Raw genomic sequence first — 114095 nt, forward strand, 5'->3', positions numbered from 1 at the left:
CGCGGCTTCTAATCCCTTTTCAACTAATCGCTGCCTAACTCTCTCTACCGTGCGCGTTGAAATGCCGAAGGCTTCACTGATCTGGCGATCTGTCCACTGACCTCCCAAGGGACTGACATCCGCTTTCAGGAGTATTTCCGCATGAAGCCTCTTGTAAGCCACCGCTTTTCCTCGCCGTACCAAGCCTTCCAAATCATTACGTTCTTCTTTACTTAGCCGGACTATATATTTCTTTGCTGCCAATTTCTCGGTTCCATTAACGGGGAAAGCAACAGATGTGGGGGCAATATCCGACATATCAAGTATGACTAAGTACTAGGATTCGTCGTACTAGAATTTGTCAGCCGTCGGCAATCGGAGACAGGACTTTCCATTGTACCTCACCCTCGGGAAACCAGCCCTTGTTCTTCAAAACTCCGCCCCAACCGGTCGAGCCGACTTGTACCTCGTCAATATCGAAATCGCTGAGAAACCAGGAAGGCTGCTCGGACGGGACGACCCGCTTAAACTGGTTTATAAAATACCCTTTGTCTGGTAGGAAAGCATCGGTATCGACAGCTCGCCACTCGTTTAACGGTCGTTGAATATCCATAAGATCAAGCCATGTTGCTTGACCTGAAGCGTCTGAAATTTCAATTCTCCAACTCGGCATAGTGGCAACCTTGAAAATAAATACTGGATATTTACCGGTAATTTGAGCATCAATCCTGCAGGATTATCCGTATGAATTGACCTGAGCCGATATCGAACTCGCCGACGATATGACTCCTGCCGGGATAATCGGGCTCATACACATTGATATGCACGCGCCCCGGCATATCACGCGGGTGATGAATTACCCAGGCGCCGGGAGGAACATGACCGCAATCTCCGGGAGGCGGTTGATGTCCGGCCGGACGATCGGGATACCAGATACGGCATTCGCCCGGAGGCGGATAATGACCCGGGGGAATGTCAAGATGGGTATAACCATGCTCATGGAAGTAAGATCCATGATTATCATCTTCCCAACGGTCATCATGCCGGCCTCTCTCGTGCCCCCGATCTTTCTCGAAGGAATACCGGCCTTTTTCCCTCACCTTTCCTGATTCGTCCTTACCCTCATCAGCATACGCAACGCCGATAGCGCCTGAGAGCGCAACGGCGCAGAGCATTTGAATAACTGGCAACTTCATGGTTCTCGCCTATAGAAATTAAAGATAAATAAGCATCCGGCAAATCTTAACAGCGGAGCAGAATGCACGTTTAGTGATATTCAACCAATGATTATCTGAATTCAAGTATCTTATAATTTGCTCAATCCCGGCTAATAAAAGTAACTTTTGAGAAAGGCTTATCAGTTTTTTAGTCTGCACGCGCAAACATATAACTTGTATTGATATAGAATAACAGGATGATTTTTAGATATTGCCGCTTCACGTTTTAAAAACATTATTTTTTCTTTTGCCGCGCTCTTAAACCATGCCTGGAATCACGCTTTTCTGTTTACTGCTTTGCAGTGTATTCATTAGGGTATTGCCTGTCTCTAATCAATATAAACGGCCTTTTGACATCCGGCGATACTTAATCCTGCCTGCTTTGGCGCTGACAGGGCTGCAGGGTTATCCGCTTATCGCCTCGGGAGAAGAGTACGGCAGAGACTTCAGGAATTATAGGGACTATAGCGGTTATAGGGATTACAGAGATTACGACGGCTATTCCGAGAGAGATTACGGTAGAGGCTACGGCAGCGAGTACGGCAGCGCGCCGGCGTTGAACGATACCCGCACTCCGTCTGGCACAACAGCTTTTGAACAGCAGCTTGTACAATCCATTTATGCCAACTGTTATCAAAGCCAGCGCACGTCCGTTGCCAATTACGGCGTCCCTGAAAATTTGATCATGGACTATTGCGGCTGCGCCAGCAAGAATATGGTGGGCCGCCTGAGCTATGACGATTTCAAGTTGTTGGAAAAAATCCAGAACACTGGAACGCCACCGCCCCATGAGCTTAAACAAAAAATGGAGTTTGTCGCCATGACCTGCCGAAAGACCTCGATCGATAACGCATTGCCAGGCGACTCACCAAGCGATTTCGAAGTCATGGACCCGGTTTCCGATCCCGCCATGCTAAGACGATAATTTTTCCATCCCTGTAAGCGCTGTTCACAGACTACAGCGCCCTTGATTCATTTAAAAACTGAAAAAACAAATGTTCAAATTGAAATTATTAGCCGGCAGCCTGTTAGTGCTTGCCGTTATTGCCAGATCCTATTTCAGCCCTTCTTTATTCATGACGGAATTCCGCGAGGTGCTTTTTGAAAAAGACCCCGGTCATTTAACGGCATACATCGATTTTGAAAAACTCAAAACCAATACCAAGGCTGCCGTCAGCGCTAATATCGGGCAGATAGCCCAGCCAAGCAATCCGTTCTTCCGGATGGGCGCGGCCATAGGCAATCAAATGTTCGGTTCGATTATCGATACCGGGACCACTCCGGAAATCGTCAAAGTGATTTTGACCAGCAAGGGAAAAAATCAGGAAAAGCCCGAAGGTATGTTTGCCTATGACTTCCAGTATGTCGATTTCAATAAGGTCAGGGTCAATTTTGACGATGATACGGTCATCACCCTGGAGAGGACGGGCTATTCCTCCTGGATGATTGTCGCCATCGAAAAAGCCGGGTAATTTTGTCAAAGACATAGTCTTCCCTCTGTTAAGAGAACTCAGACTCCGGTAACCGGGACTAAAGACCGGCGGCAACTGATTCAGGTCGTCCGTCATCCTGAGCTTCAGTTTTCATGACACGCGGCCAGTCTGAAGCTTTCGAAGTATGGCGATAATGGACACTATCGAAGGCATCGAAATACGTAAATAGACTGCCTTTCCGTGCGATTTAAATAATTAATCATTAGGTAACCCCCGGCTGTTTCCCCCGGGTACCTCAGGCCTCAAAGGTTTCGCGCTAATGCTGTGAAAGCCTGATAGGATATTTCTTATGCCTTACATATATGTCTATGATATAAATGTAATCTGCATATATCCAAGAAGGAGATTTCCATGCCTACTATTCATTCTGAGCTCAGAGCCGAGCTGGACCAAATCTTAAAGCAATTGTTATCCGAACAGCAGGCGTTGAGCGACCGCTTGCTTGAGCAACATCACTACCCGTTATGGGCGCAGCACTTTGACGCGCCGGCGGACCGCGAACAGTTGGCGGCCTTTATTAAACTGGTAGTCTATGCCAATGACGAAATGAAGCCTGGAGAGACGCTCAATTACATTGGCATGTGCGGGACCGATCTGGCCACGATGGAACAAATTGAGCGGGTAAATCAATTGCGTCACGGTTTGCAGCGCTTGCTAATGCGCATGGACAAGATTTTGGTCAAGCTGGACGAGACCCAGATGCCGCTGTCGAAATATGCCTTGGAGCGTATGGGATATGCCCGTTTCAGCCGCCGCCAGGCAAGCCGGAAATTCTTCTATTTTCCCCATGCCCTGGAATCGATTTCTTTTACCTGGTTCCGCTCCCGCATGGTATCGAGGCTCAGCGTCGCCGATGCGCAGCATCTGCTGGAAAAGAAAATTAGCGGCGGCGGTGAAGCGGCCTATATCGCCGGCTTGAAGATGCAACTGAAACTGCTGGCCACGATTCCATTCGATGAACCTCTGGCGCAAGTCTCGCCGCCCTCTAACCATCCGCGCGCCAATATTGCCTGGTTCGATGAAAACAGAATTTTGCGCCGAAAAGTCTGCATGGCAGTCGGGCCGGTCTTTTTCCTGGCCGCCGAGCACACCTCCCTGCCCCGCTTCCGGGCCTTGTCGGAAAATCCGGAGAACAAACCCTTGCGCCTGAAACGTATCGATGTCGAAATACAGGATGAAGTTTTTCTGCCCTCGATTAAAGTGCACCGGTACTTGCCTGAACTGCGAGAGAAAAAGAAAAACGAACAGGAGCATTGATCTCACAAGAGACAATTTGCAATACCTGTGAACTGCCGGTAGAGTTCCGGCTCTTACTTTTGACTGATTGAGTTACTTCAGGAGCCATGCAAAATGAACATGTATTCGAAATTCCGTATGTTCGGTCCGGGCTTGGCGGCCGGACTGTTTTGCCTGTCGGCATCAGCGGCCGATTTTGATCGCGCGGCCATAGAACAGCTGCTTGCTAAAGCGGACAAGGCGCATCCTGCCGACCTGCGCCGAAAGGACCTGACCGACCTGGACTTGTCCGGACTGGACTTTCGGCATGCCGACCTGTGGGGCGCGGACCTGCGCAGAAGCAACTTGAGCAACAGTAATTTATCGGGCCTGGTCCTGGATTTGACCGTCATGTCGAAGATCAATCTTTCCGGTGCTGATTTGTCCAATACCAGTGTTTTCGGCGTGCACATGGTCGGCGCCAATCTGAGCCACGCCAATCTGGCCGGCAGCCGGTTTATCGCCAATCTTGACCGGGCGAATCTCAGCCATGCCAACCTGTCGCATGCCGACTGGGGCGTCGATATGAAAAACCAGCCAATGGGCTTGATGCGGGTCAGCTTGAATAATGCCAATCTGTCCGGAGCCAATCTGTCCGACGCCAATATGAACAAATCCCTGATGCGAATGGCCAATCTGTCCGGAGCCAAGCTGAAAAATGCGATATTATTCGACGCCGATCTTTCCAGAGCCAATTTTTCCGGCGCCGATCTGACGGGTGCCGATCTATCGGGCGCGCGCTTGAAGGATGCCGATTTCACAAACAGCACAGTGACCGGGACGAAATTTAACCGCATTAAAGACAAGGCAACACTGCGAGGCCTGGATTCCAGCAAGGGCATCGAATCCGCTGTGTTTGATTAATCGCCATTCAGGCATGAAAATAATGGCAGCCGCCTATTGGAACAGTCCGAGGAAAGAGCCCGGATGCAGTGGGATATTTCGTTTTAATGCCTCTGTCAGCGCCTCCGGCGGAGGCGCTGACAGACAAACGCCGCTTTAATGGACGATCACTTTCTCGACCACTTTCTCGGCTTTTCGCTCCTCATACTTGCCGATCGTCAGTAAATCCCATACCAGCAACCCCAGGCCGGCCGCCGTCACCAAGCCAAAGAACATGCGCCAGTTCATGGCATGCTGAAACGAGGGCTGGTTCTGCGCGGCAAAATATCCGGCCCAGGTCGAGCCTTCCACGGCCCGCTCGATAAACGACTGTTCGTAACCGGCGATCAGCAGCGCGACGGTCATGCCGACCACACCGGCATTCAACAGACCCAAGGCCCATTTCCAGCGCCAGGCATGCCGGGTGCCGGCGGCCATCCAGACATTGCCTCGCCACTGCTGGATCGCCAGATAAAAGAAGGCGATATTGATCGTGGCGTAAGCGCCGAAGAATGACAGATGCCCGTGCGATGCGGACCACTGCGTGCCGTGCGTGTACAGGTTGATCTGGGGCAATGTATGCATAAAGCCCCAGACGCCGGCGCCGAAAAAATTACCGAAGGCGTGGGCGATGACCCAGGCCAGCGCCGGATGATTGACCGTTTTGAATGCGTGCACCCCGGAATCGTAAATGGCATGCACGACCATCGCGACCAGCGGAATCGGCTCCAGCGCCGAGAAAAAGCCGCCTACCGACAGCCAGTATTCGGGCATTCCGATCCAGAAGTAATGATGGCCGAGCCCCAGGATGCCGGAACCGAACATCAGCGCGACTTCGATATACAGCCAGGTCTGCACGATCTTGCGCCGGACGCCCAGAAGTTTCATCAGCGACCAGGCCATGATCACGCCGACCAGCACTTCCCAGGTCGCCTCGACCCACAGGTGAATCACCCACCACCACCAGTACTGATCATGGGTAATATTGGTCATGTAAAACATGCCGGCCAGATAAAGCCCCACCAGCGCAATCAGGTCCAGGACCAGAACCCCGGCGATGCCGGACCAGTTACCCTTGCTGAACGTCGCCACCACATTGTAGAAGAACACCAGCATCACCGCCGTAATGCCGAGATCGGCCCAGCGTGGCGCCTCGATATACTCGCGGCCCTCGTTGATGAACCAGAGGCTGGAATCCTTGCCCGGTCCGACCTGCACAAACAGGTAAACCAGCACCACGAGCGTGACGGCGCCGGTCAGCACCCAGAAGGCGATATTGGCCCATTTCAAGCCAACGATTTCGGTGCCGCTTTCGTCTTCGATCAGCCAGTAAATAGAGCCGATGAAGCCGTACAGCATCCATACGATCATGGCGTTGATGTGCACCATGCGGTTGACGTTGAAATCCAGAATGCCGTACAGAAAACCGGGATAGATGAACTGCAGGGCCGACAGCAGACCGAACAGTATCTGGGCGACAAACAAAATGACCGCTACGGTGAAATATTTGACGGCCAGTTGTTGTCCGGCGGTCAGATTGCTGCTGTCGAGGTTTACCCAGGCTTTGAACTTGTCCCGGTAAATTCGCGCCTTATCCAGGACCGAAGCCGGTTTGGGAATGACGTTGTCTAATTGGGGCGTACTCATGATCATTCCTCCGCTTCGATGGTCTTGAAGTTATACGGAAAACCGTTGGTATCAATACTGGACATCCATTTTAAAAACGCGACCAGGCCTTCCGCTTCCTGCTCGGTGATGCCCAGATTGGGCATTTTGCGGTTGCTGCCGAAGGTACGGGCATTGCTCTCGGGATTCATCAGAAACTTGACCATCAGATCCTCGCGCAACTCCTTCGAGAGCCAGCCCTGATCCAGCCAGGCCTTGGTCAGGTCAGGCGCGTAATAAGCGCCGTTGCCCAGAATGGTATGGCAATTCATGCAGTTTCTGCTCTGAGCGGTTTTCTTGCCGAGATCGACCAGCTGCTCGGCTTCCTGTTCGCTCAGCTGCTTGCCGAATAAAAACTCATCTCCGCCGATGACCGGCACTGATTTATTGAGTTCCTTGTTGAACCGGTAGTCGATTTTCTTGTTGATGACCGAATAAGGCGGCACCCGCTTGCCGCCCGCCGTGGTCTGACTCAACGAATCCATCGTCAATACGATCAGAATCACAAACGATCCGGCGGTGACCCAAATGGCGGTTTTTTTCCAGAATGATTCCGAAGCCCATAGCGGTGTTTCGTTCATTGCTCATCCTCCTGTATTTTTGTTTTTATTGAGGTATCATCAGGATGGCCATGCGTTTTAAGGCACAGATGCCAGATACCGATCGGTGCAAAGAAATAGCCGATCACCATCGCCACGGAAATAATCAGCCAATAACCCTGAAATTGCGCAGCCCGTGTCAGTTCGAGCACTGACGCAACCAGCACGGCATAAGCCGCCAGAGCCCCTATTTTGATACCGGTATGTGAGTTGATTTTGGACCAGGCGAACAGCAGCGCATAAGCGGCGCCGGCCAGAATGATCAACGCCGAGGAAAAGAACGTGATAAAGAAGTCTTTTAAAGCAACGGGTTCAATCATGGCCGGTTGAAAGAGATGATTATGGGCGAATGAATTCACCCCTACAATTTTTTACAGCTTACTGTCCATCTCGGCGGGAAACAAGCAAAACCTCTAAGCCCTGCGACACTAAAAAGCAAAACTCAGCTGCAACACACTATCGCCACCCGGCTAAATACAAGAAATTTATCTATTGAGGCCGCGCCTTCATGGACGATCGGCTCAATCAAGCGAAGTGGATGCCACATGAAAGGCATCCGCATAAATGTCTTTCAGGCTCGCGCCGTTAAGATAGGCCTGTCTTTTTGTCTCGTTGACCATTTCCGGGTGCCCGCACAGAAAGACTCGCCAGCCTTTCAAATCAGGCAGCCGGCTCAAGGCGATATCATTGGCACGGCCTACCGCCACGCCTTCGGGCGAGTCGCCGCGCGATACGCAGGGCGTGTAATGGAAATTCGGATATTGCCGTTCCAGTTCCAGCATTTCTTCAATCCAGTAAAGCCCATCCATTTCACGGCTGCCATGAAATAGATGAATATCTCCGGTATGCCCCTGTTGCAATGCTTCGGTTATGATGCCCGCTAACGGTGCAAGGCCGCTGCCCGTACCGATCAACAGCATGTTTTGTTCGAACCGGGTAGGCAGATAATAGCAAAGCCCCTGCGGGTCCGAAACGGCGATTTTATCACCGACCAGCAGTTCCTGATGAACCCATTCACTGAATCGTCCGCCCGCCAGGCGGCGGATATGAAAGGTTAATTTTTTGTCGTGCAGCCGGCTGTTTGCGATTGAATAGCTGCGCATCAGGCCGTCTACGCGTTTGAGATTGACGAATTGGCCGGCATAAAAATCCAGTGGTTCCTTGCATTCGACCGTCAACAACAGGGTTTCCTGATTCAGCGGTCGTTTTTCCATCACCGTGCCCTCGGTAAAGAACTCCGGCTGTTGGCTTAGGGTAATGGCCATGTCTTGTTCCGGATAACACAGGCAGGCCAGAAAATGCTTCTGCTTGCGCAATACATCTTTCAGGCCGCTTTGCGCGGCCACTGGCGGCTCAACATCCAGGCTGCGCACCATGCAGCTTTGGCAAGCCCCTTGCTTGCAACTGTTCGGAATGTCGATATTATCGCGCAACAAGGCGTCAAGAACGGTTTCGCCCTCATAACAAAAACTGACTTGATCACCTAGCGATATTTTCTTCATGGCCAATACCCAAGCTTTCTTTAACTATTTACCCAGAACGTCACTGCGCGTACTTTCCGCAATTGCGGCAACTTGCGCGATCAATTCCTGTGGAACATTCAATTCCTGTAAAGTTCCACTTAGATGTTCCATCACCGCATCAAAATGCGAATTATCCAGGCCCATCTTGACCAGTCTGGCATGCGCATTGCGCATATCGGTGCCGTTGTAGTTATTAGGGCCGCCAAAAGCCATCGTTAAAAAAGCTTTTTGCTTTGCCGCTTGCTGTTCCATATCGGTATTGTCAAAAAAGCGGTTAATCCGATGATCGCTTAAAACCTTGCGGTAAAAAATATCGACCGCTGCATTGACAGCCGCTTCGCCACCGAGTTGATCATAAAGTGTCAGTGTAGGTGTTTCACTCATCGTTAAGTACCTTTAAAAATTATTATTAAATAGTTATGGGAGGGCATTAGTGCCCGAAAATTAGTTTAGTATCGATACTTAACTTTTGCAATATTTATATGACAAAAGGGGATTGCATACACTATAATTTTTCCATCCTTATCATCTTCAGTTGATTGATAACTTTTGAATATTTATTAAAGTTAATCGCAATGACAGCAAGAAATACCCATGACTGACGGAACAAGCTCGCGCCAAGATCAGATATTAAAACTGCTGCTGAACGCAAGGCGAGGCATGAGCCTTGATGAAATCGCCTCAGCGCTGAATATCTCTAGAAATGCCGTCAATCAACATGTGGTCAGCCTCGAAAGTAGCGATCTCATAAAAAAAGACACTTTCAAAATCACCGGCGGGCGGCCATCCAGAAATTATGTCCTGACGGAAAAAGGCATCAACCGGTTTCCCAAACAATATGCCTGGTTCTGTAATTTAATGCTGGCGGAACTCAAGGCGGAAATGGGCGATGAAGCTTTCGGGCGTTACATGGCAAGGCTTGGCGCCAAGTTCGCGCAAACGCTGATGGCGCAATTCAACGATAAGGAACCGGGGGACAGGATCACCGCACTGGTTGAGACCATGCAGGCGCTAGGCTATCACGCAACGGAGGAGCAGAACGCCCCGACGCCGAGCATACGTGCCTTCAATTGCGTTTATCACGATCTTGCCCAGCAATTTCCGGAACTGTGTGAATTCGACCGGGCCTTGATGTCCGCGTTACTGAACCGGCCGATCGAACAAACCGAGTGCATGGCGCGTAATGACTGTTCCTGCAAATTTATTATCAAAAATAACTGACAGACCGGTGCCGGCAGTCGGCGAAGCGCACCAGCCCCCTTCCCTTCATGTCCGTCCGGTTCATCACGGCCTAGCCGGCGCCAAGCCCTTCTTCCTGTAGCGCCCTTTTTACCGCGGGGCGATCGGCGATCTTGTTCTGGTATTGTACCAGGGGCGGCCAGCGTGAAATATCGATCGCCATCAGTTTTCCCCAGCGCAGCATGACAAATAAATAAGCGTCCGCGACGGTAAAATCACTGCCCAGAAGATAAGGTTGCGAGGCAACCTGATCCGCCACCCATTGAAAACGGGATGCCAGTGTTCCCCGAAACAGTGCCTTGGCCTCCGCGGGCATGTTGGCATTGAACAGCGGCGAATAAGTCTTGTGCAATTCGGTGGAAATAAAATTCAGCCATTGCTGCAAATTGTAACGCTCGAACGTACCGGCTTCCGGCGCCAATCGCTTCCCGGGCGCCTGATCGGCGATGTATTGAATGATAGCGGGCCCTTCCGTCAGTTGGCGCCCGTCATCGAGCACCAGTACCGGCACATAGCCGTTAGGGTTCACAGTGCGGAAATCCTCGCCGGTTTCCGTCTTCTTTTCCTGCAAATCAACTTTAATGAGTTCAAACGGCAGTTCCGCCTCGCATAACACAATATGAGGCGACAGCGAACAGGCACCTGGAGCGTAGTAGAGTTTCATCGTCAATCTCCCGAAAGGTTTCACCAAAGAACCTGACTGAATAACGTCGGTTTTGCCGGCCGATGCCGGGGAGCCAAAGGAACCGGATTTTTTGAATTTGGATAGTCCGGTTTTGAGAGTTGTTCAAAAAAAATGGTCGGAAACCTATAATCATCGATTTCGGAATTGTTTATGACGAATATCGAACCATGCCTGATCTGTATCGGCCGGACCGTTATGCTGCTGCTGGCCGCCAACGGCGCGCCGGTTTTAGCTCGCCGCTGGTTTAAAGCCCGGTTCAGCTGGCCGGTGGATATGGGACTGACGTTAGGCGACGGCTATCCGCTGTTCGGTTACAGCAAAACCTGGCGCGGCATCGTCATTGCGGTCATCGCCGCCTCGCTCATTGCCCCGGTCCTGGGGCTGTCCGCGCAAGAGGGCGCCTTATTCGGCCTGGCGACCATGTCGGGCGACCTGTTGGCCAGTTTTATCAAACGCCGGCGAGGCCATGCCGAAAGCAGCCGGGTTCGCGGCGTTGATACCATCCCCGAATCCGTCATGCCTGCGCTGTTGTTGCGGACGCAACTGGGCCTGGGATGGCTGGATATTTTAGCGATTGCCCTGATCTTTTTTCTGGTTGAAATCTTTCTCTCGCCGGTCCTGTATCGGCTTCATATCAAAAACCGCCCTTATTGACCGGTTACTCTCCAAAAGTCGTATCAGACCGGGCCGTTGCTATTGGAAAAATCGATCACCCAGGCGGCAGGAAAAAAATGAGAGACGATGTAGGCGCCCAGATTGACCCACTGCTCTACCGCGTCCAGGACGGCCGAATCGGACGTAATCGCCACTTGCTCGGCGCGAATGATGAATTGGTCGGGGTTATCAATTAACGCGGTCTGCCAGCTCCAGCCCTGCTCCTGAGCGATTTCGCGCACCAGGACCGCCAGACGCCCGCTGTTGGAAACGGGCCTGTCGAAAAGCCACAGCACGTTTTCCGGACTGAAAGATTCGAGCACTCCGCCGATAAGCGCGATCGCCTTGCCGGTTTCATTGACCTGCCGATAAGTGCCGTGGATGCCGGCAATATCGCGGATACAACCATCCCGGCAGCGCAGCACGACACCGCCCGCCATGAGAGTCTCTATCGTAATGATCAGGTTAAACCCGTCAATAACCAATTGCCGGTCCTTGACAGCCTCGACCGGCAGACACTTGCCGGATCTTAATTCCCGGCTGGCATCCGAACAGGCCGCCCTGGCAATGGCCAGGCGCTGGCGTTTAAGCAGCTGATAGTGATCGCCTACCAGTTTGATGGCCGAAGGCCGGGCATAACCGCGATTAAGCAGCCAGCAAAGATCATAAACCGCCTGATGCAAACGCAGCAAACGCCCGCCGCTGAACAGCGTTTTGTCGCCCAGATGCGCGTTTCGGTGCCTTTGTTCATGCGTATTCATATTTTGCCTCATGATAGCCGGCGTCAACGCATCGGCTTCGACTCCATGCGCTCCTGTCTGCCGGCTATCAGCATGCGCGCCAGCCTGCGCAAGCCGTCAGTGGAAATCTCCAGGCCGAACGGCGCGCCCAGACTCTCAAGTTCATACATGACATCGGTGGCGGCTATGAAGGTCAAATATTGCATGCCCTGCATGCCGGGCACTTCCCTGGCGATGGTTTTCAGGACGGGCGCCAGGCGCACCCAGGTCTCGGTAAAAAATACCCGGACCGGATCCGCGCCGCTGCTATCCTGGCCTTTCAGGCCGGCCTGGAAAGCGGCCCTCGAATCGAGCAGAATTTCCATTAAGGTATCACGCAGCTCTTGCGACTGGGTATCGTCGGAGGCCTGTTTGATCGCCGCAGTCAGAAACTCATCCCATTGCTGCCAGGCGGCCGCCCATTGTTGCTGCTCCGCTTCGTTGAGGGCCTGGACCGGCGCTTGTTTGACTGCCGCCATTTGAGCCGGCGCATTAAAGGCGAGATTAACATTAATGCCGTTATCCTGAGCCTGAATATGGCTGAATTTCAGCGTGTCCAGCATGTCCTGAAATTGCGCGGCATTCTGCTTCGGTAAAAATCTGGCCAGCGTTTGCTGGATTTCAACCCGGGATTCATTCAGATCCACTTTCACCGCTGCCAGTTTGGGCTCGGCGACGCGCCTGATCAAGTCCTGCAATTTGTCGATCGCCAGTTGGCGGCCTTCGCGGTCGTAGGCATTGGCTCGGGTAATGGGGAAAGTCACGACCGACTGTTCGGCGTTAAGGGTCGGCTGCTGGAAAGTCTCCAGGATGCCGTCCCAATCCAGCATGGTCACGCACTGCCCGCCGAATCCGGTCCCTAACCGGGCCTGAACGTCATTCAGCAAGCGCACCTGACCATTTTGACCGCTGACCTGAGGGTTGGAAAACTTTAGAAAACTACAACCTTGACGGTCATTCCAAAGCTTGGCGGAATGGCCTTCGTCTTTATACAACTGGGTATTCAGCGCTTTTTCAATCAAACCGTAATCGATCTGCAGCGGCACATTGATCTGCCCGGCAAAACCGGGAGTTGAAAGCATCATTGCGAGACTGAGAACAGTCGCGGTGACATATTTTTTCATGCATTTTCTCCGGAAAAATCAAGCGGCAGTCGGCGGATCGGCCTGCCCCTGTGTCTTATTTCGCCTTGCTGCCCCCGGCTTCCTGCCGGGCGATGATCTCGGCGGTGACCGGTTCAGGCGCTGCCGGCTCCCTGGGCAGATGCCTGGGCCGGGTAAACTGGCGGCCCATGAACAAGTCATTGCTGACCGTGAGCACATCATGCAGCCATCTGGCTGATGCCCGGCAGCCCGCCGAGTACGGCGGTTCCTTGCACAGATCCACTTTCTGGTCTCCAGTCAGATTGAAATGCAGGCCGGGCAATGGCCGCACCCGCATATCAGGCATGGAATCGGTGTAATCCATGATCGTCGGCTCATTGAAATTCAACAGGTTAAGTATCATTTTAGGCACCTGATAAAGTGGCATGCTGCCGAATTTGATCGGCCCGCGTTTGCCATCGATGATCAGCATCGGCGTGCTGACATAGAACTTGAACATTTCCGCCGTAAAGTCGCTGCGATTGGCCGCCAGCACGCCTGAATCGACATAGCCGGCAAAATTCTCGCCCAGGAAAGGCAGGTGGTCGCCAAACAGCACGATGATGCCGTCCGGGTCGCGTTTGCGCATTTCATTAATGAAATCCATCATTTCGCGGGACTTGTAATAGACCGTATTGGCATAGCCCGATACTTCCTCGACCGGCGAGGGTGACGTTATCTTATTGGGCCGGCTTTCGCTCAAAGGGTAATTCCAATGGCCGAAATAGGTCACGATGTAATCCAGAATCGGCTGATGCGCATCCAGCGCCGGCTGGATTTTCTCCATGACCTGCCGGTACAGCGAGACATCGGACAGAAACTCGCGGTTCATGTCGTCCTTGACAAAATCCTGCAGCGACCAGTAGGTCTGGAAACCGATGCGCCGATAAGCATTCACGCGATTCCAGAAGACCGGCACATTAGGGTGAGAGGCCATGGTTTTGTAACCGTTTTCGCCAAGAATATGCGGCAGGCAGGGGACATCGTTCAAGAGCCGGCGCTCGAATTTGACATTATCCTTGACGACCGGGAATCCGCACAGGACTTCAAATTCCGAATTGGCGGTATAACCGCCGAACACCGGCGCCATGGCATGAGAGTAACCGGCTTTTTTCCAAAGTTTACGAAATTCCGGCGCAAGGGGATTTTGTTGGTACCGGGCTTTCTTTAATTCATTCGGATCCCAGAAAGACTCCAGCAAGACAATATGCACGTTGCGCGGCGTAAATGCAGGCCCGCCGACTTTCTTCGGCACAGCCGCCAGCAGGTTTTCGGCCGATTCCTGTGCCCGGTCCTGATCGGGCGTCACATCGGCGTCGGCGAACCGGCGCGCACTCTCCTGAATGGTGTAAACGGTCGCGCCATGCCATAAATAATTGGAGCGCTGATCCCATACCGAATTGCCAAAAAACTGATCGAGCGGTTTGACGATTGAGGTCGGTTCATAAACCAGGGTAATGCTGAACAAAAGCACGACCAGACTGGCGAGATAGGAACTCCAGTGGCGCATGCTGAAGTTGTACAGCAACAGGCTGGCAATGGCGGCCAACGGCACAGCCGCGGCAAAAAACCGCCATCCGTCAAGAATCAGCAACAGGGAACGTAATGCATAAATATCATCCGGCATGATCGGGCCGCCGAAAAAGGATATTTTTATGGCATTACCAACATACAATATACCCATCACCAGGGACTGGATCACCAAAAAAATCCACAGGCGTTTTGAGAAGGCAAAAAGCAGATAGGCGATAATAATTTGCAGAAGATAATCGTACGGCACCGCCTTAAAGTGGATCTGCACATCGAACTTGAAGACACTGATCAGGTAATACAACGCATACAATACCGTTGTGGAAATAACGGGCAATAATTTTGATAACATGGCTAACAATGATATTCCAGAAAACAGTCAAATCAGGGTGGCGAACCGATTTAGTTTATCACAACCGTTCTTGCTGCCTGCCCTGCCCGCAGGCATTTATTTTTCATCATCCTCTACTATTGCCCGCCGCGCTTTATCCATCATAGAATGCCTGTCTCTTTCACTTATTTTGGGGCTTCTCAATGTCAGATAAAATTTGGTTCAGAACCGGCGAAGCGACGGTATTTTCCAGCGAAGGCCAAGGCACGGACGCCATGCCTGAAATACTCATAGGCGATGTCAAAGGCCCCGCGGGGCATGCCTTCGCCAATCTGATGGGGCAAACCGAAGGCCATACGCGCATGTTCGCCATTCGCGCCTGCAACCAGCAGGTACGCCCCGCCACCATCATGGTTCCGAAAGTCACGATCAAATCCAGTGCCTATGTGAATTTATTCGGCGGCCCCGTGCAATCCGCCGTCGCCGATGCGGTGCTGGATAGTGTGATAGACGGTGTGATTCCGGCCGATCAGGCCAATGATTTGTGTATTATCGCGATGATCTGGATTGCACCTGAATGTGCAACGGACCCGGATCTGGATCGCAAGGATTTATACCGCACCAATTATGAAGCCATGAAACTGGCGATTTCACGCGCCATGAGCAATTCACCCGGCATTGAGGAACTGATTGCCAACCGCAAGAAAATCGTCCATGAAATGTACGACCCGGAAACCGGCGAATCCCAGTGGTAATTTTGCAATAATATTCCCGACGCCCGGCCAGGGTATCCAGGCCGGGCGTTTTGCCTCTTAAGCCAATCCCGCCAGACCTCCCGACCATCCTTACCGCTGACGCCCTGCTGAGCGTCCGGGCAGGTTTTTATTTGCTCATGTCCGCTTAAGGTTCATGGTATATTTTAATGAACGAGACCTCTGCTATAACTCAATTTACCCGCATAACAACAGTTGGACCATGAGTAGAATTGAACTTGATGCCTGCGCCGAATGTGATTTATTGCTCAACCCGGCCCGGCCTGCTGTCGGCGACAAGGCGCGCTGCCCCCGCTGCGGCTATCTGCTCCAGCGTCCGCGCAAGCAAAGCGTTGCCCGCACGTTTGCCTTGTCCCTCACCGGCTTGATACTGATCCTGCCGGCCAATTTGTTGCCGCTGGTCGGCATCAAAGTGTTGGGCAATACCCGCGACGGTACATTATGGTCCGGCGTGTTGACGTTATACCGGGAAGACATGTGGGCGATCGCCATACTGGTGTTTTTATCCAGCATTCTGGTCCCTCTGATCAATATTGTTTTATCCGTGCTGGTCAGCGGCCATCTTTATTTTCGGCGGCCCAACCGGTATTTACCCTACTGGATGCGCTGGTTGCAACACCTTGAAGAATGGGCCATGCTCGAGGTTTATATGCTGGGCATTATCGTCGCCTGCGTTAAGCTGGCATCGATGGCTGATCTCCGGTTCGGCTTCGGTTTGTATGCCTTTATTGCCTTATTGATCGTAAACGCCCTGCTGGCCAGTTGTCTGGATCCTTACCTGTTCTGGCGCCGCATCGAGCAATTGCAGCATAACCATCGCCATGAAAACTGAAATGAACGCGCTGGCACAAGGGTTTGTCCGCTGTCATGATTGCGGCTGTTTAACAAAAATCCCGGCGGCAAACCGTCCCCGGCATTGCCGGCTTTGCGGCAGCCCGCTGCATGCGCGACAGGCGAACAGCCTGCAGCGCACACTGGCCCTACTCATTAGCGCATTCCTGCTTTACATTCCGGCCAACCTTTACCCTATCATGACGGTCACGCAATTAACCGCCGGCGAACCGCATACGATCATCGGCGGCATTATTGAACTGATTAAAGGCGACATGCTGCCGATCGCGATACTGGTCCTGGTTGCCAGTATTCTGGTGCCGCTGCTGAAACTGCTGGGCATCGCCTTATTACTGCTGTGCGTGCATTACCGCTGGCAGGTCGACGCCCACAAATGGACGGTCATGTACCGCATTATCGCCTTTGTCGGCCGCTGGTCCATGCTCGATATTTTCATGATTTCCATCCTTGTTTCCCTGGTCGATCTGGGCGGCATTGCCCGCGTTATTGCCGGGCCCGCGGCCACAGCCTTCGCCGCCGTCGTGGTTCTCACAATGTTTGCGGCCAAAAGTTTCGATCCACGCCTTATCTGGGACAACCAACGCTAAGTATGAACAATTTCAACGACTCTTACGACGCCGCAGACGTAGCGCTCCATCAAAAATCCGAATTGCCGCTGGTCTGGTTCTTGCCCATCATTGCGCTGCTGGTCAGCGGTTGGCTGATCTATAAAGCCAGCATGGAAAAAGGTCCGGTCATCACCATCACCTTCCCGACGGCGGAAGGACTGGAAGTCGATAAAACCAAGATCCGCTACCTGGATGTCGAGGTCGGCAAAGTGACGGCCATTTCCATTAACGACGACAACAAGACCATTCGCGTGACAGCCCGGATGAACAGTACGGCCGCCGGTTACCTGAAGGAAAACACCAGTTTCTGGGTCGTGCGCCCGCAAGTCGGCCTGGGCGGCGTTTCGGGTCTCGGCACCTTGCTATCGGGCCCCTATATCGGCATAAAGCCCGGCGATGGCCGCAAGCAGGAGCATTTTACCGGCCTCATTGCGCCGCCGCCGTTGAAAACCGATGTCGAAGGCACGCAATTCATATTGGAAACCAGCAACCTGGGTTCGATGCGCCCCGGCACGCCAATTAATTTCCACGGCATTATCGTCGGTGAAGTGCTCAGCCATGAGTTGTCCGCCGAGGCCAATGCCATACATTTGACGATCTTCATTAACGCCCCTTACGACCAGTTTGTCAGGAAAAACACCCGCTTCTGGATAGACAGCGGCGTCGATTTATCGGCCGGCGTCAATGGCTTTAAAGTCAGAACCGGGCCGCTGATCTCGCTGTTAAGCGGCGGCATCGCTTTTCGGGCATCGGCTCATGATACAGCCGCCGACATCCAGCCTGAAAACACGCTTTTTCAGTTATACGATACCTATGAGCAATCGACCCAGACGGTCTACGCCCATACCTTGAAATATGTCATGTATTTCCAGGGCTCACTACGCGGCCTGACCGAAGGTGCACCGGTGCATTTGCGCGGCATCCCGATCGGCAAGGTCACCAGCATCCGCCTGGAATTGGACAAAAAAACAGCGGAAATTCGTGTGCCGGTCATCGTGGAACTGGAGCCGGATCGCATAAAGAAAGTGAACAACCAGGCCGGCGTCAGCGATAAATCGATGCTCGAAAGGCTGATCGATAAAGGCTTGCGTGCGCAATTACAAACGGGCAGCCTGCTGACCGGGCAGCTGCTGGTCGACCTGGATTTTTATCCGGACACTGAAGTTATCCTGAGCGCCAACACGACGCCTTACCCCCAGTTTCCGACCACGGCCAGTTCCCTGGACCAGTTTACCCATGCGGCCAATATCATCATGGACAAGGTTGCCAAACTGCCATTGGACAAACTGAGCCAGGACATCGACGCCACGCTGGTATCATTGCAGGGCACGTCCAACGCGGCGACCGACATGCTCCATTCAGCGAAAGGCACGCTGGGGCATGCCGACAATACGATCAGTTCGGCCCAGCAAGTGTTAAACACCTTTGAGCCCGGCTCCACGACCCACTACGAACTGGAACAACTGCTCCGGGAGCTGACCCAAACGGCGAAATCGGTCAAACAACTGTCCGATTATCTCGAACAGCATCCGGATTCATTGATTCGCGGTAAAGAAGAGGAATAAACACGCATGCAATTTTCAAAATGGATAATCGTTGCCAGTCTGCTGCTGTCGGGCTGCGCGTCGACGCCGCCGACGCAGTTTTATGTGTTGGAACCGTTAGACGAGTCCGCGCCAGCGACAACAGGCGCAGTCAAAAAACAGCTGATCGGCGTTGGCCCCCTCTCCATCCCGGCCCTGATAGACCGCCAGAAAATAGTGACCCGCACCCCGGCCAACACCATAGAAATCGCCGCGTTTCACCAATGGGCCGCGCCGTTAAAAGACGACATGACCCGGGTATTAACGCATAATCTTTCCCTGCTGCTGCCGGCCGATATCGTTCGCTCCTATCCCTGGGGCGCATTCGGCTCGGTCGACTATCGCGTGATTATCGATGTAGTCCGGTTCGATACGCGGCCCGGTCAATCCGCCAACCTGGAAGCCGGTTGGGCCATCATGAATGAACAAAACCACCAAATCCTGACCCATGGCCGCTCCAAAATCGAACAGCCGCTCGCTGACACCTCGCATGCCGGCACGGTCAAGGCATTGAGCGCGCTGCTCGCCGAATTCAGCCGCGAACTCTCCCTGGCGCTGGCCGAGTTAAACTAAGGAACGGGAATGAAATAAGACCCGCGATTGAGGCAGGATTTCTGTTCCTGTTCAACGACTGCATGGATGCAGGAGGTAGAGCACCAACAGTAGGCGCTTTAGGCGACGCATGGAGCAGTTGCCGAGGCGCGCAAACAGGCGCATAGCAAGCTATGTAACTGTTTGCGCAAAGCTTCCGCTCCTGCTCACGCTCCTTACCTACATCCCTGTAGGCAACGCCGAAGAGGGACAGAAAGACAAGTCAATTGCGGGCGTTATAAAATTCACGTTCCTAATCAACCATCAGCCGCCGGCCTGTCCTGAACGACGGCCTGATGCAACGGAAGCGGTTTGCCGACTTGCCTTACGGGTATCGGATGCATTCTTTTCTTATACCGGGACAGGATACGTTTGACATAATTTTGGGTTTCTTCATAAGGCGGCACGCCATGGTAGCGTTCGACCGCGCCTTCGCCCGCGTTATAGGCGGCCAATACCAGCTCTACATTGCCGGAGAAATGGTGGATCAGCCAGTTAAGATAGGCCGTGCCGCCTTTGATATTCTGAACCGGATTCCAGGCATCCCTGACGCCGAAGCGTTCAGCCGTCGCCGGGATCAGTTGCATCAGTCCCTGAGCGTTTTTATTGGATAAAGCCCTGGGATTGAAGGCTGATTCAGCCTGGATGACAGCCAGTACCAACTTGGGATCGATGCCGTATGCCGGTGCTATTTTATTAACCCAGGACTCGACAATTTTGCGCTTGGCATGGCTGGCATACGGCCGGCGCGCCACCCTCGACTCCGGGTCACAGGCCGAGTCGTAAACGGGCTTGACATGTTTATGGTGTTTTACCATGCGCTGGGAATAAGCATCCCCTTTGTCGGCGGATTGGCGGAACCAATACATTGAAAGCGACAGGTCGCGCGGCACGCCGCGCCCGTAAAAATACATGAAGCCGAGATGATAGGACGCGATCGCATCGCCCCTGTAGGCGGCCCGGCAGTAATACTTGAAAGCTTTTCTGTAATCTTTTTTAACGCCGCGGCCATGCTCGTAGGCTACAGCCATTTTTCGGATACTTGCCGCCTTATGGTCAACCTTGGCTGCTTGCGCCCAAAAAGAACAAAGGGTTAGCAGTACGACGATCATTACTGTGTTCCAACTCATGCCACTCTCCACTCTGTGTTGCACGAGATTGATTTAGAGCATGTTGCGTGCCAGAACTGTAATTGCCTTATTTTCTATAATGTTGAGGCTGAACCCTGCCGACCGCTTATCGGTAAGTGTAAAATTTACCGACACTTAAGCTCATATATCGCCTGACAAAGATTATTTAGTTCTTTGATTATATATACTTTTAGCTACAAGACCTGATTTGGCAACCCGATCTCACGTTGCGCCTCATGCACGGGCAACCACCCCGCTTACAACCCTTATTTACTTGATTATTAACAGCTTTTACCAAGCACATCAGGTGTAAAATTATTTGACCCACTTCTGCCTAAGCTGCTCTCTGTGCAAAGCCAGCCACTGAATGGCAACAATGGGAATGGCGGATTCAATCAATCGGTCCTCCAGCATCTGATAGACCTCGTCAAAATGCACGGCGCGCACCATAATATCCTCGTGCTCATGATCCAGGCCATGAATACCGCCGACATGGGTACTGTCGACCTTGCCGCAAAACAGGGTGATCCATTCGGAAGAACCGCCCGGCGTGGTATAGAATTCATTAATGACCATCAATTCCTGAATTTCACAACCGGCTTCTTCCATCGACTCGCGGTAAGCGACTTCCTCGGCCGTCTCGCCCTCCTCCATGGCGCCGGCGACAATTTCCAGCATCCAGGCTTTCTCGGGGCGCATAAGGCTGCCTACCCGGAACTGCTCGATCAAGACGACTTTATCGGCATCAGGGTCGTATAACAAAACCGCGACGCAATTGCCGCGCATGAACAGCTCGCGCTCTATCTCGGCGCTCCAGCCGCCGGCGAACAAGGTATGTTTCAAGCGGTATTTTTCCAGCCGGAAGAATCCCTGGTAACCAACTTCCCTGTCAATAATCTCAAATTGTTTTTTCATTCCGTTTACCTGATACGGGTTATTTTTTATAGTTCACTCGATAGATGACGCCCAGCTCATCATCGCTGATCAAGACACTGCCATCCGGCATTTCCAGTACATCCACGGGGCGCCCGAGCACCTTGTCTTCTTTGGTCAGCCAACCGCTGACAAACGGTGCTTCCGAGACCGGCTTGCCCTCCCTGAATTTTATCAGCACCACGCGATAGCCATGCGGCTTGCTGCGATTCCAGGAACCGTGCTGGGCGACGAACAACTGGTTTTTAAAGTCGGCCGGAAACAGATCGCCCTGATAAAAACGCATGCCCAGAGCCGCCATATGCGCTTTGATTTTCCAGACCGGCGCCGTGAATTCCCGGCATTTTCTGTCGCCGGCAAACTCGGGATCCGGTATATCGCCGCCATGGCAATACGGATAGCCGAAATGTTCGCCTTTAACAGACCATTGGTTGATTTCGTCGGGCGGCCTGTCATCGCCCATGTAGTCGCGGCCGTTTTCTGAAAAATACAAGGTTTTCGAAACCGGCTCCCAGTCAAAACCGACGGTATTCCGGATGCCGCGGCCGATAATCTCAAAGTCGCTGCCATCTGGATTCAGCCGCACCAGCGAGGCGTAGATCTCTTTTTCAGGGTTACAGATATTACAAGGCGCGCCGACCGCTGTATAGAGTTTGTTGTCAGGTCCAAAGCGCAGGTATTTCCAGCCGTGATGCTGATCCGAGGGCAATTTATCGTAGACCGTGACCGGCTTGGGGGGATTATTCAGGCGCTTGTTGATGTCATCGAAACGAATGATGCGATTGACTTCCGCCACATAAAGCGCGCCATCCTTATAGGCCACGCCATTGGGCATATATAAATCCCTGGCGATGACATGCCGTTTGTCGGCGACACCGTCGCCATTGGTATCCTGCACGGCATAAACAGCGCCCTGGCGCATCGTACCGACAAAGACCGTGCCGTTATCGCCTAATGCCAGCGACCGGGCATTGGGGACATTGTCGGCAAAAACAGAAATATGAAATCCGGCCGGCAACTGCAATTGCTCGATGACATCCTGATGCCGGCCCGGTTGTGAAAAAGCCGGAACGGCACTGAACAGCAGCAGGCCGGACACTATTATTTTGTTAAAAAACATGACGATGCCCTCCATAAATAAATTTTTATATTATCACCGCGGAACGCTATTGAATTAATTTGATTCATACCCATATCCTTGGAAAATTTCCCATACTTACAGGTCATAAATTATGATGCGTATTCTTCTTTTCCTTGCTACCAACGTGGCGATACTGGTTGTCATCAGTATCGTGTTCAATGTCCTGGGTTTAAGCGGCATGCTGGATGCTCAGGGCGTGGATCTTAACCTGAACGCCTTGTTGATCATTTCGGCAGTCATCGGCATGACAGGTTCAATAATTTCACTGATCATCTCCAAATGGTCCGCTAAAAATGCGATGGGCGTGCACGTAATCGAATCTCCGCAGAACCGGACCGAGCAATGGCTGGTCGATACCGTTGCCAAATTGGCGCAACAAGCCGGCATCGGCATGCCGGAAGTCGGTATTTTCCAGACCCCGGAACCGAATGCCTTTGCTACGGGCATGAACAAAAACAGTGCCCTGGTCGCTGTCAGCACCGGCCTGCTGCAAAACATGAATGCCGATGAGGTGGAAGCGGTCGTCGGCCACGAAATCAGCCATGTCGCCAATGGCGATATGGTGACGATGGCGTTGATGCAGGGCGTGGTAAACACCTTCGTTTACTTTTTCGCCACCGTGATCGGCCATGTGGTCGACCGCACGGTGTTCAAAACCGAAGAGGGGTACGGACCGGCTTATTTCATCGTGCAGATGGTTGCGCAAATTGCCCTGGGCTTTCTGGCCACGATGCTGGTCATGTGGTTCTCTCGCTACAGGGAATTCAGAGCCGACGCCGGCGGCGCCAACCTGGCCGGGCGCCAAAAAATGATCGGCGCGCTGCGCGCCCTGCAGCGCGGACAAGCCGAAGACCTGCCCGGCCAGTTTGCGGCTTTCGGCATCAACGGCGGCGGCGTGCGAAAACTGTTCATGAGCCATCCTCCGCTGGAAGAGCGCATTGCCGCCCTGCAAAGCCAACATTAATCCATCCACAAGCCGGGCAGTCCGCTGCCCGGCTTTGCTGAGCCCATGCCTCAACACCAGTTCATCCGCTTTTCCCTCAGCCTTTCCCGCGAGCAATGCCTTAAGGTTTATCAAGGTCTTGCCAAAAACATTTCCGTGCTTGCCGACGACGGCAGAAGAATCGCTTTTCCCGCCGGCAATATTCAGCCGTTTCTGACCCGCCAGGGCATCAACGGCTATTTTGAAATGGAACTGACCGCCGAAAACAAATTCGTCCGTCTGCACCGATTGCGATGAGCGCCGAAGACAAAGCTGTTTTGGGATTTCCGCGTACCTTACCGGCCTTTTCGCTACGGCATGGTTTTGCATAGCTGATCCACTTTCTTCAGCAGCGTCGGTATCCTGTACGGGCCGTGCATGGATCTAATGTGCTGTTTGGCGTCTGTAAGCGGCATGCCGGCACTGGTGACATAGAGCGGCTTTTTACTCGCCCCTCTGTAGAGTTCGCATTCCCTGGCTATGCCTCTAAATGGCTTTTTAGCGACGCCCAACACGCTGATTTTTTCCTGCAAGGCGTCATACAGATATTTGCCCAGGCCCGGTCTTGATTTACCGTCCAGATAAACAAAGCCATCGATGATAATGGCATCGGGCACGATTTGGTGCTCTTCAATGAGTTTCAGTATGCAAGGCAGCTCCCTGCGATAAAACTGCCCGGGCCTGTACGCCTTAATGTTTCCGAGCTGGCTTCTGAACACGTTTTGTTCACTGGCATCCTGCCAGTTTTCAAAAGCAATGCCGGCAATGAACGCATGGGCGTCCCGATAGTCAACATCGACAGCCAATAGCATCAGTCGGCTTTTACGGCATCAAACTCGATGTTTTCAGCGCCGTTCAAAACCAGAAAATGCTTGCCTTTGGCTCTGGAGATCAGGGTAACGCCCGATTGCCGGGCCATTTCCAAACCCATCTGCGTGGCGCCGGAACGCGACAATAAAACCGGCACGCCCATTTGCGAAACCTTGATCACCATTTCCGAGGTCAGGCGCCCGGTGGTATAAAAAATCTTGTTTTCGCCGGAAATCCCGTTCAGCCACATATAGCCGGCGATGGCATCGACGGCATTATGCCGACCGACGTCTTCGACAAAAAAATCGATATGGCTGCCGCTGCACAGGGCGCAGCCGTGGACGGCGCCGGCCTTCTTGTAAATCTCGTTGTACTGCCTTAGGCTATCGAGCATGCCGTAGAGGGTCGATTGCCTGATTGAGCTTTCCGGCACTCTGATCCGTTTTAATTTTTCCATCAGACGGCCGAATACGGTACCCTGCCCGCACCCGGTTGTGACGGTACGTTGCGCCATCTGCTCGGAAAAATCGCTGTGTCTGTGGTCAGTGACCACGGCTACCGCCTCAGTCTCCCAATCCACCTGCACTACCTTGATTTCCCGGATGTCTTCGAAAAAACCCTGGTTTTTCAGGTAGCCCAATGTCAGCAACTCGGGATGCGTGCCAATGGTCATCAGCGTGACGATTTCCTGTTTGTCGACATAAATCGTCAGCGCCCGCTCGCCGACCAGTTCAATCTCTCTCGACTCGCCGTGTTCATCGATGGCAACCGCCGGCCTGGAAAAACTCAGGCCCGCGTCGGTCATTGACGGCTGATAGGATTCAGTCATTATCGTCGGCCTCCAGCGCGGTCAATTCATTCATGGTATTGATGTTCATAAAGATCTCGGGCGTATCGCTGAAGTCCGCTTTCACCATATTCTGCCGCTCCAGCCACAGATCGATTTTACGCTGGCCGCTGGCCAGGTAGGCTTCAAGGCTGTTTTTCAGCGTGCTCTTGATAGCCAGAAAAACCGGATGCAGGCGCTCGCCATCAAAGGCGACGGCCACGTCGGCATTTTGTTCGGCGCGCGTTGACAGCAGTTTTTCTAAATGTTCAGTCGTAACCAGCGGCGAATCGCACGGCATGACAACCAGTACGTCGGCATTGGCATAAATCATAGCCGTCAACACCCCCGCCAGAGGTCCGTCGAAACTGTCGGTTTGATCGGCAACGACGGGCAGGCCAAACTGGCGGTACTGCTCCATGTTACGATTAGCATTGATGATCAGCTGATCAACCATGGGCGACAGCGCGGCAATGGCATAGCTGATCATCGGCCGGCCTTTGAAGTTCACCAATCCTTTGTCCTGGTTATTCATGCGCCGGGCCAGACCACCGGCGAGAATAACGCCTGTTACTTTTGTTTGACTGTTCATAATGCTAAGCTTGTTTAATCTTGAATGATGTGACCTGTAGATGATCCGACAATTCGTTGCCTTCAGTTGCCTGTTATTGATTACCGGATGCGCACCGCAACCGCCGGGCGAGTTTATCCCGTATTACCAGGTGGAAACAAGCAAACCCTATGATGAGGTCCTGGCTGAACTGGAAGTCGCGATCGCCGAGAACAATTTCAGAATAACCGGGCACAGCCGCATCGGCAAAGTCATACGCGATCGGGGCACCAAGGATTTTCCCGATTACGACACCATCCAGTTCTGCAATTTAACGCACGCGAAGACCCTGTTGTTAATGTCCCCGCATTCAGTCAGGCACATGCCCTGCAATGTGGTCATGTATACTTTCCGGGACAAAACCATCGTATCAACGCATTTATTGCCTACTGGCACGGAGAACCCGGAACTGAACCAATTCTCGACTGAAATGAACACGTTATTAAAACAAATTGTTGATTTTGCCGTTGAGCAATAAGCCAATAGAACATTATGACAAAGACGGTCAACAAGCAAGCCAGCTACCAGGATATCATCGACCTGCCGGAAAACATGGTCGGTGAAATCATTCACGGCCGTCTGGAAATGCGCCCAAAATCCGCGACCCGATACGCTTTGGCTTCTTCATCACTGAGTGCTGAACTGGTTTCGTCCTTTCAACAAGGCCAGGACGGGGCTGGCGGCTGGTGGATTATTGACGAACCCGTATGCCACCTGGATTCGCATGTACTTGTCCCGGACCTGGTCGGCTGGCGCCGTCAGCGGATGCCGGCACTGCCAAAAACGGCATGTTTTAAAACACCTCCTGACTGGATTTGCGAAATACTGTCGCCGACGACCACACGCATTGACAGAATTGTTAAAATGCCGATCTATGCGGAACTGGGCATCAATCATCTATGGCTGATCGACCCGGTTCTGCGAACACTGGAAGCGTATGAACTGCATGATGGGCACTGGCTGTTGACGGGCGCGCACGCCGACAACGAATCAATCGCCATCGCTCCTTTCGCCGAGCATACTTTTTCACTTACTGACTTATGGGAATAAGATTACCTCAATGAAACGTAACTATATAAACTCAATTTTAACCATTGCCTTACTCGCCGCCATAACCGCCTGCACCACGGCACAGGAAAAAGCCGACGAGCCGGCTGCGGCCGAACAGGCGCCTAGGGTCAATGATTTTCCCACGCGGGATCGCGTCGAGTATGTTCTGAACTGCGTAGCCAAGCACGGCGGCCTGAATTACATCACCCAATACGCCTGCGGCTGTAAAATCGATAAAATTGCCGAGAAACTGACATTCGAGGAATACGAAGCCGCGCAAACCGTTACATACCTGCAAAAAATGCCCGGCGAGAGCGGCGGCGCTTTCCGCGATCCGGCCCGAGGCAAGGATCTGCGCCAACGGCTTAAGGAAGCCGAGAAATACGCTGAAAAAAGCTGTTTCGTCAAATAGCGGGGTCAAGCGGCGATGACTGGCCGCACTGCAGTTAACTTGACATAACACCACGAAGAGCACGGAGTCCATGAAGTTTCTTTACATGAGTTTCTTCGTGAACTCCGTGTCCTTCGTGGTTAATCAACAATCCACCAATAGCTCAAAATCAGGGATTGAGCGTATAGGTTTCACTAAAACTGTTACCGGCCGTGCAGGCGTCGCGACTGGTCGGGCTTTCACATGAGGTGTCGGCAACCTCGGCCTTCAACACACCGGCTTTGTCCGGCACAAAATAAAACCGGAAATTAGGGTCGGCGCTGATCGCGATATCGGTTTTGGCGGTCAGGATCGGCTTGTCATTGAAAGAAATCCGCATTTCCTTGATGAAATGGGACTTTTTCACAAACCGCGTGACCTGGTCCATTTGCATGCCGGTAATATTCGGGTGGCTGATCAATAACTGCGCCTGGGTCGGTTCGCCGATTTTAGCGCCGTCATCGAGCCTGAATTTCATTTTGCCTAAACGCTGCATGGCCGCGTCGAGATCGGCGCCTATCGGTGCCGAGCAGCCGCCGCTGGCTTTGACGAACTTCTTGGTCATGATCAGTCGGCCGTCATTCATTTCGGCGATCGCACGGATGTTGCTGTAGGTATTGACGCGGATCCGCATTGCCAGATCGGCCTTGCCGCTTTCCGGCGTGAATTCAAACTCGCCGACAAACGGAAACGGGTTTTTATCAACCAGCACCAGAATTTTTTTGATGTAGCTGTCCCGGGTCTGAGGCACCTTGCTGACGATCTTTATGGGCACCAGAGCCGGATCCTCGGCCCGGTACGGCGCATCGATTTCGATGACATCACTGGATTCCTCAATCGATTTGCCGGCAAAATACTGATCTTTCAACTTGTTGGTCCAGTCGGCGTCATCGTTGGCGGCCAAAGCCAGAGCCGGCGCCAGCAACAGAACCAAAATCCAGGATTTAATTGTTTCTATCTTCATGTTATTAAAGCTCCAATCGTTAAAGAAATCGCCGGCAACTGCTCAGCCCTGCCGGCGACATAAATTCAATTTTCCCATTCCAGCTCGGCAAAGGCGGTCGTGACGTTCTTACGGTGAAACTCGTCAAACAACCGCCATTGTCCCCTGGCCGAATAACCGACGGTTTCCACGGCTTCTTCCATGTATTTGCCTTGCTTGATCATGTCCCTGATTTCCGTCAGCAGCATTTCCAGATAGGCTTTTTCAGGCTGCATGCTTTTCGGCCAATCCGTGACTATCGGCCCGTGGCCCGGTATCACGGTTTTATAAGCATGGCTTTCCAATGTTTTGAGCTCGGCCAGCCAGCCTTTCAGACTGCCGTCTATCACGGGCAAGTGCTCGATAAACAATAAATCGGATATCCACAGCGTATCGGTCCGCTCGTCATAAACGGTCAGGTCATTATCGGTGTGGGCCGCGCGATGGGCGGTCAACTTCAGTGTACGCCCGCCCAGATCGAGGTCCAGATGATCCTTAACGGCTATATCCGGCGGAATAATATCGTCGGCGGTTAGTTTGACATCGAGCTGGTCGGCCGCCTTGTCGATATAATAAAGGCCTCGTGTCGCCATGGCCCTGGCCAGTTTCTGGTGGCCGACGAACTGAACCCCGGGCGCTTTGAAAGCCGTATTGCCGTAGATATGATCCGGGTGGACGTGCGTATTGATGACATAGCAAACCGGCTTGGATGTCGTATGTTCGATCGCCAGTTTCAGGGATTTGCCCTGCCGCGGATTGCCCCCCGTATCAATAACCGCCACACAGCGCTCGCCGACGATAAACCCGATATTGGCGATAGCGCCATGATTTTTTGTATCGGGCAATTCATGCACGCCCAAATGCACGTACACGCCCGGTGCGACTTCCGTCACCGACAGTACCGGCGCGGCCGACATGGAACCGCTAGCCAGCGACAGAATTAAAGCAAACAGCAACCTCATCACTTACCTCGAATAAAAAACCTGAAACTAACTCAGCCAAGGCATAATTCCAGAAATGCCTTGGCCACCCGGGACTGAAGAACCTGCTTGGGCGCGATAATATTCAAATGCCAGATCAAGCCATCCGGCGGATTGATGCGCCGTGCCACCAGGCCTTTAGCCTCATTGCGCAACGCCTGAAAAGAAGAAAAGCCGATACCCAGACCAGCCCTGACCGACTCTTTAATGCCCGAAACCCCGGTCACTTCGATGCTGACAGGCGCGACGATACCGGCCGCCGCCAAGGCCTGTTCGATGACATCCCTGGCACCCGAACCGGGCTCGCGCCAGATCACCGGATACTCGGTAAAAACGTCCAGAGGCACACTCTCGGGATAGGTCTGCGCCAGGCAATGATCTTCCGGCAGCACCAACACGATTTCATCATTCTGCCAGGGAATGACGACATAATTGCCCGGCAACTCACCCTCGTCAACCGGCCCTTCGATAAACCCCAGATCCAGATCACCCAGATTGCGAATGATTTCCGCGCTATCCCAGGTTTTCATGAAAACCTGAACACCCGGATACAGCGTCTGCAATTGCACAACGTGCCGAGGCAGATAAAAACTCGCGATCGTGGTCGTGGAACCCAAGCGCAGAAAACCGGTGTTGATCTGTTGCAAACAGCGCACATAATCGATTGCCTGATTGTAATCGGTGTCCATCTTCTGGGCATATTCCAATAAGCCCTTGCCTGCGGGCGTCAATTCGATATGATGACCTTTACGCTCGTATAACGCCTCTCCGACCGCGCCTTGCAGCAACTTTAACTGCCCCGAGACAGCAGGCTGCCCCAGATGCAGATGTTGCGCGGCCAGCGTGATGCTTCTGAAACGGGCAACGACGGCGAAAGTAAGTAAATGATTGGGATTCAACGCAATTTCCTGATAATTTTGCTCAAGTATTTTATAATGACGCGCATTCAAGGGAGGATACGAACATTAGTATTTGATAATATCACCGTTTTTGATGTTTACCCTAATAAATGATGACTTGATAGAAATATTACAGCTACGTTAAAGTGCGTAATATTTTTTGCCGTGTGCCCGAGGCATGATTGCAAACCTATTCCTTGAGCCGAACTAAATCAAATAAATTTGGCTCTAAGCTCTAATTTACCGGATAACCTGGAGGAAATACGTGTGGCAGTTATAAAGATATCGCCAGAACAAATCACCACTAAAAAACGCAAAGGCCCGAAAGGCCATGCAGTGGATCTGGCATCCTTGGAAGAGGTAAGAAACCTCCTGGGCGATGAATCCCGCCAAAGAGACTTATTGATCGAACATTTGCATAAAATTCAGGATCATTATCACCACATTCCCTCTAAACATCTCGTCGCACTTGCCCATGAGATGAATCTTTCTACTGCCGAGGTTTACGAAGTAGCTTCTTTCTACCATCATTTCGATGTCGTTAAAGAAGGCCAGACCCCGCCTCCATCATTGACCGTCCGCGTTTGCGAATCCCTGGCCTGCGACATGGCCGGCGCTCATGATTTGCTGCATGCCCTGGAAAGTGGCCTGGGAGATAAAGTCCGGGTCCAGAAAGTCCCCTGCGTCGGCCGTTGCCAGCACGCTCCTGTCGCCGTAGTCGGCCAGAATCCGATAGATCAGGCAACCGCGCCTGCCGTCTTCGAAGCGGTTGAAAATAACGCTGTCAAAGCTAAAGTCACCGATTACATCAGCCTGGAACGCTACACAGCCGAAGGCGGCTATCAAACGCTGAAAGGCGTCCTCGAAGGCGAGATCAGCGCCGAAAGCATTATCGAAAAAATGGAAAGCTCCGGCCTGCGCGGTCTGGGCGGCGCGGGTTTTCCGGCCGGCAGGAAATGGCGCATCGTCAAGGGTTTTAAAGGCCCGCGCCTGATGGCCGTCAACATCGACGAAGGCGAACCGGGCACATTCAAGGACCGCCACTACCTGGAAAAAGACCCGCACCGTTTCCTCGAAGGCATGGTTATCGCGGCCCTGACCGTCGGCTGTGATGAAATCTACGTCTATCTGCGCGACGAGTATGCCGGCTGCCGAGAAATTCTGACCCAGGAAATCGCCAACCTGCAACACAATCCGCCTTCCAAAGCGCAAAAACTGCCGCCTATCCATCTGCGCCGCGGCGCCGGCGCTTATATCTGCGGCGAGGAATCGGCCATGGTCGAATCCATCGAAGGCAAGCGCGGCATGCCGCGGTTAAGGCCGCCGTTCCTGGCCGAAGTCGGCTTGTTCGGTCGCCCTACGCTGGAACACAACATGGAAACCTGCTACTGGGTCAGAGACATTGTCGAGAAAGGTCCTGAATGGTTCTCCTCGTTCGGTCGCCATGAACGCAAAGGCCTGCGCTCGTTTTCCGTCTCGGGCCGCGTCAACAAACCAGGCGTGCACCTGGCCCCGGCCGGCATCACCGTACGCGAACTGATCGACGAATATTGCGGCGGCATGCAGGAAGGCCACGAATTTTACGGCTACTTCCCGGGCGGCGCATCGGGCGGCATTCTGCCCGCATCGATGGGCGACATTCCGCTGGATTTCGATACGCTCAACCAATACGGCTGCTTCATCGGTTCGGCCGCGGTCGTGATCTTCTCCAACCAGGACAGTGCCCGCGAACTGGCCTTGAACGCCATGAAATTCTTCGAAGAGGAATCATGCGGACAATGCACCCCTTGCCGGGTCGGCACCTCCAAAGCGGCAACATTAATGCAGGAAAAGAACTGGGATGCCAGTTTACTGGAAGAATTGTCATCGGTCATGGTGGACGCCTCCATCTGTGGCCTGGGCCAGGCGGCTCCTAATCCGCTGCGCTGCGTGATGAAATATTTTCCTGATGAATTGAAATAAATACTGCTTAAGTTTAGAGAGTCACTCATGGCTGCAAATCCCGAATATATCAACAAACCCACGGTTAATTTCACGCTGGACGGCGAATCCGTGTCAGCATTTCAAGACGAAACCATCCTGCAGGTAGCCAAACGGCACGGCAAGGAAATCCCGCATCTGTGCTACAAGGAAGGCTATCGTCCTGACGGCAACTGCCGTGCCTGCGTGGTGGAAGTCGCCGGCGAGAGAACGCTTGCGCCTTCATGCTGCCGCATGCCGACAGAAGACATGCAAGTTCAGTCGAAAAGCGAGCGCGCCGTCAGATCGCAGAAAATGGTGCTGGAACTGTTGAAGTCCGACATGCCTGACCAGGGCAATTCCCCGTATAAACTGGATTCCGAGTTGGATATCTGGGCGGAAAAAATGCAAGTCGGCGCGCCGCGCTTCCCCGGCCGCGCCCAGCCTGCAGCCGACCTGTCGCATCCGGCCATGGCCGTCAATCTGGACGCCTGCATTCAGTGCACCCGCTGCGTGCGCGCCTGCCGCGAAGAGCAGATGAATGACGTCATCGGTTACGCCAACCGCGGCGCCCGCTCCGAAATCGTCTTCGATATCGCCGATCCCATGGGCGCCAGCAGCTGCGTGGCCTGCGGAGAATGCGTGCAGGCCTGCCCTACCGGCGCCCTGATGCCGGCCAACAATGTCGGTCTCGAGGTCGCCGATAAAACCGTCGACTCAACCTGCCCTTACTGCGGCGTCGGCTGTCTGATCCGATACCATGTCAAGGACAACAAGATCCTGTATACGGAGGGTCGCGACGGTTACACCAACCATTTCCGCCTCTGCGTTAAAGGCCGCTTCGGTTTTAACTACACCGACAACCCGCTGCGTCTCACCAAGCCCTTGATCCGTCGTGAAGGCGTGGCCAAAACCACTGACTTGCTCGATCCCAGCGAGATCGACCGCGTGTTCAGGGAAGCTACCTGGGAAGAAGCGCTGGATTTTGCCGCTAACGGCCTGAAAAAGATCCGCGATGAGAAAGGCAAAAAAGCCCTGGCCGGTTTGGGGTCGGCCAAAGGCAGCAACGAGGAAGCGTATCTGTTCCAGAAACTGGTGCGTACCGGTTTCGGCTCCAACAACGTCGACCACTGCACGCGCCTGTGTCATGCCTCATCGGTTGTCGCGCTGCTGGAATGTCTGGGTTCCGGCGCCGTATCGAACCCGGTTTCCGATGTCAGCAAGGCCGAAGTCATCATCATTATCGGTTCCAACCCGACCGTTAATCATCCGGTCGGCGCGACATTCATGAAGAACGCCGCGGCACGGGGCACCAAAATCATCCTGATGGACCCGAACCGCACATCGATTGCCAAATACGCCTCTCATGTGCTGCAGTTCCGCCCCGATACCGACGTGGCGCTGCTTAACGGCATCATGCACGTCATACTCGAAGAAAACCTGCAGAACGACGAGTATATCGCCAAGTACACGGAAGGCTTCGATCAAATGCGCGCGCATTTGAAAGACTACAGCCCGGAACACGTGGCGCCTATCTGCGGCATAGACGCCGACACGATCCGCGAAGTGGCAAGACTGTATGCAACGTCAAAAGGCTCGATGATCCTCTGGGGCATGGGCGTATCCCAGCATATTCACGGCACCGACAACGCACGCTGTCTGATCTCGCTGGCCTTGATGACCGGCCAGGTGGGAAGACCCGGCACCGGTCTGCATCCGCTACGCGGCCAGAACAATGTTCAGGGCGCGTCGGATGTCGGTCTGATCCCGATGGTTTATCCTGATTACCAACCTGTCGAAGATCCTGCCAATCGGGCCAAATTTGAAACACTGTGGGACACTGAACTGGACCCTGATCGCGGTTTGACGACTGTGGAAATGATCCATGCGATTCTGCACAAGGACGTCTTCGGCATGTTCATCGAAGGCGAGAACCCGGCCATGTCCGACCCCAACCAGAACCATGCGCGCGAAGCGTTCGCCTCCCTGGAGCATCTGGTGGTGCAGGATATCTTCCTGACCGAAACGGCCGGTTTTGCGGATGTGATTCTGCCGGCATCGGCGTTCTATGAAAAAACCGGTACGTTCTCGAATACCGACCGGCGCGTGCAGATGGGTCGCCAGGCCGTCAATCCGCCCGGTGATGCCAGACAGGATCTGTGGATCATCCAGGAAATCGCCAACCGTTTGGGTTGCAACTGGAACTACACTGGCCCTGAAGATGTGTTCAATGAAATGCGCCAGGCCATGACCAGCATCGCCGGCATGACCTGGGAAAGACTGAACAACGAAGATTCGCTGACTTATCCGCTGGAACATGTAGGCGATCCGGGCCAGCCGGTTATTTTCACGGACGGTTTCCCGACTCAGTCAGGAAGAGGCAAATTCGTGCCGGCCAAATACATACACGCCGATGAACTGCCCGATAATGAATATCCTCTGATCTTCATTACCGGCCGTCAGCTTGAACACTGGCATACCGGCAGCATGACGCGTCATTCGCCTACACTGGATGCGATCGAACCGGATCCGGTTGTTTCCGTCAATCCTGAAGACCTCAGCAAACTGGGCGTCGAACCCGGCGGACTGATTACGATCGAGTCGCGTCGCGGCAAGATTACGGCTTATGCGCGTGCTGACATGGGCATCCAGAAAGGCAGCATATTCATGGCTTTCTGCTATAACGAAGCCAGCGCCAACCTGATTACCAATGAGGCTCTCGATCCGGCGGCGAAAATCCCGGAATTCAAGTTCTGTGCCGTTAATGCCACGCCGGGCGGAACTCTCGGCACAAGAATTAACTAAGCTTCGTATTTCGTTTAGCGCTGACAGAGTTTAAAATTTCGTCAGCGCTTTCTTGTTTCAAAACCCCAACTTAAAGCTCTTCAAAATAATGCGAAAATGATGAGTCAAATCTGATGCCGCCGGTAAAAATTAAAGTCTTGATAGCATGCATTAGCCATCGGCATATCAAGATTTTGATTTTATCCGCATTCATTCTGATCGGACTCAATGGTTGCGCCTCATTATTTGTCGCAATGGGTAAGCAGAATCAGGAAAATTACTGGCAATACGACTTAATACAGAATACCAGTGCCTTTCTAAGCCAAGACGATTTATTGACCGTCTGCTTTACCGGCTTTAACACAGCGACCCGGGAGCATAAGCCTATCTCATTTGACCTATCGGTCAGGCCCAACGAATCACATGATATTACCGGTAAAAATTTTAAACATCTGGTAGGCGATGAAACTTACGGTGAATATATAAGAATACCGAGTACTCTCATTCATTCCGACTGCAGCAATACATCAAGGAAATCGACTGTTCCGGTTATTACTTTCAATTTCTCATACTGCACGTCAATTCCTGATCACACAGATCATCTGAACTTACCCATCGACGCCTGTCCTGAACTACAGCAGAATTTCCTGGCTCTGCATCTTAAAGACAAATCGATACTGCATGCGCTATATCAAATCAAAAGATCCAGCCCGGAGATAAACAGCGCAACAGTGATCGAAGACGACATCGATATGATGGCTTTCGTTTCCGTATCAGGCGTGGAAAACAAACCAAACAAGCTACTGTTTTTCCCGGAATCCCGGAAGGCGCGTGTCAGACCAAGCATCAATCATGAGGAACCGCTCGCGCTTGTTTTTGATATTGCAACCTTGCCTTTACAAATGCTGATGCTGGGAATAATTACCTGGATGAATGACTAAATATGGCTAAGCCTGTGCTTTTGACAGCATTGGATTTCCAGACTGCAGCAGAATGCGTTCAATGGCTTTGGATGTCCATCAGCTTGAAATATTCACTCTCGGAAACAATATCCCGATTATCCTCAACGCTGTCCAGATACACCCTGCCCTCCAGATGATCGTATTCGTGCTGAAAAATCCGGGCGACAAAGCCGTCCAGCCGTAACTCCAGCCATTCACCCCGCTGATCGGTATAACGGATAAGGATCTCCCGATACCTCGGCACCCGCGCCCGTATGCCCGGAATGCTCAAGCAGCCTTCCCAATCCTTCTCCTTATGATCCGACAAGGGTTCAAACTCAGGGTTGATCATGACCGTCGGCGCCATTTGCGGCGCATGGGGATAACGCGGCGTGGGCCTTGATGCCACAATCATGATCCGTCTTGACTCGCTGATCTGGGGCGCGGCGATGCCGACACCCTGCGTGCCGGCCAGGGTGGCCTGCATATCCGCTATGATTTGCCGAATCTCGGCGACGTGCACATCCGCAACCGCTTCAGCCTTTTGTCTTAGCACCTCGGCACCTAACTGGGCAATCTCGCGCATAGTCATTCCTCTAGGTCAACAGTTCATTCAGCAGTATCGCCTGGGCTTGTACCGGCTCTTCATTCTCGACTTTGGTATAGCGCTGGTAGCTGCCGTCAGGCTGCAGTATCCAGGCCTGCGTGTTATCCCGCAGATACAATTCCAGGTCATGCAAAATCCGGTTGTGCAGCCTTTTATTTTCAACAGGGAAACAGGTTTCAACGCGGCGGAACATGTTGCGATTCATCAAATCGGCGCTGGAGGCATAAACTTCCCAGTTACCGTCATTCTCGAATGCATATACGCGCCCATGCTCCAGAAAACGCCCGATAATGGACCGTACCTCGATGTTTTCGGAGACGCCGGGGATTCCGGGCCTTAAACAACAGACGCCCCTGACGATCAATTTAACGACAACCCCGGCCTGAGACGCGCGGTAAAGAGCCTGAATCGATTGTTCCTCAACAATGGCGTTCACTTTGATGATGATTTTTGCCGGCTTGCCGTTTTGGGCATGGCGTATTTCGCGTTCGATCTTGCTGATCAGTCCGCTATGCAAGGTAAACGGCGATTGCAGCAATTTATTCAGCTTGGTCACTTTACCCAGACTGGTCAGCTGGGCAAATACGCGCCGGACATCCTCGCCTAATTCCTTATCGCTGGAAAACAGGCCGTAATCGGTATAAATCCGCGCCGTTTTAGGATGATAATTGCCGGTCCCCAAGTGCACGTAATTGCACAGTTGAGAGCCTTCTCTTCTCAGCACCAGACACATCTTGGCATGCGTTTTATAGCCAACCACGCCATAAACCACATGCACGGCCGCTTCCTGCAGCTTGGACGCCAGATTGATGTTGGCTTTTTCATCGAAGCGCGCCCGCAGTTCGATAACGACCGTCACTTCCTTGCCGGCCCTGGCCGCCTTGACCAGGGCGCTGACGATGGGTGAATCCGCGCCGGTGCGGTACAGCGTCTGTTTGATCGCCAGCACGTCCGGATCGACAGCCGCCTGGCGCAGAAACTCGACGACCGGCGAGAACGATTCGAAGGGATGGTGCAGCAGAATGTCGTGGCGCTTGATCGCGGCGAATATGTCCTTGTTGCGGGCCAGTTGCGGCGGCACACCGGGTTTGAAGGGCGCGAACTTGAGATCGGGCCGTTCAACCAGATCAATAATTTCCTGCAGCCGGTTCAGATTGACCGGCCCATCCACCAGGTACAGGCGGTCGCGGGTCATATCGAAGCGGCCCAACAGAAAATTCACGGTTTCCTCAGGACACTTGGCATCGATTTCCAGCCGCACTTCATCGCCGTAATTGCGCATGGCCAGTTCGCCTTCCACGGCCAGCAGCAAATCATCTATGGCGTCGTCGTCAACGAAAAAGTCGCTGTTGCGCGTCACGCGGAACTGGTAACAGCCCTTCACCGTCATGCCGGTGAACAATTCGTTGACAAAGGCATGGATGATCGACGATAAAAACACAAAATCGGCCGGACCGCTGCCGGTTTCCTCGGCAGGCAATTTAACGATGCGCGGCAAGGATCGCGGCGCCTGCAGAATCGCCCTGCCGCTGTTGCGGCCGAACGCATCCTTGCCGGTCAGGGAAATAATAAAATTCAAGCTCTTGTTGAGTATGCGGGGGAACGGATGGGCGGAATCGAGGCCCACCGGCGTTAAAATCGGCATCAATTCATCATTGAAATAATTTTCCAGCCATTTGTGCTGCGCTTCCGTCCACTTGCTGCGGCGGATGAAATGAATATTCTGCTCGCAGAGCTGCGGAATCAGAATGTCGTTCAGAACGCTATACTGCTCGTCGACCAGTTGATGGGCATTGACCGCAATCTGCTCCAGCTGTTCATGGGGCGTCAAGCCATCCGATCCGATCGCCTTGGGATCCATGGTCGCCATTTGCAACACACTGGCCACCCGGACCTCGAAAAACTCATCCAGATTGGAACAGGAGATGCACAGATAATTGAGCCGTTCCAGCAACGGCACATTTTCATCTTTCGCCTGTGCCAAAACCCGTTTATTAAACTCCAGCAAACTCAATTCGCGATTGATATACAGCTCAGGTTTTTGAAGATCTATTATTTCGTCTGTTTCGTTTATGTCCATTTTGTACCCATACCTAAAGCCGTCAGGATGTAACGCCTGTGATAAAAACATGTCGGTCGCTGATTTGCTCGATATCGAGATTCAAACCAGCCTGTGCTATTTGTCCGGCGATTTCTTCCATGCGAAATGCCGCCAGTAAGGATTGATAAAAATCCCGTTTGAGAACGTCAGGTTCATCAGCCGCATAAGCCCGCACCATTGCCCGCGCCTCGTCAATGCTCGCCGGACGCAATAAATCCATGATCACGATCCGCGCGCCCGGTCCCGCGTAGTGTTTAATGACCTGCCAAAGCACCATGGGATCAGGCAAGTGATGCAGCAGGCTATTGCTGAAGATAATGTCATAGTTGGCTTGCGGCAAGCTTACAGCGGGCAACAAACCATGGATAAAATTTATCCGCGGCCTCAGCTCATCAGCTGTCGATAACTTACCATAATTTATCATAGCCGCCGAACCATCGACAGCATGCACCCTGGACATGGGATACGCCCTGGCAAAACGGCGGCTGATGTCGCCGGGGCCGCATCCTAAGTCCAGCGCCGTACCGCTGAAATCAGGTTCATCAACAAAGGCCCGCAAGCGCTCGATAAACTGGCTGTGCGGCGCCTCGAAGTCCGCTTCGGCATAAGCCTTGACCTGCGCTTCAACTTCCATCAATTCAGGTTCCAGTACTCTTTTCATCGGTCAAACCCCCGTTTCCCCTGTAGACCGCCGGTGTGAACGGCAATAATACGCTGCCCGGGTTTAAAACAGCCCCGGGCCATCAAATCGTAAAGCCCGTACAGCATCTTACCCGTATAGACAGGCTCCAGCGGCACTTGTGTTTTTAACTCGAAAGCATCGATAAAGGCCAGCAATTCGTCAGTGACTTGCGCGAATCCGCCGAAATGATAATCCAGATTGACCTGCCAGTTAGCGCGCGGCCCGCTCAGCAGCCGCTCAATATCGGCCGTTAAAAAGCGCGCGTTTTTCAGCGCCGCAAAGCCTATGACCGATGCCGGCTCCGGAGCCGCTTCAATGATGCCGGCCAGCGTGGCGCCGGTCCCGCAGGGCGCGCAGATGACATCGTAAGACAACTTGATCTCCAGGGCCAGTTCCATTACGCCTTTCAACGCCAGGGCCTGTGCCCCGCCTTCCGGCAGCCAGTATTGCCCGGCACCGATGCCGGGCAAATCCTGCCAGCCTTTATACTGCCGGAGTGATCTGTAATCGTAACGCGATACGAACCTCAGCTCCATGCCCCAGTGTTGCATGTCGGCCAGCGTCGGATTTAACGTGTCCGGCCGCTCGCCGCGAACCAGTCCTATCGTTTTCATTCCCAGCGCACGCCCGACAAAAGCCAGCGCATGCAGATGATTGGAATAGGCGCCGCCCATGCTGATCAGCGTATGCGCGCCTGATGATAACGCATGGTCCAGAATATATTTGAGCTTGCGCCATTTATTGCCGGAAATAACCGGATGCAGCAAATCGTCGCGCTTGATCCATAGCTCGACCCCGCAGCGGTCAATCAAGGGATCAGGAATCCTTGATAGAATAGAACGGTCGAAAGTTTTTTCCAGTTGAATCAGTTCCGGGTGCATTTATGTGTGGACGTTATGTATTGATCGCGACAGAGCAGCAGATTATTGACCATTTCAGTCTGCGGCGCCTGGCTAATTATCAGCCTGACTATAACATTCCGCCAGGACAAAAAATCCTCAACGTCGTACAGTTGGAAGACGGTAGCAATAAAGCCGTCTACCTGCATTGGGGACTGATTCCATCCTGGTCCAAAGACCGCGGCATCGGCAACCGGTTGATCAATGCCCGGGCCGAAACGCTGGCAGAAAAACCATCGTTCAGAGCGGCCTACCGCAAACGCCGTTGCCTGATTCCGGCAACCGGTTTTTATGAGTGGCATCGTACCGAGTCCGGCAAACAGCCCTATCACATCCATTATCCCGACAACCGACTGTTCGCTTTTGCCGGTCTTTGGGAACACTGGGAAAACGAGACGGAAACCGTCTACTCCTGCACCATCGTCACGACCGGCGCCGACGCCAAAATCGCCTCGATACACGACCGCATGCCCGTCGTCATCAGACCCGAACAATACCTTGACTGGCTGGATAAAAAATCCGAAGCGGTTGATGTTTTGTCTTTTGACCAGTCGGCGGCTTACCACGATATGCGGCTGACGCCGGTCAGCAACCGGGTCAATAATCCGGCGCATAATGATGCGGACTGTTTGACTTGAAGGAATGATTCGGAAAAAAGCCGTCTCGAAGTATAACTTCCGGCCGATATGAATGTATTTTAAGTCTGGTGGGTGCTGAGGGGTTCGAACCCCCGACCCTCGCCTTGTAAGGGCGATGCTCTCCCAGCTGAGCTAAGCACCCGACTTTGAGTCGCGCTATTCTAAAGGATGAAAAATAAAATGCAAATCTTTTTATAGGGATATGTCGATAACTTAAACTATTTTTAAGGAAATCAGTCACGCCGTGCGAGCAAATGGATATAGCGCCCCATATCGCGATAAGTCGGCATCCGGCAATAGCGGTATTCCAGCTCAAACAACTCGTCCAGATCGCTTTGCTCCCGAATGGCACGGGTCAGATAGTCATGGAACACGCGAATGCCGGTATGGACCGTTACGCTAAACCCCCATTGCCGAAGCTGCCCGATGACCTCATGGGGATACTGCGGATTGGGCGGGGTCAGATTCTTGCCCTTGCCCATATAACTGCCGTCCAGCAGATGCTTCCAGCGCCATTCCCCTTTCAGGGCATTGGTGTAGACCATGGCATTACGGTTATAAAACAGCAGCGACAGCGAGCCGCCCGGTTTGACCCGATCGGCTATCACCTGTAAGGAAGGCATGGGATCGGCCAGCCATTCCAGCACGGCATGAAACAGTACCAGATCAAACTGCGGCAGTTGCGGCGCCAGCGTTTGCGCGGCCGCATGGTGAAACCGCGCCGTCAAGCCGGCATCGGCGAACTGCCCTTGCGCCCGCGCCAGCATTTTTTCCGACAAATCGCACAGCGTCAACTGGTGTCCCTGCCCGGCCAGCCACAGACCGATCTGCGCAAACCCGCACCCGGCATCCCATACCGTCAGCGGTTCATCCTTGCAAAAAACCTCAAGGTCCTCCTTGAGCAGCTTTAGCCGCCAATCGCCCTTGCGCGTATCGTAGATTCTTTGCTCGAATTTTTCGATCAGGGAGTCAAAATTTCGGTCTTGTTGCGGTTTCATTCAAAAACCAATGGTACGCGTTGCGCACCCTACAAATTTTCAATGGAAGAACGCTTGAACCATTGGCGAAGCTCTTCTTCGGAAAGCTCACCCGCGGCTAACTGCTCAATGATAATGACCGTCTCCGGCTCGGAAGCATTAAATGAAAAACCATTGATCTCCAGAAAAATGGCTGCGACGGTAAAAGCCACTCGCTTGTTACCATCAATAAAAGGATGATTCTTAGCGATACCGAAGCAATAGGAGGCGGCCAAATCAAATAACGAGGCATCAGGCTCATAGTCATGCCGTTGCTTCGGTCTAGCTAAAGCGGATTCCAGTAACGCCTTATCCCGAATCCCCAGACTCCCGCCATGCTCTGCCAGAAGCATTTGATGAACAGAGATAACAACCTCATCCAGAACCCACTTCGGTTCAATCATTTAGCCAGCTCATGCAAAGCATTGCGATACTTTTTCATGATTTTTTCGGCCGTTTCCATCTGGGATTCAAAGTCTTGCTGATAAGGAGTCAGCTTATAGCCTTCGGGGCTATCGACAAGATAAAGCGTATCGCCTTTCTCGGCATTAAGTTTATTAAGTGCCTCTTTGGGCAGAACGATGCCCATGGAATTTCCAATCGCGGTAATTTTGACCTTTAACATAACGGCGACCTTATAGTTATTACACAAGTTATTACTTCACCGAGTATAATTGCGCTTAAAAGTCACGTCAATTCGAGATCTTTTTTCTACTTTGCTTGATCGCCCAAGCCACATCCGCCGCCTGGCGGTTTTCCCTGACATCATGCACGCGAAACATCTGTACGCCCGCCATGATGCCCAAGGCCGTGGTCACGGCGGTGGCGGTCACCAGTTCAGACGGCTCCGTTACCGCGCAGATGGTGCCCATGAAGCGTTTGCGGCTGGTGCCCAGCAGCACCGGATAACCGGTGGCGACAAACGCATCAAGATGCGCCAGCAGGTCGATATTGTCCTGCTTGCGTTTGCCGAAGCCGATGCCCGGATCGATGGCTATCCGCTCTTTTTTGATGCCGGCCTTCAGTGCCGCATCGATTTGCCGGTGCAGCGCAGCCAGCACTTCCCGCACGACATCGTCATAATAGGGCTTGTCCTGCATGGTTTTCGGCGCGCCCTGGCTGTGCATCAGGATGATCGGCGCCCCGGTTTCGGCGGCCAGCGCCAGTATGGCTTCATCATCGCGGCCCGCCGAAATATCGTTGATGATATCGGCGCCAGCCTTAAGGGCCGCCCTGGCGACTTCGCTTAAGGTTGTATCGATACTGATAGGAATATCGGCCGATACCTCTTGCCTGATCGCGGTAATGACCGGCGCCACGCGCCGTATTTGTTCATCGGCGGCAACCGGTTCGGAGCCCGGCCGTGTCGATTCGCCGCCGATATCGATAATATCGGCGCCTTCGGCCAGCATGCGCCTGGCCTGCCGGACGGCGGCATCGACGTCCGAATACCGGCCGCCGTCGGAAAAACTGTCCGGTGTGACATTTAAAATCCCCATAATGAGCGGTTTGTCGATATGACCGAACATGCTTAAGCTCCTGTGCGCATTGCTGTGGTTTTATTCGGGTATAATAGAGAAATTTATTGATTATAACGAAATCCATCCGCCCCCGAATAATGAATAAACCCCGTTTAGCCTGGGCCATCACCGGCTCCGGCCATTATATAGAAGAATGCCTGAATTTCCTGCTGACCCTGGACGACGTCGATTTATATATCAGCCAGGCCGGCGAGGAAGTGCTGAAAATGTACAGCATCGATCTGAGTGAAATTCGTGCCAGAATGCCGGTCTATCGCGATAAAGCCGCCTCGGCGCCGCCGGTCGGGCATTTTTACAAGGGCCATTATCATACCTTTGTCATGGCGCCGGCCACGTCCAACACGGTGGCCAAGTGCGTGCTGGGGATCGCCGATTCCCTGGTCACCAATTTATATTCGCAGGCCGGGAAATGCCGGGTGCCCAGCATTGTCTATCCTTGCGATACGGCACCGGAAATGGAGACGACGGCGCCGGGCGGAAAAGTCATGGTTTATCCGCGCAAGATCGATCTGGAAGGTACCGCCAAGCTGCGCACCTTCGAATACACGACAGTCGTTGAAAGCGTCGACGAACTGATCCTTAAAGTGAACGAACGGCTTGAATCCTTAAAATGAGCGAACACATACTCTTTCTGACCGGCCGGTTGGCGGAAAAACAGCTGCGCGCGATTCTCGAAAAAATGCAGCCCGAATTCACCTATACCGTGCATGAACTGGGCCTTAAAGTCGCCGCCCTGATGACCGCCGACATGATAGCCCGGCGCCTGACCGATACCTTCGGCGCCGACCGCATTCTGGTGCCGGGGCGTTGCCGCGGCGACCTGGAGGCGTTATCGCAGGATTTGGGCCTGCCGGTGGAGCGCGGTCCCGAAGAGCTGAAAGACTTGCCCCAATTCTTCGGCCAGGCGGCGCAGCAAATCGATCTGAACCGCTACAGCGTCAAAATCTTCGCCGAAATTACCGATGCGCCGCACGTTACCGTGGAAGAAGTCGTCAAACGCGCTTATTACTATCAACAGAACGGCGCCGACGTCATCGATATAGGCTGCCTGCCGAGCACCGATTTTCCGCACATGGAAGCCGTCATCGGCACGCTGAAACAGGAGGGCTTCACGGTCAGCCTCGATTCTCTCGAAAACGACGATTTGCTCCGGGGCGGCAAGGCCGGCGCGGACTATCTGCTCAGCCTGCACGAAAGCAGCCTCTGGATCGCCGACGAAGTGGAATCGACGCCGATTCTGATTCCGGAAAAACACGAAGATCTGGCGTCTCTGGACCGCGCTATTCAAGGCATGCAGGCCAAACACCGCGCCTTTATCGTCGATCCGATCCTGGATCCCCTGCACTTCGGCTTTACCGCCTCGATCGTGCGCTATCACGAAGTCAGGAAAAAATACCCCGACATTGAAATGATGCTGGGTGTCGGCAATATCACCGAGCTCACGCACGCCGACACCCTGGGCATGAGCGCCCTGCTGCTGGGCATCTGCTCGGAACTCAACATCAACAGCATTCTGACCACCGAAGTCAGCAAGCATGCCTGCCGCGCGGTCAAGGAAGCCGACCTGGCGCGACGCATCATGTTCGCCGCCAAGGAGCACAACATGCTGCCCAAGCATATCGATCCGGGCCTGATGGCCCTGCATGAGATTTCGCCATTTCCGTATCAACTGGAAGAGATCAAAGAACTGGCGGCCGAGATCCGCGACCCCAGCTTCCGCGTCCAGATCAGCGCCGAAGGCCTGCATATATTCAACCGCGACGGCTTCCACAGCGCCACCGATCCGTTTGATCTGTATCCCGCATTGCAGGTTGAAAACGACGGTGGTCACGCCTTTTACCTGGGCGTCGAACTGGCGCGCGCCGAAATCGCCTGGCAGCTCGGCAAGCGTTTCAACCAGGACCAGCCCCTGACCTGGGGTTGCGCCGCCAACACGACCGAACCCACCGTCGACCTGCACACCTTCAAACCGGCAGGCTCCACCTTGCAAAAAAAATAATGATCCAAGAAACCATAGTCACAACCGTCAACAATTCGGGCACTCCCCACATCGCCCCCATGGGTATTCATGCCAAAAGTCCTTCAGGCACGGGCGCGCCGGTCGATGAACTGATCATCCTGCCGTTCCGCCCGTCAACGACGCTCGACAATCTGCTATCCCGCCGGATCGCCGTGATCAACTATTGCGACGACGTGCGCGTATTCGCGGGCTGCCTGACCGGCCGGCGCGACTGGCCGTTAAAACCGGCCGAGAAAATCGACGGTCGGGTGCTGGATGCGGCGTTGGCCCATGCCGAAGTGGAACTGGTCCGCGTGGAAGAAGACCCGATCCGGCCAAAATTGTTCTGCAGAACCGTTCATAGCGTCAATCACGCACCGTTTCAGGGTTTTAATCGCGCCCAATTTTCGGTGCTGGAAGCGGCGATCCTGATCAGCCGATTAAACATGCTCCCGCTAGAGAAAATTGAATCCGAAATCGATTATCTGCGCATCGGCCTCGAGAAAACCGCCGGCGACCGGGAACGGGAAGCCTGGGGCTGGCTGATGGCCGTGATCGACGCGCATAAAAACAAGGTGACCGCATGACCGGAATGCTTGCCAGTGTGAATAGCCTGGACGAAGCCGAGCAAGTACTGGGCGCGCAGGTGGACATCATTGATCTGAAGCAACCCGAGCAAGGCGCCCTGGGCGCGTTGGAAACCGGGCTCGTGAGACAGATCGTGGCCGCCATCGACGGGCGCTGTCCTGTCAGTGCGACGATCGGCGATCTGCCCATGCAACCGGCGCTTGTTTTCGACGCCGTCCGGGCGATGGCTGACACCGGCGTCGATTATGTAAAGATCGGTTTTTTCCCCGGTGGCGACTGGCCTGGCACACTCGCCAAACTAGGAGCGTTAACTGGCCAACATGACTTGATCGCGGTATTATTCGCCGATACCCAACCTGATCTGTCCATCATCGCCTCGCTGAAAAACGCCGGCTTCAAAGGCGTCATGCTCGATACCATGGACAAGCAAAAAGGCTCATTAACTCAAGTCATGAATACAACCACTATCGGGCGGTTTTCCGAACAAGCCAAGGTCCAGCAATTGCTGTGCGGGCTTGCAGGCTCCCTCAGGCTGCCGGACATCGCCAATCTGATGCCTTACCGGCCGGATTATCTGGGCTTTAGAGGCGCTTTATGCCGGCTGCACGACCGGACCGCGGCGTTGGACATGCAGGCGATCGTCCGGATCAAACAGGCTATTATTGATGCCGCATAAAACCACCATTACCACCAAAATCCTGATCGCGATGGTCATCGGCCTGCTGTCGGGCAGCCTGATCAACGCCTTCGGCCAGGATGTCGCTGTTATCCAGACTTATCTGGTCAACGGCTTGTTCTATATTATCGGCGCCGCCTTCGTGAATGCGCTGAAAATGCTGGTCGTGCCGTTGGTCACTTTTTCGCTGATCTGCGGCGTCTGCGGCATAGGCGATGTCAGCGTCCTGGGCCGGGTCGGCATTAAAGCGCTAGGGCTTTTTATCCTGACTACCGCGATTGCGATTACACTGGCGCTCGGCGTCGCGGCCCTGATCGGTCCCGGCAAGGATTTTGCCAACGCGCAGTCCTTGTCCGACTTCACGCCGCCGCCGGCACCGCCTATCACTGAGGTCTTCATCAATATCGTGCCTGGCAATCCCGCTCAGGCTTTTGCTGAAGGCAACATGCTGCAAATCATTTTCTTCGTCATTGTGTTTGCCATTGCCATGCTGATGACCGGCGATGTGGGCCGGCAATTGGCTCAATCGGCTGAAAAATTGAATGAAGTCATGATGAAAGTCGTGACGCTGGTCATGGATTTTGCCCCGATCGGTGTGTTTTTCCTGATGGCCAGGACTTTTTCCGAGCAAGGCATCGGTCTGGTTATGCCGATGATCGGCTATTTTTCAGCAGTCATCGTATGCCTGCTGCTGCATTTTTTCGGCACATTCAGTTTGCTGATAGCCTTGATGGCAAAACTGAATCCCGTGATGTTCATTCAAAAAATGCGTTCCGCGCATATTTTCGCGTTCAGCACGGCCAGTTCCAATGCCACGATCCCGATTAATTTGCAGGTCGCTGAAAAGCGTCTTGGCGTCGATAACTCTATCGCCGCCTTCACCATCCCTTTGGGCGCCACCATCAACATGGACGGCACCGCGATCATGCAGGGCGTTGCGACGGTTTTTATCGCCAACGTCTATGCCATCGACCTGAGCCTGAGCCAATATGTCACCGTGATCGGCATGGCGACGCTGGCATCGATCGGCACGGCCGGCGTGCCCGGCGTCGGCCTTATCATGCTGGCCATGGTATTTAATCAGGTCGGATTGCCCGTGGAAGGCATCGGTTTGATTATGGGGGTGGACCGGGTGCTGGACATGCTGCGCACGGTACTCAATGTTACCGGCGACGCCACAGTCACCTGCATCATAGCGCGCGGTGAAAATGCGCTGGATGACAGTATCTTCAATGACCCTGAAGCCGGCGCCGTCACCGAGATTGAGTTGCCTCACAAGAAGGCCCGCCTGTAAGCTAAACGTCTTTTAACAGACGGTTTTGCTCGGCGTTTTCAATCAGTTGCCTGAATTCCTTGACCACCTTCATAAATTGCTCTTCCTCAGCGAGATCCGGCAGTTGATTCTGCCCTCTCTGCTCCAGCGCATTGATGACATAAGCGATTGTCATTTTATTGATATCCATGGCGGGCAGATAAACCTCATCGGCATCATCCTCTGTTTTAGCCTGAACGATCATTTCGCTCTGCATCAGTTCCGATAAAACATTGTGGACAACATAAGCCGGGATAGCCAGTCTTGACGCAATTTCAATAACGCTTAAAGGCTCCTGTTGCTCAACAAAATGCTTGATGATTAAATGCATGGCCTGCAAGGCGATGATTTTTTTAAGAAAAAAGCTTAAATCGACGATCTTGTGCTTGCCTCGATAATCCCGGTAATTTTGCAGATAGAAATTGATCTCGCAACCGAACAGGACAATCATCCAGCCGATCTGGATCCAGACGATAAGCAAAGGCAATGCGGCAAAACTGCCGTAGATGGCATTATATTCCGATACACCGATTTGCAGGCTCAGATAAGCCCATTGCGCCATATGATACAGGACGGCCGAAATCACCCCGGCGATAATGCCCGCCTTATAATCCACTTTAAGGTTAGGTATAAAAATAAAGGTAAAGGCAAACAGCGCGGAAAGAATGACGACCGGTAATAAACCCAGTGCTCTAAGCACCAGCCAGGTGCCTGCGTCCGGCAGATTAATGGCATCTATCAGCCAGGTGACCTGGGTTTTCAGAAATACGGTAATGCCATTGGAGGCAATCAATAAAACAGGGGCCAGCAGCATGACCGACAGATAATCGCTTATTTTGCGCCCCAGCGTCCTGCCCTGGTTTATTTTCCAGATATGATTGAATGATCGCTCGATATGGCCGATCAGTTTGATGATGGTCCAGAACAAGACGATGATACCGATACCGGCCACCACCTCGCCTTGCGTCGTGGCCAGCATGTTTTCCGCGAAATCGATCAGTTTCAGTACCAGCGTGTCCTGGCTGGGTATTTGTTCGAGCAGTTGCTGTTTTAATATCTTTTCATAACCGAAACCCTTGGCGATACCGAACAACAAGGCGATAACCGGCACAATCGCCAGCAATGAATAAAGCGTCAGGGCGGATGCTCTTAACGGCCCCATATCACGGTCGAACCCTTCCACGGACAGGAGAATGATCTTGGTGGATTTCAGCACTGCCGCCTTGAAAGGCGAAAGATGTTGTGTGCGCTGTAACCAGATGTCTTCTTTAAAATAATCGATGATATTGAGATTCATAAGCCGGTCCCATGCTGTCGAATTTCGTTAATAGACTGCCTGAAATGCCTGAAATTCAAACTAATGCCCTACAGTCATTCCGGCCATCAAGGCGTATTTTTACCGCTGTAAAGGGTGTCTACCAAGGTCTTGAACCATAGCGGCCTGAACAGCACGATAAACAATCCCAAGCCGGCTGTAATTGGAATCGGGCCGATATCCAGTATCATCAGCAGCAGCAATATAAAAATACATTTCATTTTCACAGCTAGGCGACGATTGTTCATGGGGCACCCGATTGAAATAGAAGCCGGCGGATTGAAAAAATTGTAAGGCAATGCATCTGCCTACAGAAGCTATAACCAACCAGGCCATTTAGCGTAAAATAGACGAATCAAGCGGCTGTAGCACGGCATGCGTTCATCACCCGGACTTAGCAAGCATTAAGCCCGGATTGAATTCAGTCCCGCGCCACCGAGTAAACGACAATCCGTTTTGCCGGCATTTTAGCCTATTACTCGCCGGCTGACGCATAATACTGAAAAAATGACATCAGGATAAAACCGAACAGATGACAGAGGAAGACAGATTATTTCAACAAACAGGCCGTGCGGAAGATTTCGCGTTTGACGAGCGCGTGGCCAGGGTATTCGACAATATGGTCTCCAGAAGCGTGCCTTTTTATAGTGAGATTCAACGCATCCAGTCCGATATCACCATGGATTTTCTGCCGGAGGACTCAGGTGTCGTCTGCGACCTGGGCTGTTCGACAGGTACCACTATCAAGCACATCGCGACGCACCCGAAATGCCCGCAGACCGTGCATTTTATCGGCTATGACAATTCCGAACCCATGCTGGATAAAGCCCGCGCCAAACTGGCCGACGAAATACAGGCCGGAAAAGTGTCGCTGCTGACCGCCGACTTGAGCCACCTGCCCGCACTGCCGGAGTGCAACGTTATCATTATGAATTGGACCCTGCAGTTCGTGCGCCCGATCGAGCGGGATCATTTGCTGAAGAATATTTATTCCGCGCTCAGGCCGGGGGGCGTGTTGTTTTTATCGGAAAAAATCCTCGGCAACGATTCCGTGCTGAACCGCCTGTATATTGACCATTATTTGCAATTCAAAAAATCCCAAAGCGGCTATACCGACGCCGAAAACCAGCGCAAACGCGAGGCACTGGAAAACGTACTGATTCCTTATCGCCTCGATGAGAACTATGCACTGCTGGAGCGGGCGGGCTTCAAGCATATCGACACCTATTTCCGCTGGTTCAATTTCGCCTGCATTATCGCGGTCAAATCATAAATAGCCATGTCGGATGAATATCTATTTGTCTACGGCACATTACGGCAGGCTTTTGCACTGCCCGTGCATGACGTGATGATGCGGCACTGCCAGTTTCTCGCCCTGGGCACCCTGCGCGGCCGGCTTTATCAGGTCGACGGTTACCCCGGCGTCGTCGAACTGCCTCATTGCCGCGGCCGTGTGGCTGGAGAACTCTACCGCATCATCGACAAAAAGGAGCTTTTTAAGCTGCTCGACGACTATGAACAGTGCTCGGCAAAGTATCCCGAGCCGCATGAATTCATCAGAAAGCAGGCTGACATATCCACATATGACGGCGCAGTCTGTCAGGCATGGGTTTATTTTTACAACCGCGCCGTATCCGGGCTGGTTCGCATTTCATCGGGAGATTATGTCTGCCATATGCGCGATTTAAGAAAAATTCGCTACAATATCGCCCGCTAAACCAAAATCCACTTTCCCTTGACTTGTTCCGGTGATCTTTTTGATTATCAAAATCCCTTTTCTACTGTTTCTTTCTTCATTGCCCGTCTTTGTTCTGGCGGCAGTGTTGCTGCGGCTGAAAATCCCCGGTTTGTCTGAATTGGTCGCGCACCTGGGCTCAGCCATGTTGTTAAGCGCCTTGGCCCTGCTGATCGTCACCGCATTGCTGGGCATGCCTGGCATAATCGCGCGTTCCGTTTTGTTTTACTTTTCAGCCGGACAGCGCCTGCAGCGCCGATTGCTGTATATTCAGGCGCAACAGGCCCGAATTACCCAGCTGTTTCATTTCAAGACATTGAAAATAAAATACTTGAATGAACTGCACAGAAAACACCTGCTAAAGGCAAACAACCGCAAGCATATCCGGTCTTTATCGAAAGCCATCCATAAAGACCTGTTGGCGATTAAGAAAAACCTGCCCAAAAGCACTTTCAGGCAGTTGCAACAGGAGCATCTTCGCTATCGCAAGCAGATGGACATTGAAGCCTTGTTAAAGCTGCAGCAAAAAATCGCCACCGTCGTCCTGCGTTCATGAGTGTTTTTAAAAGCTGGGTGCTTAACCTGGTCAATCTTTTTCATATAGTCAAAAAAGAGAATCTTGACTGGCAAGAGGCCAATCAGGACCAGGGAGCCAGGCTCAGGCATACCCGGGTATTGGCCGAAAAAGCGCTGGAAGCCGATCTGAAAAAACGCAGCGAGCAGCTGGCGCATGAAATTGCCTTGCTCAAGACCCGGCATGATGCCGAACTGGCCATGTTCAAGGTCAAATGCAAACAGGATATCAAGGATTACAAACAGTATCTGGACTCGCTTGACCAGTTGAAAGCATCGATCCGCGCCAGCTATACGCATCTGCCCGAGGCCGTCGCGTTCACGATTCATCATCATGCCAAACACCTGCTCAACCAGATGTGGGAAGCGGAGGATTTTGAAGAAAAAATGCAGCACGAGATGCGCCTGATCAAATTCATGACCACCGTGCATGAAGATGCACGATTGCATCTGGAGGAAGGGGCTGCGGCCGGTAAAATGCCCGAGAAAACGCTGAGGCTGATCCAGGATCGGTAAATATTCGTTATAAGAATTCATTAGCCTGGCGCAGCGGAATAAAGTGATGGATGATCTGCTCGGCCGGCACCCGGGTCAGTTCGTTATAGGTCCAACCGCCCTTCTCCGCCGGATGCTTCTTATGCATCCAATACGCGACGCGCTTGCCGATGGCGTTGAATTCGATGCCGGAAACGATGTCGTTGCCGTTGGGTGCTTTTTGGTTCATGCTGACCGGGCAGAAATCGGCCTCCAGCACCTGAAACTGAACCGGTACCGGCAAGCCGTCTTCGGGCCGGCGCTGACGGATGCGGATGAAGACCTCTCCGGCTTCCTTGCGTGCCTAGAATCTGATGATCAAGGGCAATAAGGTCACTGGCTGGTTTTTGGTTGAATGTCGCATTTATTGTCGCAATCTGGAACATTGAGTTCAGGGATAATCATAAAATCAATTAATTACCAATGGACAACTGGAGTTATACGACATATGCCTCAGATTATTAGACATTTTATGTCGTATACATCACGTTAGCTTCCAGAGACAAAATGAACAATCTATCCCGAATGAGAAAGGCCACCGGTAATCGCTATGTTGAGCGCGTCAATCTGGCATTGCGTTTCATTCATGAGAACCTAAACCGCCCGATTGATTTGAAGGAAATTGCAAAAGCCAGCAATTTTTCGATCTATCACTTTCATCGAATATTTCTTGCTTTGGTAGGAGAGACGGTTAATGACTATGTCGGCCGTAAACGACTTGAGCGCGCTGCCAACCTGCTCGTTTTTAAGAAGGAGCTGAGCATCACCGAAATTGCCATTATCACCGGCTTCTCTTCTAGCGCTAACTTTGCGAAAGCGTTTAAATTGTATTTCGGGGTTAGTCCGAGCCAGACAAGAAAGCCAGTAGGCACGGAAAACAGCAAGATTGGAAAGATATTTAGCAAGTATGGAAAGGCTTTCAATCCCAATGACTTATATCCTCAAGTTGTCACCAATCGGGTGACATATAACCCAGGACAATTTGAGGAAATGCTTATGAATATGAACGTAGTAGAAATCAAAGAAGAAGTAGCCTGCGCGCTGACGTCACCGGCAGGTTATGAGTCCGCGTCTTTGCTCAAGACGTGGGATAAGTTGATAGCATGGGCACGCAGCTACGGCATTGAGGATCTGAAACAGAGGCGCTTTGCTCTCTGCCATGATAATCCGGCGATTACGCCTACTGAAAAGTGCAAATACGAGGCGGCTGTTGTCGTAAGTCCTGACGCTAGGATTGTGGAACCGTTTTTCAAAGTAGTCATCCCGCCGGGACAATATGCTGTTGCACACTACAAAGGCGCACCAGAAGGAACTAGTAGCTTTCACATGTCGCTGTATTCGAATTGGTTCCCAAATAGTGGATTTGAACCTGATGATTTTCCGCTAATGGAACACTATCTCAATGACATGAGGAAAGATGGTTATGTGGAGATGGAGGTTTACATTAAGCTGAAAGACGTCGTATAGAACGTGCTGGTGTTCACGGCGACTAGAAGGCTAACACGGCGTTCGAGAGGGACACGCCCAAAAGCGGCGCGCCCCTCAACTTTGCGTTAGAGCGCATGAAACTCCATGCCCAAGGCCTGCTGATTGAACTACGTCCAAGACAATTGGTGGACGATGAAGATTGGGTCCGCGTCCAAGTTCTGGTCGAAACCAATGGCTTTGTTGGTGACTTTGAAGCTTGGCTTCAATTGGGTGATCTTGAGCGTTTCGCAAACGAGATTGGTGCCATGTACGAGTCGGTAGAGAAATCAAGCACCGCAGTCCTTGTTAGTGCTGAGCCAGATATCCAGATTAACTTGGCAATGCAGTCGCTCGGCGGTATTGTCGGTACTTATGCGCTCGAAAGCGAAAGACCGGATGGCATACCTACGGTTCTGTCAGGAGGGTTCAATATCGATCAAAGCTTCTTACCAAGTCTCCGTCAGAGCATCTACTCTCTCATTGCAGACCTGGGCGGAAAACATGTGCGCTAACATGAGCCCTTTGATCTTACGTTATGCATCAAAAAGCTATTCATGAATTTATTATTTGTATGTAGCGAAAATAGACTCCGTAGCCCTACAGGTGAAGAAGTCTTTTCACAGTATGATGGGATCAATGCAATTGGCTGCGGCACAAATTCAGATGCGGCGACGCCAATAAGCGGTGACTTGATTGAGTGGGCTGATATCATATTTGTTATGGAAAAAAGCCATAGAAACAAGGTATCGAAAAAATTCAAGAACCTATTGAAAGGCAAGCGCATGATTTGCCTTGATATTCCTGATGAATATGAACGAATGGACCCCATACTTATTCGGTTGCTGGAAAGTCGCGTTTTAAGATATATACATAATAATGTACGCAAAAGCACATAACACAGCGCTAAAATCAAAGGGGTTGTACTTACGCTTTGGTTCAATGCGGAAGGCATTAATCAATCGCGGTGGCACAACATGATCTATACGATCATCAAAGTGGTCATTACCAGCCTGTTGGTCGTGGCGATAGCCGAGCTATCGAAACGCAATTCATTGATCGGCGCCTTGCTGGCCTCGCTGCCGCTCACCTCCGTGCTGGCCATGTTCTGGCTTTATATCGATACTCACGATGCCGGGAAAGTGGCGGATCTGGCAACCGGGATTTTCTGGCTGGTCATGCCTTCCCTGGTTTTCTTCGTCAGCTTGTCTTTATTGCTTAGAGCGGGAATTAACTTCTATCTGAGCATGGGGGTTTCCCTGACGGCGACGGCCGGCTGTTATTCCATCATGGTCCTGATCCTGAAGCACTGTGGCGTCAAACTGTAGCCATAACCTTATTCCACTCACTTGCAAGAGGGTTTTTAAACGATGACATTTGCAAAACGACGGTCCGCCTGGCTTATGGGCTTGCCGTTCCTGTTATTTCTGCTGAGCCCCGGCGTTCTGGCGCATGGCGTCGATGCCAATACCAAGCATTTTTTGCTGGCCAACCAGGGCGTCGCTATCGGGCCGTTTCTGTATATCGGCGCCAAACACATGGTGACCGGCTACGATCACCTGCTGTTCCTGCTTGGCGTGATTTTCTTTCTGTTCCGCACTCGGGACGTACTGCTGTATGTCAGCCTGTTCACCTTGGGGCATAGCGTGACGCTGTTGTTCGGCGTGCTGAGCAACGTGACGGTCAATCCGTTCCTGATCGATGCCATCATTGGGCTTTCCGTGGTCTACAAAGGCTTCGATAACCTGGGGGGTTTTCGCCGATTGTTCGGCTTTCAGCCCAACACCAAACTCGCCGTGATGGTATTCGGCCTGTTTCATGGCTTTGGCCTGGCCACCAAATTGCAGGACTTTTCCTTGCCTAAAGAGGGGTTATGGAAGAACCTGTTAGCCTTCAATGTCGGGGTGGAGATAGGCCAGTTTGTGGCGTTGCTGTTTATCCTGATTGCACTCGACTTCTGGCGCAGGCACCGAAGTTTTTATGCCTTTTCGACCGCGACCAATACGCTGTTGATGACAGGCGGCCTGATTCTGTTCGGCTACCAGTTAACCGGTTATTTAATTAACGTATAAACTCATGAATGACATTAATCCTTCCGTTCCCTCACTGAAATCGCTGCTCATCGCCACGGCTTCTGCCACGGTATTGGCCAGTACTATTTTAATAACGGCGGTACTGCCTGCCGAATACGGCATTGACCCGACCGGCTTAGGAAAAATGATGGGGTTGACCGCTTTATCATCGGTGCAGACTAAAGCCGCCAGCCAGCCGCTCGCCATCACCTGTCCGAGGCTGCCGCAGCAAGTGGCTGAAACAAGCGGCCAGAACCAGAAACAGGCCGTCAAGCCCTCTGCCGGCTCGACTGAAACCACGCAAAAGCAACCCCAGCTCCAGTGGCAGGATTCGGTCAAAATACGAGTGCCTGCCGGTGAAGGTCTGGAATATAAATTCCATCTGGTAAAAGGCGCATCCCTGGAGTACTCGTGGGCGACCGACGGGGCCAAGCTCTATTTTGATTTTCATGGCGAACCCCAAGGCGATAAGACCGGGTACTTCAAAAGCTTTAAAGAGAGCACCGACAATCGATCCAGCGGTACTTTAACAGCGCCGTTCGAAGGCCCTCACGGCTGGTACTGGGAAAACAAAACCTCATCACCGGTGACGATCATTTTGAATACCAAAGGTTCTTACCGGATTTTGGGCATAATGTAATGGCATGTGACTATCACTGCGCAAGCCGGGCTTGTTCATAGTTCAGGAGGTGGAATGGAATCTCTGGCACATCACTAGCCTCTAGGAGCCTGTCGAATTTAAAAATCAACAAAAACATAAGGCATTGATTTTGAAAAAATAAATTTTTTAAATGCGTTTTGTTAGGAAAATTTTTTTCAAATTATTTCAATGCTTTACTAATCCTGACGAATCATAATCCGACAGTCTCCTAGACCGCCAGGACAATGCCATCAGCGAATAGAGGTTAACGTACAATTTTTTCTAATTCTGTATTTGCCCCTATTTCATTCCCGTCCCTTGGGATGCAGAAATTCAGCCTGGAAAGGCACGCACCGCGTCCCCTACGGCTTCCGGCTCAAGCCGGACGGGACAACCTGCCTCCGTCCGGCCGCGCCTGGGCCGAATGAATTCGGCCCTACAGTTAATTTTTTTCTTGTCCAGTCAATTATCGATTCAATCTGGCTTTTAAGAAGTCGATGGCTTCCGCAAACGGTATTTCGATGCTCTCCTGCTCCGTTCTGGCCTTGTATTCGACCGTGCCCGCGTCCAGGCCGCGGTCGCTGACCACGAGGCGATGCGGAATGCCGATCAGTTCCATATCGGAGAACATGAAGCCGGCGCGGACTTTACGGTCATCGAACAACACGTCGATGCCGGCTTGCCGCAGGTCCTGATACAGCTTTTCGGTCGCTTCCTTCAGGCGTTCGGATTTGTGCATGTTCATTGGACACAGTGCAACCTGGAACGGCGCCAGGCTGTCCGACCAGATAATGCCCTTGTCGTCGTGATTTTGCTCGATGGCCGCCGCCACCACGCGCGAAATGCCGATGCCGTAGCAGCCCATGATCATGGTCTGGTTTTTACCGGCTTCGTTGATGATATCGGCTTTCATCGCGGCACTGTATTTGGTGCCCAGTTGGAAGATATGGCCGACTTCAATGCCGCGCGCCAGCGTGATCGTGCCTTGCCCGTCCGGGCTGGCATCGCCTTCGACGACAGTGCGCAGGTCTTCGATTTGCTCAGGGATAGGCAGATCGCGCTCCCAGTTGACGCCCTGATAATGCTTGCCGTCCTGGTTGGCGCCGCAGACGAAATCGGACATCAGGACCACACCGCGGTCGGCGATAATTTTTATCTCCAGCCCCATCGGACCGATAGAGCCCGGCTTGCAGCGGCAGGCGCTGTAAACCTCCTCATCGCTGGCAAAAGTCAGTGGCGAAGCGATGCCGTCGATTTTTTCCGCCTTGATCGCGTTCAGCTCGTGATCGCCTCTTAACAGCAGCGCCACCAGCGTGCCTTCTTCCTCGCCTTTCACGATCAGGGTTTTCAGGCATTGCTCAGGCAAAATATTGAAAAAGCGGCTGACCTCTTCAATGCTATGCTGATCGGGCGTATCGACCAGTGTTAATGCCGCCGTCGGCTGAACGCGCGATCCGGCCGGCATGACCGCTTCGGCTTTTTCGATATTGGCGGCATAGTCGCTGCCGGTCGAGAAGGCGATGGCGTCCTCGCCGGAATCGGCCAGCACGTGGAATTCATGCGAAACGGCGCCGCCGATGGAGCCGGAGTCGGCGATAACGGCGCGGAACTTCAGGCCCAGCCGGTTGAAGATATTGCTGTAGGCCTGATACATGACCTCGTAGGTTTCCTGCAGCGATGCCTGATCGAGATGGAACGAATAGGCATCCTTCATGACGAATTCGCGCGAGCGCATAATGCCGAAGCGCGGGCGGATTTCATCGCGGAATTTGGTTTGCACCTGATAATAGGTGATGGGCAATTGCTTATAGCTTTTGATTTCGTTGCGCGCCAGATCGGTAATGATTTCCTCATGCGTGGGTCCGAGACAGAAATCACGGTCGTGACGGTCTTTCAAACGCGCCAGCTCGGGGCCGTACTGTTCCCAACGGCCGGTTTCCTGCCATAACTCGGCAGGCTGAAGCGCCGGCATCAGAACTTCCAGCGCGCCGGCTTTTTCCATTTCCTCGCGCGTTATTTTTTCCACTTTGCGCAATACCCGCAACCCCAACGGTAACCAGGTGTAAAGACCGGCGGCCAGTTTACGGATAAGTCCGGCGCGTATCATCAGTTGATGACTGGCGATTTCGGCATCGGCCGGGGTTTCTTTAATGGTATTGAGCGGAAATTGAGTAGTACGCATTCTGTTTTTGAAAGATGAAAAAATTGAAAAATGCTATTTTACCGATTTAATACGGGTTTAGTCATCACGTTATCTCAGCTTGCCCGTCCGGCCATAAAAAAACAGATTGGCCGCCTGCTTTTTAAGTTAGGAATGGGAATGAAATAAGACCCGCAAATGAGGCAGGATTTCTGTTCATATTCAAGGCGCGCAAACAGGCGCATGGCAAGCCATGTAACTGTTTGCGCAACGCCGAAGATGGACGGAAAGACAAGTCATTTGCGGGAATTATAAAATTCACGTTCCTTAGCTTTAATATTCAACCCATGCGCGGCTGATTATTCCATTAGCCGCGCACCGGAACCCCTAAAGCAGGATGCAATTGGCTTTTTATTCAAGCCGCGATCAACGCCTTGAGGATGTCACCGGTGCCAGGGAGCGTGAATTTATTAACTTGCGCGATTGACTTGTCTTATCGTTCATTCCATGCATGCAGTCGTTGAACAGGAACGGAAATAATGCCTCAATCGCGGGTCTTACTGCATTCCTGTTCCTAATAGTCGCCGCGTAACGGCACTTTATTGCATCAACCTAAATCCAAGCAACTGCCTGGACCGGTTCCTGTTAAAACTAAACAACCGCTTATCAATGAGACCGATGACCTCTGTAAAGATTTTAGTTAAAAGTTGGCTGCCTATCATTACGACGACTGTCATTTTTTATCTGGTCGGCCGGTTGACGCTGCCATTATCATTGCCGCCCAGTTACGCTACGACCATCTGGCCGCCGGCCGGCATCGGCCTGGCCGCTGTTTTGTTATGGGGTAACCGGGTTTTGCCGGGGATATTCGCGGCTGAATGGCTGATTCATTATGAAGTTTATGATATATCGGCATTACTGGCATCGCCGCCGGAACTGGCGGTTGCGTTTCTTAATCCGCTTAATAGCGTGCTGAGGGCCTGGCTGGGCAAAGTTCTGGTCAACAAATACGCAGGATTTCCGAACTGCCTGATTTCAACCCGGCTGATTTTTCTGTTTTTCCTGCTCGCGGGTCCTGTAGCCACCTTGTTGCCGGCCATGCTGAGCGTGTATTCGTTATTTCTGGCCGGCGTTATCATCGGACAGGATCTGTTTTTTTCCTTTTTAACCTGGTGGCTGGGCGATTGCACCGGCATAGCCGTCTTTACCCCGCTGTTTTTCATTATTTTTAATCGCTCCCATAGAATCTGGCGCCAACGGTTGCTCCCCCTGGGCGTGCCGTTAGTCGGCATTTTCATAGTGCTTGCGGTCGGCTATTTAGTCGCGCGGCAAAAAGAGGTTGAACACCTGCATAAAGTGATTGATCTTCAATCCACGATTATCCGGGATGATTTGCAAACCGGACTGCGCCAGCACCTGATGACGCTGCAACTGATCAAAGACTCGGTTGACTTGCCGAAGCCGGTATCGAAGAATGATTTTAAAACTTTTGGACGTTCGCTCTTTAATCAGCATCCCGATATTACGCGGCTTGAATGGCTTGAGGCCGCCGGCAATGCTGAAGGCCATCGCTTAATCAGCAAATACCGGGCCATTACCGAAGAGACGGCCGAATTTAAATCCGTGGCGGAAACAGCGAACGGGTTGACAATCGGTGACCGGGAAATAATCGTGACCGGCAAACACGAATTCATGGTTTTACTGCCCGTGTTTCAAACCGATACCGAGCTGAAAGGCGTTGTCGCCGAGGTTGTCAATATTGAGGACTTTGTCAGACAGACCATCAACAGGGCAAATTTTCCGCATGTCATCATCAAGCTTTTCGACGGCGCAAACGCGCCTTTGCAATCCACCCTGTTTCAATCGAGTGGCAATCAGCCCTTATCCGACCCGCTGAACCTGACTGTCCTCGGCGCCGTCAATCTGGCTGATCAGCAATGGTTTCTGGAGATTGCGCCCGATAAGGAATTTCTCAGTGAGCATTATTCCTGGTCTGTTTCGCAAATGCTTGCCGTAGGCATGGTATTGACCGGCTTTATGAGCCTCGGCTTGCTGGTACTGACCGGCCATACCGAAACCATCAGGTCCGAAGTCGACAAGCGCACCGAGGAACTCAGGCAAAGCAATATAAAACTGGCGGCCAACGAACAGCAATTCAGAAAACTGGTGCAAACGCAATCGGCCATCGTCTGGCGCGCGGATCCCGCGTCATTCAGATTCCTGTTTGTCAGTGACGAGGCGGAAAGCATACTGGGTTATCCGGTCGACAGATGGCTGAATGAAGCGGATTTCTGGCGCCGGCATCTTCATAAAGAGGACCGGGCAACGGCGGCGGCCTATCGCCTGGAAGAAACCCGGAACCTTCGCAATCATGAATTTGAATATCGCATGGTCGCCGCGGACGGCCGTTGCGTCTGGCTGCGCGATGTGGTTCACCTGATGATTGATAACGGCAGGGTTACGGAAATAGTCGGCTTCATGATCGACATCACCAGACAAAAGAAAGCCGAGGAACAATTGCGCCTGGCCGCAACCACTTTCGAAAGTCTGCAAGGCATCATGATCACCGACAAGAACGCCAGGATCCTGCGCGTGAACAAAGCTTTTACCCAAATCACCGGCTATTCGGCTGAACAAGTCGAAGGGCAAAGCGCCAGCATCCTGAAATCGGGCTATCATGACCCGGCCTTTTACGAGGACTTCCGGCGCCAACTGCAAACCTCCGGCAAATTTGAAGGCGAGATATGGAACCGGCGCAGGAATGGAGAGATTTATCCGGCATGGCAAACGGTCACGGCCGTTAAAAACGATTTTGATGAGGTCAGCCATTATATAAGCGTTTTCTCGGATATCACTGCGCAAAAAGAAGCCGCCGACAAAATCCATACCATGGCTTTTTTTGACGCGTTAACGGCCTTGCCCAATCGCCGGTTATTGCTGGACCGGTTCGAACACGCCCTGGCGGTGGCCAAAAGGCATCACAAGTATGGCGCCGTTATTTTTCTGGACCTGGATCATTTTAAATTACTGAACGACTCCCTGGGTCATGCGGTAGGAGATGAATTGCTGATACAGGTTGCGGCGCGTCTGACTTCGGTGCTTAGAAAAGAGGATACTCCGGCCCGCCTTGGCGGAGATGAGTTTGTGGTATTGCTGCATCCCGATATGGACAGCTTGACGGTCGCGGCGGATCATGCCATCGCGGCCGCCGAAAAAATCAGGTCCGCGTTAAACCAGGCTTTTTTTCTTAATGATTACCAGCATCAAATATCGACGAGCATCGGCATCGCCTTGTTTCCCGATAACCATGTCGGCACCGATATCATTCTGCAACAAGCCGATACCGCGATGTACCGTTCAAAAGCCAGCGGCCGCAATAGCATCAGTTTTTATCACCCAAGCATGCAGGAAGCGGCCGATGTACGTATCAAGATGGAAAACAATCTGCGCATTGCCGTCGAGCGGAACCAGTTTGCGCTTTACTATCAGCCGCTGGTCGATAGCGAAGGCGTTGTATTGAGCGCGGAAGCGCTGATTCGATGGCCGCAACCGGGCAAAAACATGATGCAGCCAGCGGAATTTATTGCCGTTGCCGAAGAAAGCAATTTGATTTTAGCGGTTAGTCAATGGGTACTGATGGAGGCGTGCCGTCAAATCAAAGCCTGGCAAACGGCGGGCATCAATTTGCCGCATATTTCCGTCAATGTCAGCTCCCGTCAATTCCGTCAGCCTGATTTCGTCGACCAGGTCCGGCTGGCCCTGACCCGCAGCGGCATTGCGCCGTATCTGCTTGGTATTGAATTGACCGAAGGCGTGATGATTGATGATTTAAACGATACCGTTTCTAAAATGAAGGCCTTAAAGGCCTTGGGGATTTCGATAGCCGTGGATGATTTCGGCACCGGTTACTCGTCTCTGGCCTATCTGAAAAAACTGCCGATCGATATATTAAAAATAGACCGGAGTTTCGTCAGGGACATTTTAACCGATATGAATGATGCCGTGATTGTGCAGGCCATCCTCGGCATGGCCAAACACCTCGGCTTACACGTCATTGCCGAAGGCGTGGAAACGGCGCAGCAATTCGATCTTCTGAAACAGCAGGAGTGCCCGAGTTTTCAGGGCCATTATTTCAGCCATCCCCTGCCGGCAAAGCAGTTTGCGGAAAAATACTACAGCTTGTGGCGGCGATCCATGAGCTTTTAGAAAAACCCGATCGCCATGGCTTGAACCACGGATTCATCGACGCCTCTTACGCCAAACTTGTTGTGCCAGTAGGAATATTCGGTGCCGACAAAAACCTTGTCGCTTTTCCAGCCGAACAAATCGCCCACATCCAGCAGCAGTTGCGGCTGCGCGAGAATGTGAAAAGTACCTGTAGCATTGGTATTGCCGGTACGAAAATCGGTAAAGCCCCTGAACTTGAACTTCGTCGAGGCGATTTGAAAAGGCAAGCTCCATACAGGCGTAATCTGCATGCCGTATTTATTGCTGACGCTGTCGTCTTTATAAGCGGCGATATCCAGCTGCAGATAATCAAACAGGGAATTGGACAGATCCAGGCTGAATCCCAGCAAATAGGCTTTGAAGTTATCCTGCTCAGGCTTGTTGCTGATGTTTAAACCGGCCATCAGGGATATATCCTTAACCGGACCTGCAGACCAATCCAGACCGGTCACCTTGTTCATGCTCAGGTAAGAGTAAACTTCGGCATAAATTTCAACGCCGATATCATTGCGGTCGGCAAGATCGACGAAAAAGAAATTTGTGCCATGCCGCCAGCCATGCGCATGCTCCACGGTCACGGTGGTTCTTTCATCATCACCGAATTCAAAGTCATTGCCGTACAGCAATTGAATATTACTGGCCGTCCAGTCAACTGCGTTGGCTGTCGGCATGACCATTCCCTGCCAGCATAGCAGAAGAATGGCCCTGTTTATGTTTGGCATCGAGTTTACTGCGCTTTTTCCAGCTTCATTTGCTTCAGATAATGCACGATATCCTGTGCGTCATCAGGCGTTATAAGGTTCTCAAATGTGGGCATTTTCGTGCCGGCACGATACGCGCTCGCATTGCGTATGAATTGGGGCAGTGCCTGTTCCTGAAAATATTCGGTAATGTTTTTCGGAACATTCAGTTCCGGGCCGACGTCGCCGCCGGAAAGATTGACTGAATGGCAACGAATGCAATAGCGGCTGAACAATTCGAATCCGTTGTTGATCCGGTCATCGGCTTTAGCGGGCGCCGCGGCGCCGAAATACGCTTTGGCGGGCTGCAATGACAGCGAAACCAACTGGAACGGCCAGGGATAGCGCCATTCATCCAGGCCTTCTTTCGGCCAAACCAGATAAAACGGCGCGGGCGTTATGGTCTGTTTGCCGAACTTAAATTCCAGCCATTTTTTAGATTCGGGAACGGCTTTATCCCTGAAAGCGATAAAGCCCTGCTCGGCCATCGCGTCCTGATAAGCCATGGACACGTTATATCCGTCGGCGGCTGTAAACACGAGCACCAGTGCATCCGGTTTCGACGAGGGCGGCATGGGGATTTTATTCAGGATTTCCGACAACGGATAAGCCTCGTATTCCTTTGCCGACTTGTAGACGGGGTCGTGGCTGATTTTTACCGTCTCCGGCCGGGGCAACCGCGCGGGCTCGGCTTTAACCAGATTGAACTCCGGCCAGTCCGCCGCCCGGCTTAGCGGCGACAGTAATAATATCAATATAAAGCCAAGCGATAGTTTGATAGTTGTCATGATGCAAGCTCTTGTAGTTCTTGTTACGCGGTTTTTTGAAAAGCGTCTGTAAATTCCAGTTTATATTTGCGAACTTTATATATCATCCGGACATAGGCAGAAAAGGGCTTTTCTGAATCATTTCGGGATTGATGTCATCCCTCTCCTTCTCTTGCCGCGCAATATCCTTCAACATCTTGAGTAAATAAGCTTCATCGAGCGGCTTGGTTAAATAATAATCAAACCCGGCATTCAATGCTTCTGTTATTTTATTCTCATCGGCATAGGCGCTGATGGCTGCGATGATTAATGGATTGTTCTGGCTTCTTATTGTTTTCACCAGTTCCAGGCCGGTCATGACCGGCATGTTGAGATCGATAAGCGCCATCTGATAATGTTGTTCGCTTATCAATTGCAGCGCTTCCTTGCCATTCTTGGCTGAGTCGACGATACAACCGTGTTGCTCAAGCATATTAGCCAGTAACAGCAAATTGATCTCGCTGTCATCGGCAATCAAGACCCGGTTGCAATCATTGTGGCCGACTTCGACCCGATGCTGCCGGCTTCCGTCATACTGATTTCTTATACTGACCGGCAAGGGCAAAGTCACCGTAAAAACACTGCCTCTGCCGGGCTGGCTATCGACGGTAATTTCGCCCCCCATGAAGCCGACCAGTTCGCGTGTAATGGCCAAGCCAAGACCCACGCCTTCCCTGACAAAATCGGTGGTACTGATTTGCACAAAGGGAGAAAAAATCTGTTCCAGATCTTTTTTGGCGATGCCGCAGCCCGTGTCTTCAACAGAGACGATTAGATTGCAGTCATGGTAGCTCGCGGTGATGGTCACACTGCCATAATCGGTGTATTTAATGGCATTGCTGAGCAGATTGATAAGAATTTGCCGGATACGGGTTTCATCGCCGATCAAGTGATGGGGAATGACTTCGTTGTTGACGATTAGCACCAGTTGTTTTTCATCGGCTTGCAGCCTGAAAACCTCAATCAGATTGGATAACAGTGCTTCAAAGTCAAAGTCGCCGATATCGATTTTGATTTTATTGGACTCAATCGCTGAAATATCGAGGATATCGGTAATCAGTGTTAACAGATTATCGCTACATTGCTTGATGATGTTTACCTGCTTTTTAACATCCTCGGGCAAATAGGATTTTTTCTGCAACAGTTGCGTAAACCCCAATATGCCATTCAACGGGGTGCGCAGCTCATGACTGATATTGGCCAGAAACTGGTTTTTGGCATTATTGGCGGTTTCAGCGGCATTTTTTGCCTGCAGCAATGCCGCCGTTCGTTCTTCAATAATGGATTCAGTCTGGAAATAGCGCCCGGTCAGTATCAACAGCCCGAGGCCAAGCAAGCAGGTGAACAGCAGCCCGCTGACTAAAACCCACCACATGGGCCAGTAAACACGCGAATTCTCCAGGATCGAATCGTGGACAAAACTCAAGCGCAGCTGCTGGTCGGCGACCGGGAACACATAATATTCTGAAGCATTGACCGCCTGATGACCGGCGTCGGAATATATAATTTTTTTCTCGTACTTCGGGCCTTTGGACATGGTGACAGTCAGGAAGCTGCCCGACGTATTCAGCTCGCTAAACGCCCGGCGCACCAGTTCATCAATGGAAATGGCAGCTAAAATAATCCCCCGACGCAGTTTTTCTTCAGCTTCCGCTTCTTTAAACACGGGCATCACCAGATATAGCTTATTTCCCTCGACCAGCACATAGCCGAACTCGGAAGAAGTAAAATCGCCCTTGAGCAGATCGTTTGGATTTGCCGGAAATGCCCGTCCGGCGTTTGAGTAGCCGGTTATCCGCTTGTTCAGTATGGATATGAATTCGACATTGGCGGTTCCGGACGGCGATTCGCTGATCCACATCAGCGAATCGATCTCCTTAAAAGGAGACAGCGCCTGCCTGGTAAATAATGCAAATTCCTTGCTTTCAATCTGGTTCGACCCCATAAAAAAAGTTCTGGCGCTGTTAATGGCGTGCAGGTCGCCATAAATACGATTTTTTAAGGCGCGCGATAAGGTAATAGCCTGGTTTTTGAATTTTTGCTGGCGCTGTTGTTGATCCGCCTCCCGGACATACGAGAAAAATATAATCACTAATACAAACGTAAAAACCAGCGGGACGCCGACTGAAACCATACGCTTGCGCCAGATCTGCCGCGGCTGGGCGAAAGCCATCAGCATCAACGGCGTGAATACCAGGACGCCCATGGTATCGCCGGCCCACCAACTGATCCAGTTGACGGGAATTTCAGAGACCGAGATGATGCCGCTCAAATACATGGCGATCATGGCGATCGTTGCCGGTAACAGACAGCTTAAGGGGCCTCCAAGCAGCATAAAAAGCAGAATGCTTTTATCATCGACCAGCGGACTCGGAAAACCGACGAAACGTTTTATCAGCTGGCTGCCGACTAACGCACAGGTCGTGGCTCCAAAACCGGTTACCGCATAAATGGGCAATGATTCCTCGTTAAAGCCAAAGGCCCAGGCACTGATGCAGAAATTGCCTATGAATATACCGGGCCAAATCCGATTGCCCAGCAACAGCATCGCCGCCAGCGAAATGCCGGAAGGCGGCCACAGCGCACCGGCGTTACTGGGCGGTACTTTAAGCATCTGGCCTAATAAACCCGAGGTAAAATAGACGCTGGCAATAAGACCGATTAAAAACAGGTATTTTGATGTACGGATCATTGCTAAACCGGAAGTCATGTTCTGGATTTTATTAATGTAAAATGGTTTGGTTTTACTCTATACCCGGCTTTTTGGAATATTAAAAGCATAACAGAATAAAAGCGCCTGAATAGCTACTAACAAGAAAAATATCATTACGGTAGAATATATCCGTCCCATCAAGCTGACCGGCATATACACGGACTTTAGCCAAAGCCCCCTCGGAATAATTACATGTTGAGAATCACTGAACTTAAACTCCCTCTCGATCATCCGGAAAGCATGATCAAAACCGCCATTCTCGATCGACTCGGTCTCAGCGCGGAACACCGTGTGAATTATACGATATTTCGTCGCGGTATTGATGCCCGCAATCGAAGTTCGATTTTCCTTATTTATAGCCTCGATGTCGAAATCGACAATGAGCAAGCCATCCTGCAGCGCCTGCACGATGACCCGCATGTTTCCCTGACGCCGGATACGACTTACCGTTTTGTAGCCCGGGCGCCTGAACACCTGGCTACCCGGCCGGTCGTGATCGGCACCGGGCCCTGCGGACTGTTCGCGGCGTTGATTCTGGCCCAGATGGGTTTTCGTCCGATCATCCTGGAGCGCGGCAAGGAAGTGCGCGAGCGCACGAAGGATACGTTCGGCCTCTGGCGCAAGCGCCAGTTCAATCCGGAATCGAACGTACAGTTCGGCGAAGGCGGCGCCGGCACTTTTTCCGACGGCAAGCTTCATACCCAGATCAAGGACCCCAATCATTACGGCCGGAAGGTCCTGACGGAGTTCGTCAAAGCCGGCGCGCCCGCCGAAATCCTCTACGTCAGCAAGCCGCACATAGGCACTTTCAAGCTGGTTTCGATGGTAGAACAAATACGCGCGACCATCGAGTCATTGGGCGGCGAAATACGCTTTCAGAGCCGTGTGGACGATATTATTATCGATAACGGGCAGGTTCATGGGGTCAAGCTCGCCAACGGCGAAACGATCCTCGGCAATCACGTCGTGCTGGCCGTCGGTCACAGCGCGCGGGACACCTTCAAAATGCTTTATGACCGCGGCGTTTATATTGAGGCCAAGCCTTTTTCCGTCGGCTTCCGCATAGAGCATCCCCAGTCGCTGATCGACACCTGCCGCTTCGGTAACTATGCCGGCCACCCTTTACTCGGCGCCGCTGATTACAAACTGGTCCATCACTGCCGCAACGGGCGCTCCGTCTACAGCTTCTGCATGTGTCCCGGCGGTACGGTCGTGGCGGCCACGTCCGAGGCCGGCCATGTCGTCACCAACGGCATGAGCCAGTATTCGCGCAATGAGCGCAATGCCAACAGCGGCATTGTTGTCGGCATCACGCCTGACGATTATCCGGGTCATCCGTTGGCCGGCATCGAATTCCAGCGCCGGTTGGAAGCCCGGGCATTTGAACTGGGCGGCGGCACCTATGAAGCGCCGGGGCAACTGGTAGGCGATTTCCTGGAAAAGCGCCCTTCGGTTGCGCTGGGCACGGTACAGCCCTCCTATACGCCGGGCGTGCATTTGTGCGATCTGAGCTCCGCCCTGCCCGACTATGCCATAGAAGCGATACGGGAAGCCTTGCCGGCATTTGATAGAAAAATAAAAGGATTTGCCATGCACGACGCCGTGCTGACCGGCGTTGAGACGCGAACCTCATCACCGATTCGCATCAAGCGCAATGCCGATTATCAGAGCCTGAATACCCGGGGTCTGTATCCGGCGGGAGAAGGCGCGGGCTATGCGGGCGGCATTCTATCCGCAGCCGTGGACGGCATTAAAGTAGCCGAGGCACTGGCTTTGGATTGGGTCCGCGGCCAGCAGGCATAGTTTGTAAAACCGATGAGACAGGGAGGTTCCTTTCAGCGCGCCCCTGACCGGTCTATTTGGATCGTTTGGTCGTATTGAAGACAAATGAGGACACGACGCCGTGCTTGTCAAAGCGAATGAGCAGATCTTCCGTACTGGCATCATCGAACAGACTGTAATGATAGATACCGTACGTCCAGGTTCTCAGGCCGTCTTCGATTCCAGTCCTCCAGGGATTGCCAAAAATGGAGCGTATTTCGTTCTGGGTGGTTTCGCCTATTTTGATCGTCGAAACCTGGCCGGCCGGGAACTCATGCCCGACAGTAGCGCATCCCGCAATAGAGAAAAGCGCCATAACCATGACCAGGCCAGCGGCCGCCTTCCTTAATAATCCCGTTGATACCACGGCATATACAACATCAATTTTCATTATTATCCGATATCGATTTTAAAAATCCGTTATCCTGATATTAAAATAAAAGACTGTCAAATCCACGGTCTATATATGTGAATAAACGTATTTTTTTATTATGTACAGCTTAGTTATAAGAAACCCGGAAAAGCTTATTGCATGGACTTCATTTTAATTTAAACTCCGATAAATTCCTTACAGATAATCCGAGATTTTATTTGTGCAAAATCTGCCATCGAACATGACGGACACCATGTCTTTTTTACCCACCTATAATGCACCGCCTGAACAGCACCGGGAGTATCTGCGGCAAAGTTTACCGTTGATGATAAAGAATAATATTCCAACGGACCCCATAAACTATGCCATCTGGTACGAATATGTCACCGGTAATAACCTGCAGCTGAATCAGGAAGTCGATACATTAATCCGCGACAAAAAAACATTTGACCCCGAAACCAGCTTAAATCTTTATAAAACGCATATCTGTAATGCATCGGTTGAGTCTTTTGAAAAAATTAACCACCAACTGCGGCAGCTGATCGAACAAACAGTACTGGCCGTCAATCTTGCCAGTGAAAAAGCATCGGTCGCCGGCGATCATCTCACGGTTAACTCCCAGACCTTGCAAACAACCGAAGCGCCAACCGATCTGCGCGTCATCCTGGCTGAAATTATCCAGGAAACCAGGCAACTCGCCGAAGCCAGTAACACTTTAAAAGCCCAGCTGAACGAAACTCACAAGGAAATGGAACTGCTTCGGAACGAACTTGCCCAGGTGCGCGAGATCGCTAAAACCGATGCCTTGACAGGGCTGTTGAATCGGCGGGCTTTTGATAATGCCTTGACCGCATTCGTAGCCAGTCCGACCTGTCAACACGGCTGCCTGGCATTATTGGACCTGAATCACTTCAAGCAAGTCAACGATAGCCATGGCCATTTAGTCGGTGATAAAGTATTGCGGTTTTTCGCCTCGCTGTTGAAAAAATATATCGCCGGCCATCATCATGCCGCGCGCTATGGGGGCGAGGAAATGGCCATTATCATGCCGGATACGGTATTGGCCGAGGCCCTGGATATTATCGAGCACATCAGAAAAATCATGGAAAGCACCCGCCTGACACGCAAGGACAATACCGAAACCATCGGCAAGGTTACGGTCTCTTCGGGTATTGCGATACTGCGGGCCGATGATACGATGGAAAGCATTATCGACCGGGCCGATGCCGCCCTTTACCGGGCCAAGGAGACCGGACGCAACAAAATTGTCGTTGAAAACACGCCTTGACTTATCGCCCAAATTTAACCCCGAAGCCGTTCCGCTTGATGACGCCGCATCGGTTCGAACCCATAGAAAAAACTTTATCGATTTGACAAAACAAGCCCGTTCCTTGAGAAAACGCACTTCCCGCTCATTGCCACTGAAACTTAAACTACGAAACGCGGCGCTTTATTTGCTGCTGACTTTTGTGGTTACATCCGTTGGCCTGTGCGCCTTATTACGCTGGCTTCCCGCGCCAACCTCGGCATTTATGATGTATCGGCATTTTGAGGACTTGGCCGATAACCAGCCATTCCAAGCCATCGACTATACCTGGGTCGGCGCCGACAAAATCTCCTCCAATGCCTCGGCGGCCGTTATTGCCTCCGAAGACCAGCGTTTTTTCCGGCACTCCGGGTTTGATCTGAACGCCATACAGTCCTCGATCGATGTGTATATGGGCGGCGGCAAGCTGAGGGGAGCCAGCACGATTTCCCAGCAAGTCGCCAAAAACCTGTTCCTGATCCCGTCAAAAAGTTTCTTGCGCAAGGGAGTGGAAGCCTGGTTTACGCTGTTGATTGAATTACTGTGGAGCAAGGAACGGATACTGGTGATGTATCTGAACATAGCCGAATTCGGTGATCATTTATTCGGCATAGAAGCGGCCAGCCGCCACTATTTCGGCATTGCCGCAAAACATCTCAACCGTTCCCAGGCGGCGCTGCTGGCCGCCACGCTACCCAACCCGATCACCCTGCACGCAAAACATCCCTCGAATTATGTGCTCAAGCGCCAGCACTGGATTCTCAGGCAAATGAAAAACCTCGGCTACCCATCCATCAAGAATCGGTAATATTATTAACCATAGCCGGCACGATACAATAAATTTCAGGCAAATCTGGCATTAACCGCCTGATCAAATTAAAATAGCGGAAATTATTATCTTATCGATCCCGCTCGATAAATATACCGTGGTACTCACTCCTGACGGATTATTAATGACTGATTATAAACTGACCCACCTCAAACAGCTGGAAGCTGAAAGTATTCATATTATTCGTGAAGTAGCCGCCGAATTTGAACGCCCGGTGATGTTGTATTCCATCGGCAAGGATTCAGCCGTCATGTTGCATCTGACCATGAAGGCTTTTCATCCTGGCAAACCGCCCTTCCCTCTGATGCACGTCGACACGACCTGGAAATTCAAGGAAATGATCGAGTTTCGCGACCACATGATCAAGGACCTGGGCCTTGACCTGCTGGTCCATGTCAACCAGGACGGCGTCGAGCAGGGCATCGGGCCGTTTACCCATGGCAGTAAAAAACATACCGATGTCATGAAAACCGAAGGTCTCAAGCAGGCGCTGAACAAATATCAGTTCGACGCTGCTTTCGGCGGCGCCCGGCGCGACGAGGAAAAATCCCGCGCGAAAGAACGCGTCTATTCCTTCCGCGACAAGAATCATCGCTGGGACCCCAAGAATCAGCGGCCTGAATTATGGAACATCTATAACGGCAGAATCGACAAGGGCGAAAGCATTCGCGTGTTCCCGCTTTCCAACTGGACCGAACTGGACATCTGGCAATACATTCATCTGGAAAACATCCCGATTGTGCCGCTGTATTTCGCCAAGGAACGCCCCGTCGTCAACAAGGACGGCATGCTGATCATGGTCGACGACGACCGCATGCCGATCGAGCCGGGCGACAAGGTGGAAATGAAAATGGTCCGCTTCCGCACCCTGGGCTGCTATCCACTGACAGGCGCCGTCGAATCGACCGCCACCACGCTGCCTGAAATCATTCAGGAAATGCTGTTGACCACAACCTCTGAACGCCAGGGGCGACTGATCGATCACGACCAGGCCGGCTCCATGGAGCAGAAAAAGCGCGAAGGGTATTTCAAACGATACCCGCCACTGCAACATATAACAGGAATTCAGAGAAACAACACTATGTCACACCAATCCGATTTAATCAGTTCCGACATCAATGCCTATCTGGCGCAGCATGAGCGCAAGGAATTGTTACGATTCTTGACCTGCGGCAATGTCGACGATGGAAAAAGCACGCTGATCGGCCGCCTGCTGCATGATTCCAAGATGATCTACGAAGACCAGCTAGCCGCGGTTCAGGCCGACAGCGTCAAATCCGGCACCACGGGCGCCGGTAAGATCGATCTGGCCTTGCTGGTTGACGGCTTGCAGGCGGAACGCGAACAGGGCATTACAATCGATGTCGCTTATCGCTATTTCTCCACCGCCACCCGCAAATTCATCATTGCCGACACCCCGGGCCATGAGCAATATACGCGCAACATGGCCACGGGCGCCTCGACCTGCGATCTGGCCGTCATTCTGATCGACGCGCGTTACGGCGTGCAAACCCAGACCAAGCGTCACAGTTTCATCGCCTCGTTGCTGGGCATCAGACATATCATCGTCGCGGTCAACAAAATGGACCTGGTCGATTATAGCGAAGCAACCTTCAATCAAATCAAGGCCGATTACCTGGCATTTACCCAGACGCTGGATCTGCACGACATTACCTTTATCCCGATGTCGGCATTGGACGGCGACAACGTGGTCAACCGTAGCGACAACATGCCCTGGTTTACCGGCATGCCGATGATGGAAGCGCTGAACACCATTGAAATCGCCAACGACCGCAATTTCGACGACGCACGCTTCCCCGTCCAGTATGTCAACCGTCCCAACCTTGACTTCCGCGGTTTCTGCGGCACGGTGGCATCAGGCATTTTCCGCAAGGGCGACCGCGTTACCGCCCTGCCCTCGGGCAAAAGCAGCAAAATCAAGTCAATCGTGACTTACGACGGCGATCTTGATCAGGCGTTTCCGCCGATGGCCGTGACATTGACGCTGGAAGACGAAATCGACATCAGCCGCGGCGACATGATTGTCGGCACGGAGAAAGCCCCGGCCACGGTCGCCGATAAATTCAAGGCCAGCATCGTCTGGATGGCCGAGCAAGCCATGACGCCCGGCCGCCAGTACCTTATCAAGCTGGCCACCCGCAGCGTGCCCGGCTCCATCTCGATGATCCATCACCGTATCGATGTCAATACCCTGGAACATCACGATGCCAGCGAATTGAAGCTCAACGAGATCGGCACCTGCACGGTTTCAGTCAACGCCCCCGTGGTATTCGACCCCTACAAGCGCACTAAGGGCACGGGCTCGTTCATTATCATCGACCGCCTGACCAACGGCACGGTCGGCGCCGGCATGATCATCGGCCATACGGAAGATGAAATTCAGCAACCGGTCAGCATAGCGGAACGGGCGGCGCGATTCAGTCAGACGGCCACGGCTATCGCCTTGACCGGCGCCAATGGCAAGGACATGGCGTATCAACTGGAACGGAAATTATTCGACACCGGCCATGCCACAACCATCCTGGAAGCCGAAGACGCGGCGCCGCTTATTCAGGCCGTCAAAAATGCCGGCCTGATCTGCTTGTGCGTGAACAGCAATGCCGAGCTGTCGGACATCGCATTTGACAGCGATAATCAATCGATTGACGATATCTACGCGGCTTTGAAGGATCAGAAAATCATTTATTGATCCTGCAGGCAAAAAAAAGAGGCGCTCAGGCGCCTCTTTTTTGCTGTTCAACATTTCCAACCGTAGAGCGCGTGCCGCTGTTCCTCGACCCTGCAACACTTCGCGTTCTTCGCGGTTTTTTATGCCCTTGATTGATGCAGGCGCTTCTGCCTTGTATCATGTCGGTTCAGGACTGTTCTCATCCTCCTTTTCCACGGCAACCTCCAGCGCATCGTCAACATTCTCCAGCCAGACAAACTGGAGCTGATCCCGGACCGCTTTCGGGATTTCCTCAAAATCCCTTTGATTGCGCGCCGGCAGCATGACCGTTTTAATGCCGGCACGCGCCGCGGCAATGACTTTTTCCTTGATGCCGCCGACCGGCAGAACCAGTCCGCGCAAACTGATTTCCCCGGTCATGGCCACGTCGTTTTGCACAATACGCTCCGAGAATGCCGAATACAAGGCCACGAATATCGCCACGCCGGCGCTGGGGCCATCCTTGGGAATGGCCCCGGCCGGCACATGCACATGAATGTCGGTCTTTTCGAATAGATCCAGACTCAAACCGAATTCAATCGCCCGAAATTTGATTAGGCTCAATGCCGCCTGCGCGCTTTCTTTCATGACGTCGCCGAGCTGCCCGGTCAGGATCAACTTGCCGGTGCCGGGTATGCGGGTCGCTTCGATAAACAGGATGTCGCCGCCGACGGGCGTCCAGGCAAGTCCTGTCGCGACGCCCGGCACGCTGGTGCGCATGGCGACATCGTTCTCAAATTTTCTCGGCCCCAGAATAGCCGGGATTTGCTCGGCATCAATATGCGCCTGAGTCACATCGCCTTCGGCAATGCGCATGGCAATATGCCGGAACACAGCGCCTATTTCACGTTCCAGATTCCGGCAACCGGCTTCACGCGTGTATTCCTGGATAATGGTCCGTATCGCCTGATCGGTAATGGAGCATTGCTCGGACGTCAACCCGTTCGCGACCAGTTGCCTGCCGACCAGATAACGCTTGGCGATCTGCTCCTTTTCATCGGCCGTATAGCCGGACAGTTCTATCACTTCCATGCGGTCGCGCAGGGGAATGGGAATATTGTCCAGGACATTGGCCGTTCCGATGAACATGACATGGCTCAGATCAAACGGGACCGCCAGATAATTATCGCGAAAAGTCGAGTTCTGTTCCGGATCCAGCACTTCCAGCAGCGCCGCGGAAGGATCACCCTGAAACCCCGCGCCGATCTTGTCCATTTCATCGAGCATGAACACTGGATTGTTGGTACCGGCCTTTCGGATGGACTGAATGATAATACCGGGCAGCGCGCCCAGATAAGTGCGCCGGTGCCCTCTGATCTCGGCTTCATCATGCAGGCCGCCCAGGCTGGTGCGCACGAATTCGCGTTCTATCGCTCGGGCAATACTCCGTCCCAGTGAGGTTTTGCCGACGCCTGGAGGCCCGACAAAGCAAAGTATCGGGCTTTTGCCTTCCGGATTCAGCTTGCGCACGGCCAGATATTCCAGAATGCGCTGCTTGATCTTGTCCAGGCCGTAATGATCCTCGTTGAGAATCTCGCGCGCCTTACTGATATCGATATCCCCCGTGCTGGCGACCGACCAGGGTATTTCAACCAGCCAGTCCAGATAGCTGCGCAGCATGGAGTACTCGCCGGCTGCCTCGGGCATTTGCCGCAGGCGGTTCAATTCCTTGCGGGCATGCTTTTCCACCTCTTCAGGCATTTTGGCTGCCGCGATGGCGTTGCTGATTTCCTCGATCTCGACCGCGCCTTCCTCGCCCTCGCCCAGTTCCTTTTGGATGGCTTTCAATTGTTCTCTCAGGACGAACTCACGCTGGCGCTGTCCCATCGTTTCCTGGGTCTGCTCATTAATTTGATTGGAAAGCTTCAATACTTCAATCCTGTAATTGAGCATCTCCAATATCTTATCGATACGTTTCTGAACATCGAACAGCCCCAGAATCTGCTGTTTCTCTTCCGCTTTCGTGATCAGATAGCTGGAAACCAGGTCTGCCAGCATGGGCGCCGAATTGATCAACTGAACGGCGCTCACCAGTTCATCCGGCACTTGCTTTGATAAATTCAACACCTCCAGCGCTTTCCGCTTAAGCGTGACAACGCGCGCCTCGATATCCTTGGTTGTTTCTTCAGGTTCCTGGTGCTCCTCCCAACGCGCCACCAGAAAAGGATACCCGGACAGGAACTCCTTGACCCGGAAGCGTTGGAGTCCCTGGCAGACAATATGATGATTACCATCCGGGGCGGTCAGGTATCGCAATATTTCCGCCACGGTGCCGACCGTATAGAGATCATCGGGGGCAGGATCCTCATCCCGGTCATCGCGCCGCAGCAGCAAGCCGATCGGCTTTTCGGAACGCACCGCATACTGCACGGCCGCGATCGACTGTTTTCGGCCAATCACCAACGGCAGGACAACCTGAGGAAACAATACGGTACCGAGCATGGGCACGATGACCAAGGCATCGTCGGGAATGAATAGCCGGGACTGATCATCCTGAGCCTTCCGCATCGCGGCCGAATCATCGTCAGAATCGCCTTTTGACCCCAGAATTAAGTCTTTAAGGTCCTTGATCCGCATATGAAGTCATCCTATTTTCCGTAGTGAAATTAGTAGACAGCCATTCATAAACTCGTGCGGGCCCAATTCAAAACGCCCATCGGGAAGCTCTATGCTCCGCTCAAACCGACCATACGGAATCTCCAGCCGTTGAATCTCAGCCTCGGCGCCAACCGGCAGGAAACGCCGCCCGCCCACCACCAATAAACCATCCTCAAAGCTTACCTTGATATTTTCCGTTTCCACACCGGGCAGCGCGACCATAATTGTGAATTCATGCTGAGTTTCATAAATATCGATCGGCGGCTCCCAGATTGGACGCTTGGCATTCATGACGCGAGGCCTGAAAAACCGCCGATGCAGCCGGTCGGCACGATCCAGCACTTCACAGGCTTCCGCCCACATTGAAAATTCAAAATTACGTAACGGCATAATGTTTTATTTCAGATTGTCGGTATTATTACTTGCATCATGAAGCAAAACAGATAAACCAACGCAGGGCTGGCAGGTTTCACCCAAGACATGACAGAAAGGCCGGCCCGAAAGCTCAGTCTGAAAAATAATCCATTTGCCCGCTACAACATCATATTTTTCAAGATCATAGGTGCATATTAAACATTCGCGGCTTTGCTGCTTTCGAGCCAAAATTAAGTTTAATCTATAGTATAAACAGCAATAAGATAATCAGTACCATTACTTAGGTAAGTCGCGCTATATCTCAATAGGGCTTTTTCATCGTAGTATGAAACATTATTACGAAGAAATAAACTCACCAACGGCAAAGTGAAGCTATGTCGCCTTATTGGGAACATTTTGAACACCAAGCCTATATGGGCATACGCGGAATCGCTCCGACGCTCAACCAAAACGTCGAGCAGGCGACGCCGGCCATGACCGCGGTAATAGCCGATCCCGCTCATATTCCGCCATCGGAAGCGATCCGGATACATTGCACGGGGTGCGACAACGCATTTCCGTTTCCGGGCTGGATCAACGAACGGGCATGCATCACGACGGTTAACGGCCTGTTGTTCAACCGGTTCCAGGTGTCCCTTGATGAGGAAGGCTTGACGGCAAGCACCTTTGGCGAAGCCGTGGACCGGCAACAACACCAGCCTGCCGTGAAAATACAAGGCGCCGCGCTGACCGAGCCGCATGTTTATCAACAACCGGACGGCCTATGGGTTACCCAATGCGTCGTCGACGTTTAAAGGATACTCATGGATATCTCTCAATTCATACAACGCGATGAAACCTGCTGGGAAATTCCGTCCCAAGGCGCCATGCGCGTGCCGGCGATCATTTATGCCGATGAACGACTGCTGCGCGACATGGACCAGAAAGTGTACGAACAGCTTACCAACGTAGCCTCATTGCCCGGCATTGTCGAAGCCGCCTATGCCATGCCCGACGCGCACTGGGGCTACGGCTTCCCTATCGGCGGCGTCGCCGCCTTCGACCCGGCGCAGGGTGGCGTCATTTCGGCCGGCGGCGTGGGATTCGACATATCCTGCGGCGTGCGCACCCTGCTCACCGGCCTGGACATGACCGATTTACAGCCTCATCAGCACCAGCTGGCGGATGAGTTGTATCGCGCGATTCCGGCGGGCGTCGGCAGCAAGGGTAAAATCCATCTGAACCATGACGGCATGATAGCCATGCTCAAAGGCGGCGCCTCATGGGCCGTCGAACAGGGATTCGGCACCGCCCGAGACCTGGCCTTCACCGAGGAACGCGGCTGCATGGCCGGCGCCGAACCCCAACAGGTCTCCACCAGAGCACGGGAGCGGCAAAAAGACGAAATGGGTACCCTGGGTTCCGGAAACCATTATCTTGAAGTACAGCGGGTCGCCGATATTTACAACCCGACCCTGGCCGATGCTTACCGACTCAAGCGCGACGCCATCGTCATCACTATTCACTGCGGCTCCAGAGGCCTGGGCCATCAAATCGGCACCGAATTTCTAAAAGATATGGCCCTGGCGGCGCCTCAATACCATATTGCCCTGCCCGACCGGGAACTGGCCTGCGCGCCGCTGGATTCGCCGTTGGGAAAAAAATACCTGGGCGCCATGCGCGCCGGCATCAACTGCGCCCTGGCCAACCGGCAGATCATCACGCACCTGACCCGCAAAGCCGTGTCGGCGGTGTTTCCGGGACTCCATCTCGACCTGCTGTACGATGTTTCGCACAACACCTGCAAACTGGAGCCACATGCTATCGACGGCGTGAAAAGAAACCTGTTCGTGCATCGTAAAGGCGCCACCCGGGCGTTTGGGCCGGGGCACCCGGACTTGCCGCCCGAGTACCGCGATGTCGGCCAGCCGGTGCTGATCGGAGGCTCGATGGGAACCAGCTCCTATGTGCTGTGCGGCACGAAAGACAGCGAACTGCGCGCCTTCAGTTCGGCATGCCATGGCGCGGGCCGGGCCATGAGCCGCCACCAGGCGACCAAGCAATGGCGCGGCAGGGCATTGATTGATGAACTGGCGGACCGGGGCATCCTCATCCGCAGCGCGTCCATGCGCGGCATCGCCGAGGAAGCGCCGCTGGCGTATAAGGATGTGCGCGCCGTCATCGATGTGGCGGACCGGGCCGGCCTGGCGAAAAAAGTGGCCCAACTGGAACCTGTCATCTGCATAAAAGGTTAAAGCGTGCCGCGATTTTACGTAGGTACCAGCGGCTGGAATTATCCGGACTGGCAGGATGGTTTCTATGCCGGCGTTATTCGCAAGAATCGGTTAAAGTTCTATGCGGAGCGACTCCCGGCCGTGGAAATCAACGGGACTTTTTATCGTTTGCAAAGCCCCCGTACTTTTCAAAAATGGGCCGAGGAAACGCCGGCCGGCTTCAGATTCGCAATCAAGGCCAATCGCTACCTGACCCATCATAAAAAATTAACCGATCCGTCCGCGTCGGTTCTGATTGAGAAAAATCACGCCAAAGCGCTGAAAGAAAAACTGGCTGTCGTGCTATGGCAGTTGCCCGGCCTGGTCAAAAAAAACCCGGACAAACTGCAACAGTTTATCGCCGCTTTGGAACAATGGCGGGAAGTCCGTCATGCCGTGGAGTTCAGGCACCAGTCCTGGTTTGACGATGAAACGGCGCACGCCCTGGCGGAAGCCGGCGTCGCTGCATGCCAGTCCGATGCCGAAGCCTGGCCCCTGTGGGAATGCGTGACCACGGATCTGGTTTACGTTCGCCTGCATGGCCACACGCAAACCTATGTTTCCAGCTATAGCAGGCCGGAACTAATGCATTGGACCGAGCGTATCGAGCAGTGGCTAGAACAGGGCAAGCAAGTGCATGTTTATTTTGACAACACCGCCCAAGGCGCCGCGCCCCGCAACGCGCTTGAATTATGGGCGCTGGTTAATGACAAGCGGCTGGATACGCCGGACACCGCCTTTTGAGACTACAGCACATGATGACCCGCGGCGCGTGCCCGGCATTGATTTTCACCGGCTTGTCCCATGGCGTCTGTCCGAGTGCCTCGCTTCAACCAACGGCACGAAAGCGACGCCGAGAATGTCCTCGGTCTTGATTTTTCCGTCCGGCTTTTTCTCAACCACTATCAATTCCTGAGCACTGTAAGGCAAGCCTAAAGGAATGACCATACGGGCGCCTGTGCGCAATTGATCAATTAACGCCTGAGGAATATGCGGTGCCGCGGCAGTGACTATGATACCGTCATAGGGCGCATGCTCCGGCCAGCCCAGATTGCCGTCGCCGGCGCGAACCTCTACGTTGTCATAGCCCAGTTCATGCAGCCGGGTGCGCGCCAGCGTCGCCAGTTCCTCGACAAACTCGAGGCTGTAGACCTGCCTGACCAACCGGGAGAGGATGGCGGCCTGATAGCCTGAACCCGTACCGATCTCCAGCACAACGTCCGAAGGCTTCGTGTTCAGCAAATCGCTCATCAGGGCAACGATATAGGGCTGCGAAATCGTCTGGCCCGCGCCTATCGGCACGGGTGCGTTCTGATAGGCGTATTCGCGCAAGGCCTTGGGTATGAATTCGTGTCTCGGCACATGCCTCATGGCCGCCATCACGCGCTCGTCCAATGAATCCTTGCCGATCATGCCACGGGTTAATTTGACCTCCCATTCAATATCCGACAGCATGTGCTGCATCTCTTTCATTCTCATGCGCTCATCCTCAATGCATCGACATTATCGGTTTAAAACGCTATCAAACCCGGCATGAACACGAATAATACGCCATCCCTGGCGCCTGTGTTCCGGCTTGAAGAACGCGACCTTTGTACCGACTATCGATATGTCATTCAATCAAAACGCTTATACCCTCTTTTCAACAGCCACGAAATTCGGGTGACTACTTAGGCAATCATCTTAAAATTGAAGTGTATCGGACGGGGAGAAAGTCTAAAAAACCGGTGGTTCAGGAACGTATTGCAAGGTGGGGGTTAAAATGGTTAAAGGGATAAAAATTGGCCGAAATTTACACAATGAGCGTTTCCCTTGTCGAGAAAAATACCCTGTATCCGGCAATTCCGTTGTTAATGAATCAATGGGGATCGTAAAATTAATGTTTTTCGTTAAATTTTAAAACTGGGGCAGGCCAGGTCAATTTGCTATATGCGCTTGGATTAAAAATCGAAATCAAGATCAAAGTTTTCAAATTCGCCGAGCTGTTCCTTCAATCTTTTTTTCTCCCAGTACATTTCAATCTTTCTGCGCGCGGCCATTTTCTTGGCTACCTTCTCGTTTTCAGTCGGCAATATGATGTACTCGTCGTTTAAATCGAAGTCTTCGACATCCAGGTCGATTTCGCTTTTACTTTCACTGGATTCGGATTCCGAAACGGGTTTATCCGGGGAAGCATCATCTAAAAGAGATTCATCTGATACAGATTGAGAGGATTTCATATTCATTTTTAAACCAACCATAAAAAAATTGTTTTCAATGTCTGCAACGATATTCGCAACGCAAAATCATCCAATCATGAGATTGAAAGCATCGCTTGAACGAGAGCTGATCATTGGCATCTGAAAAGGCAAGAACAAGCGCTCAAATATCGAGTGGCGGTACTTATATCGCATTTGTGCGCGCAACATAATTAGTAAATATACTTAAGTCAATACCCTTGTTATCGATAGTCAGAGCGAGAATACACAAGCTTGTCATAAAATCCTATACAGCCGTGACGAAAATAACGCGAAGCCCCGTGATAGAAGCTTGTTTACCGGGTCAAACGCACTAAAATCCGGCACATCCTCCGCAATCGCTGCCCAAGGACCAGACCATGGAATTTCCAGATGTCATTCCGCCTCTCTTGATCGAATTCGCCCTGACCGTGGCCTTTTCTTTTGTCGTCGGTCTGGAATTCCGCCGTTATCAGCGCATGAATCAATATAAGTTTCATTTTGGCAGCACACGTACTTTTGTCCTGATCGGCTTGTTAGGATTTATTCTGTACACCCTGGACGCCACGCGCGTACTGTTCGGCATCGGCCTTGTCCTGCTCGGCGGCATGCTGCTGATTTATTACTGGCAGTTATCGTCGAAAGAGATGCTGTCGCTGTTCAGTGTTCTGCTTGCCCTGCTGATTTATCTGACCGGACCGGTTGTCAGCATATTCCCCAGCTGGTTCCTGATACTCTTCATCGTATCGTTGATTTTAATACTCGGCGAGAAACCGCTGATCCATCGTATTTCCGATAAATTGGCGGGCGAGGAAATCACGACCCTGGCCAAGTTCCTGATTATCTCCGGCGTTATCCTGCCCTTGCTGCCCGATGAACCCATCGCACCGATGATGCCGGTCACTTACGACAAGGTCTGGCTGGCGGTGATCATCGTATCCGGCTTCTCGTACTTGAGCTATCTGGTCAACACGTATTTTTTCAAGAGCCGCAGCCTGATGATTACCGGCATTCTAGGCGGACTGTATTCCAGTACCGTCGCCACCGTTGTCATCGGGCGCCGCGCTCATCATCTGGCGGAAGCGGGGCGCTTTGTATCCTCGGCGCTGATCATGGCAACCGCCATGATGTATATCCGGCTGCTCGTCATTATTTTCCTGTTTTCGCCCAGCGCCGGCCAGCGCCTGCTGGCGCCGTTTTCAGCCGCCATCGTGCTGTCCTTTGCCGCCATGGCCGCCTTGTTTCGCTTCCGGGATAATACGCCCAGCCCATCCGAGGCGGACGTGATTAAGCATCCGCTGGAATTATCAACCGCCATTGTGTTTGCCATATCGTTTATGCTGTTTACCAGCATTACCCAATACGTGACCAGCCATTACGGCGGCCATGGGTTGAATTTTCTATCCATTATCGTCGGCTTTACCGATATCGATCCTTTTATTCTGTCGCTGCTGAGCGGCGAATTCACCGTCTCCAGTTCGGCCATCGTGTCCTCCGTGATACTGGCCAGCGGCAGCAATAACCTGCTGAAAGCAATCTATGCCGTCGCCCTTGCCCGTAACCGCTCGGTCAGGGCAGCCGCTATCTGGCTGATATGTTTATTCGCGGCTTCCATTTTGTATGCGTTTAAGATTAATACCTGATATCAGGTACAGCATAACTTATCGAGAGAGGACGACGAATGTGTTCAGGACAGGATGTGCTTCGTGGCGGATGGAACGATGTCTTTATTCCCTTTGGATATACATCGCGATTCAATACCGCCCGGCAAGTCGCGATGTAGGCATCGCTCCCACAAGGACGGCCAATCCGAGAGGAAGACGGATAGTATTTTTAACCGCCCCCGCCCCTGCCGGCGCCGGGGTCAATTGTCTGCATAACATCAGCTCCTTAGCCTGAATATTTCACCACGAACGGACAGACAATGATCCCGTCATTTCTCTGCATTCATCCCCATTCATGAGGATTATGGAGGCGGTAGAATTGCGTAATTCATGAAGTCACGGGAAGAAAATGACAACAACTTGATTTTCTCTGTGCTCTCTGTGTGCTCTATGGTTATTATGAAATTCCGGGATAGATATTTTTGCATCCGTTACGAGGATAACTCTGTGTATAAAAGACAATTGCCCGCGATACCCGGAACCATATGGACACTCGGCTACGTCAGCCTGTTTATGGATTTGTCTTCGGAGCTGGTGCACAGCATATTGCCGGTGTTTATGGTCACGGTACTGGGGGCTGATGCGCTGACTATCGGCTTGATCGAAGGCATTGCCGAAGCCACCGCGCTGATCGTCAAGATATTTTCGGGGGCATTGAGTGATTTTTTCAGCCGCCGGAAATGGCTGATTCTGGCCGGTTACGGCCTGGCGGCGCTGACCAAGCCATTATTTCCTCTCGCGGGTTCCGTGGAAACGGTCTTCGCCGCGCGCTTTCTGGACCGGATCGGCAAGGGCATGCGAGGGGCGCCGCGCGACGCGTTGATTGCCGATGTGGCGCCTTTAACGATCAGGGGCGCCTGTTTTGGCCTGCGCCAATCCATGGATACGGTCGGCGCGGTTTTCGGGCCTCTTTTTGCCATCGTATTATTGTCTTTTTACCACGGAGACATGAAAACGGTATTGTGGTTTGCCGTTGTGCCGGCGGCAATCACGATCATTTTAATCGTATTCGGGGTAAAGGAACCGGCCGCCAAAGCCAGGCCGCGCCAATTCCGCTCGCCCTTGCGGCTGGTATTCCTGAAGGCTTTTTCCAGGGCCTACTGGCGGATTGTCATAATAGGCGCCGTCTTCACGCTGACCCGGTTCAGCGAGGCATTCCTGATACTGCGCGCCGAGGAGCTGGGCCTGTCTATCACCTGGATTCCCCTGGTCATGGTCGTGATGAGCCTGTTCTATGCGTTATCGGCTTATCCCGCCGGCGTGCTGTCGGACCATGTGCGCAAGGAGTACTTGCTGGCCACGGGGCTTGTGCTGCTGGCGCTGGCTGATCTGGTACTGGCGCGGGCGAATTCGATTCTTGCCGTCCTGTGCGGGGTCGCTCTGTGGGGATTGCATATGGGGTTCACGCAAGGCATTCTGGCGACCATGATTGCCAATGCCACGCCCCGGGAATTGAAAGGCACGGCATTCGGCCTGTTCAACTTCGTAACCGGCCTGTTTATGCTGCTGGCCAGCGTCATTGCCGGGTGGCTCTGGGATAATTATGGTTCAGGCATGACCTTTCTTGCCGGCGCGGCGTTTTCGGTGCTGGCGCTGATGCTGCTGATATTCCATAAAAGCCCTGAGCAGGCAACAGCGCAGGACCCGGGCACATGACGCATTCGGACTTGCCGCGATGGCGAACCGGTTAAACAAGGGTTTGCTCATCCACGCGTTTCGCCAGCGCTTGCAGTTCGGCGGAAATCGTCACCGGATAGCCGGGCGTATCACCGAGTTGGCGCAATGTTTCCGGCAACCGGCTTAACTGGTTTTTGGTGTACTGCCGGGATTCGGTGAGCGAAGGCTGCGGCATCGCAGTCCGCCCGCCCTGCATGACCCGCTGCAGCAACGGCTGTCCCGTGCAAGGCGCGTTTTCAAGCGTTACGGTATCGCCGCCCATGCAGCCATCGTCGTCATAATTACGATAGACCTGTTTGCGTCCGGGCCAGGTTGCCTTGCCTTCCGAGCGTTTGCGCCGGGCGATGCCGGCATATTCCTGCAGCTTATAGGCGCAGTCGAGATAAGGCGCATCGGCCGAGGTATCCAGATGCGTGCCGATGCCGAAACCATCTATCGGCGCCTGTTGCGTCATCAGTGCGTCCAGTTTGTATTCATCAATACTACTGCTGGCGAAAATCGTGGCCTGCTGAAGGCCGCCCTGATCGAGAATCGATCTGACCTCGCGGGCATGATCGGCCAAATCGCCGCTATCGATGCGCACGCCCTTGATTTTGATGCCCAGAGCGCGCAACGTTTCGGCCAGATCAACGACCTTCCGGGCGGCCGCTTCGGTATCGTAGGTATCGATCAATAACACGACATTATCGGGATTGGCTTTCGCAAAATCGATGAAGGCCTGACTTTCGTTGCTGTAGGTCTGTACAAAGGAGTGCGCCATCGTGCCGTAAATCGGGATATCGAAATACATGCCGGCATTCACTGTCGCGGTGCCGCTAAAGCCGGTCAGATAACTGGCCCGTGCCGCCAGCAGCCCGGCCTCGCTGCCATGCGCGCGGCGCATGCCGAAATCGACCAGCAGCTTGTCCGGCGCGATCAACACGGAGCGCGCGGCCTTGGTGGCGATCAGGGTCTGGAAATGCAACAGGTTGATGAGCCGGCTTTCAATCATCTGCGCTTCCGGCAAGGGGGCGGTGATCCGCAGAATCGGCTCGTTCGGGAAAAATACCGTGCCTTCGGGCATGGCATGCACGTCGCCGGTGAATCTTAACGCGGCGAGCCGGTCCAGCACAGCCGGCTTGAAGTAACCGGTGCCGGCGAGCCAGTCGATTTCATCCGGGGAAAAGTGCAGTTCTTCAAGATAATCCAAAACCTGGGCCAACCCGGCCGCGACCATATAGCTCCGGTTTTTAGGCAGCTTACGGACAAAAAACTCGAACACCGCAAGATCTTCCCGGTTCTGTTCATAATAGCCCTGAAGCATCGTCAGCTGATAAAGATCAGTCAGCAATGCACCGTCCAGGATCATAAAATCATGGCTTGCTTAATGGGTTTGGCGCCTCGCCGGACCATCTCTTGAACGGCTTTTTCACCGTCTTGAGGCTTGACATTGACTGCGCGTACGGCATCGAACAGCAGGCATACCCGGTAATGCAGGGCCAGTGCATCGAGCACCGTGTTCAAGACACAATAATCGGTTGCCAGGCCGCCGATAAACAAACGGGTCGTACCGGCCTTCTCGAGTTGTTGTTGGAAGAAGGGCGTTTCAAAAGCCGAATAGCCATCGCGCTCAACCTCGATCCCCGCCGAGATCACCTGCGTCGAGATAGGAAGATGCAAACTGGGCGCAAAGTCCGCGCCTCGGGTGCCGGCCACACAATGTTCGGGCCATGGCCCGCCCTGGGCAACAAAAGAGCTGTGGTTTTTCGGATGCCAATCGCGCGTGGCAAATATAGGCAGCCCTTGCCTGGCGAAGCGCTCGATATAACCGTTCAGAACCGGTATCACCTGTTCTCCGCCCGGTACCGCCAGGCTGCCGCCGGGCAGGAAATCATTTTGCAGATCCACTATAACCAGGGCGTCGCCTTTCGTTAACCCGATTTTTTCATCGCCTTGAGATGAGCTGTTCATAAATCGACGAATGTGATGTCGGAATATCGGAAAAGGTATCGGGTTGCGAATGACAGGCCTCGCAATTACCGGCTCCCGGCATATCGAAGACCTTATCGTTAGCCTGGCCTTCATTTGGATATGTCCTGGCCTGGGCTTGCCTGATGAATTCCGGTCCAGAGCCCTTAACGCTATCAATGCCCGGCGTGATGATCAGGACTCCTCCGAATAACAGTAGAACCGATAAGACGATTTTCATATTCATTATGGATACTTAGCTCGTATATTGATCAGCCTGGTTGATAGAATAGATAGCGCCCGTTATTGCTTTATCTTTGCATGCAGCTGACAACTTGTAAAAATTCATTGACCAAGTGCATTTATATAGAAAAAGAGTTGTCCGGTAAATTAGTAGGAAAACTTACAGCCCCGCTATTTCAGCGTATACGGGGCGGGCTCACTCGCCTTTATCGACTCAAACGCTTGCAGTAAACCACGATCGGGGCGAAGTCAGCGGTTCATGAAATGAGACATCCCCGGCCGCCGGTGCAAATGAACCGCTTGTGGTGTTTTTGCACCCCCTTTTTTTCCATATCGTCTCCGCAACCAACCACAACCCCATCCTTTTATCTAAAGAAATCATAGCGTTAAACCATCCCATTTTATTGGCATGGAAAATGCTGATCCTCCTGCAAAGCTATTGATTCTTATAACGTGGAGGCTTAACCATGATCAATACTCCGTCTTCGGCATTACCTGAAACCGGGCTGGCCGGCTTGAAAGCGCACTGGCGCGGCGATTTGCTGTCGGGGTTTCTGGTTTTTCTTATCGCCTTGCCGTTATGCCTGGGCATCTCGATGGCCTCCGGCTTTCCGCCCTCAGCCGGGATTATCACGGCCATTATCGGCGGCCTGCTGGTGTCGCGCATCAACGGTTCGTACGTGACGATCAACGGGCCGGCCGCGGGCTTGATCGTTGTCGTGTTGAATGCCGTGCAGACCTTGGGGGAAGGCGACGCGATGGCCGGCTACCGTTACACGCTGGCGGCCATCGTCGTCGCCAGCGTGCTGCAGATCCTGATGGGCGTCTTTAAGGCCGGACGCCTCAGTTCTTTTTTCCCGGCCTCGGTCGTGCACGGCATGCTGGCCGCGATCGGCATCATTATCATGACCAAGCAGATCCCTGTCATGCTCGGCGTGACGCCTGAAGAGGGCAGTCTGTTTTCGACCATGGCGCAGATTCCGCACAGCCTGCTGAACCCCAATCCGGAAATCGCCCTGATCGGCCTGGCCGGGCTGGTTGTTCTGATTATCTGGTCGCTGCTGAAAAGCCCCACGCTGAAAATGATCCCCGCGCCCATTCTCGTCGTGCTGGTCGGCATGGGCCTGGGACGTATTTTCGACTTGAACCACGAACATATGTATCTGTTTTTGCCGGATGCGCCTTTCATCGGCCATCATGAAGCAACAGTCGGGCCGAGGTTTCTGGTCGCAATATCCGACAATTTCATGTCCAGCTTTTACTTTCCCGACTTCTCCAAGTTTATGACGACTGAATTCTGGGAGGCCGTGATCGGCATCAGCCTGGTAGGCAGCCTTGAAAGCCTGCTCAGCACCGTCGCGGTGGACAAGCTGGACCCTTATAAACGCCACTCCGATCTGGACCGCGACCTGACGGCGGTAGGAATCGGCAACCTGCTCGCCGGCCTGATCGGCGGCATGCCCATGATCGCCGAGATCGTGCGCAGCTCCGCCAACGTTAATAACGGCGCCAAAACCGGCTGGGCCAATTTCTTTCATGGCGCACTGCTATTGCTGTTCGTCATGCTGTTTCCGCGCCTGATTCACAGCATTCCCCTCGCGGCCTTGGCGGCCTTGCTGGTCTACACCGGTTTCCGTCTGGCCTCGCCCAGGGAATTCGCCAAAGTCATGGGTATCGGAAAAGAACAGTTTTTTATTTTCATGGTCACAATCACAGGCGTTCTGGCAACCGATCTATTGATCGGCGTCGCTATCGGCATTATAGTCAAGCTGGCTGTTCACATTGCGCGCGGAGTCTGGCTCAACAACCTGTTCAAAATTCATTTCGCCATCGAACGGCCCAATAACGACACCGTAATAGTCAAACTGACCGGTTCGGCGATCTTTTCCAATTTCCTGCCGCTGAAAAAAGCGCTGGCCACGCTGGAACCGGGCAAATCGGTTGTGTTTGATTTATCCGACGGCTATCTGATCGACCATACGGTCATGGAATTCATTTATGACTACATGCACAACTACGAAGCGCGGGGCGGCCGTTGCCGGCAGACAGGCCGGGCTTCGGAAAAGTTTTCGGATCATGCGCTGGCCGCGCGCTTAATGACGGCCGATGAAAGGAAAGGTTAAGCCCTTTTTGGCAGCAAAGAACGGGGGGCCGGACGGCTGCCCCACCCGCATCTCTTGACGGAGCGTTGAATGATTCTTGTATTGGCCTATTGTGCTGTCCTGTTAAGCTTTGCTTCCTGCTTGCCGCCGCTGCTGATGCAGGGGCGACGCAACCTTCCGGCGTTAGGCCGGCTCCGGATGCCCGGCAGCCTGGAAGAGCAACGGGCGCAGATTCTGACACGGCAGGCCGTGTTCGGCTTGCTGGGTTTGTCGGGGCTTTTCGCGGCACTGGCCGGCGTGAGCGTGCTGGTCAGCGGCGAGGTGATGACCGGCCGGATCGGTCTGGGCCTGCCCTGGCTGCCCTGGCAGGTGCGCTTCGACAATCTGTCCGGCTTATTCTTTCTGATCATCGGCATCGCCGTTAGCGCCGTCAGCCTGTACGGGCCCGGCTATGTCTCGGCTTATGAAGAAAGTAAGCATCCCTTTGCGGTCCTGAGCCTGTTCAGCGGGCTGTTCATCGCCGGCATGCTGCTGGTGCTATTGGCCGACGACGCCTTCTTCTTCATGATCGCCTGGGAACTGATGTCGGTCGCCAGCTATTTTCTGGTGGCGTTCCAGCATGACAACCCGGCCAACCGGCGCGCGGCTTTTCTTTATCTGCTGATGGCGGAAATCGGGGCGCTGGCCATAATCCTGGCTTTCGGCGTGCTGGCCAGCTTTGCCGACGGCTTCACTTTCGATGCCTTGCGCGGCGCCGGATTATCGAACGCCTGGGCCAGCATCGCGTTTGCGCTGGCGCTGCTGGGCTTTGGCATGAAAGCCGGCCTCGTGCCCGTGCATGTCTGGCTGCCGGAAGCGCATCCGGTGGCGCCATCGCACATTTCGGCCCTGATGAGCGGCGTGATGCTGAAAGTGGCCCTGTACGGCCTGATCCGGTTCTGTTTCGACCTGATCGGCGAGGTGTACTGGCAATGGGGACTGGTACTGATGATAGCGGGCACGGTCTCGGCCTTGGGCGGCATTCTGTACGCCATGATGCAGACCAATCTGAAGCGCATGCTGGCCTACAGTTCGGTCGAAAACGTCGGCATCATCGTCATGGTGCTGGGCTTGTCGATGATTTTCATGGCGCAGAACCAGCCGCAACTGGGAGCGCTGGGTTTTCTGGCGGCGCTGTTTCACGCTTTCAACCATGCCTTGTTCAAGAATCTGCTGTTCCTGGGCGCGGGCATGATTCATCACCAGACCCATGAACTGAATATCGACCAGATGGGCGGCCTGATCAAGCGCATGCCGAAGACCGGCATGCTGTTCCTGATCGGCTGCATGAGCATTTCATCGTTGCCGCTGTTTAACGGCTTCGTTTCGGAATGGCTGGCTTTCCAGACGGCGCTGCAGGTCGATGTCATCGACAACGGCGTCTTGCGCAGCCTGATTCCGGTCGCCGCCGCCGCGCTGGCGCTGACCGCGGCCCTGGCGGCAGCCTGCTTCGTCAATGTCTTCGGCATCCTGTTCCTGGGGTTGCCCCGTTCGCGGCATGCCGACAAGGCCCAGGAAATCGCCGACCCGGGCATGCTGGCCGGCCCCGCCCTGCTGGCCGGCCTGTGCTTTTTGTTCGGCATTTTTCCGGGCCTGATGCTGGGCTTGATCAATCACGTTGCCGAACAGCTGCTGGGGGCGTCCTTGCCGGATGGCTCCTCCTTGAGCTGGCTGCATCTGGCGCCCGTTTCCGCCGAACAGGCTTCCTATTCGGCGCCGCTGGTGCTGGTCGGAGCGCTGATCGCGGCCGGCATCTGCTTCCGCTATCTGCGCCGCAGCCCTGCCACGGTCATGCGCCGGGCCGAAACCTGGGACTGCGGCTTCGGCGGCCTGACGCCGCGCATGCAATACAGCGCCAGCGCCTTCATGATGCCGTTCAGGCGCATTTTCGCCAGAGTCTGGCTCATCGACGAGCAGGTCAAAAAAGACCGCCAGGGCGCCATGGATCAGGATGTCGCGGCGATTCATTATGCCCTGCAAATACAGGATCACAGCTGGCCGCGCCTGTATCAGCCGATCGAGCGGGCCGTCAACCGGACGGCCAGACTGGTGGGACGCATCCAGACCGGCAATATCCGGACTTATCTGGGCTATTCGTTCGTTACCTTAATCGTTATGTTATGGATTATCAGCTGATGAACTGGTTATTGGCAATGTCGCAAACCGTGCTGTTTGTCGCGCTGGCCCCTTTGCTGGCGGGCTGGATCAAATGCTGCAAATGCCGCCTGCAGAACCGCAAGGCGCCGTCCTTGTTCCAGCCTTACCGGGATTTGCTCAAGCTGACGCGCAAGCAGCCGGTGGTCTCGGATCAGGCCTCCTGGATCTTCACGATTTCCCCTTACATCATCTTCTCGGCCATGGTGCTGGCCGCCAGCATCGTGCCGCTGATCGCCGTGGACCTGCCGACCTCGGCCAGCGCCGATGTCATCGTGCTGATCGGTTTTTTTTCCTTTGCCCGGTTTTTCCTGGCGCTGGCCGGCCTGGACATCGGCACGGCCTTCGGCGGCATGGGGTCTTCGCGCGAGATGACGATTTCAACCCTGGCGGAACCGGCCATGCTGATGGGCATTTTCGCGCTGACCATGTCCGCCTCCACGACCAATCTTTCGCTAGCCATCGACTTTGTGCTCGATGAAGGCCTGGTATTGCGCCCCTCATTCATCTTCGCGCTGCTTTCGCTGATGCTGGTCGCGATTGCCGAGACCGGGCGCATACCGGTCGATAATCCGGCCACGCATCTGGAGCTGACCATGATCCATGAAGCCATGATCCTGGAATACAGCGGCCGCCACCTGGCGTTGATCGAGTGGGCCAGCCAGTTGAAACTGATGCTGTACGGCGTATTGATCGCCAACATCTTTTTCCCGTGGGGCATTGCCGAAAGGATCACGCCGGGGGATTTGGGCTACGGCCTGCTGTTCATCATCGGCAAACTGGCGTTTTTGTCGATTCTGCTGGCGTTGTCGGAAACGCTGTTCGCGAAAATGCGCCTGTTCCGCGTGCAGGAATACCTCAGTTTTGCTTATTTGCTGGGTTTGTTGGGCATGTTGAGCCATATCATTCTGGAGGGTGCGCGATGAATATCGAGCAACTGGATTTTTATACGCAGGCCATCCTGTCGCTGGCGGCCCTGGTCGGACTCACGTCGTTTCTGATGCTGGGCCAGGGGCGGCTGTTAAGGCTGATTTTCGTGTTCGCCGTGCAGGGATTTTTATTAGCTCTGACCACGGCCGTGGCCGCCTACAGCCTGAGCAATTATCATCTGTATATTTCCGCCGCGCTGACGCTGGTCCTCAAGGTGATCCTCATTCCCTGGATGCTGCGGCGGCAGGTGCTGAAAATGAACATGCACCGTGATGTCGAGGCGTTGAGCAACAATACCGCCATCATGCTGGGCGGCGCCAGCCTGATGCTGTTCAGTTATTACATCCTGCACCCCATCGTGCAGACCTCGTCCCTGGTCATGCTCAATGCCCTGGCCGTCAGTTTGTCGGTGATGCTGCTGGGGATGCTGCTGATGATCTCGCACCGGCAGGCGGTCGCGCATGTGGTGGGTTTCATGTCGATAGAGAACGGCCTGTTTTTCGCCGCCATCGTCGCCACGCACGGCATGCCGATGGTGGTCGAGCTGGGTGTGGCGTTCGATGTGCTGGTGGCGGCCGTGCTGTTCGGCATCTTTTTCCTGCATATCCGCACCAGCATCGATTCGCTCGACGTCGATCTGCTGAACCGCTTGAGCGAGGTGGATAAATGATCGCCGCCTATCTGGTGCTGTTGATTCCACTGGCCGGCATGGCCTTTTTCGCGCTGGCCGGCCACCGGGCCGATTCCGGCGCATGGAATATCCGCCTGAACGCCGTCAACCTGATCGCCACGCTCTGGCTGGCCATCAACGTGCTGCGCGAAGGCACGATCCTGTCGGCCGGCAAAGCGTTTCTGATCGATCCGTTCAACGTCTATCTGATCGTGCTGACGGCTTTCGTCGGCCTGACCACGGCCATTTTTTCCGCGCCTTACATGGCGCACGAAATGGAAACCGGCCGGCTCAACGATGCGCGCCTGAAGCTGTATCACGCCATGTACCAGGGCTTCATGCTGTCGATGTATCTGGTACTGACGACCAACAACATGGGCATTTTGTGGGTCGCGATGGAAGGCGCGACGCTGGCGACGGTGCTGCTGGTCAGTCTGTACCGCACACCCGAATCGGTGGAGGCGGCCTGGAAATACTTCATCCTCTGTGGCGTCGGCATCGCGCAGGCGCTGTTCGGCACGATTCTGCTGTATTACGCGGCCGAGCAGATCGGCAGCGAGGAAAACGCCCTGCTCTGGTCGGTGCTCTATGAAAACGCCGATAAGCTCAATCCCGAAGTGCTTAAAATCGCGTTCGTGTTCCTGCTGATCGGCTACGGCACCAAAATCGGTCTCGTGCCGCTGCATAACTGGCTGCCCGACGCCCATTCCGAAGGCCCGACGCCGATGTCGGCGGTGCTGTCGGGCCTGCTGCTGAACGATGCGCTCTATGCCGTGGTGCGCAACAAGATGCTGGTCGACGGCGCGACCCAGTCCGATATGGCCGGTTTCCTGATGATGGGATTCGGCCTGCTGTCGTTCCTGGTCGGCGCCCTGTTCCTGCACCGGCAGAAAGACATCAAACGGCTGTTCAGTTATTCCTCTATCGAGCATATGGGCATGATGACCTTCGCTTTCGGCATCGGCGGCCCGCTGGCGACGTTTGCGGCCTTGCTGCATATGACCGTGCATTCGTTGACCAAGTCGGCAATTTTCGTGACGGTGGGCCATGCGGCTCAGCTGGCCGGCACGCAGAACATGGAAAAGATACGCGGACTGATCAAGACCCAGCCACAGATTGGCTGGGGGCTGCTGATCGGCACGGTTTCGATTGCCGGTTTCCCGCCTTTCGGCGTCTTCACCAGCGAATTTCTGGTACTGCTGGCCACGATGCGCAGTTATCCGTGGCTGGCGCCGTTGTTATTGTTAGGGATAGGCATCGCCTTCGCTGGCCTGTTCCGGCATATCCAGCCGATCGTCTACGGCGACAGGCCCGAAGGCCAGCAGCCCATCAAAGCCAACCTGTGGCCGGTCATGATTCATCTGGGACTGGTACTCTGGCTGGGCCTGGCTATTCCGGGCTTTCTGGCCGACTGGTTCTCGCAGGCGACGCTATTGATCTCGGGGAGTGCGCCATGAGTTATACCAACCGAACATGAAATTGTAGGTGCGAATTCACTTGTGCCCCTTGGGTATTCGCACTATGAGGATACCAACAGTAGGCGCCCTAGGCGAATCCGCACCTACATCGAAAATCATTTGCACACCTTGAGGAAGTTATTCTATGCATGCTCCTAACTGGAAGGCCGATTTTTTAAAGCAGACCGACGAGGCCGGCATCACGGTCGAACAGCTCGCCATCGGCCCGGCAGACCTGTGGCAGATCGCCAGCGATGACTGGCAACGGTTTGCGCAACTGGCCTTGCAGCACAACTTGCGCTGGGCGGCCGGCTGGGCCGAGCAGGCGCGGGAATGGTTTTTGATCAACGCCTGTTTCGAAAAAGAGGGCCGCTACGTCCTGCTGCGGACCCGAGTCCATAACCCGAAACCGGAACTGCCTTCGCAGGCCACGGTATATCCGGCCGCCAGCCGCAGCGAGCGCCATACGCAGGATATGTTCGGCGTGAATTTCGCGGGCCATCCCGACAACCGTCCCTGGACCCGGCACAAGGCCTGGCCCAAAACCCGCTATCCGCTGCGCAAGGATTTCCCTGTTCAGGGCGAGCCGGAAGCGGTCACGCCGCCCGATCGGGATTATCCGTTCGTCAAGGCCTACGGCGCGGGCGTTTATGAAATTCCGGTCGGCCCGGTTCATGCCGGCATTATCGAACCCGGCCACTTCCGCTTCCAGGCCGTGGGCGAGACCATTTTGAATCTGGAAGAACGCCTCGGCTACGTGCACAAGGGCATCGAAAAAATCGCCGAAGGCCGGACGCCCGAGCAACTGGCGCGCCTGGCCAGTCGGGTCTCGGGAGACACCACGGTCGGCCATTGCTGGGCCGCCTGCCTGGCCATGGAACGGGCCGCCGGCATCGAGATTCCGCCGCGCGCGGCTTTGATACGCGGTATTCTGGCCGAGCGCGAGCGGGTCGCCAACCACTTAGGCGACATGGGCGCGATCTGCAATGACGTCGGCTTCGCTTTTGCGCACATGCAGTTCGCGCGCCTGCGGGAACTGTGGCTGCGCTGCAATGAACAACTGTTCGGCCATCGCCTGCTGATGGACCGGATTGTGCCGGGCGGCGTGGACTGTGATGTATCCGAACAGGCCGGTATCGCCATCAAGCGAGGAATATACCAATTGAAAGTTGAACTGGGCGAAGTCCTGCCGGCGCTGGATCTGAATTCATCCCTGGAAGACCGGCTCTACACGGCAGGCTTGCTGCCGGAAGCCATCGCCGCCGCCTTCGGCGCCCTGGGTTTTGTCGGCCGGGCCAGCGGGCAGGATTTCGACGTGCGCCGCGATGCGCCCTACGCGCCTTACGACCGCCTGACGGTCAAGGTGCCGGTGGAAACGCAGGCCGATATCGCCTCGCGCTTCTGGGTCAGGTACAAGGAGATCAGCGTCGCCCTGAAACTGATCGGGCAATTTATCGATCTTTTGTCGCCGGGCGATCTGCGCAACGCCTGGAAGACACCCGAAGCGGGCCGTGAAGGTCTGGGCATCGTCGAGGGCTGGCGCGGCGAGATCATCGCTTATATTCGCTTCGATGCCGACAACGCCATTGCCCGCTTCTATCCGCGCGATCCCAGCCAGCTGAACTGGCCGGTACTGGAAAAGCTGGTGCTGGACAATATCGTCCCGGATTTCCCGGTCTGCAACAAATCCGTGAATGGCTCCTATTCGGGCCATGATTTATAGGAGAGGCACATGCTGAGATTGTTCAAAAAAATCCTGACCACCGGCGTGGTCACCGAACCGGTCAAGGCGCCGAAAGATGATGAGCTGGAACAGCTCGGCATCAAGATCAAAAGCCATATCGACCGGAAATTCTCGGGCAGTATCGCGATCAGGCAAGTCGACGCCGGCTCCTGCAACGGCTGCGAACTGGAGATCCATGCGCTCAACAATCCCTTCTATGATATAGAACGCTTCGGCATCCATTTCGTCGCCTCGCCGCGGCATGCCGACGTGCTGCTCGTGACCGGCCCGGTATCGCGGCACATGCAGACCGCATTGCTGCGCACCTATGAAGCGACGCCGAATCCGAAATGGGTCATCGCGGCCGGCGACTGCGCCGCCTGCGGCGGTGAATTCGGCGTGTCCTACGCCAGCTGCGGCGCGGTAGCCAATGTCATCCCGGTGGATATGGTGATTCCCGGCTGCCCGCCGACGCCGCTGGTATTAATGAAGGGACTGCTGGGATTGATGCGCAAGTAGGGTAGGCATCGCGTACCGTTTTTCCTGTGCGGATAAATTCGCACCTACGGGATTACCGGAACAACCGCAAGGTCCATTTCCAATTCCGGGATGAACCGTAGGGGCGGACCTGCGTGTCCGCCCTGTGTCCGGTGCACGACAGGTTACCGGGAAACCATTGGCCGAGGGGGAACTGTTGGGCAAGGGCGAACACATAGGTTCGCACCTACAGCACCGGCAAATAATTCGGAACGATTTCTTAGGATTCGGCTAAAAATAACATCCCGATGCCGCTTTTTATGATCCCCGTGGGAGCGATGCCCTCATCGCGACTAAAGACACCGCAAGTCGCGATGAGGGCATCGCTCCCACAGACGCCGTTTAAAATAAGACAGTTATTGATTACCGAATCCTTAACTTGATGACAGCGGCTGCGTACCCTACATGAGTTTCCAATCAGCCGGTATAATCCCCATGAAGCAACGCGGCAATACCGGTTTGCTGCTCTTGCCTTGTAACAAAAAATTAAATCATGAAATTAAGAATAATGAAGACTTCAAAAATGCGGCTGATTTTACCGCTGCTCCTCAGCCTGACGCTTTCCGATCCCATTGCCGCCAAGACCGCGGAAGATTTCCAGACCTGGGGCAATATAACGGCCACGGGCAGCCTGGGCGTTCTCAATCCCGATCTGAAAAGCTTCAAATACTGGCTCGAAGGCCAGGGCCGGTTCGGCGAGGATACCTCTCGCTTCTCGCAGGGCATGCTGCGTACCGGTCTCGGCTATGCGTTGAATGACAATACCACTGTCTGGCTGGGTTATGCCTTCATTCCCACCGAGGAACCCTTCGCGGCCACACCGGTTGACGAACACCGTATCTGGCAGCAATTGCTGTGGAGCGAGACATTCTCGTTCGGCACGATCACCAGCCGCAGCCGCTTCGAGCAGCGCTTCGTGCAGAATGGCGAGGATGTCGGCTGGCGTTTCCGGCAGTTGCTGAAGCTGTCGAAACCCTTGCCGTTCGCGACCGATTTCAGCCTGGTGCTTACTGACGAGTGTTTCGCCAATCTCAACCGGACCGACTGGGGCGCCGACGACGGTTTTGACCAGAACCGCGTATTTGCCGGCGTCGGCTACAATTTCGATAAAAGCACCCGAACGGAAATCGGTTATATGAATCAATACATCCGCAAGGCCGTCGGGCCCGACCGCATGAGTCATATCCTCTCGGTTAATTTATATTTGAATTATTGAGGCCAAAGGCGCAAGGTGACAGAGCTGTCTTGCCTGGCGCCTTATAACACCCATCCCTGAATGAAATCACTCTTTTATCGCCCCGTTCAACTGCGCGGCCTTGCTTTTCTGGGGCTGTTGCTGCTGGTGCTGGCCATTCTCGGCGGCATGATCTGGCGCAATCTGCATCGCTTCGAAACCGTGCTCTCGTACGCCACTTACTCTCATCGCATCCAGAATGTCTCGGTGGGCCTGCAGCAATCGCTGATCGAATATCTGACCGAAGCGGTGCCGGCCTCCCCTTCGGCGGCGCTGGACAAAACCCTGGACGAAATGAATGCATTGATGGCCGAGCATCGCCATTTATCGGCAAAAACCCGAAAAAGCCTGGAAACGGTACGCAACCTGCTGGTCGATGTCGGCAAACTGGACCAGCTGGAGAAAAACACGCGCCTGATCGCGGCGCTGAAGGTCATGAGTGAAACGCTGGATAACGAAACGCTGCAGCGCGAGTACCTGCTGGAGAACATCAGCCGCACCACGGAGACCGAACTGTACCTGGCGCTGCTCATCCTGGCCTGGACCCTGATCGTGGCCGTGCTGTTTCTGCGCAGCCGCATCCTGCATCCGCTCAACGACTTGAAGCAGCTTTTGCAGCGCCTGACGGAAGAGAGCTATACGCCGATCACGACCGATCATCTTGATCCGCTGCTGCTGCCGGTATTCAACAGTTACAATGAGATGGTCAAGCATCTGGCGGAACTGGAGGAAGCCAAGCGCCTGCACGCCCAGTCCCTGCAACAGGAGGTCAAACTGGCCACGCAGGCCCTGCTGGAACAGCAATCAAGTCTGGCGCGGGCGGAGCGGCTGGCGGCGGTAGGCGAAGTGGCCGCGGAACTGGCGCATGAAATCCGCAATCCCCTGGCCGGCATTCAAATCGCGTTCAGTAATTTTCGCCGTGAAATTCAGGCGCCGGACCAGCAGGAACGACTGGATATGATCGGCGATGAGTTGAAACGCCTGGCCCGGCTGCTCAACGAGATGCTGGACCAGAGCCGGCATTCGCCGGAGCCGGCAACCGAATTCGATGCGGCTGCGCTGATCCGCGACCTGATCATGCTGACGCGCTATCAGATTGCCGAAACCGTGCATCTGGAAATCGACGCGCCCTGTCCGCTGCCGGTACAACTGCCCGAGAGCGCGCTGCGCCAGGCCCTGCTGAATTTGATCCTGAATGCCGTGGAGTCTCTGGAAGGCGGCACCGGCGTGGTCTGCATCAAGGCCCGCAAGGATACACAGGGACTCCATATCGATATCATCGATAACGGCCAGGGTTTCCCCGAGGATATGCTGAATCACGGCATCCGGCCGTTTCGCACCAGCCGCCAGCGCGGTACCGGCTTGGGGCTGGCCATGGTGCAACGTTTTGTCAAAGACATGGGCGGCAGCATCCGGCTCAGCAATTATCAGCCGCATGGCGCTTGCGTGTCGCTCATACTGCCGAATACTTCCCTTATCGGAGATCAAGCCTGATGGAAACCTTGCTGATTATCGAGGACGAAAAACTGCTGGGCTCGGAGCTGTGCCGCCACTATCGGCAATCCGGCTGGGAGGTCGTGCTGGCGACCTCACTGGCCGAAGCCGGGAAATTGCTGCTTAAAGAGGCGCTGGAACCTTTGCTGATTCTGTCCGACATGAACCTGCCTGACGGCAATGCCCTGGACTTCATGGAAAAAACCCAAAAGAGCATCAGCCATGCCGAATGGCTGTTCCTGACCGGCTACGGCAGCGTGCCGGATTCGGTTAGAGCCTTGCGTCTGGGCGCTTATGATTTTCTGGAAAAGCCCTGCGATCCGGATCGCCTCGATCTGGTCGTCAACAGCGCGGCCCGCGGCGCGGCGATACAGCGCCGGGTCATTGACCAGGCACGGCAAGGGCACCGGCGTTATTCGCCGGATGCCTATGTCGGGTCGAGCCGGCAAGCGCGCAATATCCGGGCATTGCTGACGCGCCTGACCCAGGTACCTTTCAGCGCCTTGATCATTGGCGGCGAAACGGGCACCGGCAAGGGGCTGGCGGCGCGCATCCTGCATTATGGCGGCGTCAGGGCGCAACAGCCGATGATCGAAGTCAATTGCGCCGCTTTGCCGCGCGAACTGCTGGAGTCGGAATTGTTCGGCCACGAGCCCGGCGCCTTCACCGGGGCCTCGGGACGCCATCGCGGCCTGCTGGAACAGGCCGACGGCGGCACGCTGTTTATGGACGAGATCGGCGAAATGCCGCTCGATTTACAGGCCAAACTGCTGAAAGCGATCGAGGATCATAAAGTACGGCGCCTGGGCGGCGAGAAGGAAATCACGGTCGATGTGCAGATTATCGCGGCCAGCAATCAGGATTTGGAGAAGATGGTACGGGAAGGCGGGTTCCGCGGCGATCTCTATCATCGGCTGAACGTTTTCCGCGTGATGCTGCCGCCTTTGCGCGAAGCCAGGGAGGATCTGGACGAACTGGTGCCGTTGTTCGTCGCCGAGTACAACGCCAAGGCCGGGCGCCATGTCAAGGACATTCCCGAACCGGTCTGGGAGAAACTGCGCGCCCATCACTGGCCCGGCAATGTCCGCGAATTGCGCAACGTCATCGAGCGCTGCGTGCTGTTCGCCGACGGTCCGGTCTTTCCGGCTCAGTGGCTGCAGTTGCCCGGCCAGGAAAGCACGGCTTCGGACAGTTCGATGGTTGAACCGAAAGACAGGATTTGCCTGCCTTTGGACGGCAGCATGGCGCTGGAAGAGATGGATCGTTTCATCATCAAGACCGCCCTGGAGCGGGCCGACAACAACCTGACCGCCGCCGCGCGGGCACTGGGCACGACACGGGAAACACTGCGCTACCGGGTGCGCAAATATAATCTTAAAACGGCGAATTGATTCTGGCGCCTGACACGGCTTTGCTGATTTTTTTACAAAAAAACGGGCAGTCCGACATTGATCTGGCGGACTGCCCTCCTCTAAAAGCTGACGGTTCTATCTGTAATAGTCGTATTGCTGAGGGTAATTCTGCTGTTGAGGGTAATTCTGCTGTTGAGGGTAACCTTGCTGTTGGGGGTAACCTTGCTGTTGGGGGTAACCTTGCTGTTGGGGGTAACCTTGCTGCTGGGGATAACCTTGCTGCTGGGGATAACCTTGCTGCTGCGGATAACCTTGCTGCTGCGGTTGCCCCTGTTGCTGCGGATAACCTTGCTGTTGCGGTTGACCTTGCGGTTGAGTACCCGGTTGGCTGCCGGCACTCGGATTAGCGACAATGGCCAGTTCCACGCGGCGATTCTCTGCTCGGTTGGCTTCGCTGGTATTAGGCAGTTTTGGCTCACGCTCACCCATGCCCTGCTGGGTAATGCGCGAATAATTCACGCCACGCTGGGTTAAATAGCTTGAAACGCTGGAAGCGCGTTGCTCGGATAACCTCTGATTATAATTATCGGCCCCGATATCATCGGTATGGCCGGTAATACTGATTCTGGAATCCTGATACTGGTTTAATACATTAGCCACTGAATCCAGCGCGGATTGGGCCTGCGGTGTTAAATTGGAGGAATCAAACCCGAATGTCACATTGTTCGGCATGGTCAGGTTCAGCGTATTCTCGGCTGTTCTTTGAACCTCGATACCGGTTCCCTGCAGTGAATCACGCATCTGTTGTTCCTGGCGGTCCATATAAGCGCCAACCGCCGCGCCAACCGCGCCACCGGCCAAAGCGCCCCAACCGGCATTCGCCAGGTCATTGCCGCCAAACAATGTACCAGCACCGGCACCTACCGCAGCCCCTATGCCTCCCCCCTTGGCAACATTACTTATCCGTGACTGGCCGGTGTAAGGGTCCGTTACACAAGCTGTCAATAAAGCGGAACTGATACCGATAACTAATAATTTTTTTTTCATAATCGCACAGCCTTTGGCTAATTTTGTAAAGATAATATCTGTGTCTCTCTGAGATTTTCAGCTGGAAACAATTGGATATTATAGAACACGGTTCAAAAATTTAAGTTCAAAATACGATATTCATACAATGTCTTTTTGAGTGCTAAAGATTAATGATTTTTCATGAACTTTAACTGAACATGATTAAAACGGCTGATGAAAGAGTTTTTAAAAACCAGAATCCGGTTTAATCAATGGTATTCCGATATATAAATGAAATCAGCGTCTATATTGGGAGGGAATTGATTTTGTATCGTGGAAAGTATGGGTTATGGGCGGCTTAACTTAAGTCGCCTGTCATTATTATTTAGATTTGGCCGTCAATAATACCCCTGTTTCCGCATAGGATGTGCCGGCGCCGGGAGACACATCCTATGGCCCGGTATGCGTTCCCATTTATGCCCTTCAGGGTATATGGGAGCGCGGGAACGAGGGCAAAGGTACGCACTGCGTACCCTACTGTATTTTTCAGGCAGGCTGGTCAGTTCTTCCCCTTCAGATTATTGCCATATCTGGAAGATTTTGATAAACGGCCAGGAAGCTGTGGTTTTCAGTCAAGGCCTTGATAACCGCCGGCAACGGCTCCGGCCGGATTTCCGGAAAATCCCGTTCGAGTTTTTCCGTGACGGCAAATGCCAGCCGCTCGCGCGGCGGGTCAAAACCGGCATTGACGCCGTCCTTATTGCCTCTGGCGTCCATGCGATACCAGTCGTAGTCCCGCAGATAAGCCGCATTCAGTCCATGCAGACAATAAGGCGCGCCGTTGCCTTCCAGACTTAGTCGCTGATAGCACAGCCCGGCCGGGATATTGCTGGCGCGCAGCAAGGCCGCCAGCAAATGGCTCTTCGCGTAGCAATAGCCGGTTTTGTGTCGAAGCACATCGGATGCCCGGCAGGTCACCGGGTTTAAGCGGAAATCCCAACTGTGGCGAATGTTGTCCCTTACCCACTCGTAGCACTTTTTAGCCACGTCATGATCGGATTCGGCGCCATCCGCCAGCCATCTTGCCAGGCTGACGACGTCCGGATGGTTGCAATCGATATATTCAGAGCAGCGAAGATAATTTTCCATAGCAATCTCCAGCCAGGCTACCGGCTCATGCCGGCGCACCGTCACATTCAAAGCTCAACCGGGCGGCAATGGCCGCCAGTGGCGCGGGTCCAATGTCAATGCCGAAATCATCGCGGATGACCTTGCCCAGTTCCCCCGGCGTTTCGATGGCGCGCGTCACTGAAGTACCGGATTGCGTCTCGGTGAAATTCGTGTCGAACAGGCTGATGCGCCCGAACGGCGTACACCGGTTCATCATCAGATGGAACGGAAAAGGCGACTGGCTCCAACTCGAGCAAACCACGTTGGCGGCTTCCAGATCACAGGGACGAACGGAAGCCCGGTCAAAGCCGTACAGTGCGAACCAGCCATCCGGCGTGTGTTTCTCCACCACCAGTTCGTCGAACAGGCGGTCTTGTCTGATGCGGAAAGCCTCTCCGGCCATCGTCTGTTCCAGCCCGGTTTCCAGACGCAGAGGCGCCGGGAAACCGGGGCCGCCGAAACCGGCATCGGCCAGCCACGCGCCGTCTTCGGCCTCGACCAGAAACAACAGGTGCGCGCGAGGTCCGCCTTCCGGCTGCCCCATGCGGACCCGTGCCAGGACAGGCGTATAGCGAAAACCCAACGCGTCCAGGGCCTGCCCGAGCAAACCGTTCAATTCGAAGCAATAGCCGCCCCGGCGGCCATGTATCAGCTTGCGGACAATGGACGCGGTATCCAGGCTAGGCGTAACGCCTAACAGCGGATCGATATTTTCGAAGGCGATAGCCTGAAGCTGTGCGGATTGCAGACGGACGAGCCCCTCTGCTGTCGCCGGGGGCTGACTGATGCCGATATGGCTCAGGTATTGTTCTTTGTTAAATGGCATCGTTAATCCTCAAGCCCGGGGATCACTTCCGTTTCGCGCTGGCCGGCCTCAACCCACTCCCGGATTGCCGGATATTCGAGCACCGTATTCATATAGTCGCGGGCTTCCGCGTTGGTTTCCAATTGATACGTGCGAAAACGCAAGGCCACAGGCGCGAACATGGCATCGGCAATTGTGAACCGGCCAAACAGCCAGGGGCCTCGGTTCCGGTACTGCTGCCGGCATTGTCGCCAGATTTGCCCGATGCGCTCGATATCCTTGTATACCGCATCGGGCAGCTTTTTAGCCGCCGGCAAGCGTCGGCAATTCATGCCGCAATGGGTGCGCAAGTCTGTGAAGCCAGCGTGCATTTCCGCAGCAACCGAGCGCGCCAAAGCCCTTTCCGCCTGATTTTCCGGCCAGGCCTGTGTTTCCGGGAACCGTTCGGCCAGATATTCCATAATGGCCAGCGAATCCCAGACCCTGAGACCGCCATCGATCAACGCCGGCACTTTCCCTGATGGGGAATAGGTGAAAATCTTGCTTTTGGAGTCGGCCTGATACAGCGGAATTCTGATTTCCTCAAAGGCGATGCCGTGGTATTTCAAAAACAGCCAGGGTCGCAAAGACCAGGACGAATAATTTTTGTTGCCTATCACTAAGGTCATGCTCATGGTGTATTAACTCCTTTTACGCTATGAATTACGGTTTATTCTCTTAATAAACCTCAATTTGTTGTCATATCCAGCACAATAATAAGTCCGGGGCCGTTGTACGTCGATGAAAATGATGTTTTTTCGATGTGCTGAAGTTGAAAGACGACAGGACGATCAGGCAATACACTCCATCGGGTCATAACGTTCAAGCTAAACAAAGCATTCAGGTTATTTGATTATCTGGGGCGTGTGTTGTTGCATGGGCAGGAAGCCCGCCCATATACAGCCCATCGAGTGCAAGCTGATCCTGTCAAGCAAGGGATGGAAAATTATTTTCTGATTCCGAGGGGAAACGACCATGGAAAGCACGCGGCTTTACCGCCGAGGCTGCGTACCCTGCCCGAACGGCGGGGGGATAACGGCCGGCAACCGTTTGGGCGCTGTAATGCGCAGTTGCTTGTTGACCTTATAGACGCCGAACACGACCACGATGGCGCTGACATCGACCTGGAACTGCTCCGCCAGAAACCGCACCAGATGCGCCGTGGCCCTGCCGCGCACCGGCGCCTCGGCGACATGAATCTCCAACTGCCTGCCGATGACCTTGCCGATCGCCGTGCGCCTGGCGCTCGGCCGCCCCAGGACATTCAGCACCAGGATATCGCCCTCCCAATGGCAAAACGATGACATGACACCTCCATCAATTGATAAAAACGCTGCCAGCCACGAGAGCAACCCTCATGTAGCCGGCGGATATTGAACAATCGTCCATGTTAATACTCAAAATATCAATCGCAAAGCTCAAAGCCGCGCACGCGTTCCGGCCGAGCATCACTATCATCATTCAGCTTTGCCAATCAGGATTTCATTGCGGCCCGTTTAGCGGGGTCCTGACAAGGAAAAGCGGAACGCTAGAATTTGCCGTTTCACGGGGCGATCCCCAACAACTTGAAATGCGATGATCATGCCCCAGATTACATATGTTACGCAGACCCGGCCTTCACCGTTTGCAACATCAATCCTTACAATAAAACTTGAGAATCTACTGTCTGAAGAAAGCCGACCTGTCTATTCATTGCAGAACTTAACCGTCTTTTATTTACGTATCAAGAGGTTATAACAAAATGAAAATTGCCCAAGTCGCTCCTTTGCACGAAAGCGTTCCGCCGAAAGCCTACGGCGGAACGGAACGAGTGGTTCACTACCTGACCGAAGCCCTGGTGCACCAGGGCCATGATGTCACGCTTTTCGCCAGCGCCGATTCCCGCACCAGCGCCAGATTGCAAGCCATTGTCCCGGCCGCCTTGCGTTTGTCCTCCGAAAAACGCGATCCCCTGCCCTGGCATATGATGCAGTTAGCCCAGGTGAGCAGTGTTGTCGAAAATTTTGACATCATTCATTTTCATACCGACTTCCTGCATTTCCCTTTATGGCGGAAGATGCGGACCCCGCACGTGACAACCCTGCATGGCCGGCTCGACTTGCCCGACCTGAAGCCATTGTTCACTGAATTCCGGGATATGCCGGTCATTTCGATCGCCGATCACCAGCGCGACCCGTTACCCATGGCTCACTGGACCGATACCGTGTACAACGGCATTCCGGTTGATTTGTACGATTTTCAGGCCGAAGCCGGCGATTACCTGGCTTTTCTTGGCCGCATATCGCCTGAAAAAGGCGCTGAAGCGGCTATCGAGATTGCCCTGCGCGCAGACATGCCGCTGAAAATGGCGGCCAAGATCGATGTCGTGGATCGCGAGTATTTTGAAGCCCGCATCCGTCCCCGCCTTAATCATCCCCTGATCGAATACATCGGAGAAGTGGACGAACAGGGCAAGAACGAATTGCTGGGCGGCGCGAAAGCGCTCATATTCCCGATCGCCTGGCCGGAACCTTTCGGCCTGGTGATGATTGAAGCCATGGCCTGCGGCACGCCGGTCATCGCTTATCGCCGCGGTTCCGTGGCGGAAGTCATGAAGGACGGTGTGACCGGCTACATTGTCGAATCCGAGGAACAGGCCGTTTCGGCCATAGACCGCATCGACCGGATCGATCGCGGCGTCTGCCGAAGCTATTTCGAACACAACTTCTCGTCGGACCTAATGGCCAGAAATTACGTCAATGTGTATCAAAAGCTGATCATGCAGCAGGAAAACAGCCTTCCAGGCACCTATCACCTCAACAGGCTGAAAAGCCGGACAATGCCGCAGGGCGCGGTCTGGAAACAACCGCTGGCCGCGACATCGGCCGGCGTTTCCGACAAACTGTAACGACAATTATCGGAGCATGAGATGGAAGGTTCCATACAAATAGACAACAGTTGGTATATTCCAGCCACTTCCTCGCGCGCCGATGACCGGACCCGGGTTCTTAAGTCCGGCGAAAGCTTTGCGGTTTTCAGCCGCCATGGCGAAATCAGCTGGGTCGGGTTCGGCGAACAGGGGTTTTATTTTCTCGGCACGCGTCACCTGTCGTTTTGGCATATCAAGCTCGCCGAACGCGAACCGATGTTGCTGAACTCCATGGTCAGGCTCGACAACAGCCGGCTGCTGGTCGACCAGACCACGCCGGACTTATTCCATGACGAATCGCTGTGGATTCCAAAGGGCAGCCTGCATCTGCATCGCGAAATGATTGCCAATGACAACTCGCTCAGCGAATACCTGAAAATAGTCAGTTACCACGATCAACCGCTCCGCTTCTCCCTGGAATACCAATTCGACGCCGATTTTTCCGATATCTTCGAAGTACGCGGCGTGCATCGCGCGCAACATGGCAAACAGAAAGAGCCGAGCCTGGAACAGGACGCCGCCATTTTGACCTACGAAGGGCTGGACGGTGTTGTCCGACGCACGCGCATAGGCTTTAACAAACCCCCTGACGAACTGGCAAGGGATACCGCGAAATTCTGGATCGAGCTGGCGCCGGGAGAAAGCTATGAATTGGAGTCCCTGGTTTCATGCGTGCATGGCGAGGCCCAATTTGATCTGCTCGACTATACGCAATCCGCCAGCGCCAAAAACCGTGCGGTTGCGGCCGACAGGGCGGCGAGCGCCGCAATCTGGACCGATAACGAGCAATTCAACGATTGGCTCAACCGCTCGACGGCCGATTTGCGGATTCTGACCACGGAGACCTGTTACGGCCCTTATCCCTACGCGGGAATTCCCTGGTTTTCCACGCCTTTCGGTCGCGATGGCTTGATCACCGCGCTGCAAACCTTATGGGTGCGGCCGGAGTTAACCCGGGGCGTTCTGGCCTTTCTGGCCGCGACCCAGGCCGAGTCGGACAATCCGTACCAGGAAGCCGAACCGGGAAAAATCCTGCACGAATTGCGTGAGGGCGAACTGCCCGCCCTGAACGAAGTCCCGTTTCGCCGGTACTACGGAACCGTGGATGCGACGCCTTTGTTCGTGGTGCTGGCCGGCCATTACTTTCAGCGGACCGGCGACCTGGCGTTTATCAGGCAGCTTTGGCCTAACATCGAAGAAGCACTGAACTGGGTCAGCACGAAACTGTCGCAGGACGGCTTTCTCTGCTACCACCAGCATGTGAAAGGCGGCCTGGTCCAGCAAGGCTGGAAGGATTCAAACGATTCGATTTTTCATGATGACGGCAGCGATGCCGTACCGCCGATAGCCTTGTGCGAGGTTCAGGGCTATGCCTGGGAAGCCTTGAAATGCGGCGCCGACCTGGCCGATCGCCTTCAACTCGAAGACAAGGCGAGCTACTGGCGCACCCTGGCCGATCGCCTGCAGGAAGACTTTGAAGCCAATTTCTGGCTCGATGATCTCGACATGTATGCCCTGGCGCTGGACGGCAACGGCAAACCCTGCGCGGTTCGCAGTTCCAACCAGGGGCATTTGCTCTATAACGGCATGGTCAAGCCGGAACGTGCCGCGCGGCTGGTTCGGCAATTCACCGGGGAAAACGCCTTTAGCGGCTGGGGATTGAGAACGATCTTCGCCGGCGAGGCGCGTTACAATCCCATGTCCTATCATAACGGCTCGGTCTGGCCGCACGATACAGCCCTGGCCGCCGCCGGCCTGGCGCGCTACGGTTTTATCGATGAAGCCCTGAAGATAATCGAGGGATTGTTCGATGCCTCTATTTTCTTCGACCAGCATCGGCTTCCGGAACTGTTTTGCGGCTTTAACCGCCTGCCCGGGCAGGCCCCAATCCTGTACCCGGTCGCCTGCGCCCCGCAAGCCTGGGCCAGCGGCGCGATCTTCATGATGATCGAAGCCATGCTGGGCATCGGTTTTGACTGTGACCAGCCGAGGCTTCGGCTGATTTACCCGCGCCTCCCGAGTTATATCAACTGGATACGCATTCGGGGCTTACGCTACGGCTCGGCCAGCATCGACCTGGTTGTCCGCCGCCACGGCAAGGACGTCGCCGTCAGCACGGAACGGCGCAGCGGCGACATAGAACTGATTGCCGTACTCTGAATGCAGCGCCGGCACAAAAGCCGGCGGCCATGGCGAGGAATGGCAAGCGCGGGAATTGAACCATTGCCGCGGGCATTGAATCACAGGATTTAATTCCCCTCTCGTGCCTACGCTACGGCGCGGGCATCATGAAGCGCCACCTGCAAAGGAGGATGAAATGAAGGTATGTTTAGTACTGCTCGCCTTGCTGTCCACTTCCGCTTACGCCCAGGTCTACAAATGCGCCCCCGGCCAGTACCAGCAAGATCCCTGCCCTCACAAGCCCGGCATCCGGCCGATGGTGATCAACGACATTCCCAGGCAACAGCAGATAGCCGCGCAACAGCGCTGGGCGATAAAAAAAGAGGAAATCGAGAGAGAGGATGCCGCCAAGGCCGAAGCCTGGGACAGAGAGCGCGCCTTCCGGATTGAAGAAGCGAAAGTCGCCGCCGCCTGGTTTCAGGCCGATGCCGTCCAACGCGCCGCGCAGGCCCTGGAAGTTCGGAACGAGATTGAGATCTACAAGATCGAGCCGTGGCGGTGGACTTATTATCCAGGTTATTTTTATTAGCTGGCGTTATCTGGATCGGGCCTTGAACAATGGCCTGGTTTCAATGCGGGGGCGATGCCCACATCGCGATCTTAAATCGCTTGGCAAGTCGCGATGTGGGCATCGCTCCCACCGGTACTCAATCAGTTTGATTATGACCTGATGTTACGCGGCCAGTTGATGTTAAATCGGTTTAATAATGTGTCGCTATCGCGACAGTTTTATTTAATCGGGTTTATCGCACCCGAAGGCGAGTTACTTTCTTTTGCGCGGCCTCGGCAATTGCTCCTGCATTGCTCTACCTCCTGCATCCATGCAGTCGAAAAGAAAGTAACCAAAGAAAAGGCCGCCCGGTTGCCGCTTGCATCCTGTGCTCCTCGCTTTCGCCGCGGGTTGCCAAAAGGGACTCCTGTCCCTTTGGCAACCCGCTTCATCCATGAAGCGCCCCTTCGGGCTGTTCCCGACGAAAGCTGCGGTGCTCGGCGCGGCAAACGGGATGAAACCGCCCGCGTGCGTAACATCAGTTATGACGAAATTGTAGGTGCGAATTCACTTGTGCCCATAGGGCATAAATAAATCCGCACCTACACCGGAAATTCATCCGCGTACTTGAGGAAGTTATTTTATGCGCGTTCCTAAGTAATAGGATGTGCCGAGCCAGGAGGCGCACTTGTGCCCTTTAGGGTATCGTTCGCGAGCGATGCAAGATTCAAATTTCTGGAACTAATCAATTGGCTGAGCAACTTCGTCGAATACATGAGCCGGCTCGAGCGCCGATAATGCGGACTGCACATGGCCAAAGCCGATTCTTTCCTGCTCAAGGCGCAGATTCTCGCGAATCCGGTTGTCCCGCAGATCATCATAGAGCGCCGCTTCTTCAACATTCAGCCGAGGCAGGTCGCGCACTGTCTGTTTCCCTTCCTCTCCCCATAACGGTTCAAACGCCAGCAGTGTCTTTCGATCCATCAGGAACGACTCCACGTGCCCGAACCGGCCGCGCAGCTGATCAAGGATCGCGAAGCCGTGGGTGTCGATATCGCCCCAATAATGCATGCGGCAGCGCGAAAGCCAGTCGGCACGGGCCAACATCTCGAAACCGTATCCCGCGCCGAAGAGGACCAGACTGTTCTCAACCCGCGGAAAGGCCAGGAAGTTAATTTCGTTCTCGGTGATGAAAACACGCGCGACGGGGAGATCGAGCCCGGCAAAACTCTCGGCATCGAGTGCGATATCCGGCGCCTGCCTGTTCCGAGCGCGGCCGAAAAGGTTTATTTCCGGATCGAGTACGCGCAAGCGGATGCGGACCGGTTTGTCGAGGAACCCGTACCGCCTGGCGAACTGGCTCGCGCCAGACGCTGCCTGATCAATGGCCCCGGGCGGCAAGACCAGATCCAGCAACTCCATGAGCACGCCGCGATGGGCTTCGATAAATTTACTGTGCACGCCCGGGATGTCCACCTGCCTCAGGTATACGCCGGGGCGCGGATGGCGTTCAAGCCAGGCGGCGATTTCCAGCAGCCGCTCCCAGGCATCGGCAAGCTCCAGGGCGCGCAGTGGCCGTTTTCCCAGCCACTCCAGCAGCCTGGGCTGGCGCCTGCCTGTCAGCTCGATCAATGCCGTGAAGCGGACCACGTCCCGCCGTTTGCCGATCAGCGCGGCGGCATCCTCGACCGTATCGATCCAGACCTCCCGGGGCACTGCGTTAGCGCCCAGCAACCGGTGCCTGAATTCCCTCATCTCTACCCGGTAGTAAGACATGGCCCGAAGTTCGGTAATCCAGGCGCGCACATCATCAAAGCGATCGGCCATCTCGGCCGATGTCGGCCCCTTCAGCAGCAGGCGCTTCGGCAATGACGGGACATCCGCGACAAGAGCGGCCAGCCATTCCCCCCTATCCCAGAGTTTTTGCACCTGGGCGCGCAAGTCGGCCGGCCTGGTCCAGTCGATGCGCGCCATCCTTGGCGCCTTCCCTTCGGTCATCCCGCCATCCTCGTTTTCTCGGCCCGGTACTCCTCGATCGAAAGATTGCGCAGTTTGGAGGCGCGGCCTTCCTCGTTATGGACAAACCCCACGCTGGAAACGAACGGTTCGATGATATGGATTTTCTGCAGGGGCGTGACGATCAGCAGTTGCAGATTGAGCTGGGAAAACAGCCGCAGGCCGTATTGCGCGGACTCGTCCGAGCCACGCCCGAAGGCTTCGTCGATGACCACGAAACGGAAGGATCGGGAACGCACCGCGCCCCATTCCAGGCCGAACTGGTAGGCCAGGCTCGCCGCCAGGATGGTGTAGGCCAGCTTCTCTTTCTGACCGCCCGACTTGCCGCCCGAATCGGAATAGTGCTCGTGCTCGCTGTCGTCCTCGCGCCAGCGCTCGCTGGCGCCGAACACGAACCAGTTGCGCACATCGGTGACCTTGCCGGTCCAGCGGCGGTCCTGCTCGGACAGCCCTTCCCGGCCCCGGAAACGCTCGATAATGTGTTTGACCTGCAGGAATTTGGCTTCCGAATACTGGCTGTCGTCGGAGCCGGTCAGCGCCCCTTCGGTGCAGGCGCGCAGTTCGGCCTGAAAGTCGCGGATGTCGGCGTCGGGCGTCGGCTGAGCCTCCAGAATGATATAGCGGCCGGCGTTGTAATCGATCCCGGTCAACGACTCGTTGATGCGCGCGATACGCTCCTTGATCGTTTCCCGCTCGCGCGCCAGCTGCGACTGGAAATTCGCCACCTCGCGGATGGTGTTCTCATTCAGCAGCTCCTTGAAGCGCGCTTCGAAGCGCGGCAAATCGTCGGCCTGCAGCTGATCGAGCATGTTCCGGTATTCGAAAGCGGCTTCGATGCTGGCATCGACTTCCGCCGTCTCCAGCTTGAAGGCTTCCTTGTACGCCGCCATCGCCTGGATGATCTTGTCGCGCAGGCGTTTGAGCTTCGCATCCTCGGCATCGATCCGGGTCTGCAGCCAGTCGCGCATGTCGCGCTCGCGATTGTCGCAGGATTCGACAGTCAGTTGATGCTCGCCCAATGCTTCGCTCCTGATGGCATCAAGCCGATCGGAATACTCCGTGTGGACAGCCGGCGCGCAGCTATCCAGCAGCGTTTGTAGCTGTGCCAGCAGCGCTTCGGCGTCGGTCTTTTTCTGCTCGGTTTTCGAGCGTTTGTCTTTATGCGCCTCCAACCGGGATTCGCTGTCTTTCAAAGACTCGGCAACCTCATTCAGCTGTTCGCTCAATTGCTTGAGCACATCCGAAGCGGACTCCAGTTGCTTCTTTTCGTCCTTCAATTGAGCCAGTTCCAGGGTCAGCGATTGCCAGTCGAGTTCGCGGAAATCCGTGTACTCGTCAAGTTTCGACAACGCCTCGAGGCGTTCCTTAAGGGCGCCCTTCTCGGCCTGGATCTTGCCAATGCGACCGCCCAATTCGCCCAGCCGGGCCGCCAACTGCCTGGCATTGGCTTCGAGGGCCGCGATCTTCGCTTCATTGGTCCAGCCCAGCACATAGCGGCTGCGGTCATCCAGCCGGTGGCGGTCGTCCTTCTCGTGACGCTCGCCCGGCGCCTTGATCTGGCCCGCGCGGGTAATGGCCTTGATTTCACGGCGGAACTGCTCGTGCGTCGCGCAGCAGGCGACGTCGAAACGGTGGGCGATTTCCCGCTCCAGCCAATCGTAGAAAGGCGAGTCGGGCTTGATGGCCAGTTTGCGCGCCAGCGAATCCCGGTGCAGGCCGGGCAACTCGCCCCGGGCGCCCCGGCGCACCCGAAAATAGACCAGCCGCCCTTTAAGGTGCGTTCTGTCGACCCACGCCGCCACTTCCGGATAATGCGCATCCGGCACCAGCAGCGACAAGCCGAAGTTGCGCAGCAAGCGTTCGGCGGCGCCTTCCCAGTCGCGCTCATCCTCATGCACTTGCAGCAGTTCGCCGGCAAACGGCATGTCGGCCTCCGAAATATTCAAAGCCTCGCACAAGGCGGAGCGCATCCGGATCTGCTGGTCGTCGATATTGCTGCGCCGGGCTTTCAGGCTGTTGATCTCGGCGCTCAATTGGTCATGTTCCTGCTTGCCCTGGCGCAAACTCACGCCGTGCTCGGTCAGGTCGTTCTGCAGTCTGTCATCTTGCGCCCGCGCCGCTTCGGCCAGCGCCAGAAAGCGCTGCCGCTGCGCCAGAAAGCCGGGCTCGTCCTCCGACGGACTTTCGCCGATGGCGCTGACCAGCCTGGCGTAACGCTGCGCCTTGTTCTCGCGCGCCTGGCGCTCCTGATCCTTGTTGCGGATATCGATCGCCAGTCTTTCAAGACGGTCGCCGCCGTTATCAGCGATGCTGCGCTTGAGTTCATCCATTTTGACCCGTTGCGCGTCACGGTCCTCCTCGATGCGCTTGACCTGGGCATCCTGCCGGCTCCAGTCATCGGCAAGACTGGCGATGCGTTTTTCCAGCAAGCCGAATTTCAGGTTGGCGAAGTAAGGCCTCAGCGCCTCGCGGCAGGCCCGTAGTTCCTCGGCTTGCGCAATGAGACTTGCATGGCGCTCGCAATCGCTAACCAGCGGCGACAGCAGCGCCACTTGCCGCTTGGCCTTCAGCACCGCCTCATGCGCCCGGTTCAGGTCGTCGAAATGGCCGATCAGGGCCGTGACGCGCGGCGCGATATCAAAAGGCTCGAGCATGTGGCTGCGAACGAAATCGGTCAGGTTGCCCACCGATTTCATCGACACCGTCTGATGAAACAACTCCAGCGCCTGTTCATTGTCGATGCCGAAGCGGCGGCGGAACCAGGCGCCGTAAGGCGGAAAGCTATCGTTCATCTCGGCGCCGAGGCCCCGCAGTTTCTTGCGCAGGCCCGCGATGTCGGAGCCGAAGTGGGCGAAATCGACCGCAATCGACAAGTCCCGTTC

General features: G+C 53.9%; 110 protein-coding genes, 1 tRNA gene and 2 pseudogenes (1 of these 113 running past the window's edge). 61 read left to right on the forward strand and 52 right to left on the reverse strand.

The annotated features are described in order from the left end of the window. The 3 genes from EK22_RS07540 to EK22_RS07550 all read right to left on the reverse strand — a co-directional run. On the reverse strand, window positions 1-297 hold a 297-nt coding region (locus tag EK22_RS07540; protein WP_161786401.1), incomplete at its 3' end, for a helix-turn-helix domain-containing protein. A gap of 43 nt (window positions 298-340) precedes the next feature. Continuing rightward, window positions 341-592, reverse strand: coding sequence for a hypothetical protein (locus EK22_RS07545; RefSeq protein ID WP_152565027.1), 252 nt, complete (start codon window positions 590-592; stop codon window positions 341-343). A gap of 109 nt (window positions 593-701) precedes the next feature. Beyond that, window positions 702-1175, reverse strand: a complete 474-nt coding sequence (locus tag EK22_RS07550; protein ID WP_152565028.1) for a hypothetical protein — start codon at window positions 1173-1175, stop codon at window positions 702-704. 403 nt (window positions 1176-1578) lie between these two features. Between EK22_RS07550 and EK22_RS07555 the strand changes: the two genes are divergently transcribed. The 4 genes from EK22_RS07555 to EK22_RS07570 all read left to right on the forward strand — a co-directional run bounded on the left by EK22_RS07555 (window position 1579) and on the right by EK22_RS07570 (window position 4828). Then, window positions 1579-2121 (forward strand): hypothetical protein, encoded by a 543-nt coding sequence (locus tag EK22_RS07555; RefSeq protein ID WP_020161114.1) that lies wholly within the window; start codon window positions 1579-1581, stop codon window positions 2119-2121. A 70-nt stretch (window positions 2122-2191) separates the two neighbouring features. Next, the gene (locus tag EK22_RS07560) at window positions 2192-2668 is read left to right on the forward strand and encodes a DUF2939 domain-containing protein (protein WP_036249569.1); all 477 of its coding nucleotides are present in this window, start codon (window positions 2192-2194) and stop codon (window positions 2666-2668) included. Window positions 2669-3040: 372 nt separating this feature from the next. After that, the gene (locus EK22_RS07565; protein WP_036249571.1) at window positions 3041-3946 is read left to right on the forward strand and encodes a hypothetical protein; all 906 of its coding nucleotides are present in this window, start codon (window positions 3041-3043) and stop codon (window positions 3944-3946) included. 93 nt (window positions 3947-4039) lie between these two features. Then, window positions 4040-4828, forward strand: coding sequence for a pentapeptide repeat-containing protein (locus EK22_RS07570; protein WP_081917795.1), 789 nt, complete (start codon window positions 4040-4042; stop codon window positions 4826-4828). 135 nt (window positions 4829-4963) lie between these two features. Here the strand turns inward: EK22_RS07570 and EK22_RS07575 are convergent, their stop codons facing one another. The 5 genes from EK22_RS07575 to EK22_RS07595 form a co-directional block, all read right to left on the reverse strand. Continuing rightward, window positions 4964-6499, reverse strand: a complete 1536-nt coding sequence (locus tag EK22_RS07575) for a cbb3-type cytochrome c oxidase subunit I (protein ID WP_200882571.1) — start codon at window positions 6497-6499, stop codon at window positions 4964-4966. Further along, a complete protein-coding gene (locus EK22_RS07580; protein WP_020161118.1) occupies window positions 6496-7092 on the reverse strand; it encodes a c-type cytochrome in 597 nt (198 codons plus the stop codon). Before EK22_RS07580 ends, EK22_RS07575 begins: the two co-directional genes overlap by 4 nt. Beyond that, window positions 7089-7430, reverse strand: coding sequence for a hypothetical protein (locus EK22_RS07585; RefSeq protein ID WP_036249573.1), 342 nt, complete (start codon window positions 7428-7430; stop codon window positions 7089-7091). The genes EK22_RS07580 and EK22_RS07585 overlap by 4 nt, the downstream gene beginning before the upstream one ends. Before the next feature lie 201 nt (window positions 7431-7631). Continuing rightward, a complete protein-coding gene (locus EK22_RS07590) occupies window positions 7632-8612 on the reverse strand; it encodes a 2Fe-2S iron-sulfur cluster-binding protein (RefSeq protein WP_020161120.1) in 981 nt (326 codons plus the stop codon). Between the two features lie 24 nt (window positions 8613-8636). Beyond that, window positions 8637-9017, reverse strand: coding sequence for a group I truncated hemoglobin (locus EK22_RS07595; protein WP_020161121.1), 381 nt, complete (start codon window positions 9015-9017; stop codon window positions 8637-8639). A 210-nt stretch (window positions 9018-9227) separates the two neighbouring features. Here EK22_RS07595 and EK22_RS07600 point away from each other — a divergent pair, with 210 nt between their 5' ends. After that, window positions 9228-9854, forward strand: a complete 627-nt coding sequence (locus EK22_RS07600; RefSeq protein ID WP_020161122.1) for a helix-turn-helix transcriptional regulator — start codon at window positions 9228-9230, stop codon at window positions 9852-9854. A gap of 70 nt (window positions 9855-9924) precedes the next feature. Here the strand turns inward: EK22_RS07600 and gstA are convergent, their stop codons facing one another. Further along, window positions 9925-10536 carry a glutathione transferase GstA gene (gene gstA, locus EK22_RS07605; protein WP_036249576.1) on the reverse strand — a complete coding sequence of 204 codons (612 nt, stop codon included), beginning with the start codon at window positions 10534-10536 and terminating at the stop codon, window positions 9925-9927. Window positions 10537-10707: 171 nt separating this feature from the next. Here gstA and EK22_RS07610 point away from each other — a divergent pair, with 171 nt between their 5' ends. Continuing rightward, window positions 10708-11211 (forward strand): CDP-archaeol synthase, encoded by a 504-nt coding sequence (locus EK22_RS07610; protein ID WP_036249580.1) that lies wholly within the window; start codon window positions 10708-10710, stop codon window positions 11209-11211. A gap of 23 nt (window positions 11212-11234) precedes the next feature. Here EK22_RS07610 and EK22_RS07615 read toward each other — a convergent pair whose 3' ends face one another. From EK22_RS07615 to EK22_RS07625, 3 genes are read right to left on the reverse strand one after another with little or no spacing between them, the layout of a single operon-like run. Continuing rightward, window positions 11235-11972: a DUF434 domain-containing protein gene (locus EK22_RS07615; RefSeq protein ID WP_036249583.1), complete on the reverse strand. Its 738-nt coding sequence runs from the start codon at window positions 11970-11972 to the stop codon at window positions 11235-11237. 23 nt (window positions 11973-11995) lie between these two features. Then, complete coding sequence (locus EK22_RS07620) at window positions 11996-13114, reverse strand: hypothetical protein (protein ID WP_036249584.1); 1119 nt, start codon at window positions 13112-13114, stop codon at window positions 11996-11998. 55 nt (window positions 13115-13169) lie between these two features. Then, entirely contained in the window at window positions 13170-15014 is a 1845-nt protein-coding gene (locus EK22_RS07625) for an LTA synthase family protein (protein WP_036249586.1), read from the reverse strand. Here EK22_RS07625 and EK22_RS24660 point away from each other — a divergent pair. The 6 genes from EK22_RS24660 (at window position 15013) to EK22_RS07650 (ending at window position 19382) form a co-directional block, all read left to right on the forward strand. Further along, a complete protein-coding gene (locus tag EK22_RS24660; protein WP_161786402.1) occupies window positions 15013-15207 on the forward strand; it encodes a hypothetical protein in 195 nt (64 codons plus the stop codon). The two genes, EK22_RS07625 and EK22_RS24660, sit on opposite strands and share 2 nt — an antisense overlap. Then, entirely contained in the window at window positions 15197-15748 is a 552-nt protein-coding gene (gene fae / locus EK22_RS07630; RefSeq protein WP_020161128.1) for a formaldehyde-activating enzyme, read from the forward strand. The genes EK22_RS24660 and fae overlap by 11 nt, the downstream gene beginning before the upstream one ends. 220 nt (window positions 15749-15968) lie before the next feature. Then, on the forward strand, window positions 15969-16598 hold the full coding sequence (locus EK22_RS07635; protein WP_036249589.1) for a paraquat-inducible protein A: 630 nt from the start codon (window positions 15969-15971) through the stop codon (window positions 16596-16598). Window position 16599: 1 nt separating this feature from the next. Continuing rightward, window positions 16600-17205 (forward strand): paraquat-inducible protein A, encoded by a 606-nt coding sequence (locus tag EK22_RS07640; protein ID WP_027147521.1) that lies wholly within the window; start codon window positions 16600-16602, stop codon window positions 17203-17205. 2 nt (window positions 17206-17207) lie between these two features. Continuing rightward, window positions 17208-18791 carry a PqiB family protein gene (locus EK22_RS07645; RefSeq protein ID WP_020161131.1) on the forward strand — a complete coding sequence of 528 codons (1584 nt, stop codon included), beginning with the start codon at window positions 17208-17210 and terminating at the stop codon, window positions 18789-18791. 6 nt (window positions 18792-18797) lie between these two features. Then, window positions 18798-19382, forward strand: a complete 585-nt coding sequence (locus EK22_RS07650) for a PqiC family protein (RefSeq protein WP_020161132.1) — start codon at window positions 18798-18800, stop codon at window positions 19380-19382. A 275-nt stretch (window positions 19383-19657) separates the two neighbouring features. On the opposite strand, the gene EK22_RS07655 is transcribed toward EK22_RS07650, so the two are convergent. From EK22_RS07655 to EK22_RS07665, 3 genes are all read right to left on the reverse strand, one after another. Beyond that, window positions 19658-20530, reverse strand: a complete 873-nt coding sequence (locus tag EK22_RS07655; protein WP_036249592.1) for a transglycosylase SLT domain-containing protein — start codon at window positions 20528-20530, stop codon at window positions 19658-19660. A 315-nt stretch (window positions 20531-20845) separates the two neighbouring features. Next, entirely contained in the window at window positions 20846-21445 is a 600-nt protein-coding gene (locus tag EK22_RS07660; protein WP_020161134.1) for an NUDIX domain-containing protein, read from the reverse strand. A 19-nt stretch (window positions 21446-21464) separates the two neighbouring features. After that, on the reverse strand, window positions 21465-22583 hold the full coding sequence (locus EK22_RS07665) for a PQQ-dependent sugar dehydrogenase (RefSeq protein ID WP_235209246.1): 1119 nt from the start codon (window positions 22581-22583) through the stop codon (window positions 21465-21467). Between the two features lie 112 nt (window positions 22584-22695). Between EK22_RS07665 and htpX the strand changes: the two genes are divergently transcribed. Then, window positions 22696-23568 carry a protease HtpX gene (gene htpX, locus EK22_RS07670; protein WP_036249597.1) on the forward strand — a complete coding sequence of 291 codons (873 nt, stop codon included), beginning with the start codon at window positions 22696-22698 and terminating at the stop codon, window positions 23566-23568. 45 nt (window positions 23569-23613) lie between these two features. Further along, window positions 23614-23844 carry a DUF2835 domain-containing protein gene (locus EK22_RS07675; RefSeq protein ID WP_020161137.1) on the forward strand — a complete coding sequence of 77 codons (231 nt, stop codon included), beginning with the start codon at window positions 23614-23616 and terminating at the stop codon, window positions 23842-23844. 53 nt (window positions 23845-23897) lie between these two features. Here the strand turns inward: EK22_RS07675 and EK22_RS07680 are convergent, their stop codons facing one another. From EK22_RS07680 to mobA, 3 genes are read right to left on the reverse strand one after another with little or no spacing between them, the layout of a single operon-like run. Then, window positions 23898-24398: an endonuclease V gene (locus EK22_RS07680; protein WP_036249600.1), complete on the reverse strand. Its 501-nt coding sequence runs from the start codon at window positions 24396-24398 to the stop codon at window positions 23898-23900. Continuing rightward, window positions 24398-25225, reverse strand: a complete 828-nt coding sequence (locus tag EK22_RS07685; RefSeq protein WP_020161139.1) for a formate dehydrogenase accessory sulfurtransferase FdhD — start codon at window positions 25223-25225, stop codon at window positions 24398-24400. Before EK22_RS07685 ends, EK22_RS07680 begins: the two co-directional genes overlap by 1 nt. Then, window positions 25218-25814: a molybdenum cofactor guanylyltransferase MobA gene (gene mobA / locus EK22_RS07690; RefSeq protein WP_020161140.1), complete on the reverse strand. Its 597-nt coding sequence runs from the start codon at window positions 25812-25814 to the stop codon at window positions 25218-25220. Before mobA ends, EK22_RS07685 begins: the two co-directional genes overlap by 8 nt. A gap of 40 nt (window positions 25815-25854) precedes the next feature. Here mobA and EK22_RS07695 point away from each other — a divergent pair, with 40 nt between their 5' ends. The 3 genes from EK22_RS07695 to EK22_RS07705 are packed head-to-tail and all read left to right on the forward strand — an operon-like array spanning window position 25855 to window position 27294. Beyond that, window positions 25855-26310 carry a DUF302 domain-containing protein gene (locus EK22_RS07695; RefSeq protein WP_036249602.1) on the forward strand — a complete coding sequence of 152 codons (456 nt, stop codon included), beginning with the start codon at window positions 25855-25857 and terminating at the stop codon, window positions 26308-26310. 14 nt (window positions 26311-26324) lie between these two features. Continuing rightward, complete coding sequence (locus EK22_RS07700; RefSeq protein ID WP_036249605.1) at window positions 26325-26882, forward strand: Uma2 family endonuclease; 558 nt, start codon at window positions 26325-26327, stop codon at window positions 26880-26882. 10 nt (window positions 26883-26892) lie between these two features. Further along, window positions 26893-27294 (forward strand): hypothetical protein, encoded by a 402-nt coding sequence (locus tag EK22_RS07705; RefSeq protein WP_020161143.1) that lies wholly within the window; start codon window positions 26893-26895, stop codon window positions 27292-27294. A gap of 148 nt (window positions 27295-27442) precedes the next feature. On the opposite strand, the gene EK22_RS07710 is transcribed toward EK22_RS07705, so the two are convergent. The 3 genes from EK22_RS07710 to EK22_RS07720 all read right to left on the reverse strand — a co-directional run bounded on the left by EK22_RS07710 (window position 27443) and on the right by EK22_RS07720 (window position 30173). Further along, window positions 27443-28276 carry a quinoprotein dehydrogenase-associated SoxYZ-like carrier gene (locus EK22_RS07710; RefSeq protein WP_020161144.1) on the reverse strand — a complete coding sequence of 278 codons (834 nt, stop codon included), beginning with the start codon at window positions 28274-28276 and terminating at the stop codon, window positions 27443-27445. 65 nt (window positions 28277-28341) lie between these two features. Next, window positions 28342-29256 (reverse strand): quinoprotein relay system zinc metallohydrolase 2, encoded by a 915-nt coding sequence (locus EK22_RS07715; RefSeq protein ID WP_036249608.1) that lies wholly within the window; start codon window positions 29254-29256, stop codon window positions 28342-28344. A 32-nt stretch (window positions 29257-29288) separates the two neighbouring features. Then, on the reverse strand, window positions 29289-30173 hold the full coding sequence (locus tag EK22_RS07720) for a LysR family transcriptional regulator (protein WP_036249817.1): 885 nt from the start codon (window positions 30171-30173) through the stop codon (window positions 29289-29291). A 267-nt stretch (window positions 30174-30440) separates the two neighbouring features. Between EK22_RS07720 and EK22_RS07725 the strand changes: the two genes are divergently transcribed. From EK22_RS07725 to EK22_RS07735, 3 genes are all read left to right on the forward strand, one after another. Continuing rightward, a complete protein-coding gene (locus tag EK22_RS07725) occupies window positions 30441-32135 on the forward strand; it encodes an NAD(P)H-dependent oxidoreductase subunit E (protein WP_020161147.1) in 1695 nt (564 codons plus the stop codon). A gap of 27 nt (window positions 32136-32162) precedes the next feature. After that, entirely contained in the window at window positions 32163-34937 is a 2775-nt protein-coding gene (fdhF, locus tag EK22_RS07730) for a formate dehydrogenase subunit alpha (RefSeq protein ID WP_020161148.1), read from the forward strand. A gap of 113 nt (window positions 34938-35050) precedes the next feature. Beyond that, complete coding sequence (locus EK22_RS07735; protein ID WP_036249610.1) at window positions 35051-35857, forward strand: hypothetical protein; 807 nt, start codon at window positions 35051-35053, stop codon at window positions 35855-35857. Window positions 35858-35915: 58 nt separating this feature from the next. Here EK22_RS07735 and def read toward each other — a convergent pair whose 3' ends face one another. Genes def through EK22_RS07755 form a run of 4 tightly spaced genes read right to left on the reverse strand, consistent with a single transcriptional unit; the run spans window position 35916 to window position 40128 of the window. After that, window positions 35916-36443 carry a peptide deformylase gene (def, locus tag EK22_RS07740; protein ID WP_020161151.1) on the reverse strand — a complete coding sequence of 176 codons (528 nt, stop codon included), beginning with the start codon at window positions 36441-36443 and terminating at the stop codon, window positions 35916-35918. Window positions 36444-36453: 10 nt separating this feature from the next. After that, the gene (ppk1, locus tag EK22_RS07745; protein WP_020161152.1) at window positions 36454-38544 is read right to left on the reverse strand and encodes a polyphosphate kinase 1; all 2091 of its coding nucleotides are present in this window, start codon (window positions 38542-38544) and stop codon (window positions 36454-36456) included. A 22-nt stretch (window positions 38545-38566) separates the two neighbouring features. Next, window positions 38567-39226 carry a class I SAM-dependent methyltransferase gene (locus EK22_RS07750; RefSeq protein ID WP_036249614.1) on the reverse strand — a complete coding sequence of 220 codons (660 nt, stop codon included), beginning with the start codon at window positions 39224-39226 and terminating at the stop codon, window positions 38567-38569. Continuing rightward, window positions 39223-40128, reverse strand: a complete 906-nt coding sequence (locus EK22_RS07755) for a 1-aminocyclopropane-1-carboxylate deaminase/D-cysteine desulfhydrase (protein ID WP_036249617.1) — start codon at window positions 40126-40128, stop codon at window positions 39223-39225. Before EK22_RS07755 ends, EK22_RS07750 begins: the two co-directional genes overlap by 4 nt. A gap of 2 nt (window positions 40129-40130) precedes the next feature. Between EK22_RS07755 and EK22_RS07760 the strand changes: the two genes are divergently transcribed. Beyond that, window positions 40131-40784 carry an SOS response-associated peptidase gene (locus EK22_RS07760; RefSeq protein ID WP_036249620.1) on the forward strand — a complete coding sequence of 218 codons (654 nt, stop codon included), beginning with the start codon at window positions 40131-40133 and terminating at the stop codon, window positions 40782-40784. Window positions 40785-40850: 66 nt separating this feature from the next. On the opposite strand, the gene EK22_RS07765 is transcribed toward EK22_RS07760, so the two are convergent. The 5 genes from EK22_RS07765 to folP form a co-directional block, all read right to left on the reverse strand. After that, window positions 40851-40926, reverse strand: a tRNA-Val gene (locus EK22_RS07765). A gap of 91 nt (window positions 40927-41017) precedes the next feature. Beyond that, window positions 41018-41782: a methyltransferase domain-containing protein gene (locus EK22_RS07770; protein ID WP_036249623.1), complete on the reverse strand. Its 765-nt coding sequence runs from the start codon at window positions 41780-41782 to the stop codon at window positions 41018-41020. A 29-nt stretch (window positions 41783-41811) separates the two neighbouring features. Further along, window positions 41812-42204, reverse strand: coding sequence for a type II toxin-antitoxin system death-on-curing family toxin (locus EK22_RS07775; RefSeq protein ID WP_036249625.1), 393 nt, complete (start codon window positions 42202-42204; stop codon window positions 41812-41814). Next, window positions 42201-42425 carry an AbrB/MazE/SpoVT family DNA-binding domain-containing protein gene (locus tag EK22_RS07780; protein ID WP_036249628.1) on the reverse strand — a complete coding sequence of 75 codons (225 nt, stop codon included), beginning with the start codon at window positions 42423-42425 and terminating at the stop codon, window positions 42201-42203. Before EK22_RS07780 ends, EK22_RS07775 begins: the two co-directional genes overlap by 4 nt. Before the next feature lie 67 nt (window positions 42426-42492). After that, window positions 42493-43329, reverse strand: a complete 837-nt coding sequence (gene folP / locus EK22_RS07785; RefSeq protein ID WP_036249630.1) for a dihydropteroate synthase — start codon at window positions 43327-43329, stop codon at window positions 42493-42495. 89 nt (window positions 43330-43418) lie between these two features. Between folP and EK22_RS07790 the strand changes: the two genes are divergently transcribed. From EK22_RS07790 to EK22_RS07810, 5 genes are read left to right on the forward strand one after another with little or no spacing between them, the layout of a single operon-like run. After that, window positions 43419-43955, forward strand: coding sequence for a flavoprotein (locus tag EK22_RS07790; protein WP_020161160.1), 537 nt, complete (start codon window positions 43419-43421; stop codon window positions 43953-43955). Continuing rightward, window positions 43952-45340, forward strand: a complete 1389-nt coding sequence (locus tag EK22_RS07795) for a DUF6513 domain-containing protein (RefSeq protein WP_036249632.1) — start codon at window positions 43952-43954, stop codon at window positions 45338-45340. Before EK22_RS07790 ends, EK22_RS07795 begins: the two co-directional genes overlap by 4 nt. Further along, window positions 45340-45927: a DUF447 domain-containing protein gene (locus tag EK22_RS07800; protein WP_036249634.1), complete on the forward strand. Its 588-nt coding sequence runs from the start codon at window positions 45340-45342 to the stop codon at window positions 45925-45927. Before EK22_RS07795 ends, EK22_RS07800 begins: the two co-directional genes overlap by 1 nt. Further along, window positions 45924-46604, forward strand: a complete 681-nt coding sequence (locus tag EK22_RS07805; protein ID WP_036249637.1) for a (5-formylfuran-3-yl)methyl phosphate synthase — start codon at window positions 45924-45926, stop codon at window positions 46602-46604. Before EK22_RS07800 ends, EK22_RS07805 begins: the two co-directional genes overlap by 4 nt. Next, window positions 46594-47898, forward strand: a complete 1305-nt coding sequence (locus EK22_RS07810) for a dicarboxylate/amino acid:cation symporter (protein WP_036249639.1) — start codon at window positions 46594-46596, stop codon at window positions 47896-47898. The genes EK22_RS07805 and EK22_RS07810 overlap by 11 nt, the downstream gene beginning before the upstream one ends. Window position 47899: 1 nt before the next feature. On the opposite strand, the gene EK22_RS07815 is transcribed toward EK22_RS07810, so the two are convergent. Beyond that, a complete protein-coding gene (locus EK22_RS07815; RefSeq protein ID WP_036249641.1) occupies window positions 47900-49213 on the reverse strand; it encodes a YhjD/YihY/BrkB family envelope integrity protein in 1314 nt (437 codons plus the stop codon). Between the two features lie 86 nt (window positions 49214-49299). Continuing rightward, entirely contained in the window at window positions 49300-49452 is a 153-nt protein-coding gene (locus tag EK22_RS24895) for a hypothetical protein (protein ID WP_020161166.1), read from the reverse strand. A 311-nt stretch (window positions 49453-49763) separates the two neighbouring features. Between EK22_RS24895 and cmoA the strand changes: the two genes are divergently transcribed. Genes cmoA through EK22_RS07840 form a run of 4 tightly spaced genes read left to right on the forward strand, consistent with a single transcriptional unit; the run spans window position 49764 to window position 52055 of the window. Continuing rightward, a complete protein-coding gene (cmoA, locus tag EK22_RS07825) occupies window positions 49764-50504 on the forward strand; it encodes a carboxy-S-adenosyl-L-methionine synthase CmoA (RefSeq protein ID WP_036249646.1) in 741 nt (246 codons plus the stop codon). A gap of 6 nt (window positions 50505-50510) precedes the next feature. Next, window positions 50511-50948: a gamma-glutamylcyclotransferase family protein gene (locus tag EK22_RS07830; RefSeq protein WP_051961765.1), complete on the forward strand. Its 438-nt coding sequence runs from the start codon at window positions 50511-50513 to the stop codon at window positions 50946-50948. Window positions 50949-50979: 31 nt separating this feature from the next. Then, window positions 50980-51522 carry a hypothetical protein gene (locus EK22_RS07835; RefSeq protein ID WP_235209247.1) on the forward strand — a complete coding sequence of 181 codons (543 nt, stop codon included), beginning with the start codon at window positions 50980-50982 and terminating at the stop codon, window positions 51520-51522. Continuing rightward, window positions 51519-52055, forward strand: a complete 537-nt coding sequence (locus tag EK22_RS07840; RefSeq protein ID WP_036249650.1) for a hypothetical protein — start codon at window positions 51519-51521, stop codon at window positions 52053-52055. Before EK22_RS07835 ends, EK22_RS07840 begins: the two co-directional genes overlap by 4 nt. Window positions 52056-52062: 7 nt before the next feature. Here EK22_RS07840 and EK22_RS07845 read toward each other — a convergent pair. After that, window positions 52063-52356: pseudogene (locus EK22_RS07845) on the reverse strand (phage portal protein); the annotation flags it as partial. 224 nt (window positions 52357-52580) lie between these two features. On the opposite strand from EK22_RS07845, the gene EK22_RS07850 reads away from it, so the two are divergent. The 6 genes from EK22_RS07850 (at window position 52581) to EK22_RS07875 (ending at window position 56249) form a co-directional block, all read left to right on the forward strand. Beyond that, window positions 52581-53540 (forward strand): AraC family transcriptional regulator, encoded by a 960-nt coding sequence (locus EK22_RS07850; protein ID WP_235209248.1) that lies wholly within the window; start codon window positions 52581-52583, stop codon window positions 53538-53540. 95 nt (window positions 53541-53635) lie between these two features. After that, the gene (locus tag EK22_RS07855; RefSeq protein ID WP_020161173.1) at window positions 53636-54052 is read left to right on the forward strand and encodes a WapI family immunity protein; all 417 of its coding nucleotides are present in this window, start codon (window positions 53636-53638) and stop codon (window positions 54050-54052) included. Between the two features lie 42 nt (window positions 54053-54094). Continuing rightward, window positions 54095-54436 (forward strand): low molecular weight protein tyrosine phosphatase family protein, encoded by a 342-nt coding sequence (locus EK22_RS07860; protein ID WP_020161174.1) that lies wholly within the window; start codon window positions 54095-54097, stop codon window positions 54434-54436. A gap of 78 nt (window positions 54437-54514) precedes the next feature. After that, a complete protein-coding gene (locus EK22_RS07865) occupies window positions 54515-54865 on the forward strand; it encodes a DUF3147 family protein (RefSeq protein ID WP_020161175.1) in 351 nt (116 codons plus the stop codon). A gap of 42 nt (window positions 54866-54907) precedes the next feature. After that, window positions 54908-55609 (forward strand): HupE/UreJ family protein, encoded by a 702-nt coding sequence (locus EK22_RS07870; protein WP_036249653.1) that lies wholly within the window; start codon window positions 54908-54910, stop codon window positions 55607-55609. 4 nt (window positions 55610-55613) lie between these two features. After that, window positions 55614-56249 (forward strand): hypothetical protein, encoded by a 636-nt coding sequence (locus EK22_RS07875; protein ID WP_036249656.1) that lies wholly within the window; start codon window positions 55614-55616, stop codon window positions 56247-56249. Between the two features lie 466 nt (window positions 56250-56715). Here the strand turns inward: EK22_RS07875 and EK22_RS07880 are convergent, their stop codons facing one another. Then, window positions 56716-58431 carry a proline--tRNA ligase gene (locus EK22_RS07880; RefSeq protein ID WP_020161178.1) on the reverse strand — a complete coding sequence of 572 codons (1716 nt, stop codon included), beginning with the start codon at window positions 58429-58431 and terminating at the stop codon, window positions 56716-56718. 636 nt (window positions 58432-59067) lie between these two features. On the opposite strand from EK22_RS07880, the gene EK22_RS07885 reads away from it, so the two are divergent. Beyond that, window positions 59068-62595: an EAL domain-containing protein gene (locus tag EK22_RS07885; protein ID WP_036249823.1), complete on the forward strand. Its 3528-nt coding sequence runs from the start codon at window positions 59068-59070 to the stop codon at window positions 62593-62595. Here EK22_RS07885 and EK22_RS07890 read toward each other — a convergent pair. The 3 genes from EK22_RS07890 to EK22_RS07900 form a co-directional block, all read right to left on the reverse strand. Continuing rightward, window positions 62592-63287, reverse strand: coding sequence for a DUF5020 family protein (locus EK22_RS07890; protein WP_232216405.1), 696 nt, complete (start codon window positions 63285-63287; stop codon window positions 62592-62594). The two genes, EK22_RS07885 and EK22_RS07890, sit on opposite strands and share 4 nt — an antisense overlap. A gap of 56 nt (window positions 63288-63343) precedes the next feature. Beyond that, the gene (locus tag EK22_RS07895) at window positions 63344-64144 is read right to left on the reverse strand and encodes a c-type cytochrome (RefSeq protein ID WP_036249661.1); all 801 of its coding nucleotides are present in this window, start codon (window positions 64142-64144) and stop codon (window positions 63344-63346) included. An 82-nt stretch (window positions 64145-64226) separates the two neighbouring features. After that, complete coding sequence (locus tag EK22_RS07900) at window positions 64227-66854, reverse strand: ATP-binding protein (protein ID WP_036249663.1); 2628 nt, start codon at window positions 66852-66854, stop codon at window positions 64227-64229. Between the two features lie 213 nt (window positions 66855-67067). On the opposite strand from EK22_RS07900, the gene EK22_RS07905 reads away from it, so the two are divergent. Then, window positions 67068-68678, forward strand: a complete 1611-nt coding sequence (locus EK22_RS07905; RefSeq protein WP_027147526.1) for an NAD(P)/FAD-dependent oxidoreductase — start codon at window positions 67068-67070, stop codon at window positions 68676-68678. 52 nt (window positions 68679-68730) lie between these two features. Here the strand turns inward: EK22_RS07905 and bamE are convergent, their stop codons facing one another. Next, entirely contained in the window at window positions 68731-69087 is a 357-nt protein-coding gene (gene bamE / locus EK22_RS07910) for an outer membrane protein assembly factor BamE (protein ID WP_020161184.1), read from the reverse strand. Window positions 69088-69322: 235 nt separating this feature from the next. On the opposite strand from bamE, the gene EK22_RS07915 reads away from it, so the two are divergent. The 4 genes and pseudogenes from EK22_RS07915 (at window position 69323) to cysN (ending at window position 73914) form a co-directional block, all read left to right on the forward strand. After that, the gene (locus EK22_RS07915; RefSeq protein WP_036249824.1) at window positions 69323-70357 is read left to right on the forward strand and encodes a GGDEF domain-containing protein; all 1035 of its coding nucleotides are present in this window, start codon (window positions 69323-69325) and stop codon (window positions 70355-70357) included. 127 nt (window positions 70358-70484) lie between these two features. Next, window positions 70485-71183: a monofunctional biosynthetic peptidoglycan transglycosylase gene (gene mtgA, locus EK22_RS07920; RefSeq protein WP_369798193.1), complete on the forward strand. Its 699-nt coding sequence runs from the start codon at window positions 70485-70487 to the stop codon at window positions 71181-71183. Window positions 71184-71328: 145 nt separating this feature from the next. Beyond that, window positions 71329-72234: pseudogene (gene cysD / locus EK22_RS24900) on the forward strand (sulfate adenylyltransferase subunit CysD); the annotation flags it as partial. Between the two features lie 51 nt (window positions 72235-72285). Beyond that, window positions 72286-73914, forward strand: a complete 1629-nt coding sequence (gene cysN / locus EK22_RS24905; protein WP_036249827.1) for a sulfate adenylyltransferase subunit CysN — start codon at window positions 72286-72288, stop codon at window positions 73912-73914. A gap of 156 nt (window positions 73915-74070) precedes the next feature. Here cysN and lon read toward each other — a convergent pair whose 3' ends face one another. Together lon and EK22_RS07935 are read right to left on the reverse strand one after the other, a co-directional pair. Next, window positions 74071-76509 (reverse strand): endopeptidase La, encoded by a 2439-nt coding sequence (lon, locus tag EK22_RS07930; protein ID WP_036249668.1) that lies wholly within the window; start codon window positions 76507-76509, stop codon window positions 74071-74073. A gap of 6 nt (window positions 76510-76515) precedes the next feature. Then, window positions 76516-76821, reverse strand: coding sequence for an Hsp20/alpha crystallin family protein (locus EK22_RS07935; protein ID WP_235209249.1), 306 nt, complete (start codon window positions 76819-76821; stop codon window positions 76516-76518). A gap of 458 nt (window positions 76822-77279) precedes the next feature. Between EK22_RS07935 and EK22_RS07940 the strand changes: the two genes are divergently transcribed. The 3 genes from EK22_RS07940 to EK22_RS07950 are packed head-to-tail and all read left to right on the forward strand — an operon-like array spanning window position 77280 to window position 79901. Then, a complete protein-coding gene (locus EK22_RS07940; protein ID WP_036249671.1) occupies window positions 77280-77699 on the forward strand; it encodes an archease in 420 nt (139 codons plus the stop codon). A 9-nt stretch (window positions 77700-77708) separates the two neighbouring features. Further along, window positions 77709-79139, forward strand: coding sequence for an RtcB family protein (locus tag EK22_RS07945; protein ID WP_036249673.1), 1431 nt, complete (start codon window positions 77709-77711; stop codon window positions 79137-79139). 3 nt (window positions 79140-79142) lie between these two features. After that, complete coding sequence (locus tag EK22_RS07950; RefSeq protein ID WP_036249676.1) at window positions 79143-79901, forward strand: DUF72 domain-containing protein; 759 nt, start codon at window positions 79143-79145, stop codon at window positions 79899-79901. A 45-nt stretch (window positions 79902-79946) separates the two neighbouring features. Here EK22_RS07950 and EK22_RS07955 read toward each other — a convergent pair whose 3' ends face one another. Continuing rightward, the gene (locus tag EK22_RS07955) at window positions 79947-80636 is read right to left on the reverse strand and encodes a protein-L-isoaspartate(D-aspartate) O-methyltransferase (RefSeq protein ID WP_369798194.1); all 690 of its coding nucleotides are present in this window, start codon (window positions 80634-80636) and stop codon (window positions 79947-79949) included. A gap of 461 nt (window positions 80637-81097) precedes the next feature. Beyond that, the gene (locus EK22_RS07960) at window positions 81098-81382 is read right to left on the reverse strand and encodes a PA3496 family putative envelope integrity protein (RefSeq protein ID WP_020161195.1); all 285 of its coding nucleotides are present in this window, start codon (window positions 81380-81382) and stop codon (window positions 81098-81100) included. Window positions 81383-81753: 371 nt separating this feature from the next. On the opposite strand from EK22_RS07960, the gene EK22_RS07965 reads away from it, so the two are divergent. Both EK22_RS07965 and EK22_RS07970 read left to right on the forward strand, forming a co-directional pair. After that, entirely contained in the window at window positions 81754-83016 is a 1263-nt protein-coding gene (locus tag EK22_RS07965; RefSeq protein ID WP_036249682.1) for an MgtC/SapB family protein, read from the forward strand. 468 nt (window positions 83017-83484) lie between these two features. Beyond that, the gene (locus EK22_RS07970) at window positions 83485-84693 is read left to right on the forward strand and encodes an MFS transporter (protein ID WP_036249829.1); all 1209 of its coding nucleotides are present in this window, start codon (window positions 83485-83487) and stop codon (window positions 84691-84693) included. A 31-nt stretch (window positions 84694-84724) separates the two neighbouring features. Here EK22_RS07970 and EK22_RS07975 read toward each other — a convergent pair whose 3' ends face one another. Genes EK22_RS07975 through EK22_RS07985 form a run of 3 tightly spaced genes read right to left on the reverse strand, consistent with a single transcriptional unit; the run spans window position 84725 to window position 86908 of the window. Further along, the gene (locus EK22_RS07975; RefSeq protein WP_036249684.1) at window positions 84725-86062 is read right to left on the reverse strand and encodes a nicotinate phosphoribosyltransferase; all 1338 of its coding nucleotides are present in this window, start codon (window positions 86060-86062) and stop codon (window positions 84725-84727) included. Next, window positions 86059-86664, reverse strand: coding sequence for an isochorismatase family protein (locus tag EK22_RS07980; RefSeq protein ID WP_020161199.1), 606 nt, complete (start codon window positions 86662-86664; stop codon window positions 86059-86061). The genes EK22_RS07975 and EK22_RS07980 overlap by 4 nt, the downstream gene beginning before the upstream one ends. Beyond that, window positions 86639-86908: a hypothetical protein gene (locus tag EK22_RS07985; protein WP_020161200.1), complete on the reverse strand. Its 270-nt coding sequence runs from the start codon at window positions 86906-86908 to the stop codon at window positions 86639-86641. The genes EK22_RS07980 and EK22_RS07985 overlap by 26 nt, the downstream gene beginning before the upstream one ends. A gap of 463 nt (window positions 86909-87371) precedes the next feature. Here EK22_RS07985 and EK22_RS07990 point away from each other — a divergent pair, with 463 nt between their 5' ends. The 10 genes from EK22_RS07990 (at window position 87372) to EK22_RS08035 (ending at window position 100635) form a co-directional block, all read left to right on the forward strand. Continuing rightward, entirely contained in the window at window positions 87372-89027 is a 1656-nt protein-coding gene (locus EK22_RS07990) for a SulP family inorganic anion transporter (protein WP_200882572.1), read from the forward strand. 69 nt (window positions 89028-89096) lie between these two features. Beyond that, complete coding sequence (hyfB, locus tag EK22_RS07995; protein WP_036249691.1) at window positions 89097-91181, forward strand: hydrogenase 4 subunit B; 2085 nt, start codon at window positions 89097-89099, stop codon at window positions 91179-91181. Next, entirely contained in the window at window positions 91181-92125 is a 945-nt protein-coding gene (locus EK22_RS08000) for a respiratory chain complex I subunit 1 family protein (protein ID WP_036249695.1), read from the forward strand. The genes hyfB and EK22_RS08000 overlap by 1 nt, the downstream gene beginning before the upstream one ends. Beyond that, window positions 92122-92799 carry a formate hydrogenlyase gene (locus tag EK22_RS08005; protein ID WP_036249698.1) on the forward strand — a complete coding sequence of 226 codons (678 nt, stop codon included), beginning with the start codon at window positions 92122-92124 and terminating at the stop codon, window positions 92797-92799. Before EK22_RS08000 ends, EK22_RS08005 begins: the two co-directional genes overlap by 4 nt. Next, window positions 92796-94256, forward strand: coding sequence for a hydrogenase 4 subunit F (locus EK22_RS08010; RefSeq protein ID WP_036249703.1), 1461 nt, complete (start codon window positions 92796-92798; stop codon window positions 94254-94256). Before EK22_RS08005 ends, EK22_RS08010 begins: the two co-directional genes overlap by 4 nt. 145 nt (window positions 94257-94401) lie before the next feature. Continuing rightward, entirely contained in the window at window positions 94402-95979 is a 1578-nt protein-coding gene (locus EK22_RS08015; protein WP_036249706.1) for a hydrogenase large subunit, read from the forward strand. A gap of 9 nt (window positions 95980-95988) precedes the next feature. Further along, the gene (locus EK22_RS08020; RefSeq protein WP_020161207.1) at window positions 95989-96498 is read left to right on the forward strand and encodes an NADH-quinone oxidoreductase subunit B family protein; all 510 of its coding nucleotides are present in this window, start codon (window positions 95989-95991) and stop codon (window positions 96496-96498) included. A gap of 526 nt (window positions 96499-97024) precedes the next feature. Continuing rightward, window positions 97025-97732, forward strand: a complete 708-nt coding sequence (locus tag EK22_RS08025; protein ID WP_235209250.1) for a DUF2490 domain-containing protein — start codon at window positions 97025-97027, stop codon at window positions 97730-97732. Window positions 97733-97792: 60 nt separating this feature from the next. Then, window positions 97793-99244, forward strand: a complete 1452-nt coding sequence (locus EK22_RS08030) for a sensor histidine kinase (protein WP_036249717.1) — start codon at window positions 97793-97795, stop codon at window positions 99242-99244. Continuing rightward, window positions 99241-100635: a sigma-54-dependent transcriptional regulator gene (locus EK22_RS08035; RefSeq protein WP_152565036.1), complete on the forward strand. Its 1395-nt coding sequence runs from the start codon at window positions 99241-99243 to the stop codon at window positions 100633-100635. Before EK22_RS08030 ends, EK22_RS08035 begins: the two co-directional genes overlap by 4 nt. A 96-nt stretch (window positions 100636-100731) precedes the next feature. Here EK22_RS08035 and EK22_RS08040 read toward each other — a convergent pair whose 3' ends face one another. The 5 genes from EK22_RS08040 to EK22_RS08060 all read right to left on the reverse strand — a co-directional run bounded on the left by EK22_RS08040 (window position 100732) and on the right by EK22_RS08060 (window position 104925). Beyond that, window positions 100732-101643, reverse strand: coding sequence for a YiaD family glycine zipper/OmpA-like lipoprotein (locus EK22_RS08040; RefSeq protein ID WP_036249722.1), 912 nt, complete (start codon window positions 101641-101643; stop codon window positions 100732-100734). A 534-nt stretch (window positions 101644-102177) separates the two neighbouring features. Further along, window positions 102178-102753 carry a transglutaminase-like domain-containing protein gene (locus tag EK22_RS08045; RefSeq protein WP_036249834.1) on the reverse strand — a complete coding sequence of 192 codons (576 nt, stop codon included), beginning with the start codon at window positions 102751-102753 and terminating at the stop codon, window positions 102178-102180. Between the two features lie 25 nt (window positions 102754-102778). Beyond that, complete coding sequence (locus EK22_RS08050) at window positions 102779-103600, reverse strand: arylamine N-acetyltransferase family protein (RefSeq protein ID WP_036249727.1); 822 nt, start codon at window positions 103598-103600, stop codon at window positions 102779-102781. A gap of 2 nt (window positions 103601-103602) precedes the next feature. Continuing rightward, entirely contained in the window at window positions 103603-104253 is a 651-nt protein-coding gene (locus EK22_RS08055) for a glutathione S-transferase family protein (protein WP_036249730.1), read from the reverse strand. A gap of 357 nt (window positions 104254-104610) precedes the next feature. Continuing rightward, window positions 104611-104925 carry a DUF167 domain-containing protein gene (locus tag EK22_RS08060; RefSeq protein WP_036249732.1) on the reverse strand — a complete coding sequence of 105 codons (315 nt, stop codon included), beginning with the start codon at window positions 104923-104925 and terminating at the stop codon, window positions 104611-104613. A 434-nt stretch (window positions 104926-105359) separates the two neighbouring features. Here EK22_RS08060 and EK22_RS08065 point away from each other — a divergent pair, with 434 nt between their 5' ends. The 4 genes from EK22_RS08065 (at window position 105360) to EK22_RS24665 (ending at window position 109791) form a co-directional block, all read left to right on the forward strand. Continuing rightward, complete coding sequence (locus EK22_RS08065) at window positions 105360-106505, forward strand: glycosyltransferase family 4 protein (RefSeq protein WP_036249734.1); 1146 nt, start codon at window positions 105360-105362, stop codon at window positions 106503-106505. Between the two features lie 21 nt (window positions 106506-106526). Next, the gene (locus EK22_RS08070) at window positions 106527-108686 is read left to right on the forward strand and encodes an amylo-alpha-1,6-glucosidase (protein ID WP_020161220.1); all 2160 of its coding nucleotides are present in this window, start codon (window positions 106527-106529) and stop codon (window positions 108684-108686) included. A 157-nt stretch (window positions 108687-108843) separates the two neighbouring features. After that, the gene (locus EK22_RS08075; RefSeq protein ID WP_020161221.1) at window positions 108844-109236 is read left to right on the forward strand and encodes a hypothetical protein; all 393 of its coding nucleotides are present in this window, start codon (window positions 108844-108846) and stop codon (window positions 109234-109236) included. Window positions 109237-109329: 93 nt separating this feature from the next. Then, window positions 109330-109791, forward strand: a complete 462-nt coding sequence (locus tag EK22_RS24665; protein WP_036249735.1) for a hypothetical protein — start codon at window positions 109330-109332, stop codon at window positions 109789-109791. A gap of 147 nt (window positions 109792-109938) precedes the next feature. Here the strand turns inward: EK22_RS24665 and EK22_RS08085 are convergent, their stop codons facing one another. Beyond that, window positions 109939-111195 (reverse strand): DUF3322 domain-containing protein, encoded by a 1257-nt coding sequence (locus tag EK22_RS08085; protein ID WP_200882573.1) that lies wholly within the window; start codon window positions 111193-111195, stop codon window positions 109939-109941. After that, on the reverse strand, window positions 111192-114095 hold the 3' portion of the coding sequence (locus EK22_RS08090) for an ATP-binding protein (protein ID WP_036249737.1). Its footprint extends 468 nt past the window's final position; the window shows 2904 of its 3372 coding nt (coding positions 469-3372); its start codon lies off the right edge, out of view; its stop codon occupies window positions 111192-111194. The genes EK22_RS08085 and EK22_RS08090 overlap by 4 nt, the downstream gene beginning before the upstream one ends.

This window comes from Methylobacter sp. BBA5.1, assembly GCF_000746145.1.
GTDB lineage: Bacteria > Pseudomonadota > Gammaproteobacteria > Methylococcales > Methylomonadaceae > Methylobacter > Methylobacter marinus.

Bases quoted from the DNA above. Each gene is read 5' to 3' on its own strand.
- EK22_RS07545 (WP_152565027.1), bottom strand. From the start codon at position 592: ATGGATATTCAACGACCGTTAAACGAGTGGCGAGCTGTCGATACCGAT.
- EK22_RS07570 (WP_081917795.1), top strand. From the start codon at position 4,040: ATGAACATGTATTCGAAATTCCGTATGTTCGGTCCGGGCTTGGCGGCC.
- EK22_RS07935 (WP_235209249.1), bottom strand. From the start codon at position 76,821: ATGAATGCCAAGCGTCCAATCTGGGAGCCGCCGATCGATATTTATGAA.
- EK22_RS07975 (WP_036249684.1), bottom strand. From the start codon at position 86,062: ATGATCCTGGACGGTGCATTGCTGACTGATCTTTATCAGCTGACGATG.
- EK22_RS08060 (WP_036249732.1), bottom strand. From the start codon at position 104,925: ATGTCATCGTTTTGCCATTGGGAGGGCGATATCCTGGTGCTGAATGTC.
- EK22_RS08065 (WP_036249734.1), top strand. From the start codon at position 105,360: ATGAAAATTGCCCAAGTCGCTCCTTTGCACGAAAGCGTTCCGCCGAAA.
- EK22_RS08030 (WP_036249717.1), top strand. From the start codon at position 97,793: ATGAAATCACTCTTTTATCGCCCCGTTCAACTGCGCGGCCTTGCTTTT.
- EK22_RS07985 (WP_020161200.1), bottom strand. From the start codon at position 86,908: ATGAATATGAAAATCGTCTTATCGGTTCTACTGTTATTCGGAGGAGTC.
- EK22_RS08070 (WP_020161220.1), top strand. From the start codon at position 106,527: ATGGAAGGTTCCATACAAATAGACAACAGTTGGTATATTCCAGCCACT.
- EK22_RS07790 (WP_020161160.1), top strand. From the start codon at position 43,419: ATGAATAAACCCCGTTTAGCCTGGGCCATCACCGGCTCCGGCCATTAT.
- EK22_RS07575 (WP_200882571.1), bottom strand. From the start codon at position 6,499: ATGATCATGAGTACGCCCCAATTAGACAACGTCATTCCCAAACCGGCT.
- EK22_RS07560 (WP_036249569.1), top strand. From the start codon at position 2,192: ATGTTCAAATTGAAATTATTAGCCGGCAGCCTGTTAGTGCTTGCCGTT.
- EK22_RS07585 (WP_036249573.1), bottom strand. From the start codon at position 7,430: ATGATTGAACCCGTTGCTTTAAAAGACTTCTTTATCACGTTCTTTTCC.
- EK22_RS07890 (WP_232216405.1), bottom strand. From the start codon at position 63,287: ATGCCGACAGCCAACGCAGTTGACTGGACGGCCAGTAATATTCAATTG.
- EK22_RS07810 (WP_036249639.1), top strand. From the start codon at position 46,594: ATGCCGCATAAAACCACCATTACCACCAAAATCCTGATCGCGATGGTC.
- EK22_RS07645 (WP_020161131.1), top strand. From the start codon at position 17,208: ATGAACAATTTCAACGACTCTTACGACGCCGCAGACGTAGCGCTCCAT.
- EK22_RS08000 (WP_036249695.1), top strand. From the start codon at position 91,181: ATGAACTGGTTATTGGCAATGTCGCAAACCGTGCTGTTTGTCGCGCTG.
- EK22_RS07815 (WP_036249641.1), bottom strand. From the start codon at position 49,213: ATGAATCTCAATATCATCGATTATTTTAAAGAAGACATCTGGTTACAG.
- ppk1 (WP_020161152.1), bottom strand. From the start codon at position 38,544: ATGGACATAAACGAAACAGACGAAATAATAGATCTTCAAAAACCTGAG.
- EK22_RS07875 (WP_036249656.1), top strand. From the start codon at position 55,614: ATGAATGACATTAATCCTTCCGTTCCCTCACTGAAATCGCTGCTCATC.
- EK22_RS07680 (WP_036249600.1), bottom strand. From the start codon at position 24,398: ATGCTATTGGCTGTCGATGTTGACTATCGGGACGCCCATGCGTTCATT.
- EK22_RS07775 (WP_036249625.1), bottom strand. From the start codon at position 42,204: ATGATTGAACCGAAGTGGGTTCTGGATGAGGTTGTTATCTCTGTTCAT.
- mobA (WP_020161140.1), bottom strand. From the start codon at position 25,814: ATGAACAGTCAAACAAAAGTAACAGGCGTTATTCTCGCCGGTGGTCTG.
- EK22_RS08020 (WP_020161207.1), top strand. From the start codon at position 95,989: ATGCTGAGATTGTTCAAAAAAATCCTGACCACCGGCGTGGTCACCGAA.
- EK22_RS07550 (WP_152565028.1), bottom strand. From the start codon at position 1,175: ATGAAGTTGCCAGTTATTCAAATGCTCTGCGCCGTTGCGCTCTCAGGC.
- EK22_RS07695 (WP_036249602.1), top strand. From the start codon at position 25,855: ATGATCCGACAATTCGTTGCCTTCAGTTGCCTGTTATTGATTACCGGA.
- EK22_RS08050 (WP_036249727.1), bottom strand. From the start codon at position 103,600: ATGCCATTTAACAAAGAACAATACCTGAGCCATATCGGCATCAGTCAG.
- EK22_RS24665 (WP_036249735.1), top strand. From the start codon at position 109,330: ATGTGGGCATCGCTCCCACCGGTACTCAATCAGTTTGATTATGACCTG.
- def (WP_020161151.1), bottom strand. From the start codon at position 36,443: ATGCGCGAGATTGCCCAGTTAGGTGCCGAGGTGCTAAGACAAAAGGCT.
- EK22_RS08005 (WP_036249698.1), top strand. From the start codon at position 92,122: ATGAATATCGAGCAACTGGATTTTTATACGCAGGCCATCCTGTCGCTG.
- EK22_RS07960 (WP_020161195.1), bottom strand. From the start codon at position 81,382: ATGAATATGAAATCCTCTCAATCTGTATCAGATGAATCTCTTTTAGAT.
- EK22_RS24895 (WP_020161166.1), bottom strand. From the start codon at position 49,452: ATGAAATGTATTTTTATATTGCTGCTGCTGATGATACTGGATATCGGC.
- EK22_RS08055 (WP_036249730.1), bottom strand. From the start codon at position 104,253: ATGAGCATGACCTTAGTGATAGGCAACAAAAATTATTCGTCCTGGTCT.
- EK22_RS07710 (WP_020161144.1), bottom strand. From the start codon at position 28,276: ATGAAGATAGAAACAATTAAATCCTGGATTTTGGTTCTGTTGCTGGCG.
- EK22_RS07870 (WP_036249653.1), top strand. From the start codon at position 54,908: ATGACATTTGCAAAACGACGGTCCGCCTGGCTTATGGGCTTGCCGTTC.
- EK22_RS08040 (WP_036249722.1), bottom strand. From the start codon at position 101,643: ATGAAAAAAAAATTATTAGTTATCGGTATCAGTTCCGCTTTATTGACA.
- EK22_RS07635 (WP_036249589.1), top strand. From the start codon at position 15,969: ATGAGTAGAATTGAACTTGATGCCTGCGCCGAATGTGATTTATTGCTC.
- EK22_RS08015 (WP_036249706.1), top strand. From the start codon at position 94,402: ATGCATGCTCCTAACTGGAAGGCCGATTTTTTAAAGCAGACCGACGAG.
- EK22_RS07860 (WP_020161174.1), top strand. From the start codon at position 54,095: ATGAATTTATTATTTGTATGTAGCGAAAATAGACTCCGTAGCCCTACA.
- bamE (WP_020161184.1), bottom strand. From the start codon at position 69,087: ATGAAAATTGATGTTGTATATGCCGTGGTATCAACGGGATTATTAAGG.
- EK22_RS07655 (WP_036249592.1), bottom strand. From the start codon at position 20,530: ATGAGTTGGAACACAGTAATGATCGTCGTACTGCTAACCCTTTGTTCT.
- EK22_RS07805 (WP_036249637.1), top strand. From the start codon at position 45,924: ATGACCGGAATGCTTGCCAGTGTGAATAGCCTGGACGAAGCCGAGCAA.
- EK22_RS07905 (WP_027147526.1), top strand. From the start codon at position 67,068: ATGTTGAGAATCACTGAACTTAAACTCCCTCTCGATCATCCGGAAAGC.
- EK22_RS07665 (WP_235209246.1), bottom strand. From the start codon at position 22,583: ATGTTTTTTAACAAAATAATAGTGTCCGGCCTGCTGCTGTTCAGTGCC.
- EK22_RS07640 (WP_027147521.1), top strand. From the start codon at position 16,600: ATGAACGCGCTGGCACAAGGGTTTGTCCGCTGTCATGATTGCGGCTGT.
- EK22_RS07660 (WP_020161134.1), bottom strand. From the start codon at position 21,445: ATGAAAAAACAATTTGAGATTATTGACAGGGAAGTTGGTTACCAGGGA.
- EK22_RS08075 (WP_020161221.1), top strand. From the start codon at position 108,844: ATGAAGGTATGTTTAGTACTGCTCGCCTTGCTGTCCACTTCCGCTTAC.
- EK22_RS07840 (WP_036249650.1), top strand. From the start codon at position 51,519: ATGAGTGTTTTTAAAAGCTGGGTGCTTAACCTGGTCAATCTTTTTCAT.
- EK22_RS07750 (WP_036249614.1), bottom strand. From the start codon at position 39,226: ATGAAAAGAGTACTGGAACCTGAATTGATGGAAGTTGAAGCGCAGGTC.
- EK22_RS08045 (WP_036249834.1), bottom strand. From the start codon at position 102,753: ATGGAAAATTATCTTCGCTGCTCTGAATATATCGATTGCAACCATCCG.
- EK22_RS07990 (WP_200882572.1), top strand. From the start codon at position 87,372: ATGATCAATACTCCGTCTTCGGCATTACCTGAAACCGGGCTGGCCGGC.
- EK22_RS08025 (WP_235209250.1), top strand. From the start codon at position 97,025: ATGAAGACTTCAAAAATGCGGCTGATTTTACCGCTGCTCCTCAGCCTG.
- htpX (WP_036249597.1), top strand. From the start codon at position 22,696: ATGATGCGTATTCTTCTTTTCCTTGCTACCAACGTGGCGATACTGGTT.
- cysN (WP_036249827.1), top strand. From the start codon at position 72,286: ATGTCACACCAATCCGATTTAATCAGTTCCGACATCAATGCCTATCTG.
- EK22_RS07715 (WP_036249608.1), bottom strand. From the start codon at position 29,256: ATGAGGTTGCTGTTTGCTTTAATTCTGTCGCTGGCTAGCGGTTCCATG.
- EK22_RS07675 (WP_020161137.1), top strand. From the start codon at position 23,614: ATGCCTCAACACCAGTTCATCCGCTTTTCCCTCAGCCTTTCCCGCGAG.
- EK22_RS07620 (WP_036249584.1), bottom strand. From the start codon at position 13,114: ATGAAAAAATATGTCACCGCGACTGTTCTCAGTCTCGCAATGATGCTT.
- fae (WP_020161128.1), top strand. From the start codon at position 15,197: ATGTCAGATAAAATTTGGTTCAGAACCGGCGAAGCGACGGTATTTTCC.
- EK22_RS07855 (WP_020161173.1), top strand. From the start codon at position 53,636: ATGAAACTCCATGCCCAAGGCCTGCTGATTGAACTACGTCCAAGACAA.
- EK22_RS07600 (WP_020161122.1), top strand. From the start codon at position 9,228: ATGACTGACGGAACAAGCTCGCGCCAAGATCAGATATTAAAACTGCTG.
- folP (WP_036249630.1), bottom strand. From the start codon at position 43,329: ATGTTCGGTCATATCGACAAACCGCTCATTATGGGGATTTTAAATGTC.
- EK22_RS07705 (WP_020161143.1), top strand. From the start codon at position 26,893: ATGAAACGTAACTATATAAACTCAATTTTAACCATTGCCTTACTCGCC.
- EK22_RS07945 (WP_036249673.1), top strand. From the start codon at position 77,709: ATGGATATCTCTCAATTCATACAACGCGATGAAACCTGCTGGGAAATT.
- EK22_RS07885 (WP_036249823.1), top strand. From the start codon at position 59,068: ATGACCTCTGTAAAGATTTTAGTTAAAAGTTGGCTGCCTATCATTACG.
- EK22_RS07980 (WP_020161199.1), bottom strand. From the start codon at position 86,664: ATGAACAGCTCATCTCAAGGCGATGAAAAAATCGGGTTAACGAAAGGC.
- EK22_RS07590 (WP_020161120.1), bottom strand. From the start codon at position 8,612: ATGAAGAAAATATCGCTAGGTGATCAAGTCAGTTTTTGTTATGAGGGC.
- EK22_RS07755 (WP_036249617.1), bottom strand. From the start codon at position 40,128: ATGCACCCGGAACTGATTCAACTGGAAAAAACTTTCGACCGTTCTATT.
- EK22_RS07800 (WP_036249634.1), top strand. From the start codon at position 45,340: ATGATCCAAGAAACCATAGTCACAACCGTCAACAATTCGGGCACTCCC.
- lon (WP_036249668.1), bottom strand. From the start codon at position 76,509: ATGCGGATCAAGGACCTTAAAGACTTAATTCTGGGGTCAAAAGGCGAT.
- EK22_RS07625 (WP_036249586.1), bottom strand. From the start codon at position 15,014: ATGTTATCAAAATTATTGCCCGTTATTTCCACAACGGTATTGTATGCG.
- gstA (WP_036249576.1), bottom strand. From the start codon at position 10,536: ATGAAACTCTACTACGCTCCAGGTGCCTGTTCGCTGTCGCCTCATATT.
- EK22_RS07865 (WP_020161175.1), top strand. From the start codon at position 54,515: ATGATCTATACGATCATCAAAGTGGTCATTACCAGCCTGTTGGTCGTG.
- EK22_RS08010 (WP_036249703.1), top strand. From the start codon at position 92,796: ATGATCGCCGCCTATCTGGTGCTGTTGATTCCACTGGCCGGCATGGCC.
- EK22_RS08085 (WP_200882573.1), bottom strand. From the start codon at position 111,195: ATGACCGAAGGGAAGGCGCCAAGGATGGCGCGCATCGACTGGACCAGG.
- cmoA (WP_036249646.1), top strand. From the start codon at position 49,764: ATGACAGAGGAAGACAGATTATTTCAACAAACAGGCCGTGCGGAAGAT.
- EK22_RS07770 (WP_036249623.1), bottom strand. From the start codon at position 41,782: ATGAAACCGCAACAAGACCGAAATTTTGACTCCCTGATCGAAAAATTC.
- EK22_RS07685 (WP_020161139.1), bottom strand. From the start codon at position 25,225: ATGACTGAATCCTATCAGCCGTCAATGACCGACGCGGGCCTGAGTTTT.
- EK22_RS07610 (WP_036249580.1), top strand. From the start codon at position 10,708: ATGACGAATATCGAACCATGCCTGATCTGTATCGGCCGGACCGTTATG.
- EK22_RS07580 (WP_020161118.1), bottom strand. From the start codon at position 7,092: ATGAACGAAACACCGCTATGGGCTTCGGAATCATTCTGGAAAAAAACC.
- EK22_RS07940 (WP_036249671.1), top strand. From the start codon at position 77,280: ATGTCGCCTTATTGGGAACATTTTGAACACCAAGCCTATATGGGCATA.
- EK22_RS07880 (WP_020161178.1), bottom strand. From the start codon at position 58,431: ATGCGTACTACTCAATTTCCGCTCAATACCATTAAAGAAACCCCGGCC.
- EK22_RS07895 (WP_036249661.1), bottom strand. From the start codon at position 64,144: ATGACAACTATCAAACTATCGCTTGGCTTTATATTGATATTATTACTG.
- EK22_RS07735 (WP_036249610.1), top strand. From the start codon at position 35,051: ATGCCGCCGGTAAAAATTAAAGTCTTGATAGCATGCATTAGCCATCGG.
- EK22_RS07900 (WP_036249663.1), bottom strand. From the start codon at position 66,854: ATGATCCGTACATCAAAATACCTGTTTTTAATCGGTCTTATTGCCAGC.
- EK22_RS07595 (WP_020161121.1), bottom strand. From the start codon at position 9,017: ATGAGTGAAACACCTACACTGACACTTTATGATCAACTCGGTGGCGAA.
- EK22_RS07760 (WP_036249620.1), top strand. From the start codon at position 40,131: ATGTGTGGACGTTATGTATTGATCGCGACAGAGCAGCAGATTATTGAC.
- fdhF (WP_020161148.1), top strand. From the start codon at position 32,163: ATGGCTGCAAATCCCGAATATATCAACAAACCCACGGTTAATTTCACG.
- EK22_RS07830 (WP_051961765.1), top strand. From the start codon at position 50,511: ATGTCGGATGAATATCTATTTGTCTACGGCACATTACGGCAGGCTTTT.
- EK22_RS24660 (WP_161786402.1), top strand. From the start codon at position 15,013: ATGGCTAACAATGATATTCCAGAAAACAGTCAAATCAGGGTGGCGAAC.
- EK22_RS07565 (WP_036249571.1), top strand. From the start codon at position 3,041: ATGCCTACTATTCATTCTGAGCTCAGAGCCGAGCTGGACCAAATCTTA.
- EK22_RS07850 (WP_235209248.1), top strand. From the start codon at position 52,581: ATGAACAATCTATCCCGAATGAGAAAGGCCACCGGTAATCGCTATGTT.
- EK22_RS07650 (WP_020161132.1), top strand. From the start codon at position 18,798: ATGCAATTTTCAAAATGGATAATCGTTGCCAGTCTGCTGCTGTCGGGC.
- EK22_RS07780 (WP_036249628.1), bottom strand. From the start codon at position 42,425: ATGTTAAAGGTCAAAATTACCGCGATTGGAAATTCCATGGGCATCGTT.
- EK22_RS07955 (WP_369798194.1), bottom strand. From the start codon at position 80,636: ATGAGAATGAAAGAGATGCAGCACATGCTGTCGGATATTGAATGGGAG.
- EK22_RS07795 (WP_036249632.1), top strand. From the start codon at position 43,952: ATGAGCGAACACATACTCTTTCTGACCGGCCGGTTGGCGGAAAAACAG.
- EK22_RS07915 (WP_036249824.1), top strand. From the start codon at position 69,323: ATGTCTTTTTTACCCACCTATAATGCACCGCCTGAACAGCACCGGGAG.
- hyfB (WP_036249691.1), top strand. From the start codon at position 89,097: ATGATTCTTGTATTGGCCTATTGTGCTGTCCTGTTAAGCTTTGCTTCC.
- EK22_RS07965 (WP_036249682.1), top strand. From the start codon at position 81,754: ATGGAATTTCCAGATGTCATTCCGCCTCTCTTGATCGAATTCGCCCTG.
- EK22_RS07615 (WP_036249583.1), bottom strand. From the start codon at position 11,972: ATGAATACGCATGAACAAAGGCACCGAAACGCGCATCTGGGCGACAAA.
- EK22_RS07700 (WP_036249605.1), top strand. From the start codon at position 26,325: ATGACAAAGACGGTCAACAAGCAAGCCAGCTACCAGGATATCATCGAC.